77 protein-coding genes and 2 tRNA genes are annotated in these 91,148 nt (G+C 73.5%); 58 read left to right on the top strand and 21 right to left on the bottom strand.

Annotated elements, in window-relative coordinates; genetic code table 11:
• Positions 1-309: 309 nt before the first annotated feature.
• The 4 genes from ACFC0B_RS35705 to ACFC0B_RS35720 all read left to right on the top strand — a co-directional run bounded on the left by ACFC0B_RS35705 (position 310) and on the right by ACFC0B_RS35720 (position 4,995).
• A complete protein-coding gene (locus tag ACFC0B_RS35705) occupies positions 310-2,961 on the top strand; it encodes an ATP-binding protein (protein ID WP_376095849.1) in 2,652 nt (883 codons plus the stop codon).
• Between the two features lie 74 nt (positions 2,962-3,035).
• Positions 3,036-3,716: a response regulator gene (locus tag ACFC0B_RS35710; protein ID WP_350555531.1), complete on the top strand. Its 681-nt coding sequence runs from the start codon at positions 3,036-3,038 to the stop codon at positions 3,714-3,716.
• 110 nt (positions 3,717-3,826) lie between these two features.
• On the top strand, positions 3,827-4,234 hold the full coding sequence (locus ACFC0B_RS35715; protein ID WP_350555533.1) for an OB-fold nucleic acid binding domain-containing protein: 408 nt from the start codon (positions 3,827-3,829) through the stop codon (positions 4,232-4,234).
• On the top strand, positions 4,231-4,995 hold the full coding sequence (locus tag ACFC0B_RS35720) for a DUF3159 domain-containing protein (RefSeq protein WP_376095854.1): 765 nt from the start codon (positions 4,231-4,233) through the stop codon (positions 4,993-4,995). The genes ACFC0B_RS35715 and ACFC0B_RS35720 overlap by 4 nt, the downstream gene beginning before the upstream one ends.
• 104 nt (positions 4,996-5,099) lie before the next feature.
• Here the strand turns inward: ACFC0B_RS35720 and ACFC0B_RS35725 are convergent, their stop codons facing one another.
• Positions 5,100-5,771, bottom strand: coding sequence for a TrkA family potassium uptake protein (locus ACFC0B_RS35725; protein WP_350555537.1), 672 nt, complete (start codon positions 5,769-5,771; stop codon positions 5,100-5,102).
• Positions 5,771-6,439, bottom strand: a complete 669-nt coding sequence (locus ACFC0B_RS35730; protein ID WP_376095857.1) for a potassium channel family protein — start codon at positions 6,437-6,439, stop codon at positions 5,771-5,773. The genes ACFC0B_RS35725 and ACFC0B_RS35730 overlap by 1 nt, the downstream gene beginning before the upstream one ends.
• Before the next feature lie 247 nt (positions 6,440-6,686).
• Here ACFC0B_RS35730 and ACFC0B_RS35735 point away from each other — a divergent pair, with 247 nt between their 5' ends.
• Together ACFC0B_RS35735 and ACFC0B_RS35740 are read left to right on the top strand one after the other, a co-directional pair.
• On the top strand, positions 6,687-8,750 hold the full coding sequence (locus ACFC0B_RS35735) for an APC family permease (protein ID WP_376096040.1): 2,064 nt from the start codon (positions 6,687-6,689) through the stop codon (positions 8,748-8,750).
• 422 nt (positions 8,751-9,172) lie between these two features.
• Complete coding sequence (locus ACFC0B_RS35740; protein ID WP_376096043.1) at positions 9,173-10,471, top strand: class I SAM-dependent RNA methyltransferase; 1,299 nt, start codon at positions 9,173-9,175, stop codon at positions 10,469-10,471.
• Between the two features lie 105 nt (positions 10,472-10,576).
• On the opposite strand, the gene ACFC0B_RS35745 is transcribed toward ACFC0B_RS35740, so the two are convergent.
• The gene (locus ACFC0B_RS35745; protein ID WP_350555543.1) at positions 10,577-10,774 is read right to left on the bottom strand and encodes a hypothetical protein; all 198 of its coding nucleotides are present in this window, start codon (positions 10,772-10,774) and stop codon (positions 10,577-10,579) included.
• A 177-nt stretch (positions 10,775-10,951) separates the two neighbouring features.
• Between ACFC0B_RS35745 and ACFC0B_RS35750 the strand changes: the two genes are divergently transcribed.
• Positions 10,952-11,197 carry a toxin-antitoxin system HicB family antitoxin gene (locus ACFC0B_RS35750; RefSeq protein WP_344332776.1) on the top strand — a complete coding sequence of 82 codons (246 nt, stop codon included), beginning with the start codon at positions 10,952-10,954 and terminating at the stop codon, positions 11,195-11,197.
• Positions 11,194-11,616: a fic family toxin-antitoxin system, toxin component gene (locus tag ACFC0B_RS35755; RefSeq protein ID WP_376095861.1), complete on the top strand. Its 423-nt coding sequence runs from the start codon at positions 11,194-11,196 to the stop codon at positions 11,614-11,616. The genes ACFC0B_RS35750 and ACFC0B_RS35755 overlap by 4 nt, the downstream gene beginning before the upstream one ends.
• Positions 11,617-11,643: 27 nt before the next feature.
• On the opposite strand, the gene ACFC0B_RS35760 is transcribed toward ACFC0B_RS35755, so the two are convergent.
• Positions 11,644-12,528, bottom strand: coding sequence for a GNAT family N-acetyltransferase (locus tag ACFC0B_RS35760; RefSeq protein WP_376095864.1), 885 nt, complete (start codon positions 12,526-12,528; stop codon positions 11,644-11,646).
• Between the two features lie 246 nt (positions 12,529-12,774).
• On the opposite strand from ACFC0B_RS35760, the gene ACFC0B_RS35765 reads away from it, so the two are divergent.
• From ACFC0B_RS35765 to ACFC0B_RS35790, 6 genes are all read left to right on the top strand, one after another.
• Positions 12,775-13,740, top strand: a complete 966-nt coding sequence (locus tag ACFC0B_RS35765; RefSeq protein WP_376095867.1) for a RimK family alpha-L-glutamate ligase — start codon at positions 12,775-12,777, stop codon at positions 13,738-13,740.
• Positions 13,737-14,642 (top strand): RimK family alpha-L-glutamate ligase, encoded by a 906-nt coding sequence (locus tag ACFC0B_RS35770; protein ID WP_376095869.1) that lies wholly within the window; start codon positions 13,737-13,739, stop codon positions 14,640-14,642. The genes ACFC0B_RS35765 and ACFC0B_RS35770 overlap by 4 nt, the downstream gene beginning before the upstream one ends.
• Before the next feature lie 52 nt (positions 14,643-14,694).
• A complete protein-coding gene (locus tag ACFC0B_RS35775; RefSeq protein ID WP_376095872.1) occupies positions 14,695-15,525 on the top strand; it encodes a putative RNA methyltransferase in 831 nt (276 codons plus the stop codon).
• A 115-nt stretch (positions 15,526-15,640) separates the two neighbouring features.
• The gene (locus ACFC0B_RS35780) at positions 15,641-17,017 is read left to right on the top strand and encodes an AAA family ATPase (protein ID WP_376095875.1); all 1,377 of its coding nucleotides are present in this window, start codon (positions 15,641-15,643) and stop codon (positions 17,015-17,017) included.
• Positions 17,014-17,394 carry a nucleotide pyrophosphohydrolase gene (locus ACFC0B_RS35785; protein ID WP_376095878.1) on the top strand — a complete coding sequence of 127 codons (381 nt, stop codon included), beginning with the start codon at positions 17,014-17,016 and terminating at the stop codon, positions 17,392-17,394. Before ACFC0B_RS35780 ends, ACFC0B_RS35785 begins: the two co-directional genes overlap by 4 nt.
• Positions 17,395-17,539: 145 nt before the next feature.
• Complete coding sequence (locus tag ACFC0B_RS35790) at positions 17,540-18,109, top strand: DUF6099 family protein (RefSeq protein WP_376095881.1); 570 nt, start codon at positions 17,540-17,542, stop codon at positions 18,107-18,109.
• Between the two features lie 220 nt (positions 18,110-18,329).
• Here ACFC0B_RS35790 and dapD read toward each other — a convergent pair whose 3' ends face one another.
• Positions 18,330-19,319: a 2,3,4,5-tetrahydropyridine-2,6-dicarboxylate N-succinyltransferase gene (gene dapD, locus ACFC0B_RS35795; protein WP_376095884.1), complete on the bottom strand. Its 990-nt coding sequence runs from the start codon at positions 19,317-19,319 to the stop codon at positions 18,330-18,332.
• A 127-nt stretch (positions 19,320-19,446) separates the two neighbouring features.
• Between dapD and ACFC0B_RS35800 the strand changes: the two genes are divergently transcribed.
• The 3 genes from ACFC0B_RS35800 (at position 19,447) to argF (ending at position 24,804) form a co-directional block, all read left to right on the top strand.
• Positions 19,447-21,057, top strand: a complete 1,611-nt coding sequence (locus tag ACFC0B_RS35800; RefSeq protein ID WP_376095887.1) for a 3' terminal RNA ribose 2'-O-methyltransferase Hen1 — start codon at positions 19,447-19,449, stop codon at positions 21,055-21,057.
• On the top strand, positions 21,054-23,690 hold the full coding sequence (locus ACFC0B_RS35805) for a polynucleotide kinase-phosphatase (protein WP_376095890.1): 2,637 nt from the start codon (positions 21,054-21,056) through the stop codon (positions 23,688-23,690). Before ACFC0B_RS35800 ends, ACFC0B_RS35805 begins: the two co-directional genes overlap by 4 nt.
• A gap of 112 nt (positions 23,691-23,802) precedes the next feature.
• Positions 23,803-24,804, top strand: a complete 1,002-nt coding sequence (argF, locus tag ACFC0B_RS35810) for an ornithine carbamoyltransferase (protein ID WP_376095893.1) — start codon at positions 23,803-23,805, stop codon at positions 24,802-24,804.
• 9 nt (positions 24,805-24,813) lie between these two features.
• Here argF and ACFC0B_RS35815 read toward each other — a convergent pair whose 3' ends face one another.
• The 4 genes from ACFC0B_RS35815 to ACFC0B_RS35830 form a co-directional block, all read right to left on the bottom strand.
• Positions 24,814-25,362 carry a superoxide dismutase family protein gene (locus ACFC0B_RS35815; protein WP_376095896.1) on the bottom strand — a complete coding sequence of 183 codons (549 nt, stop codon included), beginning with the start codon at positions 25,360-25,362 and terminating at the stop codon, positions 24,814-24,816.
• Positions 25,363-25,455: 93 nt separating this feature from the next.
• A complete protein-coding gene (locus ACFC0B_RS35820; protein ID WP_376095899.1) occupies positions 25,456-25,863 on the bottom strand; it encodes a type II toxin-antitoxin system VapC family toxin in 408 nt (135 codons plus the stop codon).
• Positions 25,864-25,901: 38 nt separating this feature from the next.
• Positions 25,902-26,954 carry a hypothetical protein gene (locus tag ACFC0B_RS35825; protein WP_376095902.1) on the bottom strand — a complete coding sequence of 351 codons (1,053 nt, stop codon included), beginning with the start codon at positions 26,952-26,954 and terminating at the stop codon, positions 25,902-25,904.
• A 54-nt stretch (positions 26,955-27,008) separates the two neighbouring features.
• Positions 27,009-27,545, bottom strand: a complete 537-nt coding sequence (locus ACFC0B_RS35830; RefSeq protein ID WP_376095905.1) for a SigE family RNA polymerase sigma factor — start codon at positions 27,543-27,545, stop codon at positions 27,009-27,011.
• Positions 27,546-27,887: 342 nt separating this feature from the next.
• Between ACFC0B_RS35830 and acnA the strand changes: the two genes are divergently transcribed.
• Both acnA and ACFC0B_RS35840 read left to right on the top strand, forming a co-directional pair.
• On the top strand, positions 27,888-30,551 hold the full coding sequence (acnA, locus tag ACFC0B_RS35835) for an aconitate hydratase AcnA (RefSeq protein WP_376095908.1): 2,664 nt from the start codon (positions 27,888-27,890) through the stop codon (positions 30,549-30,551).
• Between the two features lie 215 nt (positions 30,552-30,766).
• Positions 30,767-32,116 carry a glycoside hydrolase family 18 protein gene (locus tag ACFC0B_RS35840; RefSeq protein WP_376095911.1) on the top strand — a complete coding sequence of 450 codons (1,350 nt, stop codon included), beginning with the start codon at positions 30,767-30,769 and terminating at the stop codon, positions 32,114-32,116.
• Positions 32,117-32,192: 76 nt separating this feature from the next.
• On the opposite strand, the gene pepN is transcribed toward ACFC0B_RS35840, so the two are convergent.
• On the bottom strand, positions 32,193-34,757 hold the full coding sequence (pepN, locus tag ACFC0B_RS35845; protein ID WP_376095914.1) for an aminopeptidase N: 2,565 nt from the start codon (positions 34,755-34,757) through the stop codon (positions 32,193-32,195).
• 244 nt (positions 34,758-35,001) lie between these two features.
• Between pepN and ACFC0B_RS35850 the strand changes: the two genes are divergently transcribed.
• Positions 35,002-35,652 carry a DsbA family protein gene (locus tag ACFC0B_RS35850; protein ID WP_376095917.1) on the top strand — a complete coding sequence of 217 codons (651 nt, stop codon included), beginning with the start codon at positions 35,002-35,004 and terminating at the stop codon, positions 35,650-35,652.
• 74 nt (positions 35,653-35,726) lie between these two features.
• Here the strand turns inward: ACFC0B_RS35850 and ACFC0B_RS35855 are convergent, their stop codons facing one another.
• Positions 35,727-37,139: an amino acid permease gene (locus ACFC0B_RS35855; protein ID WP_376095920.1), complete on the bottom strand. Its 1,413-nt coding sequence runs from the start codon at positions 37,137-37,139 to the stop codon at positions 35,727-35,729.
• A gap of 300 nt (positions 37,140-37,439) precedes the next feature.
• On the opposite strand from ACFC0B_RS35855, the gene ACFC0B_RS35860 reads away from it, so the two are divergent.
• The 4 genes from ACFC0B_RS35860 (at position 37,440) to ACFC0B_RS35875 (ending at position 40,874) form a co-directional block, all read left to right on the top strand.
• Positions 37,440-38,039, top strand: coding sequence for a biotin transporter BioY (locus ACFC0B_RS35860; protein ID WP_376095923.1), 600 nt, complete (start codon positions 37,440-37,442; stop codon positions 38,037-38,039).
• A gap of 82 nt (positions 38,040-38,121) precedes the next feature.
• A complete protein-coding gene (locus tag ACFC0B_RS35865) occupies positions 38,122-38,613 on the top strand; it encodes a ribose-5-phosphate isomerase (protein WP_376095926.1) in 492 nt (163 codons plus the stop codon).
• Between the two features lie 405 nt (positions 38,614-39,018).
• Positions 39,019-40,161: a PP2C family protein-serine/threonine phosphatase gene (locus ACFC0B_RS35870; protein ID WP_376095929.1), complete on the top strand. Its 1,143-nt coding sequence runs from the start codon at positions 39,019-39,021 to the stop codon at positions 40,159-40,161.
• 518 nt (positions 40,162-40,679) lie between these two features.
• Positions 40,680-40,874, top strand: a complete 195-nt coding sequence (locus tag ACFC0B_RS35875; RefSeq protein ID WP_376095932.1) for a hypothetical protein — start codon at positions 40,680-40,682, stop codon at positions 40,872-40,874.
• A gap of 36 nt (positions 40,875-40,910) precedes the next feature.
• Here ACFC0B_RS35875 and ACFC0B_RS35880 read toward each other — a convergent pair whose 3' ends face one another.
• A complete protein-coding gene (locus tag ACFC0B_RS35880) occupies positions 40,911-41,714 on the bottom strand; it encodes a DUF6348 family protein (protein ID WP_376095935.1) in 804 nt (267 codons plus the stop codon).
• Positions 41,715-41,940: 226 nt separating this feature from the next.
• On the opposite strand from ACFC0B_RS35880, the gene ACFC0B_RS35885 reads away from it, so the two are divergent.
• Positions 41,941-42,525, top strand: coding sequence for a hypothetical protein (locus ACFC0B_RS35885; RefSeq protein ID WP_376095938.1), 585 nt, complete (start codon positions 41,941-41,943; stop codon positions 42,523-42,525).
• A gap of 84 nt (positions 42,526-42,609) precedes the next feature.
• On the opposite strand, the gene ACFC0B_RS35890 is transcribed toward ACFC0B_RS35885, so the two are convergent.
• A tRNA-Gly gene (locus ACFC0B_RS35890) sits at positions 42,610-42,680 on the bottom strand.
• A 145-nt stretch (positions 42,681-42,825) separates the two neighbouring features.
• Here ACFC0B_RS35890 and ACFC0B_RS35895 point away from each other — a divergent pair.
• The 6 genes from ACFC0B_RS35895 to clpX all read left to right on the top strand — a co-directional run bounded on the left by ACFC0B_RS35895 (position 42,826) and on the right by clpX (position 49,321).
• Positions 42,826-42,899: transfer RNA gene (locus ACFC0B_RS35895), tRNA-Pro, on the top strand.
• Between the two features lie 98 nt (positions 42,900-42,997).
• Positions 42,998-44,530 carry an MDR family MFS transporter gene (locus ACFC0B_RS35900; protein ID WP_376095941.1) on the top strand — a complete coding sequence of 511 codons (1,533 nt, stop codon included), beginning with the start codon at positions 42,998-43,000 and terminating at the stop codon, positions 44,528-44,530.
• Between the two features lie 255 nt (positions 44,531-44,785).
• The gene (tig, locus tag ACFC0B_RS35905) at positions 44,786-46,183 is read left to right on the top strand and encodes a trigger factor (RefSeq protein WP_376095944.1); all 1,398 of its coding nucleotides are present in this window, start codon (positions 44,786-44,788) and stop codon (positions 46,181-46,183) included.
• 287 nt (positions 46,184-46,470) lie between these two features.
• The gene (locus tag ACFC0B_RS35910) at positions 46,471-47,088 is read left to right on the top strand and encodes an ATP-dependent Clp protease proteolytic subunit (protein ID WP_376096046.1); all 618 of its coding nucleotides are present in this window, start codon (positions 46,471-46,473) and stop codon (positions 47,086-47,088) included.
• Between the two features lie 56 nt (positions 47,089-47,144).
• Complete coding sequence (locus ACFC0B_RS35915; RefSeq protein WP_344344462.1) at positions 47,145-47,807, top strand: ATP-dependent Clp protease proteolytic subunit; 663 nt, start codon at positions 47,145-47,147, stop codon at positions 47,805-47,807.
• Between the two features lie 224 nt (positions 47,808-48,031).
• Complete coding sequence (clpX, locus tag ACFC0B_RS35920) at positions 48,032-49,321, top strand: ATP-dependent Clp protease ATP-binding subunit ClpX (protein WP_350569305.1); 1,290 nt, start codon at positions 48,032-48,034, stop codon at positions 49,319-49,321.
• Between the two features lie 73 nt (positions 49,322-49,394).
• Here clpX and ACFC0B_RS35925 read toward each other — a convergent pair whose 3' ends face one another.
• Positions 49,395-50,183, bottom strand: a complete 789-nt coding sequence (locus ACFC0B_RS35925) for a hypothetical protein (protein ID WP_376095948.1) — start codon at positions 50,181-50,183, stop codon at positions 49,395-49,397.
• Between the two features lie 185 nt (positions 50,184-50,368).
• Between ACFC0B_RS35925 and ACFC0B_RS35930 the strand changes: the two genes are divergently transcribed.
• The gene (locus ACFC0B_RS35930; protein WP_376095951.1) at positions 50,369-53,008 is read left to right on the top strand and encodes a valine--tRNA ligase; all 2,640 of its coding nucleotides are present in this window, start codon (positions 50,369-50,371) and stop codon (positions 53,006-53,008) included.
• 253 nt (positions 53,009-53,261) lie between these two features.
• Positions 53,262-53,795, top strand: a complete 534-nt coding sequence (locus tag ACFC0B_RS35935) for a hypothetical protein (protein ID WP_376095954.1) — start codon at positions 53,262-53,264, stop codon at positions 53,793-53,795.
• A 33-nt stretch (positions 53,796-53,828) separates the two neighbouring features.
• Here ACFC0B_RS35935 and ACFC0B_RS35940 read toward each other — a convergent pair whose 3' ends face one another.
• The 3 genes from ACFC0B_RS35940 to ACFC0B_RS35950 all read right to left on the bottom strand — a co-directional run bounded on the left by ACFC0B_RS35940 (position 53,829) and on the right by ACFC0B_RS35950 (position 58,214).
• Positions 53,829-55,364, bottom strand: a complete 1,536-nt coding sequence (locus ACFC0B_RS35940) for a chitinase (RefSeq protein ID WP_376095957.1) — start codon at positions 55,362-55,364, stop codon at positions 53,829-53,831.
• A 193-nt stretch (positions 55,365-55,557) separates the two neighbouring features.
• Positions 55,558-56,730, bottom strand: a complete 1,173-nt coding sequence (gene wecB, locus ACFC0B_RS35945) for a non-hydrolyzing UDP-N-acetylglucosamine 2-epimerase (protein WP_376095960.1) — start codon at positions 56,728-56,730, stop codon at positions 55,558-55,560.
• A 50-nt stretch (positions 56,731-56,780) separates the two neighbouring features.
• Positions 56,781-58,214 carry a glycosyltransferase gene (locus ACFC0B_RS35950; protein ID WP_376095963.1) on the bottom strand — a complete coding sequence of 478 codons (1,434 nt, stop codon included), beginning with the start codon at positions 58,212-58,214 and terminating at the stop codon, positions 56,781-56,783.
• A 174-nt stretch (positions 58,215-58,388) separates the two neighbouring features.
• On the opposite strand from ACFC0B_RS35950, the gene ACFC0B_RS35955 reads away from it, so the two are divergent.
• The 8 genes from ACFC0B_RS35955 (at position 58,389) to rodA (ending at position 67,256) form a co-directional block, all read left to right on the top strand.
• Positions 58,389-59,780, top strand: a complete 1,392-nt coding sequence (locus tag ACFC0B_RS35955; protein WP_376095966.1) for a bifunctional folylpolyglutamate synthase/dihydrofolate synthase — start codon at positions 58,389-58,391, stop codon at positions 59,778-59,780.
• A gap of 2 nt (positions 59,781-59,782) precedes the next feature.
• Entirely contained in the window at positions 59,783-60,121 is a 339-nt protein-coding gene (locus tag ACFC0B_RS35960) for a DUF4233 domain-containing protein (protein ID WP_376095969.1), read from the top strand.
• A 133-nt stretch (positions 60,122-60,254) separates the two neighbouring features.
• A complete protein-coding gene (gene ndk / locus ACFC0B_RS35965) occupies positions 60,255-60,668 on the top strand; it encodes a nucleoside-diphosphate kinase (RefSeq protein ID WP_376095972.1) in 414 nt (137 codons plus the stop codon).
• Between the two features lie 318 nt (positions 60,669-60,986).
• Positions 60,987-62,012 (top strand): rod shape-determining protein, encoded by a 1,026-nt coding sequence (locus ACFC0B_RS35970; protein WP_030309693.1) that lies wholly within the window; start codon positions 60,987-60,989, stop codon positions 62,010-62,012.
• 93 nt (positions 62,013-62,105) lie between these two features.
• Positions 62,106-63,080: a rod shape-determining protein MreC gene (gene mreC, locus ACFC0B_RS35975; protein ID WP_376095975.1), complete on the top strand. Its 975-nt coding sequence runs from the start codon at positions 62,106-62,108 to the stop codon at positions 63,078-63,080.
• Between the two features lie 3 nt (positions 63,081-63,083).
• A complete protein-coding gene (mreD, locus tag ACFC0B_RS35980; RefSeq protein ID WP_376095978.1) occupies positions 63,084-63,722 on the top strand; it encodes a rod shape-determining protein MreD in 639 nt (212 codons plus the stop codon).
• 64 nt (positions 63,723-63,786) lie between these two features.
• Complete coding sequence (gene mrdA, locus ACFC0B_RS35985; RefSeq protein WP_376095981.1) at positions 63,787-66,060, top strand: penicillin-binding protein 2; 2,274 nt, start codon at positions 63,787-63,789, stop codon at positions 66,058-66,060.
• On the top strand, positions 66,057-67,256 hold the full coding sequence (gene rodA, locus ACFC0B_RS35990) for a rod shape-determining protein RodA (RefSeq protein WP_376095984.1): 1,200 nt from the start codon (positions 66,057-66,059) through the stop codon (positions 67,254-67,256). The genes mrdA and rodA overlap by 4 nt, the downstream gene beginning before the upstream one ends.
• A gap of 85 nt (positions 67,257-67,341) precedes the next feature.
• Here rodA and ACFC0B_RS35995 read toward each other — a convergent pair whose 3' ends face one another.
• Together ACFC0B_RS35995 and ACFC0B_RS36000 are read right to left on the bottom strand one after the other, a co-directional pair.
• Positions 67,342-67,995 carry a nitroreductase family protein gene (locus tag ACFC0B_RS35995; protein ID WP_376095987.1) on the bottom strand — a complete coding sequence of 218 codons (654 nt, stop codon included), beginning with the start codon at positions 67,993-67,995 and terminating at the stop codon, positions 67,342-67,344.
• Between the two features lie 47 nt (positions 67,996-68,042).
• Positions 68,043-68,549, bottom strand: coding sequence for a MarR family winged helix-turn-helix transcriptional regulator (locus ACFC0B_RS36000; protein ID WP_376095990.1), 507 nt, complete (start codon positions 68,547-68,549; stop codon positions 68,043-68,045).
• Positions 68,550-68,691: 142 nt separating this feature from the next.
• Here ACFC0B_RS36000 and ACFC0B_RS36005 point away from each other — a divergent pair, with 142 nt between their 5' ends.
• On the top strand, positions 68,692-69,720 hold the full coding sequence (locus ACFC0B_RS36005; RefSeq protein ID WP_376095993.1) for an SGNH/GDSL hydrolase family protein: 1,029 nt from the start codon (positions 68,692-68,694) through the stop codon (positions 69,718-69,720).
• Positions 69,721-69,738: 18 nt separating this feature from the next.
• Here ACFC0B_RS36005 and ACFC0B_RS36010 read toward each other — a convergent pair whose 3' ends face one another.
• Entirely contained in the window at positions 69,739-71,031 is a 1,293-nt protein-coding gene (locus tag ACFC0B_RS36010; RefSeq protein ID WP_376095996.1) for a M14 family zinc carboxypeptidase, read from the bottom strand.
• A 429-nt stretch (positions 71,032-71,460) separates the two neighbouring features.
• Between ACFC0B_RS36010 and ACFC0B_RS36015 the strand changes: the two genes are divergently transcribed.
• From ACFC0B_RS36015 to ACFC0B_RS36070, 12 genes are all read left to right on the top strand, one after another.
• A complete protein-coding gene (locus ACFC0B_RS36015) occupies positions 71,461-73,389 on the top strand; it encodes a TIGR03960 family B12-binding radical SAM protein (RefSeq protein WP_376095999.1) in 1,929 nt (642 codons plus the stop codon).
• Positions 73,390-73,498: 109 nt separating this feature from the next.
• Positions 73,499-73,663 (top strand): hypothetical protein, encoded by a 165-nt coding sequence (locus tag ACFC0B_RS36020; RefSeq protein WP_376096002.1) that lies wholly within the window; start codon positions 73,499-73,501, stop codon positions 73,661-73,663.
• 175 nt (positions 73,664-73,838) lie between these two features.
• A complete protein-coding gene (locus ACFC0B_RS36025) occupies positions 73,839-74,639 on the top strand; it encodes a TIGR03936 family radical SAM-associated protein (RefSeq protein ID WP_376096005.1) in 801 nt (266 codons plus the stop codon).
• Positions 74,640-75,035: 396 nt separating this feature from the next.
• Positions 75,036-78,671 (top strand): ribonuclease E/G, encoded by a 3,636-nt coding sequence (locus tag ACFC0B_RS36030; protein WP_376096008.1) that lies wholly within the window; start codon positions 75,036-75,038, stop codon positions 78,669-78,671.
• 219 nt (positions 78,672-78,890) lie between these two features.
• Complete coding sequence (gene rplU / locus ACFC0B_RS36035; RefSeq protein WP_376096011.1) at positions 78,891-79,205, top strand: 50S ribosomal protein L21; 315 nt, start codon at positions 78,891-78,893, stop codon at positions 79,203-79,205.
• A gap of 12 nt (positions 79,206-79,217) precedes the next feature.
• Positions 79,218-79,475, top strand: coding sequence for a 50S ribosomal protein L27 (rpmA, locus tag ACFC0B_RS36040; RefSeq protein WP_344342406.1), 258 nt, complete (start codon positions 79,218-79,220; stop codon positions 79,473-79,475).
• A gap of 99 nt (positions 79,476-79,574) precedes the next feature.
• A complete protein-coding gene (gene obgE, locus ACFC0B_RS36045) occupies positions 79,575-81,053 on the top strand; it encodes a GTPase ObgE (protein ID WP_376096014.1) in 1,479 nt (492 codons plus the stop codon).
• 227 nt (positions 81,054-81,280) lie between these two features.
• The gene (gene proB / locus ACFC0B_RS36050) at positions 81,281-82,417 is read left to right on the top strand and encodes a glutamate 5-kinase (protein ID WP_376096017.1); all 1,137 of its coding nucleotides are present in this window, start codon (positions 81,281-81,283) and stop codon (positions 82,415-82,417) included.
• A 141-nt stretch (positions 82,418-82,558) separates the two neighbouring features.
• On the top strand, positions 82,559-83,083 hold the full coding sequence (locus ACFC0B_RS36055; RefSeq protein ID WP_376096020.1) for a hypothetical protein: 525 nt from the start codon (positions 82,559-82,561) through the stop codon (positions 83,081-83,083).
• A 77-nt stretch (positions 83,084-83,160) separates the two neighbouring features.
• Positions 83,161-84,483 (top strand): glutamate-5-semialdehyde dehydrogenase, encoded by a 1,323-nt coding sequence (locus tag ACFC0B_RS36060; RefSeq protein WP_376096023.1) that lies wholly within the window; start codon positions 83,161-83,163, stop codon positions 84,481-84,483.
• Between the two features lie 100 nt (positions 84,484-84,583).
• Complete coding sequence (locus ACFC0B_RS36065; protein ID WP_376096026.1) at positions 84,584-85,168, top strand: hypothetical protein; 585 nt, start codon at positions 84,584-84,586, stop codon at positions 85,166-85,168.
• A gap of 217 nt (positions 85,169-85,385) precedes the next feature.
• A complete protein-coding gene (locus tag ACFC0B_RS36070; protein WP_376096029.1) occupies positions 85,386-86,450 on the top strand; it encodes a hypothetical protein in 1,065 nt (354 codons plus the stop codon).
• Between the two features lie 87 nt (positions 86,451-86,537).
• Here the strand turns inward: ACFC0B_RS36070 and ACFC0B_RS36075 are convergent, their stop codons facing one another.
• On the bottom strand, positions 86,538-87,644 hold the full coding sequence (locus ACFC0B_RS36075; protein ID WP_376096032.1) for a M48 family metallopeptidase: 1,107 nt from the start codon (positions 87,642-87,644) through the stop codon (positions 86,538-86,540).
• 268 nt (positions 87,645-87,912) lie between these two features.
• On the opposite strand from ACFC0B_RS36075, the gene ACFC0B_RS36080 reads away from it, so the two are divergent.
• The 4 genes from ACFC0B_RS36080 (at position 87,913) to ACFC0B_RS36095 (ending at position 91,005) form a co-directional block, all read left to right on the top strand.
• Positions 87,913-88,059, top strand: coding sequence for a hypothetical protein (locus tag ACFC0B_RS36080; RefSeq protein ID WP_350553676.1), 147 nt, complete (start codon positions 87,913-87,915; stop codon positions 88,057-88,059).
• Between the two features lie 163 nt (positions 88,060-88,222).
• Positions 88,223-88,381 (top strand): hypothetical protein, encoded by a 159-nt coding sequence (locus ACFC0B_RS36085; protein WP_350569256.1) that lies wholly within the window; start codon positions 88,223-88,225, stop codon positions 88,379-88,381.
• A gap of 97 nt (positions 88,382-88,478) precedes the next feature.
• A complete protein-coding gene (gene nadD / locus ACFC0B_RS36090) occupies positions 88,479-89,111 on the top strand; it encodes a nicotinate-nucleotide adenylyltransferase (protein WP_350553674.1) in 633 nt (210 codons plus the stop codon).
• 22 nt (positions 89,112-89,133) lie between these two features.
• On the top strand, positions 89,134-91,005 hold the full coding sequence (locus ACFC0B_RS36095) for a LytR C-terminal domain-containing protein (protein WP_376096037.1): 1,872 nt from the start codon (positions 89,134-89,136) through the stop codon (positions 91,003-91,005).
• The last annotated feature ends 143 nt before the right edge of the window (positions 91,006-91,148 follow it).

Below are 91,148 nucleotides of genomic sequence, written 5' to 3' on the forward strand. Positions count from 1 at the left end.
AGCTAAGCCTCACAGCGCCGATGGTACTGCAGGGGGGACCCTGTGGGAGAGTAGGACGCCGCCGAACAATCATTGTGAAGAACCCCCGCCGGGTTGTCCGGCGGGGGTTCTTTGCGTTTTCGGACAGGCCGGCGGGCGGCGTGGCCCCTCAGTGCCCGGCAAGCTCGTCAAGCCCATCAAAATGGCGCTAAAACTCCCAGGTCAGCGCCCAGATCGCTGGCAAACGCGCGCCTGCGCCGTAGTCTCGAAGGCGAAGGGAACTGGTGTCCGGGATGGCCGCCAGGCTCGGCCGGATCAAGAATGGTGCACATGGGACGCGGCAGGCTGCGGATCTACCTCGGGGCGGCGCCCGGGGTCGGTAAGACGTACGCCATGCTCGCGGAGGCGCACCGGCGGTCGGAGCGGGGGACGGACGTCGTGGTGGCGTTCGTCGAGGACCACGGGCGGCGGCACACGGCCGAGCAGATCACCGGTCTCGAACTGGTGCCGCGGCGGGAGCTGACGCACCGCGGGGCCGTGTTCACGGAGCTGGACCTGGACGCCGTGCTGGCGCGCCGGCCGCAGGTGGCGCTGGTGGACGAGCTGGCGCACACCAATGTGCCGGGGTGCCGGAACGAGAAGCGGTGGCAGGACGTCGAGGAGCTGCTCGCGGCCGGGATCGACGTCATCTCGACCGTGAACATCCAGCACCTGGAGTCGCTCGGTGACGTGGTCGAGGGCATCACGGGCGTGCGGCAGCGGGAGACGGTGCCGGACGAGGTGGTCCGCCGGGCCGACCAGATCGAGCTCGTCGACATGTCGCCCCAGGCGCTGCGGCGCCGGCTGGCGCACGGCAACGTGTATGCGCCGGAGAAGATCGACGCGGCGCTCGCCCACTACTTCCGGCCGGGGAACCTGACGGCGCTGCGTGAGCTGGCGCTGCTGTGGACGGCCGACCGGGTCGACGAGTACCTGCAGAAGTACCGGGCCGAGCAGGGCATCAAGGGGACCTGGCAGGCGCGCGAGCGGATCGTGGTGGGTCTGACGGGCGGGCCGGAGGGCGCGACGCTGATCCGCCGGGCGGCCCGGATCGCGGCCCGCGGGTCGGGCGGCGAGCTGCTGGCCGTGCACATCTCCCGGTCGGACGGGCTGGCCGGCTCGGGCTCGGGGTCCTCGCAGACGCTGATCGAGCAGCGGGCGCTGGTGGAGAGTCTGGGCGGTTCGTACCACGCGGTGCTGGGGGACGACCCGGCCGCCGGGCTGCTGGACTTCGCGCGGGGCGTGAACGCGACGCAGATCGTGCTCGGCACCAGCCGGCGGCCGGCCTGGCAGTACGTCTACGGGCCGGGTGTGAGCGGCACGGTGACGCGTGAATCGGGCGACATCGACGTGCACATCGTCACGCACGAGCACGCCGCGAAGGGGCGTGGGCGGATTCCGATCCGCAAGGTGACCGATCTGGGCCGGACGCGGACGATCGCGGGCTGGCTGATCGGGGTGGCGGGACCGCCGCTGCTGGCGCTGGTGCTCACCAATGTGCACGGCCTGGGCCTGACCACGGACATGATGCTGTTCCTGTCGCTGACGGTGTGCGCGGCGCTGGTGGGCGGGCTGTTCCCGGCGATCGCCTCGGCGCTGGTCGGGTCCTCGGCGCTCAACTACTACTTCGCGCCGCCGATCCACACGTTCACCATCTCCGAGCCGCAGAACATCATGGCGGTGGCGATATTCACCGCGGTCGGCATGGCCGTGGCCTCGGTCGTCGACCTGGCGGCCCGGCGCACCCACCAGGCGGCCCGCAGCCAGACCGAGGCGCAGACGCTGAGCGCGCTGGCCGGCACGGTCCTGCGCGGGTCTCCGAACGGGGACGGTGTGCTGACCGCGTTGCTGGAGCAGGTCCGGGAGACCTTCCAGCAGGAGTCGGTCGCGCTGCTGGAGCGGCCGGACCGGTCCGGCGCGTGGCAGGCGGTGGCGACGGCGGGGCCGCGTCCGCCGGAGCGGCCGGAGACGGCCGACGTGGACGTGCCGATCGGGGAGACGCTGGCGCTGGTGCTGTGCGGCCGGGTGCTGCCGGGGGAGGACCGCCGGCTGCTCGGGGCCTTCGCCGCGCAGGCCGCCGTGGTGCTGGAGCGCCGACGGCTGGCGGGGGAGGCGGCGGCCGCCCGGCGGGAGGCCGAGGGGAACCGGATCCGGACCGCGCTGCTCGCGGCCGTCTCGCACGATCTGCGCACGCCCCTCGCGGGGATCAAGGCCTCGGTGAGCTCGCTCCGTTCGGCGGACGTGGAGTGGGACGAGGAGGACGAGGCGGAGCTGCTGGCGGGGATCGAGGCCGGTGCCGACCGGCTCGACCATCTGATCAACAATCTGCTCGACATGAGCCGGCTGCAGACCGGAACGGTCACGCCGCTGATCCAGGAGACCGACCTGGACGAGGTGGTGCCGTTCGCGTTGGGCGGGGTGCCGCCGGAGGCGGTCCGGCTGGACGTGCCGGAGACCCTGCCGATGGTGCGGGCCGACGGCGGGCTGCTGGAGCGGTCGCTGGCCAATCTGATCGAGAACGCCGTCAAGTACAGCCCGGACGGGACGAAGGTGCTGGTCAAGGCCGACGCGCTGCAGCCGGCGGACGGGCCGGGCCGGGTGGAGCTGCGGATCGTGGACCGGGGCCCGGGGGTGCCGGAGGACGCCAAGGAGCGGATCTTCGCGCCGTTCCAGCGCTACGGGGACGCGCCGCGCGGTGCCGGGGTGGGGCTCGGACTCGCGGTGGCGCGCGGCTTCGTCGAGGCGATGGACGGCACGGTGTCCGCCGAGGACACGCCGGGCGGCGGGCTGACCATGGTGGTCACCCTGCCCGTGGTCGAGCGCGCTCCGGAGCCGGACACCCCCGACCGTGATGCCCCGGACCGCGATGCCCCCGGGCGCGGCACCCCCGACCGCGGCGTGTCGGAGTCCGCCGGGACGCGGTTCGCCCCGCCGCCAGGATGATCACCACTGTCCCGTGATGACCGTTGAACGACCACTTCCGATCAGACCGACAGCCCCGAAAGGCGGAGCCCGCAATGACCCGGGTCCTCGTCGTGGACGACGAACCGCAGATCGTCCGCGCGCTGGTGATCAACCTCAAGGCCCGCAAGTACGAGGTCGACGCGGCGCATGACGGCGCGAGCGCCCTGGAGCTCGCCGCCGCCCGGCATCCCGACGTCGTCGTCCTCGACCTCGGCCTGCCCGACATGGACGGGGTCGAGGTGATCAAGGGCCTGCGCGGCTGGACCCGGGTGCCGATCATCGTGCTCTCCGCCCGGCACGCCTCCGACGAGAAGGTCGAGGCGCTGGACGCCGGCGCCGACGACTACGTCACCAAGCCTTTCGGCATGGACGAGCTGCTGGCCCGGATGCGCGCCGCCGTCCGCCGGGCCGAGCCGGTCGCCGGGGAGGACGGCTCGGTGGTGGTCACCGACAGCTTCACCGTCGACCTGGCGGCGAAGAAGGTGAACCGGGACGGCACCGACATCCGCCTTACCCCGACCGAGTGGCATCTGCTGGAGGTCCTGGTCCGCAACGCGGGCCGGCTGGTCAGCCAGACGCAGCTGCTGCAGGAGGTCTGGGGCCCGGCCTACCGGACCGAGACGAACTACCTGCGGGTCTACCTCGCCCAGCTGCGGCGCAAGCTCGAACGCGACCCCTCGCACCCGCGGCACTTCATCACCGAGCCGGGCATGGGCTACCGCTTCGAGGGGTGAGCGGGCGGGCCGGATCCGGGGCCCCGGCGTCCCTCGCGGGATGCCCGCCGGGAGCCCGGGCGGCTTGCGCGGCCTGCCGCCGGACCCCCCGGAACCGGTACCCTTCCGGCATGAGTGGTGACAACAGCAGCGGGCCGCCGCAGGGGCGCTTCCGCCGCATGCTCAGCCGGCTGACCTCCTCCACGGAGGAGCTGGAGGCCGAGGAGCTGCGTCAGGAGAGCGCCGCGGAGTCGGGCTGCACCCCGATCGCCAGCTGCGGGGACCGGCAACTGGTCACCGTGGCGGGCACCCTGCGCACGGTGACGCTCCGCCCGCGGGCCGGTGTGCCCGCCCTGGAGGCGGAACTCTTCGACGGCACCGAGGCGCTGGACGTGGTCTGGCTCGGGCGCCGCTCCATCGCGGGCATCGAGCCGGGCCGCCGTCTGGTCGCCAGCGGCCGGATCAGCCACGCGCGCGGCCGCCGGGTGCTGTTCAACCCCCGCTACGAGCTGCGTCCGGTCGGACACGGGAGCGAATGAGCGTGAGCAACCAGCCCGGCGGCGAGCCCGCCGCCCAGCTCGGCCTGGTGAAGATCGCCCATGACGAGGAGGCGGCCCGGCAGGCGCAGGCCTCCCGCGAGGCGGCCGACACCGTGATGAAGGCCTTCGGCGGCGTCCGGGGCATGATCGACATGACCCTGCCCGGTCTGGTCTTCATCGTCACCTACAACATCACCCACAAGGTGCCGGCGGCCGCCTGGGCGGCGCTGGGCCTGAGCGCGCTGTTCGTGGTGGCGCGGCTGCTGAAGCGGGAGACCGTCCAGCACGCCTTCAGCGGGGTGTTCGGCGTCGCCATCGGCGCCTGGATCTCGATGAAGACCGGCAAGGCGGAGAACTTCTACCTGCCGGGCCTGCTCTGGAACGTCGGCTACTGCGTGGGCCTGGCGGTCTCGGCGCTGGTGCGCTGGCCGCTGATCGGCATCATGCTCGGCCCGGTGACCGGCGAGATGTTCACCTGGCGCAAGCAGAACCCGGGCCGGCTGGCCGCCTACACCAAGGCCACCTGGGCGTGGGTGCTGATCATGGGCATCAAGCCGCTGATCCTCTTCCCGCTGTACTTCACCCACAACGTCAACCTGCTGGGCTGGCTCAAGGTCGCCCTGGGCATCCCGCCGCTGCTGCTGGCGATGTACGTGACCTGGCAGATCCTGCTGAAGGCGCCGCCGCCGATCAAGGCGCAGCTGGACGACGAGCCGGCGGCGGAGGAGCACCCCGCCGGCGGGCCGTCCGCCGGCGCGTAGCCGGACCGGCGCACGGCCGAGGGCCCGCACTCCGAGCGAGTGCGGGCCCTCGGCGTTTCCGTTTCCGGGCTGCCCCGTTTCCGGGACCACCGGGACTACTGGTGCTACTGGGCGCCGGCCGAGCTGGAGAGCAGGTTCTCCAGCTCCTCCTCGCGCTCCTGGGCGGCCACGAAGAGCAGCTCGTCGCCGCCCTCCAGGGTGTCGTCCTTGCGGGGCACCAGGACCCGGCCCTCGCGCAGGATCGTCACCAGCGCGGTGTCCGGCGGCCACGGCACGTCGCCGACCCGGGTGCCGACCAGCTCGGTGTCCTCGGCGAGGGTCAGCTCGACCAGGTTGGCGTTGCCCTGGCTGAAGCGCATCAGCCGGACCAGGTCGCCGACGCTGACCGCCTCCTCGACCAGGGCGGACATCAGGCGCGGGGTGGAGACGGCCACGTCCACGCCCCAGGACTCGTTGAAGAGCCACTCGTTCTTCGGGTTGTTCACCCGGGCGACCACCCGCGGCACGCCGTACTCGGTCTTCGCGAGCAGCGAGACGACCAGGTTGACCTTGTCGTCACCGGTCGCGGCGATCACCACGTGGCAGCGCTGCAGCGCGGCCTCGTCCAGCGAGGTGATCTCGCAGGCGTCGGCCAGCAGCCACTCCGCCATGGGCACCCGCTCCACCGAGATGGAGTTCGGGTTCTTGTCGATCAGCAGGACCTCGTGGCCGTTCTCCAGCAGCTCGCCCGCGATCGAGCGGCCGACGGCGCCGGCCCCGGCAATGGCGACTCGCATCAGTGACCTTCCTTCTGCGGGCCCTGCGCGAACGCGGCCTCGACCGCCGTCAGGTCGGCCCGGCGCAGCATGACGTGCACCAGGTCGCCCTCCTGCACCACCATCTGGGGCGAGGGCAGCAGGCCCTCGCCGAGCCGGGTGACGAACGCCACCCGGGCGCCGGAGGCCTCCTCCAGCTCGCTCACCCGGTGGCCCACCCACTCCGGGGCGTAGGCGACCTCGGCGAGCTGGACGCCGCCGCTCGGGTCCTGCCAGAGCGGCTCGGCGCCGCTCGGCAGCAGGCGGCGCAGCATCTGGTCGGCCGTCCAGCGGACGGTGGCGACGGTGGGGATGCCCAGGCGCTGGTAGACCTCGGCGCGGCGGGGGTCGTAGATCCGGGCCGCGACGTTCTCCACGCCGAAGTTCTCCCGGGCCACCCGGGCGGCGATGATGTTGGAGTTGTCACCGCTGGAGACGGCGGCGAAGGCGCCCGCCTCCTCGATGCCCGCCTCCTTCAGGGTGTCCTGGTCGAAGCCGACCCCGGTCACCCGGCGCCCGTTGAACCCGGCGCCGAGCCGGCGGAAGGCCGTCGGGTCCTGGTCGACCACGGCCACCGAGTGGCCCTGTTTCTCCAGCGCGCGGGCGAGCGCGGAGCCCACCCGGCCGCAGCCCATGATGACGATGTGCACCGGCGCTACCTCACCCGTCCTATTGGGGCCATGACCTGCGCAAACACCGTTCGATCTCCGTTTCCCCGCCCCGCTGTCCGGGGTGGGCGTCCTCGTGGGGCTCGGCACGACAACCACAGTGTTGCCCGCCTGCTCGTATCCGACACGCTAGCCGGTCCACCGAACACAGTCGCGACGAAGGGGGCATCATCGGGGGGCGTGCGTCGGTCCCGGCGACGTAGTGCCCCTACGATTCCTTAACGTGCCTATGCCGACTGACCTACCGAAGCGCATCCTCATCGGGCGTGCGTTGCGCAGCGACAAGCTGGGGGAGACGCTGCTCCCCAAGCGCATCGCGCTGCCCGTCTTCGCCTCGGACGCGCTCTCCTCGGTCGCGTACGCGCCCGAGGAGATCCTGCTGACCCTCTCCCTGGCGGGCGCCTCCGCCATCCACTTCTCGTGGCAGATCGGCGTCGTGGTCGCCATCGTCATGCTCGCGGTGGTGGCCTCGTACCGGCAGAACGTGCACGCGTACCCGAGCGGCGGCGGCGACTACGAGGTCGCCACCGTGAACCACGGCCCGAACTCGGGCCTGGTGGTCGCGAGTGCGCTGATGGTCGACTACATCCTCACCGTGGCGGTCTCCACCACCTCGGGCGTGGCGAACGTGGTCTCGGCGGTGCCGGCGCTGCGCGGCCACGAGCTGACGCTGTCGGTGGTCGTGGTCATCCTGCTGATGGGGATGAATCTGCGCGGCGTCCGGGAGTCCGGCACGGCCTTCGCCGTTCCGACCTACGCCTTCATGCTCGGTGTGCTCGGCATGGTGGGGTACGGCGTGTTCCGGCACTTCGGCCTGGGGCAGGACATGCCCTCGGAGAGCTCCGGCTTCCACCTGGAGGCGACTCCCGGCAACGAGTCGCTGGCCGGCTTCGCCATGGTGTTCCTGCTGCTCAAGGCGTTCTCCTCGGGCTGTGCGGCGCTGACCGGCGTGGAGGCGATCTCCAACGGCGTGCCGGCGTTCCGCAAGCCGAAGAGCAAGAACGCGGCGACCACCCTGCTGATGATGGCGAGCATCGCGGTCGTGATGTTCATGGGCATCATCTGGCTGGCCCGGCTGACCGGCGTGCAGATGGCCGAGGAGTCGCACCAGCTGGTCGGCGCGCCCGGCGACTACCACCAGAAGACCGCGCTGGCGCAGATCAGCGAGGCGGTGTTCTCGAACTTCACGCCGGGCTTCTACTTCGTGGCCGCGGTCACCGGGCTGATCCTGGTGCTGGCCGCCAACACCGCGTTCAACGGCTTCCCGGTGCTGGGCTCGATCCTGGCCCAGGACCGCTACCTGCCGCGCCAGCTGCACACCCGCGGCGACCGGCTGGCCTTCTCCAACGGCATCATCCTGCTGGCGCTGGCCGCGATCCTGTTCATCATCGCCTTCGACGCGGACCCGACGCGGCTGATCCAGCTGTACATCGTCGGCGTCTTCGTGTCGTTCAACATGAGCCAGTCCGGCATGATCCGGCACTGGACCAGGAACCTGCGCACCGAGACCGACCCGGCCAAGCGCCGCCACATGCAGCGCAGCCGGGCGATCAACACCTTCGGCCTGGTGATGACCATGGCGGTGCTGATCGTGGTGCTCGCCACCAAGATCAGCCACGCCTGGATCGCCATCGCGACGATGGTCGTGCTGTTCGTGGTGATGAAGGCGATCCGCCGGCACTACGACCGGGTCTCCGAGGAGCTGGTCGCCGCGGAGGAGCCGGACGACGTGGTGCTGCCCACCCGGGTGCACGCGATCGTGCTGGTCTCCAAGCTGCACAAGCCGGCGCTGCGGGCGCTGGCGTACGCGCGGCTCGCGCGGGCGCACACCCTGGAGGCGGTGACCGTGAACGTCGACCCGGCGGACACCGCAGCGCTGCGCGCGGAGTGGGACGAGCGCGGGATCGAGGTGCCGCTCAAGGTGCTGGACTCGCCGTACCGGGAGATCACCGGGCCGGTGCTGGACTACGTGAAGAACCTGCGCCGCAGCAGTCCGCGCGACGTGGTGTCGGTCTACATCCCCGAGTACGTGGTCGGCCACTGGTACGAGCACCTGCTGCACAACCAGAGCGCGCTGCGGCTCAAGGGCCGGCTGCTGTTCAAGCCGGGCGTGATGGTGACCTCGGTGCCGTGGCAGCTGGAGTCCTCGGAGCGCCGCAAGCCGCAGAAGGCCTGGTCGGCGCCGGGTTCCGTCCGGCGTGGTGAGCCGCGGGCGCCCAAGGCCGTAAAGTCGGAAGTCTCGGCGAAGTCCGCCGGCCCGGCCGACCGCAGCACGAAGGATTCCTCCCAGTGACCCGCAACACCCCGTCTCGTTCCCATGGCTCCTCGGGCAAGGGTGCCCGCAAGGGCGGCGCCTCCGGCCGACCCGGGCAGGTCGCCCGGCCACGCTGGGGCAAGCCGTCGCGTCCGGAGGCGACCGACCGCGACGGGTTCACCGCGCGGACGGCGCCGCTCGCGCCCGAGGAGCGCGCTCCGGAGCGCGTGGAGGAGCCGTCGCGCCCGGAGCGCGGCGAGCGTTCGGGCCGTACCGAGCGCGCTGAGCGCACTGAGCGCGGGGAGGCGCGCGAGGGCCGGGACAAGCAGTCCAAGGGCGGCGCGCGCCCGCGCAAGCAGGCCGTGCGCCCGCCGCGGGCGCTGCGCGACGCAGCCCGCGCGCCCCGGGCCGAGTCCGCGCCCAAGGCCCCGAAGGCCCCGAAGGCCCCCACCGGCGACCCGCTGGTCGGCGAGCGCTACGAGGTCGAGGTCGGCCCCGTCGCGCACGGCGGCGGTCACTGCGTGGCCCGGCACGAGGGCCGGGTGCTGTTCGTCCGGCACACGCTGCCGGGCGAGAAGGTGATCGCGCAGGTCACCGAGGGCACCACCACCTCGCGCTTCCTGCGGGCCGACGCGGTGGAGGTCCTGGAGCCCGCCAAGGACCGGATCGCGCCGCCGTGCCCGTTCGCCGGGCCCGGCAAGTGCGGCGGCTGCGACTGGCAGCACGTCACCCCGGGCGGCCAGCGCAAGCTCAAGGTGCAGGTGCTGACCGAGCAGCTGGCGAAGCTGGCCGGTCTGACCCCGGCCGAGGCCGGCTGGGACGGCAGCGTCGAGCCGGTCGGCGGCAAGCTGCCGGCCGGGCAGGTGCCGGCCTGGCGCTCCCGCGTCCAGTACGCCGTCGACCCGGCGAGCGGCAAGGTCGGGCTGCGCAAGCACCGCTCGCACGAGGTCCAGCCGGTCGACCGCTGCCTGATCGCCGCCGAGGGCGTCACCGAGCTGGGCGTGGAGTCCCGTGACTGGCCGGGCGTCGTCTCGGTCGAGGCGATCGCCGCCAGCGGCTCGATGGACCGCCTGGTGGTCCTCACCCCGGCGCCGGGCGCCCAGCTGCCGCTGGTCGAGCTGGACCGTCCGGTCTCCATCACCCGTATCGACGACCAGGGCAACACCCACAAGGTGCACGGCCGCAGCTTCGTGCGCGAGCGCGCCGCCGGGCGGACCTGGCGGGTCAGCAACGGCGGCTTCTGGCAGATCCACCCGGAGGCGCCGGACACCCTGGTCGACGCCGTCCTCGACGGCCTGGACCCGCAGTGGGGCGAGAACGCGCTCGACCTGTACTGCGGGGTGGGCCTGTTCGCGGGCGCGCTGGCCGACCGGGTCGGCGAGGACGGCGCGGTGCTCGGCATCGAGTCGGGCAAGCAGGCGGTGGCCGACGCCCGGCACAACCTGGCCGCGCTGGAGAACGTCCGGATCGAGTGCGACCGGGTGGAGACGCTGCTGCCGCGCACCGGGATCACCGCGACCGACCTCATCGTGCTCGATCCGCCGCGCGCGGGGGCCGGCCGCGAGACCGTCGCCCAGCTGGCCGGGCTCGGCGCCCGCCGGATCGCCTACGTGGCCTGTGACCCGGCGGCCCTCGCCCGCGACCTCGGGTTCTTCCGCGAGGGCGGCTACCGGCCGGTCTCGCTGCGGGCCTTCGACCTGTTCCCGATGACGCACCACTTCGAGTGCGTGGCGATCCTGGAGCCGACCGGGGGCGAGTGACCCCGCGGACGACGACGGAGGCGGTACCCGGGGCTCCCGGGTACCGCCTCCGTGCCGTGTCGGTCGTGGTCCTCGTGTCCGTCGGGGGCCGGTGGCGCGGGCGGCTCAGGGCAGGTGGTGCTCCTCTTCCTGGGCGTCGTGCGGCAGGGCGATGCCGTGCTGGGCGGCGAGCCTGATCAGCGAGGCGATCCGGCCCTCGTACGCCTGGACGCCGTCGGCGTCCCCTTCGGCCCGGGCGGCCGCGAGTTCCTTGCGGGCCTGGGCGAGCTGCTCGCGCAGCTCCTGGTCGAACATGGCTGTCATGTGCCGGCCTCCACACCGGTCGGTGCCGCTCCAGGGAATGCTCGGGGCACTTCAGAGTCTCCGAAGGTGAAGAACTCTTCAAGTCTCCCTCCCGGCGGGTGCCGGGCGCGGCGGGGGGTGCGCGCGGGGCCGCGCGCGCCCTTGTTGTGCTAGCACTTCAGCGCTAGCTTGAGGTTCATGGGTAAGAAGCAGCTGAACGTCCGGGTGGACGCCACCACCGCGGAGATGGCCCGGGAGCGGGCGGAGCAGCAGGGGATCAGCATGAACCAGTACATCGAGCGCCTGGTCCAGCAGGACATGGGCGAGGCCGGGCGGGTGTTCGTCGACGCGGCCGCGCAGTTCATGAAGGAGTACGAGACGGCGTTCCTGGCCGAGTTCGGCGAGCAGCGGGGCGGGGCCGACCTCCAGGACGTGCGCCGTTGAAACTGGAGGTCGACCTCTCGTGGCTGCTCATGACCGCGGAGCAGTACACGCCCGGTGACCCGCAGGTCACCGACTACGGATCGCTGCTCGCCGGCGTCGCCCGGCACCAGGCCGAGATCTTCGACATCGCCGTCTACCCCGAGCCGCAGGACCGCGCCGCCGCCCTCATGCACCAGCTGATCCGGGTGCCGGCGCTGGAGAAGACCAACGAGCTGTTCGCCACCGCCGTCGCCTACGCCTACCTGGTGGCCAGCGGCTGCACGGTGGCGACCACGGCCCGCGAGGTGCGCAGTCTCGCCCGGGCCGTCCGCGAGGGGCGGCTGAGCGTCTCCGGGGTGGCGGACCGGCTGGCCGCCTGGGTGGTGGACGAGGCCGAGGACGAGGAGGTCAGCGGCGAGGACGACGACGACTCGGAGTGAGGCCGGGGAAGGAGGGGGCGGGCGGGCTCAGCGGGGCCCGGCCGGTTCGGCGATCAGCGCGGTCGCGAAGGGGCGGAAGCCCGCCCGGCGGTAGATCCGGGCCACGTCCTCGTCGGCCGCCGACAGGAACACCGTCCGCACACCGTTGGCCCGGGCGTGCGCGACCAGCGCCGCGGTGACCGCCTGCCCCAGTCCGCGCCGGCGCGCCGAGGGCAGCGTGCCCACGCCGGCCACCTCGGTGACCGGGCCGACCGGGTTGTGCTGGCCCGCGCAGAGCGGCGTGCCGTCCTCGAAGGCCGCCGCGAGCACCGTGTGCCCGGAGGCGATCCGCCCGGAGAGCCGAGCCGCGGTGCCGTCGGAGGACAACTCCCGCGCCTTGGCGGCGAGTTCCACCGCACCGGCGCTGCCCACGCCGGTGCCCGGCTCGCCGAACGCCAGGTGCGGGACGGCCACCGCGCGGGCGATCGCCGGGTCGTCGGCGGGCAGCACCCGCACCGTCACCCCATCCGGCGCGCCGGACACCTCGTCCGGCCCGGCCGGGCCGTCCTGCGGGCCCAGCACCAGGAGCGGGTGCTCGTGCACCGCCAGCCCCGCCTCCTCCACCGCCGCGCGCAGCAGCGGGTCGTGCTCGGCCACCCACTCGAAGGCCTCCGGCAGCCCCAGCTCGCGCTGGCGGGCCAGCACCCGGCGGACGTCCGCGGCCGTGGCGGCCGGGCCCCGGTGGCCCAGCGCCGGCCGGGCGTAGTACGGCCAGCCGGCGCCCTCGCGGACGAACAGGCTGAGCGGGCCGAAGTCCTCGACGCGCGCGGCGGCGCGCGGGACCGCGTCGTAGTAGCGCTCGATCTCGTCGAGGAGGGCCCGGTCGGGTCCGGCGGCAGGGGGCGCGGCGGCGGCAAGATCGTCAGAGGTCACGCCGTGCATCCAAGCAGGCCCGGCCCCCTTCCGGCCAGGGGTTTGCCGGGCCCCGGCCGAGGCTGCTGCGGGCGCCGACCTGCGGGGAAGCCGGCCGGCTCGGGCATTTCCGCGCGATTGTTGCCGAACGCTTACAGGCCGGGCGATCTTGTGTACGGACCCCATGGCATCCTGGGGCCTTTACAGCTCTGCCGGACGGGAACGGCGGACGTCCGCGCTGGGCGAAGCGAGGGGGATGACTGGCTCATGAGGCTCTGCTTTCTGGTGGAGGAGCACTACCGGCACGACGGCATGCCGCTCGACGTCGTACGCCAACTCACCGCGTGGGGGCACCGGGTGGACGTGCTGCGCCCCGGCGACTCGCTGATGGCGATCTCCGAGGCGGTCCGCGCCGGCAGCCACGACGCCTGGGTGCTCAAGACCGTCTCCGGCGGGCCCGGCCTCACCCTGCTGGAGGCCGCCGCCGCCGTCGGCCTCACCACCGTCAACGACGTCCGCTCGATCCGCGGCGTCCGCGACAAGGCACTCGCCTCGGTCATCGCCCGCACCCGCGGGCTGCCCGTCCCCGTCACCTACGCGGCCGCCCGCTGGGAACGGCTCGCCGAGATCCCCGCCGCCGAGTACCCGCTGGTCGTCAAGCCCGCCGACGGCAGCTCCGGGCGGGCCGTGCGGCTGGTCCGCGACCCCGGGCACCTCGCCGAACTCGGCCCCCTGCTCGCCGGCGAGGGCCTGCTCATCGCCCAGCCGTACGTGCCCAACTCCGGGACCGACCTCAAGGTGTACTGCGTCGACGGCGAGCTGTACGCCACCGAGCGGTGCTCGCCGCTCAACCCCGACCAGGGGGTGCGGGAGCGGCAGGTGCCGCTGCCGGCCGAGGTCGCGCGGATCGCCGCGCAGGTCGGCGAGGTGTTCGGGCTCGACCTGTACGGCGTGGACGTGCTGCTCGGGCCGGACGGGCCGGTGGTCGTCGACATCAACGACTTCCCGAGCTTCCGGCAGGTACCGGACGCGGTCGCCCGGGTCGCCCGGGCGGTCCTGCGGCTGGCCCGCACCGGCACCGCGGTCACGGCGCCGGCGGTCGCGCTGGACACCTCGGGACTGGACGCCTCCGGGCTGGGGGCCGTCGGGCTCGGCGCGCCGGCGGTCCGGATGCCCGCCCAGGGCGGGGCCGCGGTGGGGATCGGCGGCGTGGGCGTCGGCGGCGCGCTGTGAGGATCGGGCTGATCACCTCCGCCCCCGACCACCCGCTGCTCGCCGCGGCCGGCGCGCTGCTCACCGCGCGCGGCCACCGCGTCGAGGCGCTCGACCCGGCCGCCCCCGGGCCGGCGGGCCCGCCCGCCGACGTCTACCTGCTCAAGGCCCGCACCCCGGCGGCCCTCGCGCTCGCCCGGTCGCTGGAGGAACGCGGCGCCCCCGTCGTCAACCCGGCCGCCGCCACCGAACTCTGCCAGGACCGCACCGCCATGGCCGCGCTCGCCCGGCGGGCCGGCCTGCCCTTCGCGCCCACCCGCACCGCCGACGGCCCCGCCGCGCTGCTCGCGGCCGCCGAGGCGGGCGACCTCCCCCTCCCGCTGGTCGTCAAGAGCCGGCGGAGCCGGCGCCACGACCTCGTCGCCCGGGTCGACGACCTCGCCCGGCTGCGCACCCTCGCCGAGCAGTGGCCCGGCGAGCCCGTCGTCGCCCAGCCCTACCTGCCGAGCACCGGCTGGGACCAGAAGCTCTGGGTCGTCGACGGGCAGCTGTTCTGCACCCGCCGGCGCTCCGAACTCGCCGACCCCGGCCACGCCGGGCCGCCGCACGGCGCGCACGGACCAGGTCCGGAGGACGGGTTCGGACCGGACGACCTGCCCGCCGACCGGGCCCGGCTCGCCCTGCGCGTCGGCGAGGTGTTCGGCCTCGACGTCTACGGCGTCGACCTGCTGGACGGGCCGGACGAGCCGGTCGTCGTCGACGTCAACGCCTTCCCCGGCGTCCGGGGGCAGGCCGGCGCGCCCGAGGCGCTGGCCGCGCTCGCCCTGCGGGCCGCGGACGCGGGCCCCCGGAGGCCGCCGTCCCTGCCCGGCCCGCGGACGGCCGCCCCGGCGGATGCGGGACCGGGCGCCGCCGCTCGTTAGGCTGGCACCCCCGGCCCGAGCACACGACCGGGCCGCGAGAGAAGACGGACCCTTGCTGCAGGACATCGAGCCCTACCTGGCCTGCCCGCACTGCGCGCAGCCGCTCACCCTCGACGGGCGCACCCTGCGCTGCCCCGCCGGACACAGCCACGACGTCGCCAAGCAGGGCTACGTCAGCCTGCTCGCCGGCGACGCCCACACCGGCACCGGCGACACCGCCGACATGGTCGCCGCCCGCGGCGACTTCCTCGCCGCCGGCCACTACCGGCCGATCGCCGACGCCCTCGCCGAGGCCGCGGCGGCCGCCGAACCCGAAGGACTCGTCGCCGACCTCGGCGCCGGCACCGGCCACTACCTCGCCCACGTCCTCGACGCGCTGCCCGGCCGGCCCGGCGCCGCCCTCGACATCTCCAAGTACGCACTGCGCCGCGCCGCCAGGGCCCACCCCCGGATCGGCGCCGTGGTCTGCGACGCGTGGCGCCCGCTGCCGCTGCTGGACGCCTCCGCCGGGCTCGTCCTCAACGTGTTCGCCCCGCGCAACGGCCCCGAGCTGCGCCGCGTGCTGCGGCCCGGCGGCACCCTGCTGCTCGTCGCGCCCACCTCGCGCCACCTGCGCGAACTCGTCACCGCCCTGGGACTGCTGTCGGTGGACGAGGAGAAGCAGCGGCGCATCGACGAGAAGCTCGGCCCGCACCTGACGCCGGCCGGGCAGCACGAGGTCGAGTTCACGCTGCGGCTGTCCGCCGAGGACGTGCGGACCGTGGTCGGCATGGGGCCGAGCGCCTGGCACACCGACCCGGCCCGGCTGGCGGAGCGGCTCGCCGCGCTGCCGGACCCGGTCGAGGTGACCGCCTCCGTCACCGTCGCCGCCTACCGGCGCTGAGCCGCGGGCCGACGGCGGCGCGCGGAGCCGGGCCCGCGCCGCCCGCCACCCCGATGGGATGAATCTGCCGGGCAGGCACGTTTCTGCCTCCCGAGCGGAAGCTAACGTCCGACGCGTGAACCGCGACGCCACCCGGCCCGCCGTGCCGGCCCACCCGCAGCAGCGCAGCCCGGACCCCGGCGAGCCGACCGTCCGGCGCCCGATCGTCGAGGAGATCCGGCTCACCTCCTTCAAGTCCTACCGGCGCGCGAGCCTGCCGCTCGCGCCCCTCACCGTGCTGCACGGCCCCGCGGGCGTCGGCAAGTCCAACGCCCTCGACGCCCTCGCCGTCCTCTCCCGGCTCGCCCTCGGCGAGGAGATCGGCGCCTCCCTCGACGGACGGCCCGGGACCACCGGCCCGCTCGCCGGCCCCGTCCGCGGCGGCCTCGACGGCTGCGTGCCGCACGGCCGCAACGCCTTCATCCTCGGCTGCACCGTCCGCTCCCCGGACGGGCCGATCGGCCTCGAAGTCGTCGTCCGCACCGACGGACCGGTCCGCATCGCCCGGGAACAGCTCACCCTCGACGGCCGGACCCTCGTCGAGACCGGCGAGCAGGACCTGCGCAACCGCCGGGTCAACGTCAGCTGGCACAACGACACCCGGCAGGGCGACATCCGCGCCCCCTTCCCCAGCGGCACGCTGATCACCGCCCAGATCCCGCTGCGGGTCGCCGGCTCCTCCCCCGGCGAGCGCAAGGTCCTCGCCGCCGCCGAACAGCTGCTCACCGCGCTGCGCGAGGTCTTCCCCGTCCACCCCGTGCCCGCGCTCATGCGCGGCTGGGCCCGGCCCCACCCACAGGCCCGGCTGCTCAGCACCGCCGCCAACATCTCCGCCGTCATCGCCCGGCTCAGCAACGAATGCCCCCGCCGCTACGGGCAACTGCTGCGCGTCGTCCAGTCCGCCGCCCCGCACCCGCTGCTCGGACTCGACCTCGCCCACCGCGGCAGCGGCGCCGACCGGAGGGTGCTCGCGGTGTTCGACGAGGGACTCCTCGGACGCACCGGCGCCGACCAGGCCTCCGACGGCATGCTGCGCCACCTGGCGTTCGCCGCGGTGCTGCTCACCGGCGCCGGAGTGCTGGACCTCGACGTGGCCGTCGAGGTGCCGTGGGCGCAGCGGCAGCTGACCGTGCTCGCCGACGACCTCGGGGCCGGGCTCGGCACGGACCAGAGCGCGTCGCTGCTGCGGCTCGCCCGGGACATGGCCGGGCGCAACCAGCTGCGGGTGCTCGCCACCCTCCAGGAGCCGGCCGCGGCGCGGGACGCGCTGGGCGGGGCGGGCGCGGTGGGCGGGCCGGCGGCGGTGGTGGAGTGCCGGCGCGACCCCGGCTCGGGGCTGACGGTGCTGCGGGCCGAGACGGCGCGGGTGCCGGTCCAGGTGGTGCGGGACGGTTCGCCGGCTTCGGCGCCGGTCCGTCCGGTGACGGGGGATGCGGTAAACCTGGACGGGTGAACGAAGAAGAGAGCGATGTGTCCGGGCCGACGCTGGAAGGGCTGCGGCAGCGGCTGACGGAGTTCGCCGCGGCGCGGCGTTGGGAGCCCTTCCACACGCCCAAGAACCTCGCCGCGGCGCTGACCGTCGAGGCCGGCGAGCTGCTGGAGATCTTCCAGTGGCTCACGCCCGAGCAGGCGGCGGCGGTGATGGCCGACCCGGACCGCGCCCACCGGGTGCGGGACGAGGTGGCCGATGTGCTCGCCTACCTGCTCCAGTTCTGCACGGCGGTCGGGGTCGACCCGCTGACGGCCCTGGCGGCCAAGATCGAGCGGAACGAACTGCGCTTCCCGGTCCCCGGTGCCCTCGGCGACGTCAACCCGGAGAGTGCCTCCTAAGCCCTGTGGGGGACGGAAGTTGTCCACAGCCCCCGGGTTGTCCACAGCTTTCCGTCGCTTGCGTGCAGGCGCTTCCGTCCCGGCGCACCCTCTCACCGTGACCGCGCGGCAGGGCGCCGCGCGGGTGACGGAAGGAGCGCGGGGCATGGAGGCGCTGCGACTGATCAAGACCGCCCGGCACGCCCTGGCGGAGACCAGGAACATCCCGGACGTGCTGGCCGAGGCCCGGCAGGCGGCGCTGCTCGCCGAGGCGGTGGGCACCCGGCTCGCGCGGGATGAGGACGGCGAACTCGCCGGCCTCGGAAGCCTGTTGGGTGAGGCCGCGTTGCACGCGGTGGGCTGCCTGGACCACGCGGCCGGGGACGTGGCGGGGGCGTCGGCCTTCGGGCCGGCGAGCCGGGCGCGAAGGCTCGGCGACCTCGGCGAGCTCGGGCCGATGCTGGACGAACTCGGCGGACTCCTGCGGGACATCGGGGAGACGCTGGTCGTGCTGGCCTGCGGGGCGGACACCGAGAGCCTCTACTGGGCGTGCATCGACGGCGTCGACGCCGGGGCCGAGTGCACCCAGCTGGTGGGCCAACTGTGCGACGCGGTCCGGCGGATCGGGGGTGAGCGACCCGAGGAGGCGGAGCACGCGGAGCGTTTACTGCTGCTCGAACTCGACCCGCCCGGCGAGCGGGCGGAGGAGGTGGTGGTCAGGGCACCGGTGGGTTGAGGGCCGGTGAGGTCCGTCATCGCCCTCGGGGCGGCCGGCGCCGCCGTCCCGTCGAGCGCGGGCGAGGGAACCTCCGCGGCCGGGTGGTGCGGAGCAGGAAGTCGGGCCCGTCGACTTTTCGCTCCGAGGCTGGCCCGAGGGGCGGATACGGGTGACTGAAACGGGTGATGCCGGGCTTCGAGGAGGCCTCGAAGCCCGGCATCACGGGTGCGCGGGTGGGTCAGTTGTGGGCGTGGAGGTCGGCGTTGAGGCCGCCCCAGGAGCCGGAGCGGGCGATGACCTCGACGGCGCCGGTCTGGGAGTTGCGGCGGAAGAGGAGGTTGTCCTGGCCGGACAGCTCGACGGCCTTGGCCACGGCGCCGTCCGGGGTGGTGACCCGGGTGCCGGCGGTGACGTAGAGGCCGGCCTCGACGACGCAGTCGTTGCCGAGGGAGATGCCGATGCCCGCGTTGGCGCCCAGCAGGCAGCGCTCGCCGACGGAGACGACCTGCTTGCCGCCGCCCGACAGGGTGCCCATGATCGAGGCGCCGCCGCCGATGTCGCTGTGGTCGCCGACCACGACGCCCGCGCTGATCCGGCCCTCGACCATCGAGGTGCCGAGGGTGCCGGCGTTGAAGTTGACGAAGCCCTCGTGCATCACGGTGGTGCCCGCGGCCAGGTGCGCGCCGAGGCGGACGCGGTCCGCGTGGGCGATGCGCACGCCGGACGGGGCGACGTAGTCGGTCATCCGCGGGAACTTGTCGATCCCGTAGACGGCGAGCTGCCCGCCCTGGGCGCGCACGGCCAGCCGGGCCTGCTCGACCTTGTCCACCGGGACCGGGCCGATGCTGGTCCACGCGACGTTGGCCAGCAGGCCGAAGATGCCGTCCAGGTTCTGGCCGTGCGGCCGGACCAGGCGGTGGCTGAGCAGGTGCAGACGCAGGTAGACGTCGTGCGTGTCGAGCGGCTTCTCGTCCAGCGAGGCGATGGTGGTGCGCACGGCGACCACCTCGACGCCGCGGCGGGCGTCGGCGCGCAGCGCCTCGGCGGCGCCCGCGCCCAGCTCGGCCTCGGCCTGCTCGGCGGTCAGGAGGACGGTCCCGGCCGGGCCGGCCTCGGCGGTCAGCGCGGGAGCCGGGTACCAGGTGTCGAGGACGGTGCCGTCCGCGGCGATGGTGGCCAGACCTGCGGCAACGGCGCCGCTCACGGGGGTGGTGGATTCTGCAGTCACATCGTGCACGTTAACGAATCCGGGCCGCCGCTGCCGAACACGCCCACCGTCCGGACCAGGCCCGTCGGCCCTCGGCGGCGACAAAATGCGGTGCCGGGGAAGCCCGCTCTCGGCAATACTCCGACGGGTGTTCATGTCGATCTCCACCACAGGTACCGCCGCGAGCCCGGCCACTGACCTGGGCTTTCTGCTGCACAAGCACCCCGGCAAGGTCCAGCGCTTCTCCACGGCGCACGGTGAGGCGCACGTCTTCTACCCGGAGGCGGGCGACGAGGCCTGCACCGCCGCGCTGCTGCTCGACGTCGACCCGATCGCGCTGGTCCGCAGCGGCCGGGGCAAGGGACGCGCCGGCTCGCCCGACCTCGCGCTCGCCCAGTACGTCAACGACCGCCCCTACGCGGCCTCCTCGCTGCTCGCGGTGGCGCTGCGGACGGTGTTCCGGACCGCGATGAAGGGCGTCTGCGAGGCTCGCCCCGGGCTGGCCGACCGGCCCCGCCCGCTGCGGATCTCGCTGCCGGCCGTGCCGGTCGGCGGTGGCCACACCGCCGAGGGGGCCGCCGCGGCGATGGTGGTCCGGCTCTTCGAGCCGCTGGGCTGGCAGGTGGAGGCGACGGCGATCCCGCTGGACGCGGCCTTCCCCGAGTGGGGCGAGTCGCGCTACGTCCGGCTGGAGCTGTCGGCGGAGCGGGCCCGGCTGGCCGACGCGCTCCAGCAGCTGTACGTGCTGCTCCCGGCGCTGGACGGCGCCAAGCACTACTGGGTGGCCCCGGACGAGGTCGACAAGCTGCTCGCCGCCGGCGAGGGCTGGCTGGCCGGGCACCCGGAGCGGGCCCTGATCACCCGCCGCTACCTGTCGCGGCGCTGGTCGCTGACCCGGCGGGCGATGGAGCGCCTGGAGCTGGCCCGGCTGGCGGAGGCCGACGACCGCGAGGCCGAGGAGGTCGACAACGCGGTCGACGACACCACGGAGGAGACCGGGCAGGAGCAGGATCAGGCGCAGGAGCGGAGCGAGCAGCGGCCGCCCTCGCTGGCCGAGCAGCGCCGCGCGGCGATCCTGGCCGCGCTGCGCGAGGTCGGCGCGGCCCGGGTGGCCGACCTCGGCTGCGGCCAGGGCGAGCTGATCGGCGCGCTGCTGAAGGACCCGCGCTTCACCGAGGTGCTGGGCGTGGACGTGTCGGTGCGGGCGCTGTCCGCGGCTGCCCGCCGACTGCGGCTGGACCGGATGCCGGAGCGTCAGGCGAACCGGGTGCGGCTGGTCCAGGGCGCGCTGACGTACACGGACGCGCGGCTGAAGGGCTTCGACGCGGCCGTGCTCTGCGAGGTGATCGAGCACCTGGACCTGCCGCGGCTGCCCGCCCTGGAGTACGCCGTGTTCGGGGCGGCCCGTCCGCCGGCGGTGGTCGTCACGACGCCGAACGCCGGGTACAACGTCCGGTGGGAGAGCCTGCCGGCCGGCCACCTCCGGCACGCCGACCACCGCTTCGAGTGGGACCGCGCCGAGTTCCGGGCCTGGGCCGAACGGGTCGCCGCCGCGTACGGCTACACGGTCGACATCCGCCCGGTCGGCCCGCTGGACGACGAGGTCGGCGCGCCGACCCAGCTCGCCCTGTTCCGCCTCGGTGACGGGGCGGAGCCCGGAGGGAACCCGGCCGCCGCAGCCGAACCGGGCAGCACAGCGGCCGCGGACAGCACCGACAGCACCGACAGCACGACGCCCGAAGGGGGCGAGACCCGATGACCGACGAGACCGACGCGACCCAGCCCGCCGACGCCGCACCGACCGCACCGACGACACCGGCCGCTTCCCGCCGCCTGCCGGTGACGGACGTCTCCCTGGTCGTGCTGATCGGCACCAGCGGCGCGGGCAAGTCCAGCTTCGCCCGCAAGCACTTCCGGCCCACCCAGGTCGTCTCCTCGGACTTCTGCCGCGGCCTGGTGGCCGACGACGAGAACGACCAGTCCGCCTCCGCCGAGGCCTTCGACGTGCTGCACTACATCGTCGGCAAGCGCCTCGCCGCCGGCCGGCTGACCGTCGTGGACGCCACCAACGTCCAGCCGGAGGCCCGCCGCCAGCTGATCAGGATCGCCCGCGACCACGACGTGCTGCCGATCGCCATCGTGCTGGACGTCCCGCCGGGCGTCTGCGCCGAGCGCAACCGCTCCCGCCCCGACCGCCAGCTGCCCGCGCACGTCGTGCCGCGCCAGCACCGCGAGCTGCGCCGCTCCCTGCGCGGTCTGGAGCGCGAGGGCTTCCGCAAGGTGCACGTCCTGCGCGGCGAGGCCGAGGTCGAGGCCGCCGAGATCGTGCCGGAGAAGCGCTTCAACGACCTGCGCCACCTCACCGGCCCGTTCGACATCGTCGGTGACATCCACGGCTGCCGCGCGGAGCTGGAGACCCTGCTCACCCGCCTCGGCTGGACCCTGGTGCGGGACGACGCCGGGCGCCCGGTGGACGCGGTGCACCCCGAGGGACGCACGGCCGTCTTCGTCGGCGACCTGGTCGACCGCGGCCCGGACACGCCGGGCGTGCTGCGCCTGGTGATGGGCATGGTGGCGGCCGGGCACGCGATCTGCGTGCCGGGCAACCACGAGAACAAGCTCGGCCGGGCGATGGACGGCCGGAAGGTCACCGTCTCGCACGGCCTCCAGGAGTCGCTGGACCAGCTGGCGGGGGAGTCCGAGGAGTTCCGGGCCGAGGTCCGGGCGTTCATCCGCGGCCTGGTCAGCCACTACCTGCTGGACGGCGGCGCCCTCGTGGTCTGCCACGCCGGCCTGCCGGAGAAGTACCACGGCCGGGCCTCCGGCCGGGTGCGCTCGCACGCCCTGTACGGGGACACCACCGGTGAGACCGACGAGTACGGCCTGCCGGTGCGCTACCCGTGGGCGGAGGAGTACCGGGGCCGGGCGCTGGTGGTCTACGGCCACACGCCGGTTCCGGTGGCGAGCTTCCTCAACAACACCATCTGCCTGGACACCGGCTGCGTCTTCGGCGGCAGCCTGACCGCGCTGCGCTACCCGGAGCGGGAGCTGGTCGGCGTCGAGGCCGAGCAGGAGTGGTACGCGCCGGTGCGGCCGATGCGCACGGACGCGCCGGGTGCCCGCGAGGGCCGACCGCTGGACCTCGCCGACGTGGCGGGCCGCCGGGTGGTGGAGACCTCGCTGCACGGACGGGTCGCGGTCCGGGAGGAGAACGCGGCGGCGGCGCTGGAGGTGATGAGCCGGTTCGCGATCGACCCCCGGCTGCTCGCCTACCTGCCGCCGACCATGGCGCCGAGCGCGACCTCGGGCCGGGCCGGCTACCTGGAGCACCCCGACGAGGCCTTCGCCGCCTACCGGGCGGACGGCGTCGAGCGGGTGGTCTGCGAGGAGAAGCACATGGGCTCCCGCGCGGTGGTCCTGGTGGCCCGGGACGGGGCGGCGCTGGAGAAGCGGTTCGGACCGGCCGGCCCGGGCGCGATCTGGACCCGCACCGGCCGGGCGTTCCTCGGGGACGACGCGCTCACCGCCGCGGTGCTGGACCGGCTGCGGGCGGCCGCCGAGCGGTCCGGGCTGTTCGAGGAGCTGCGCACCGACTGGCTGCTGCTGGACGCCGAGCTGATGCCGTGGTCGCTGAAGGCCGTCGAGCTGCTGCGCCGGCAGTACGCGGCGGTCGGCGCCGCGGCGGGCGCGGCGTTGCCGCAGGTGCTGGCCGCGCTGGAGCTGGCGGGCGGGCGCGGGCTGGACGTGGCCGCGCTGACCGGGCGCCAGCGGCAGCGCGCCGCCGACGCGCAGGCGTTCACCGAGGCGTACCGGCGGTACTGCTGGCCGACCGAGGGCCTGGCCGGGATCCGGCTGGCGCCGTTCCAGGTGCTGGCCGCCGAGGGGGCGAACCTCGCGGTGCGCCCGCACGACGAGCACCTCGCCTGGATCGACCGGCTGGTCGAGGCGGACGGGGCCTACGCGGCCGCCCCGCTGCTGCACCGGACCGGCCGCCTGGTGGTGGACACCGCCGACGAGGCCTCACTCGCCGCGGGCGTCGCCTGGTGGGAGGAGCTGACCGCGGCGGGCGGCGAGGGCATGGTGGTCAAGCCGCTGGCCTCGCTGGTGCGCGGCCGGGCGGGGCAGGGCCGACCGGGCGGGCTGGTCCAGCCCGGGGTGAAGGTGCGCGGGCGCGAGTACCTGCGGATCATCTACGGCCCGGACTACACCGAGCACCTGGACCGGCTGCGGCAGCGCTTCCTCGGGCACAAGCGCTCGCTGGCGCTGCGCGAGTACGCGCTCGGCCTGGAGGCGCTGGACCGCCTGGCGGCGGGCGAACCGCTCTGGCGGGTGCACGAGCCGGTCTTCGCCGTCCTCGCCCTTGAGTCCGAGCCGGTGGATCCACGACTCTGAGGGGACGGGCGGGCGGGGACGGCGGTCTCGATGCATAGAAATTCTGAGCATCGTATAGACTTGCCGCTTTCCGCCCGCCCGTCACCGTCATCGTCACACCCAGGAGCCCGGCATGGCCTACAACCTCCGGAACAGGCACTTCCTCAAGGAGCTCGACTTCACGGCCCAGGAGTTCCGCTTCCTGGTGGACCTCGCCGCCTCGCTCAAGGCGGCGAAGTACGCGGGCACCGAGCAGCCCCGGCTGCGCGGCAAGAACATCGCGCTGATCTTCGAGAAGACCTCCACCCGGACGCGCTGCGCCTTCGAGGTCGCCGCCCACGACCAGGGCGCCACCACCACCTACCTGGACCCGGCCGGCTCGCAGATCGGCCACAAGGAGTCGATCAAGGACACCGCCCGGGTGCTCGGCCGGATGTTCGACGGCATCGAGTACCGCGGCCACGGCCAGACGGTGGTCGAGGAGCTGGCCGCGTACGCGGGGGTGCCGGTCTGGAACGGCCTCACCGACGAGTGGCACCCCACCCAGATGCTCGCCGACGTGCTCACCGTCACCGAGCACACCACCAAGCCGCTCACCGAGGTGGCGCTCGCCTACCTCGGCGACGCCCGCTCCAACATGGGCAACTCGCTGCTGGTCACCGGCGCGCTGCTCGGCCTGGACATCCGGATCGTCGCCCCGCGCGCCCTGTGGCCGGACGAGGAGGTGCGCAAGGCCGCGCAGGCGCTCGCCGGGACGAGCGGCGCCCGGATCACCCTCACCGAGGACGTCGCCGCCGGCGTGGCCGGGGCCGACTTCCTCTACACCGACGTCTGGGTCTCGATGGGCGAGCCCAAGGAGGTCTGGGCCGAGCGGATCGCGCTGCTCAAGCCGTACCAGGTGTCGATGGAGACCGTGCGTGCCACCGGCAACCCGCAGGTGAAGTTCCTGCACTGCCTGCCGGCCTTCCACGACCTGGGCACGGTGGTCGGCCGGCAGCTGTTCGAGGAGACCGGCATGGCCGAGCTGGAGTGCACCGACGAGCTGTTCGAGTCGGCGCACTCCGTCGTCTTCGACCAGGCCGAGAACCGCCTGCACACGATCAAGGCGGTCCTGGTCGCCACCCTCGGCGGCTGACGGCGACCGTTACTCCGCCCCGTCCGCGCCCTCCAGGTTCACGCAGGCGACCCGGTCGGCCGCGCCGTGCGCCCCGGCCGGCTCGCCCGCGTGCAGCACCAGCGAGCGGGCCCCGCCCGGCCGGGGCCGCCAGGCCACCGCGGCGGCGGCGCTGCCCCCGCCCCGCGCGTCGGTGCGCAGGGTGAGCCGCAGCTCGTTGCGCCCGTTGGCGTACGCGGGGTCGGTGGACGGGCTGACCGGGTCCACCACGTCCTGGTAGTGCGGTCCGGACGCGGCCGGATCGGCCCCGCACGCCCGGGTGTGCAGGTGCACCGGGAACGCGTGGTCGGCGGCCACCCCGGCCACGGTCACCGTCAGGACGGTCCGCCCGGGCAGCGAGCGGTCCACCACCACCCGGACGTGCGAGCCGTACGGGACCAGGTCGGGCGCATGGCTGACCGCGGCCGGCGGGACGAACGCGGTGGCCGGGTCGAAGTCGGCCTCGGTGACCGCGACCGGGAGGGCGGCGGGCGCCAGCAGGGCGAACGGGAGCAGCGCGGCGGCGAGCGGAGCGGGCATCGGCGAACCTCTTCGCGTGGGGGGCCGGGGAGGCCGGACGCCCCGTTCAACGGCGCGCACCGCCCCCCGGACACGCCCCCGCACCCGCCCGCGCTACCCGTCGGCCCGCCGGATCCCCCGGATCTCGCAGCGCGGCCCGCTGGCCCGCATCAGCCGCAGGTCGGCCGTGACCAGCGGCGCCCCGAACCGCTCCGCCACCGCCACGTACGCGGCGTCGTCCGGGGTGAGGTTGTCCTTCAGCTCCCAGATCCGCCCGAGCAGCGGCTCGACCGGGACCTTCCGGATCGCCAGCCCGGGCAGTTCGGCGGCGAGCTCGCCGACCCGTTCGGCGGTGAGTTCGCGCGCCAGGTAGAGGCCGCGCAGCGACTGCATCACCTCGATGACGACGTGCTCGGGCGCCACCCACTCGCCGCCCGCGGCCAGCTCGGCGCGGGCCGCGTTACCGCGCTCGCCCTCGTCCGCCAGCGCCAGCACCAGCGCGGACGCGTCCACCACGATCACCGTCGGCCCCCTGTCATTCCCGGCGTGTCACTCCGGGGTCACCGTACCGGGGTCGGGTCGCCGGTCGTCGCGTCGCCCGGAACGTAGATCGTGGTGTAGAGCGGCGTGGCGAGCGGCTCCTGCTGGAACGGCTGGACGGCCTGCTCGGCCTGCTGCGCCGTCCCGGGGGTGATCCAGTCCTGGAGACCGGCGGTCATCGCGAGGTCCTTGATCTGGTCGAGACCGAGCGGCAGCCCGCTGCGGGTCAGCGTGTAACCGGAGGCGCCGGCCACTTTCGCCGTGTTGGTGACACGGACCCGCACCTGGGTGTGGTCGGCGCGCAGCAGGTCGACGGTGCGGGCGAGACGATCGCCCTCGGCCTGCTCGGTGACGAGCAGGAGGCTGCCGTCGGCTAGTACGGCGTCGGAGCAGTGCTGGAGCTGATTGACGAAGTTGGCCATGCCGCAGGTGTAGGCGTACGCGATGTGGCTCCGCCCCCTGGCCCGGTCGGTGCTGTCGCCGAGGAGGTTGTCGCCGCCGATGTCGCCGTTGACCGCGACAGTGATGGTGGCGGGGCCGGTGCCGTCGTCGTAGGAAAGGGTGCCGCGACTGCGCACGCCGGGGTCTGCCGGACTGGGCCCGTAATTGTTCGCGCTGGGCCGGCCGGGCTCGGGCCAGGGATCGGCGCCAAAAGCGAGGTCGTTCCAGACGGCGACCGTGGAGCTGCCGGAGTAGCCGGAGGTGGTGCCGCCGGGCGGCAGGGCCTGGATGACGGCCTGGAGGGCGGCGTGGCCGGTCAGGGCGACCTTGCCGGCGTTGGCCCCGGTGCCCGGAACCTGCTGCTCGTGGCCGGTCGAGGCCGCGGCCCGGATCCGGCCGCCCGTCGCGGACCCGTCGCCGGGCTGCAGGGCGACCGCGCCGCCGGCCGTCAGCACGGCGACGGCGGCGACCGCGCCGGTGACGGCGGTGCGGCGGCGGCGCCGGATGCGGCGGCCCTGCTCGGCGGCGCCGGCGACCAGCGGGCCGAGGTCGGCGCCGACGCCGCCCATCGCCTGCTCGAAGGTGGCGGACAGCCCTCGGCCGTCCCCGGTGGTGTCGTTCAGTTCGTCCATGGTGGTTCCTCGGTTCCTTCCGGATGAGCGGGATGAGGTGGACGGGAGGGGCCGTCAGGCGACGGTGAGCTGCTCGGCGGCCTGCGGCCCGAGCACGCCGCGCAGCCGCCCGAGGGCGCGCAGCGCCTGGCTGCGCACCGCCCCGGGGCTGACGCCGAGTTCGGCGGCGGTCTCCTCGACGCTGCGGTCCTCCCAGTAGCGCAGGACCAGGACGGCCCGGTCCCGGCGGGGGAGTTCGGCGAGCGCGGCGAGCAGGGTGACCCGCAGGGCCGGGTCGCCGGCCGCCGGGGCGGTGCTGCCGGGCGGCTCGGGCAGGTCGCCGAAGGCGGGCCGTTCGCCGCTGCGCCGCAGCCGCCGGTGGGAGAGGTAGGTGCGGACGAGCACGCCGCGGGCGTAGGCCTCCTGGCTGTCGGCCCGGCGGACCTTGGGCCAGGCGGCGTAGAGCTTGGCGAGGGTCGTCTGGGTGAGGTCCTCGGCGAGGTGCCAGTCCCCGCAGAGCAGCAGCGCGGTGCGGAAGAGGTGCTGTCCGCGGGCGTGGGCGAACGCCTCGAACTCGGCGTTCTCCCCGGCCCGTCGTGTCTTCCCGATCACGCTGTTCCCCGCCCCTCCGTAGCTCCGGGGCGGTGTCCGTCCGCCCCCTGTGCCCGGATAGACGCGTGAGCCCGGGGACCGCGTTACGGGAGGGTTCGGCGGGGGTCCGGGGAGGATGCACCCGGTGGGGGCAGGCTGGGGGTGGTGCCGACGTGGCGGACGCGGCGGCATGCACTATGGTTTATCTCGACATCGAGATAACTCCGCCTTACGATATATCTCGACATCAAGATACTTGCCGAGAGGCGCTCACCGGCGGTGCGGGCAAGGTCAGCCTAAGTAAGGGTGACCTTACCACCGTGGCGGCCGGATACCGCACGAAGCACCTAGAAGGAGTCAGTCGTGTCCGCGAACAGCTTCGACGCCCGCAGCTCGCTGCAGGTGGGCGACGAGTCGTACGAGATCTTCAAGCTCTCCGCCGTCGAGGGGTCCGAGCGGCTGCCCTACAGCCTCAAGGTGCTGCTGGAGAACCTGCTCCGCACCGAGGACGGCGCCAACATCACCGCCGACCACATCCGTGCCCTCGGCGGCTGGGACGCCGACGCCCAGCCGAGCCAGGAGATCCAGTTCACGCCGGCCCGCGTGATCATGCAGGACTTCACCGGTGTGCCGTGCGTGGTCGACCTCGCCACCATGCGCGAGGCCGTCAAGGAGCTGGGCGGCGACCCGGCCAAGATCAACCCGCTGGCCCCGGCCGAGCTGGTCATCGACCACTCCGTCATCGCCGACAAGTTCGGCACCCCGGACGCCTTCGTCCAGAACGTCGAGATCGAGTACGGCCGCAACAAGGAGCGCTACCAGTTCCTGCGCTGGGGCCAGACCGCGTTCGACGAGTTCAAGGTCGTCCCGCCGGGCACCGGCATCGTCCACCAGGTGAACATCGAGCACCTGGCCCGCACCGTCATGGTCCGCGGCGGCCAGGCGTACCCGGACACCTGCGTCGGCACCGACTCGCACACCACCATGGTCAACGGCCTGGGCGTGCTGGGCTGGGGCGTCGGCGGCATCGAGGCCGAGGCCGCCATGCTCGGCCAGCCGGTCTCCATGCTGATCCCGCGCGTCGTCGGCTTCAAGCTGACCGGCGAGCTGCCGGCCGGCACCACCGCCACCGACCTGGTGCTCACCATCACCGAGATGCTGCGCAAGCACGGTGTGGTCGGCAAGTTCGTCGAGTTCTACGGCGACGGCATCGGCGCCATCCCGCTGGCCAACCGCGCCACCATCGGCAACATGTCGCCGGAGTTCGGCTCGACCTGCGCGATCTTCCCGATCGACGCCGAGACCATCAACTACCTGAAGCTCACCGGCCGTGACGCGCAGCAGCTCGCCCTGGTCGAGGCGTACGCCAAGGAGCAGGGCCTCTGGCACGACCCGTCGGTCGAGCCGGTCTACTCCGAGTACCTGGAGCTGGACGTCTCCACCGTCGTCCCGTCGATCTCCGGCCCGAAGCGCCCGCAGGACCGCGTGATCCTGGCCGAGGCCGCCGAGCGCTTCGCCGAGGCGCTGCCGACCTACTCCGCCGAGGCCTCCAAGCCGACCGCCGTCACCGCCCCCGACGGCTCGTCGTACCGGATCGACAACGGCGCGGTCGTGATCGCCTCGATCACCTCCTGCACCAACACCTCCAACCCCTCCGTCATGCTGGGCGCCGCCCTGCTGGCGAAGAAGGCCGTGGAGAAGGGCCTGACGGTCAAGCCCTGGGTCAAGACCACCCTGGCGCCCGGCTCCAAGGTCGTCATGGACTACTACGAGAAGGCCGGCCTGCTCCCGTACATGGAGAAGCTGGGCTTCAACCTGGTCGGCTACGGCTGCGTCACCTGCATCGGCAACTCGGGCCCGCTGCCCGAGGAGGTCTCGGCCGCGGTCAACGAGTCCGACCTGGCCGTCGTCTCGGTGCTCTCCGGCAACCGCAACTTCGAGGGCCGGATCAACCCCGACGTCAAGATGAACTACCTGGCCTCCCCGCCGCTGGTGGTCGCCTACGCCCTCGCCGGCAACATGAACGTCGACATCACCAAGGACGCCCTGGGCCAGGACGCCGACGGCAACGACGTCTTCCTCGCCGACATCTGGCCGTCCGAGCAGGAGGTCGCCGACACCGTCGCCGGCTCCATCGACGAGGCCATGTTCGACAAGGGCTACCAGGACGTCTTCGCCGGCGACCACCGCTGGCAGTCGCTCCCGGTCCCGACCGGCAACACCTTCGAGTGGGACGCCGAGTCCACCTACGTCCGCAAGCCCCCGTACTTCGAGGGCATGGCCAAGACCCCGAGCCCGGTGACCGACATCGCCGGCGCCCGCGTCCTGGCCAAGCTGGGCGACTCGGTCACCACCGACCACATCTCCCCGGCCGGCAACATCAAGCCGGGCACCCCGGCGGCGCAGTACCTGACCGCCAACGGTGTCGAGAAGCGCGACTTCAACTCCTACGGCTCGCGCCGCGGCAACCACGAGGTCATGATCCGCGGGACCTTCGCCAACATCCGCCTGCGCAACCAGATCGCGCCGGGCACCGAGGGCGGCTACACCCGCGACTTCACCCAGGCCGACGGCCCGGTGTCGTTCATCTACGACGCCTCGCAGAACTACCAGGCCGCCGGCACCCCGCTGGTCGTCCTGGCCGGCAAGGAGTACGGCTCCGGCTCGTCCCGCGACTGGGCCGCCAAGGGCACCGCGCTGCTCGGCGTCAAGGCCGTCATCGCCGAGTCCTACGAGCGCATCCACCGCTCGAACCTGATCGGCATGGGCGTCCTGCCGCTGCAGTTCCCGGAGGGCGAGAACGCCGACTCCCTCGGCCTGACCGGCGAGGAGACCTTCTCCTTCACCGGCGTGACCGAGCTCAACGAGGGCCGCACCCCGGCGACCGTCAAGGTCAAGGCCGTCGGCGCGGACGGGACCAGCAAGGAGTTCGACGCGGTCGTCCGCATCGACACCCCCGGTGAGGCGGACTACTACCGCAACGGCGGCATCCTGCAGTACGTGCTGCGCAGCCTGATCAACGGCTGAGCACCGCGCTGAGCGCCGAGGAGGCCGGACCGCACCCGCGGTCCGGCCTCCTCCGTCGTTCCCGGCGCTTCGCCCGCCGGCCGCCCCGGCTTTGCCGGCCTTTTGCATAGTGCGCCGCCTCGGCCGGTCCTCTTGTGCGGTGCGGGCGCGATGGACTAAACCTCTTTCCCAGCTGGTCCAGACCAATTGACGCTGCTTCAGAGAATAGGTCCGGTATGCCCATTCGTCGCCCCGCCCTGCTCGCCGCCGCCACCGTCGCCGCGCTGCTCGCCTCCACCGCCGCCACCGCCACGGCCCATGCCGCCGACGGCGCCAAGGGCCCCAAGCTGAAGGGCCAGCGGGTCGGCTACTTCACCCAGTGGGGCGCCGACAGCTCCGCCAAGCGCGTCCAGGAGACCGGCCAGGCCGGGCGGCTCACCGTGATCAACTACGCCTTCGGCAACGTCTCCGCCGAGGGCACCTGCTTCGAGAGCAACGAGTCCGGCCAGGGCGACGCCTACAACGACTACCAGCGCGCCTTCTCCGCCGCCGACTCGGTGGACGGCGTCGCCGACGCCCCGGGCCAGGCGCTGAAGGGCCACTTCAACCAGCTGCGCAAGCTCAAGGCGCAGAACCCGCAGCTCAAGGTCGTCATCTCGCTGGGCGGCTGGAGCTGGTCCAAGTACTTCTCGGACGCCGCCGCCACCGACGAGGCCCGCAAGAAGTTCGTCTCCTCCTGCATCGACCTCTACCTGAAGGGCGACGTGCCGCGGCTGGCCGACTCCCCGGAGGGCGGCGCCGGCGCGGCCGCGGGCGTCTTCGACGGCATCGACGTCGACTGGGAGTACCCGGGCGGCGGCGGTGACGCGGGCAACGTGGTCCGCCCCGAGGACGGCCGCAACTTCACCCTGCTGATGGCCGAGTTCCGCGAGCAGCTGGACGGGCTGGCCGCCGAGCGCGCCGAGGCCGCGGGCAAGGGCAAGGGCAAGAAGCCCGAGCACTACCTGCTGACCGCCGCCGTCGCCGCCAACGAGACCGTCGCCGACCGGCTGGAGCTGCCCGAGCTCGCGGCCTCCGTCGACTGGCTCAACCTCATGACCTACGACCTGCACGGGCCGTGGGAGGGCAAGGGCCCGGCCAACCACCAGGCCCCGCTGTACTCCGACCCCACCGACCCGGACGCCCGGCAGCGCAGCGCCGACAAGGCCGTCGACCACTACGCCCAGCGCGGCCTGCCCTCCCAGCAGACCGTCCTCGGCGCGCCGTTCTACGGCCACGGCTGGACCGGCGTGCCGGCCGGCAACCGCGGCGGCCTCTACCAGAAGGCCACCGGTACCGTGCCGGACCTCTCCTACAAGGAGATCAACGCGCTGCCCGGCACCACCTACCTGGACCGCGACCACGGCGCGTCCTGGAAGTACGACGGCACCACCTTCTACAGCTTCGACTCGGCCGAGGTGCTCACCGAGAAGGCCCGCTACGCCCGCTGGAACGACCTGGCCGGTGTGATGGTCTGGTCGCTGGACGGCGACGACGCGCAGGGCAGCGGGATCGCCGCCCTGGACAAGGGCCTGCGCGGCAAGTGACCCGGTGCTGACCGCCCGCTGAGAACGGGAGGGCCCGCCGCGACACGCGTCGCGGCGGGCTCTCCGGTCCGTCCGCTCAGGCCCGGTCGCAGGCCTGCGCCCGCAGCGCGCGGGCCAGGTCGTCCCGGCGCTCCAGCACGAGCCGGCGCAGCGCGGGCGCCGCGTCCGGGTGCCCGGCCAGCCAGCCGTCCGCCTCGGCGAGGGTGGCCTCGTCCACCTGCGCCTGCGGGAAGAAGCCGCCGACGATGCGCATCGCGATCTCGATCGTCCGCTCGGCCCAGACCCGCTCCAGCAGCTTGAAGTAGGGCGCGGCGTACAGGGTGGTCAGGTCGCGGTGCGCGGGCACCGCGAAGCCGGCGATGTTGGCCTCGACCAGTGCGTTGGGCAGTTCGTCGGAGTCGATCACGGCGGACCAGGCGGCGGCCTTGGCCTCCGGGGTGGGCCGGGCGGCCAGGCACTGGGTGTGCTGGCGGCGGCCGCCGGCGGTGTTGTCGGCGGCGAGCTCCCCGGCCAGCTCCTCCTCGGTCGCCTGGCCGGCCGCGGCGAGCGCCAGCCACAGCGCCCAGCGCAGCTCCTGGTCGACCTCCAGGCCGTCGATCCGGGCGGTGCCGGCCAGCAGGCCGCGGACCAGGCCGAGGTGCTCGGAGCCGTTGGCGGTCTGCGCCAGGAAGCGGGCCCAGGCCAGCTGGTGGTCGCCGCCGGGGGCGGCGGCGCGCAGCTCGTGCAGCGCGCCGTCGGCGAGCAGCCGGCCGCCCTCGCCGCGCCAGGCCGGGTCGGCGTAGAGGTCGACGGCGCCCTTGGCCTGGGTGTGCAGCGACTGCAGGACGCCGATGTTGGCCTCCTGGCCGGCGAACCGCAGGACCAGCGCGACGTAGTCGCGGGCCGGCATCAGGGCGTCGCGGGTGAGGTTCCAGACGGCGGACCAGGCGAGCGCGCGGGCCAGGTCGTCCTTGATGTCGCCGAGGCCGGTGCGCAGGGTCTCCAGCGACTCCTCGTCGAAGCGGATCTTGCAGTAGGTCAGGTCGTCGTCGTTGAGCAGGACGAACGCGGGCCGGGTGAGGCCGACGGCCTCGGCGACGGCGGTGCGGGCGCCGGTGACGTCCAGTTCGAAGCGGGCGGTGCGCACCAGCGCGCCGTCGGCGTCCCGGTCGTAGAGGCCGACCGCGATCCGGTGCGGGCGCAGCACCTCGCCGTCCTGGAGGACGGCGAGCTCGGTGATCCGGCCCTCGGCGTCGGCGGTGAGCTGCGGGGTGAGGGTGTTGACGCCGGCGGTCTGCAGCCAGGCGGCGGCCCAGGACTTGAGGTCGCGGCCGCTGGTCTCCTCCAGGATGTCCAGCAGGTCGGCGAGTTCGGTGTTGCCGAAGGCGTGCCGCTGGAAGTAGCGGCGGGCGCCCTCGAAGAAGGCGTCGGCGCCGGCGTAGGCCACCAGCTGCTTGAGCACCGAGGCGCCCTTGGCGTAGGTGATGCCGTCGAAGTTGAGCTTGGCGTCCTCGAGGTCGCGGATGTCCGCGGTGATCGGGTGGGTGGTGGGGAACTGGTCCTGCCGGTAGGCCCAGGCCTTGCGCTGGTTGGCGAAGGTGACCCAGGCCGACTGGAAGCGGGTGCCGGCGCCGACCAGGCCGTAGGAGCCCATGAAGTCGGCGAAGGACTCCTTCAGCCACAGGTCGTCCCACCAGCGCATGGTGACCAGGTCGCCGAACCACATGTGCGCCATCTCGTGCAGGACGACGTTGGCGCGGCCCTCGTAGGCGGCGTCGGTGACCTTCGAGCGGAAGACGAACTCCTCGCGGAAGGTGACGCAGCCGGGGTTCTCCATGGCGCCGATGTTGTACTCGGGGACGAACGCCTGGTCGTACTTGCCGAAGGGGTACGGGTAGGCGAACCGCTCGTGGAAGAAGTCGAGTCCGAGCTTGGTGACGCCGAGGATCTCGTCGGCGTCGAAGTACGGGGCGAGCGACCGGCGGCACATCGCGGAGAGCGGGATGTCCAGCACGGTGCCGTCGTCGAGGGTGCGGCTGTAGTGGTCGCGGGCGACGTGGTACGGGCCGGCGACGACGGCGGTGAGGTACGTGGAGATCGGCCGCGTCGGCGCGAACTCCCAGGTGCGGGTGGCGTCCTCGGCGGTGACGGTCTCGTGCGGGGCGTTGGACCAGACGTCCCAGGCGGCCGGCGCGGTGACGGTGAAGGTGAACGGGGCCTTCAGGTCGGGCTGTTCGAAGGTGGCGAAGACCCGGCGGGCGTCGGCCGGCTCGTAGTGGGTGTAGAGGTAGGTCTCGCCGTCGGCGGGGTCGGTGAAGCGGTGCAGGCCCTCGCCGGTGCGGCTGTAGGCGCAGTCGGCCTCGACGGTGAGCACGTTCTCGGCGGCGAGGCCGTCGACGTGCACCCGGGCGCCGTCGTAGGCGGCGGCCGGGTCGAGGGCGCGGCCGTTGAGGGTGACGGCGCGCACGGCGGGGGCGAGCAGGTCGACGAAGGTCGACGCGCCCGGCTCGGCGCAGCGGAAGGCGATGGTGGTGGTGGAACGGAAGGTGGCGGCCGCGGGGTCGGGGGCCGAGGTCACGTCCAGCCGGACGCGGTAGGCGTCCACGGTGAGGATGCTGGCCCGCTGCTGGGCTTCGTCGCGGCTCAGGTTCTTGCCCGGCACGGCGTTACTCCTTTGTCCGGCTCGCACGGTGGTGCGGTCTTCGCTGGTGCGGTGGTGCGGCGCGCTGTGGTGCTGCGGGGGCATCCTTTCACGCCCCCCGCGCCGGTACCATTGCACAACTCGGACGGGTGGGCCGGAATCAGCGGCAGGGGCCGGGCGTTGCCGCTCTGGGGGACGGGGCGCGCTGTGCCCGTAACGGCTCCCGACCCGCATCTTCCCGGACGATTCTCGAAGGACGACAGCCGTGACGACTTCCGCTGGTGCCGCCGGCGCCGCCGAGCGCAAGACCGCCGACTTCTGGTTCGACCCGGCCTGTCCGTGGGCCTGGATGACGTCCCGCTGGCTGATCGAGGTCCAGCGGCTGCGCCCGGTGGACGTGAACTGGCACGTGATGAGCCTGTCGGTGCTCAACGAGGACCGCGACCTCCCGCCGCAGTACCGGGAGCTGCTGGACAACGCCTGGGGCGCGGTGCGGGTGTGCATCGCGGCGGCGAAGCAGCACGGCGACGAGGTGCTGGGCCGCCTCTACACCGAGCTGGGCACCCGCTTCCACAACCAGGGCCTGCCGCAGAACCGGGAGACGATCGAGGCGGCGCTGGTCGCGGCCGGGCTGCCGGTGGAGCTGGCGGAGGCGGTCGGCACCGACGCGCACGACGAGGCGCTGCGCCTGTCGCACAAGGAGGGCATCACCCTGGTCGGCGAGGACGTCGGCACCCCGGTGATCGCGGTCGAGGGCGCGGACGGCGAGCGGGTCGCGTTCTTCGGCCCGGTGGTGACGCCGATCCCGCGCGGCGAGGCCGCGGCCCGGCTGTGGGACGGCACCCTGCTGGTGGCCTCGACGCCGGGCTTCTACGAGATCAAGCGGACCCGTACCGCGAGCCCGTCCTTCGAGTAGGACGGACGGCGAGGGGCCCGGTACCGCGCGGTACCGGGCCCCTCGCCGTGTCCTCGCGCGCCTCGCGCCCGGCGTCAGCCGCGGGCGGCGTCCCGGCGCTGCTTGAGCAGGCCGGCGCCGGTGAGCAGCGCGACCAGCACGCCGGCCGCGTACAGCTGCTGCCGGTTGCCCTCGGTGGTGGTCATCAGGGCGAGGATGCCGGCGACGGCGGCCATCGCGACCCAGGTCAGGTACGGGAAGCCCCACATCCGCACGGTGAGCAGCTCGGGCGCCTCGCGCTCCAGGCGGCGGCGCATCCGCAGCTGGACGACGCAGATGAACAGCCAGACGACCAGGATGGCGACGCCGGTGGTGTTCATCAGCCAGGTGAAGACGGTGTCGGGCCAGAGCTTGGCGGCCAGGACGGCGGCGAAGCCGAACAGGCAGGAGGCGAGCACGGCCCGCCGGGGGACGCCGCCGGAGACCTTGGCGAGGGCGCGCGGGCCCTGGCCGCGGCCGACCAGCGAGTAGGCCATCCGGGAGGCGCCGTAGATGTTGGCGTTCATCGCGGACAGCAGCGCGATCAGGACCACGACCTGCATGATCGTCCCGGCGCCGGGCACCCCGAGGTGGCGCAGCACGGTGACGTAGGGGCCGTCGGCGACGACCGCCGGGTCCTTCCAGGAGACCAGGGTGACGACCAGCGCCATCGAGCCGATGTAGAAGACCGCGATCCGCCAGACGGCGGTGCGCACGGCGTTGGCGACGTTGCGCCGGGGGTCCTCGGACTCGGCGGCGGCGATGGTGACGGTCTCCAGGCCGCCGTAGGCGAAGACGGAGGCGAGCAGGCCGACGATCAGTCCGCTGACGCCGGTGGGCAGGAAGCCGCCCTGGCCGGTGAGGTTGGCGGTGCCGGGGGCGCCGGGGCCGAGCACGCCGGCGACGCCGAGGCCGCCCAGCACCAGGAAGGCGATGATCGCGGCGACCTTGACGGCGGCGAACCAGAACTCGAACTCGCCGAAGTTCTTCACCGCGGTGAGGTTGCTGGCGCAGAAGAACACCATGAACAGGGCGACCCAGATCCAGGCGGAGACGCCGGGGATCCAGCCGTTGACGATCCTGCCGGCGGCGGTGGCCTCGGCGGCGACGCCGCAGCAGAGCATCACCCAGTACATCCAGCCGGCGGTGATCCCGGCCCAGGGGCCGAGCTCCTTCTCGGCGTGCACGGAGAAGGAGCCGGAGGCCGGGCGGGCCGCGGACATCTCGCCGAGCATCCGCATGATCAGCATGACCAGCAGGCCGGAGAGCACGAAGGCCAGGATGATGGCGGGCCCGGCCGCGGCGATGCCCGCGCCGGAGCCGACGAACAGGCCGGCGCCGATGACGCCGCCGAGCGCGATCATCGAGAGGTGGCGCGGCTTGAGCCCGTGCGAGAGCTGCTGGCCGGCGGCCGGGGGAGCGGGTGCGGTGGTCCCGGGCGGCGCGGTGGTCGCGGAGGTGGGGGCCATGGGGGGTGGATCCAGACTGTTCGACATGTGGTGCGAGCTGTCCAATATCCGGTGACGTGGCTGTGCATGCCAAGAATGTCCGGTTCGGGATCAGCATGCGGACCCCATGGTGACAGCCCGGGCGCGCGTGCTCACGTTCCGTCGCCCCGGTGGGTCGGGACCCGACAAGGAGGGCGGCCGGGGCTTTGTCCGGATCCCTGACGGTGTTCGGCGTGATCGCCGCGTAGGTTCAGAGTGATCACCCACTCGATCCGCTGATCCTTCGATCGTCCGGATCCCGCCGTGCCGAGGAGAAGCCCGATGGCCACCGCCAGCACCCCCGTTCCGAGCCGCGCCGTCCTGGCGGACCTGCTGCCCGCCGCCGGCACCCGCCTCGGCACCCAGGCCCGCGACCTCGCCCTGGTCGCCGGCGGTGCCGCGCTCACCGGCCTGGCCGCCCAGCTGTCGGTGAACGTCCCCGGCTCCCCGGTGCCGGTCACCGGCCAGACCTTCGCCGCCCTGCTGGTCGGCACCGCGCTCGGCACCCGCCGCGGCGTCGCCTCGCTCGGCCTCTACCTGCTGGCCGGCATGGCGGGCGTGCCGTGGTTCGCCGAGGGCTCCTCCGGCTGGTCGATGCCCTCGCTCGGCTACGCGATCGGCTTCGTGCTGGCCGCCGGCTTGGTCGGCGCGCTGGCCCGGCGCGGCGCCGACCGCTCGCCGGCGCGCACCGCCGTCGCGATGGTCCTCGGCAGCCTCGCCATCTACGCGGTCGGCGTGCCCTACCTGGCGTTCGCCCTCGACGTCACGCCGGCCCGCGCCGCCGAGCTCGGCCTCTACCCGTACCTGGTCGGCGACGCCCTGAAGGCCGCCCTCGCCGCCGGCGCCCTCCCGCTGGCCTGGAAGCTCCTCGGCCGCCGCTGACGCCTGTTCCCCGGGCCGGGCGCCCGCCGGACGCGCCGCCCCCTGCGGAGCCCGGGTCCGCGCGCATGCCACACTCATGGGCATGCGCGTGTACCTGGGCTCCGACCATGCCGGATACGAACTGAAGAACCACCTCGTGGAGTGGCTCAAGGAGGCCGGCCACGAGCCGGTCGACTGCGGGCCGCACATCTACGACGCCCTCGACGACTACCCGCCGTTCTGCCTGCGCGCCGCCGAGCGCACCGCCTCCGACCCGCAGTCGCTGGGCATCGTGATCGGCGGTTCGGGCAACGGCGAGGCGATCGCCGCCAACAAGGTCAAGGGCGTCCGTGCGGCGCTGGCCTGGAGCGAGCAGACCGCCGCGCTCGGCCGCGAGCACAACAACGCCAACGTGATCTCCATCGGCGGCCGGATGCACACCGAGGACGAGGCCACCAGGTTCGTCGAGATCTTCCTCAACACCCCGTACAGCGGCGACGAGCGGCACACCCGCCGGATCGACATGCTCAGCGTGTACGAGACCACCGGTGAGCTCCCGCCGATCCCGGCCCACCACCCGCAGCAGGAGGGCTGACCCCTCCCGCCCGTCCCGGCTCCTCCCGGCCCGCGGACGGGGTGCGGAACCGGCCGGACGGCGGCTGGACGGCCGCTGGGAGATCGCTGTGTGATCGGCCACAGGCGCGCGCCCCGGCGCACCCCGCGCGCGACCGCCCGCGCGACGGAGCGCGCGCCGTCCGGGCGGTTCGTACGCCCTGTGCCCGTACGCCTCCTGACGCCCCGGCCGCCGCCCCCCGCAATCGGCCGAAACCCGCTGACGCGCCCGCGCCACCCCGCCCCCGCTCCCGCCCGGCCCGTCGACGCCGGGCGGGAGCGCTGGATATGGTCGGTCCTCATGGCTGGCAGAGCGCCGGGCACACCGCCCCAGACGACTGCGACGAGGCCCGGCGCCGCCCCGGCGTCCGACCCCGTGACGGCCCGGTTGCGCAAGAGGCTCCGCCGGGTCCGCCGAAGGCTGCGCACCGCCGGTGTGGACTGGTTCCGCGGCGGGGCGGCCGACTGGCCGGTGCTCTGCGCGCTCGCCCTGCTGGTCCCGCTGCTGATCCTGCTCAACGTCTGGTGGCCCGCCTGGGCCCCGCCCACCGCGCTGGTCCTGCCGATCCTGGCGGCGGCCCTGCTGCTGCGCCCCGGCTCGCTGGTGGTGCTGTACGCGCTGGCCGCGCTCGGCCTGTCCGCCGAGTCGGTCATCCACACCGGCCAGCGGGTGGCCAGCGACCACCCCGAGGCCTACACCTACGGGGTCACCCCCGGCGCCGCCCTGGTGGTCGGCGCGGCCGGGGTCGGCGGCCTGCTGCTGGCCCAGTTCCGCAGCCGGGTGGGCGTGCCCTGGTGGGGCGGCTCGACGATGCTCTTCGACCTGCGCGAGCGGCTGCGGGTGCAGAGCCGGGTGCCCCGGCTGCCGGACGGCTGGCACGCCGACATGGCGCTGCGCCCGGCCGGCGGGCAGTCCTTCTCGGGCGACTTCGTGGTCGCCGACCGCACCGGCCCCGGCCGCCGGGTGCTGGAGGTGGTCCTCGCGGACGTCTCCGGCAAGGGCATGGACGCCGGCTCGCGGGCGCTGCTGCTCTCCGGCGCGTTCGGCGGGCTGCTCGGCTCGCTGCCCGCGCACGACTTCCTGCCCGCCGCCAACGGCTACCTGCTGCGGCAGTCCTGGGAGGAGGGCTTCGCGACCGCCGTGCACCTGGTGCTGGACCTGGACACCGGCGAGTACGAGCTGCTCTCGGCCGGGCACCTGCCCGGCATGCAGCGGCTGGCGGGCGCCGGCCGCTGGGAGGTCAAGGAGGCGCTGGACGGACCGGCGCTCGGCATCTACGACGGTGCCAAGTTCGAGGGCGTGCGGGGGCGGCTGAACCGCGGCGACGTCCTGATGCTGTGCACCGACGGCATGGTCGAGGCGCCCGGCCGGGACCTCTCGGAGGGCATGGACCGGCTGATGGGCGAGGCGGACCGGCTGGTGCCGGGCGGCGGCCCCGGCGCCGTCGGCGGTGCGGCGTCCCGGCTGATCGAGACGGTCGCCCGGGACATCAACGACGACCGCGCGGTCCTGCTGTTCTGGCGCGACTGAGCGGTGCGGAACGGGGCTCCGGGGCCCCTTCGTGGCGGTGGCGCGACGGCATGTGCCAACGGCAGCTGCTTGTCAAGCCCCGGAGCTGATCTTCAGCCAATTCCGTCACCCGGGAAGCAGAGCGGACCTGCCGGTTCCGGTCTGCCCCGCCGGACGCTTCCCGGCCGCTCAGCGGTGCCCCGCCGACGATTCGTCAGGATGTCTCGGCTATCGTCCCGGTCGGCGGAAACTCGTCTCGCATCGCAGGATATCGGCGTTCGACCGACTGTCAGACCTTTACGCAATCGGCACGGTCGACCACACTGAGTCCGGGCGGGACTGTTCAGGATTCGGGGGATGGGGGGCGTCACATGCGGCACGACGGACACCGTGCGGTCGTAGCGTGCGGCCTTCCCTCCGGCCTCGACGGGCCGGACGATCTGCCGTTCCGCCCCGGGACCGTCGGACAGGCCGGGGTCCGGCTTCACAGGGGCCGTCAGCCGGTGGCGCCCCGCTATGAAACGAGGAAGTGAGTCCGGGTGGCACTCTCCGTCTCCGCGCTGGTCCTGTTCGGCATCATCTGCTTCATCTTCATCCGCCAGAAGCAGCTGAAGCCCGGGCACTTCATCCTGGCCGCCCTGTTCGGCTTCATGCTCAACCAGAGCACCGCGGCCCAGCCGATCCAGGACTTCCTGAACGAGATCGCCAAGTCCATCTCCAACATCACCAGCTGACCCCGGGACCGCCGGCCCGCCGAGGCCGGCGCCCCGTCACCGGTCGGCGCGCCTCGCCTGCCGCCACCGGGCGAACAGGCCCCGCGGGCGCGCCGCCGCCACGGCCGCCGGCCGGGCGGGCGCGACCCCGAGGGCGCCGGCGGGTGCGGTCACCGGCGCCGAGGGCTCCTCGCGGGCCGTCAGCAGGACGAACAGCCGCGCCCAGCACAGCCGCTCGCCGCGCGGCCAGTCCAGCGCGCGCAGCGCCGCCGAGGCCGCTTCGTCGACCTCGCCGTCGACCCTCACCTCGGCCACGTCGTCCCCCGACCGCCCGCCGAGGAACAGCTTCACCCCGTGCGGGCGCCGCGCGCCCGGGGCACTCAGCGCCGGCAGCAGCGCGGGCGCCAGGGCCGGTACCACCCGGTTCCCGGCCAGCCAGGCCGCCAGGTGCTCGTTGCCGAACCCGAAGACCGCCGCCGGCCCCTGGACGGCGTGCCAGCCGGGCAGTTCGGGATGGTCGGCGTGGTCGGCGTGCGCACCGCGGCCCTCCCGCAGTTCGACCAGCGCGGTCGCCGTGGTGGTCGCCCACATCCGCACCGCGTTGTCGAGCTTCTCCTCCTCGGTCTTGCCGAGACCGGCCGCGCAGTCCCACACCACCGGCGCGTCCGCCCGGCCGAGCTCCAGCGCCCAGCCGAGGTCGACGTGCCCGGCGCCCTCGCCGCCGGGGTGCTCCCGGACGGCCACCGCGACCGTCCCCGGGCCGCGCACCACCTCGCCGTCGACGGTGAACTCCTGCCCGAACCGCGCCATCTCCCGGACCACGCAGTGCTGAATGACGGCCAGTCGGTCCTGCGGGCGCACGGGGACTCCTCCGCTCACGGCTTCGAATCGTCTCGAACGCCATCGGCCATCGAACTGCTCTCGAACGCCGCCGAGGCTATCGGCCCGGAGGCCCCCCGGGAAACCGGCCGGGCGCCGCCGTACGGTCCGGCCGCGGCCCGGCCACCGCACCGCTCCGGTCGCAGAAATGACCGTCATGCACCATTTTGGGTAGCGGAAACCGCCGGCACCGCCTGGAGAGCCCCGCATGCCCCGCACCGCCCCGACGCCCGTTCGGCCGCCCGCCCCGACGCCCGCCCCGACGTTCACCCCGCCGCCCGCCGCGCTGCTCACCCCGGACACCTCCGGGCTGGTCGCCGAGATCGAGGCGTACCTGGCCTCGCTGCCCGCCCCCGCGCGCACCCCGGCGCCCTACGCCGTCCGCCCGTACGGCTCGGTGCTGCGGCCCTGGCACGCCGGCCACCCGACGCCCCGGGCCACCCTGCTCGACCGGGCGCTGCGCCGCCCCGCCCGGCCCGTGCCGGTCACCGCCGCCGAGCACCTGGACCTGGCCTCCCGCTACATCACCGCGCACGGCTGGCTGCAGGGGGCGATGTGGGACGCGGCCGGCCGGGTCTGCCTGCTCGGCGCCCAGGCGGCGGTGCTCGCCCACGGCTTCGGCACCCCGGCCACCGTGCGCACCGCCCGGGTCCAGCTGATGGAGGTGCTGCACGCCACCGGCCGCCCGGTGCGCTCCCCGGACGAGTTCAACGACCGGCCCGCCACCCGGCAGGCCGACGTCCACCGGCTGCTGGAGCGGGCCGCCGCCCGGGCCGCCCGGCTGGGCCTGTGACCGCCGGGGCCGGCTGACCCGCCGTCGGGAACGCGAACGGCCCCGCCGGATGCGGTGCATCCGGCGGGGCCGTTCGTCCTGCGGAGCGGGCGACGAGAATCGAACTCGCGTGACTAGTTTGGAAGACTAGGGCTCTACCATTGAGCTACGCCCGCGCGATCCCCCGGCCGTCACCGGACGGAAGGTCGGGAACAGCGTACCTGGTCCGGTCGGCTGTGCGCACACCCCGTTCGCGGTGAGGGCCTCGGAATATCTCGGCGATCCGGCAGGGCCCGGCGTGTACGCTTCCTCTCGGCACCACGGGGTGTGGCGCAGTTTGGTAGCGCGTCCGCTTTGGGAGCGGAAGGCCGTCGGTTCGAATCCGGTCACCCCGACCGTGCGCAGGGTCTCGCCCAGGGCGGGGCCCTGTTGTCGTTTCCGGGCCCGGTCCGGCAAGGTTGGTGGTTGATTTTTCACCGAACCTGGAGTCCCGATGAGTGCGACGAGCCCGACCCGGCCGACGCGGATGAATCCCAAGATCGCGGTCGGCGTCGTCTTCGTCGCCTCGCTGTTCATGACGATCATGGACGGCACGATCGTCAACGTGGCCCTGCCCTCGATCGGCCGGGACTTCGGCACCGACCCGGCGGCGGTCGGCGTGATCAACGTCGGCTACCTGGTCAGCCTGGCCGTCTTCGTCCCGCTCTCCGGCTGGCTCGGCGACCGGTTCGGCACCCGCCGGGTCTTCCTGTACGCGCTCGCCCTGTTCACCGCCGCCTCGCTTCTGTGCGGGGCGGCCGACTCGCTGGCCTCGCTCACCCTGTACCGGATCCTCCAGGGCGCGGCCGGCGGCCTGCTCACCCCGGTCGGGATGACCATGCTCTTCCGCGCCTTCCCGCAGGAGGAGCGGATGCGGGCCACCCGGGTGCTGATGCTGCCCACCGCCGTCGCCCCGGCCAGCGGGCCGGTGCTCGGCGGCTGGCTGGTGGACGGCTGGTCCTGGCACTGGGTCTTCATCGTCAACGTGCCGGTGGGCGTCGCCGGGCTGCTCTTCGGCCTGTTCTTCCTGCCCGACTACCGCGTCGAGCGGGCCGGGCGGTTCGACGCGGCTGGCTTCCTGCTCGCCGCCGTCGGCTTCGGCGGCACCATGTACGCGCTCTCCGAGGGCGCCTCCCAGGGCTGGGGGAGCGCGCGGATCATCGCCCCGGCGCTCGCCGGGCTGCTCGCCCTCGCGGCCCTGGTCGCGGTCGAGCTGCGCCGCCCCGAGCCGATGCTCGACCTGCGGCTCTTCCGGGACCGGATCTTCCGCACCACCAACCTGCTCTCGCTGTTCTCCGGCGCGGCCTTCCTCGGCATGCTCTACCTCTTCCCGCTGCTGATGCAGGACGCGCTCGGCATGGACGCCCTGCACAGCGGGCTGATGGTGTTCCCCGAGGCGCTCGGCGTGATGCTCGCCTCCCAGGTGTCGGCCCGGCTCTACCCGCGGATCGGCCCGCGCCGGCTGCTCGCCGCCGGCGCCGCCGCGGTGGCCTGCTGCCTGGCCCTGATGGCCACGATCGGGCCGGAGAGCAACCTCTGGGCCGTGCGCGGGCTGCTCTTCCTCACCGGCTACGCGATGTCGCACGTCTTCATGCCGAGCCAGACCGCGGCCTTCGCGACGATTCCGGCCGCCGCCACCGGCGCCGCCTCCACCCTCTACAACGCCCAGCGCCAGCTCGGCTCGGCGCTCGGCGTGGCCGTGCTCGGCACCGTGCTGACCGCCGTCGGGCCGCTCACCGCGGACGCCTCGGGTACGCCCGTGGCGAACCTCACGGCCTACCGGGCGGCCTTCCTGACCGCGGCCGGGCTGGCCCTGCTGGCGGCCGTGATCGCGCTGCGGGTGCGGGACTCCGACGCCGCCGCGACCATGCGCCCGGCGCCGGTGTCCGGCGGCCGGGCCGGTGCCGGCGCGGCCGGACCGGAGGCGGCCGGAGCCGCTGCCGGGGGCGTGTCCGAACCGGCCCGGAAGGCCTCCGGAAGGGTCTGAGGGGGCCCGGACGGCGGCGTCCTGGCGTCCGCCTTTCGTGGTACCGGTAGGATGGGGCGCTGGCGGTAGTCCCTGTGGCGTCCACCCAGGTCAACCGCACGAGGGCGAGGAGTCACGCTCACCGTCCACCCCCCACGGGAGATGCAGCTCCAACCGCCCATCGCCCGTCTCGCCCCACCCGCATGGAAACCGGCCCCGGCCGGCGTCCGGGGAGGGCGCAGGCAACCTGACCGCAAGCCCATAGGAGACCTAACCGTGAAGAGCGCCGTCGAGACTCTGAACCCGACCCGGGTTCGACTCACCGTCGAGGTGCCCTTCGAGGAGCTCAAGCCCAGCCTCGACGCGGCGTACAAGAAGATCAACCAGCAGGTCTCGGTCCCGGGCTTCCGCAAGGGCAAGATCCCGAACCGGGTCATCGACCAGCGCTTCGGCCGTGGTGCCGTGCTGGAGGAGGCCGTCAACGACGCCCTGCCGCGCTTCTACACGCAGGCCGTCGACGAGGGCAAGATCGAGGTCCTCGGACAGCCCGACATCACCAACATCGAGGGTGTCGAGAAGATCGCCGACGGCGGTGACCTGAAGTTCACCGCAGAGGTCGACGTCCGCCCGGAGATCGCCCTTCCGGACTTCTCGACCATCGAGGTCACCGTCGACCCGATCGCGGTCTCCGACGAGGACATCGCCAAGTCCCTGGAGCAGCTGCGCGAGCGCTTCTCCTCGGTCAAGGACGTCGAGCGCGCCGCCGCCGAGGGCGACATCGTGGTCGTCGACCTGGAGGCCAAGGTCGACGGCGAGGTGCCGGACGACGGCACCGCCGCCGGCGTCAGCTACGAGATCGGCTCGGGCCGTCTGATCGACGGCATCGACGAGGCCGTCGTCGGCCTGGAGGCGGGTGGCACCGCCACCTTCACCACCGAGCTCAAGGGCGGCACCCAGGCCGGCAAGACCTCCGAGGTCACCGTCAAGGTCACCGCCGTCCAGGAGAAGGAGCTGCCCGAGCTGGACGACGAGTTCGCCCAGCTGGCCAGCGAGTTCGACAGCCTGGAGGACCTGAAGGCCGACTCCCGCAAGCGCCTGGAGCGCATGAAGGAGTACGACCAGGCCACCCAGGCCCAGGAGAAGGTGCTGGACGCGCTGCTCGGCCTGGTCGAGATCGAGTTCCCGGAGAAGCTTCTCAAGGACGAGGTCGAGACCCGCAAGCACAACCTCGAGCACCACCAGCTGGAGCCGATGGGCCTCACCCTGGCGAGCTACCTGGAGACCCAGGGCAAGTCGGAGGAGGAGTACACCGCGGAGATCGAGGAGCAGGCGAAGAAGGGCATCAAGACCCAGTTCGTCCTGGACCAGATCGTCGCGGACGAGGAGCTCAACGTCTCCCAGGAGGAGCTGACCGAGCACCTCATCCGCCGTGCCGCCGGTTCGGGCCTGACCCCGGACCAGTTCGCGCAGCAGGTCGTCCAGGGCGGCCAGGTTCCGCTGCTGGTCGGCGAGGTCGCCCGCGGCAAGGCCCTGGCCACCGTGGTCGAGGCCGCCAAGGTCGTCGACACCGAGGGCAACGAGATCAACTTCGACGACGACGAGGCCGACGAGTCGGCCGAGACCGTCGAGGCCCCGGCCGCCGAGGCCGAGGCCGAGGAGAAGACCGAGGCCTGACCGCCGCGGTCGCCTCGCCCCGAGGCGTGAGCGCGGGCCCGGACGCCGTACGGCGTCCGGGCCCGCGCCGTTCCCCGGCCCCGTCCGGAGCCCGCCGCGACCGCGAACCCTGCGCTCACAGCGAACAGTTCTGCGTGAGGGATTCAGCGGCCCGGCCTGCGCGTTAGGGTCCATGGACAGCAACAATCACGACGTGATACCCGGAAGCTGTGCGACATCGTGACGGCCGTGGAGCGACCGTCCAAATCGACTGAGCAGGTGGCTAAGTGACGTACCCGCAGATGCAGATGCCCGGCCCGATGGCGCCGCACGCCGCCGCTGGTGACGTGCTGGGCGGCCTCGGCGACCAGGTCTACAACCGGCTGCTCAACGAGCGGATCATCTTCCTCGGCCAGCAGGTCGACGACGACATCGCGAACAAGATCACCGCCCAGCTGCTGCTGCTGGCCGCGGACCCGGACAAGGACATCTTCCTCTACATCAACTCCCCGGGCGGCTCGATCTCGGCCGGCATGGCGATCTACGACACGATGCAGTACATCAAGAACGACGTCGTCACGATCGCCATGGGCATGGCGGCCTCGATGGGTCAGTTCCTGCTGACCGCGGGCGCCAAGGGCAAGCGCTTCTCGCTGCCGAACGCCAACATCCTGATGCACCAGCCCTCCGCCGGCCTCGGCGGCTCGGCCACCGACATCCGCATCCAGGCGGAGCAGCTGCTGCGCACCAAGAAGCGGATGTCCGAGCTGATCGCGTTCCACAGCGGCCAGTCCTTCGAGCAGATCACCCAGGACTCCGACCGCGACCGCTGGTTCACGCCGGAGGAGGCCCTGGAGTACGGCCTGATCGACGCGATCATGCACAGCGCCGCGGACGTCCCCGGCGGCGGCGGCACCGGCGCCTGAGCCCCGGCCGGGCCCACGAGACCACAGCCACAACGCTCCGGAGGACCAGAACACCCATGAACATCCCCAGCCTGTCGGCCGCCAAGGCCCGCGTCGAGGACATGCGGGCCGAGGGCCGCTACATCGTCCCGCGCTTCGTCGAGCGCACCTCGCAGGGCATCCGCGAGTACGACCCGTACGCCAAGCTGTTCGAGGAGCGCATCATCTTCCTCGGCTCCCAGGTGGACGACGTCTCCGCCAACGACATCATGGCGCAGCTGCTGTGCCTGGAGTCGATGGACCCGGACCGCGAGATCCAGATGTACATCAACTCGCCCGGCGGCTCGTTCACGGCCCTGACGGCCATCTACGACACCATGCAGTACGTCAAGCCGGACATCACCACCGTCTGCATGGGCCAGGCGGCCTCGGCGGCGGCCGTGCTGCTGGCGGCCGGCACCCCCGGCAAGCGGATGGCGCTGCCGAACGCCCGCATCCTCATCCACCAGCCGTACACCGAGACCGGCCGCGGCCAGGTCTCCGACCTGGAGATCCAGGCCAAGGAGATCTTCCGGATGCGCGAGCAGCTGGAGGAGATGCTGTCCAAGCACTCCAACAAGTCGGTCGAGCAGGTCCGCGACGACATCGAGCGCGACAAGATCCTCACGGCCGAGGAGGCCGTCGAGTACGGTCTGGTCGACCTGGTCATCTCGACCCGCAAGGCCTCGCTGACCTCCTGAGGCCGGCACCGGCCCTCCCCGCCCCCGGCGCACCGGCGGCTGCTCCGACGGCATCTGTTCGGTATCAATTCGCCCAGGGCGTAGGGCAGACCCGGCGAAGAGGGCGGAATCGGCGGCTCGGCAGAGTACCGTCGGATAGCGAGACCGATCGCCGTCGGCGTCGACGGTCCACAGCACCAGGCCCCGGAACTCCCGCGGGGCCCCTGGCGAAGGGGAAGCACCTCGTGGCACGCATCGGAGACGGTGGCGACCTGCTCAAGTGCTCGTTCTGCGGCAAGTCGCAGAAGCAGGTGAAGAAGCTGATCGCCGGCCCAGGCGTGTACATCTGCGACGAGTGCATCGACCTGTGCAACGAGATCATCGAGGAGGAGCTCGCCGAGACCTCCGAGGTGCGCTTCGAGGAGCTCCCGAAGCCCCGTGAGATCTACGAGTTCCTGGACCAGTACGTGGTCGGACAGGACCTCGCCAAGAAGGCCCTGTCGGTGGCGGTCTACAACCACTACAAGCGGGTCCAGGCCGGCGAGGCGGGCCGCAGCGGCGGCAACGGCCGCGAGGATGCCATCGAGCTGGCGAAGTCCAACATCCTGCTGCTCGGTCCCACCGGCTCCGGCAAGACGCTGCTGGCGCAGACCCTGGCCCGGATGCTGAACGTGCCGTTCGCGATCGCCGACGCCACCGCGCTCACCGAGGCCGGGTACGTCGGCGAGGACGTCGAGAACATCCTGCTCAAGCTGATCCAGGCGGCCGACTACGACGTCAAGAAGGCCGAGACCGGGATCATCTACATCGACGAGATCGACAAGGTCGCGCGCAAGAGCGAGAACCCGTCGATCACCCGGGACGTCTCCGGCGAGGGCGTGCAGCAGGCGCTGCTGAAGATCCTGGAGGGCACCACCGCCTCGGTGCCGCCGCAGGGCGGGCGCAAGCACCCGCACCAGGAGTTCATCCAGATCGACACCACCAACGTGCTGTTCATCGTGGGCGGCGCGTTCGCGGGCCTGGAGCGGATCATCGAGGGCCGGGCGGGCGCCAAGGGCATCGGCTTCGGCGCGAACATCCGCTCCAAGCGGGAGCTGGACGCCAGCGACCACTTCCGCCAGGTGATGCCGGAGGACCTGGTCAAGTTCGGCATGATCCCGGAGTTCATCGGCCGCCTGCCGGTGATCACCAGCGTGCACAACCTGGACCGCGAGGCGCTCCTGCAGATCCTCACCGAGCCGAAGAACGCGCTGGTCAAGCAGTACCGCAAGCTCTTCGAACTGGACGGCGTGGAGCTGGAGTTCTCCCGGGACGCGCTGGAGGCGATCGCCGACCAGGCGATCCTGCGCGGCACCGGCGCGCGCGGGCTGCGGGCCATCATGGAGGAGGTGCTGATGTCCGTGATGTACGAGGTCCCCTCGCGCCAGGACGTCGCCCGCGTGGTGGTGACCGGGGACGTCGTCTCCAAGCACGCCATCCCGACCCTGGTGCCGCGTGACATGATCAAGCGGGAGCGGCGCGACAAGAGCGCCTGACCCTCCCGCCCTGGACACCGCGAGGGCCCCGGTACCGCCTCCACGGCGGCGCCGGGGCCCTCGTCCGTGCGGGCTACTTCGGGATCTCGGCGACGGCGCGCAGGGCGCGGGTGTCCGCGGCGAGCCGGTCGAGGTCGGGGCGGCCGCCGTCCTGGGCCGGCGGGGCCATCGTCAGGACCAGGCTGCTGGAGTCGGCCCAGGCGCAGACGCCCAGGTCGCTGCCGTCCTGGGAGGCGACGCCGCAGTCCATGCTGCCGCCCTTGGGGCCCGGGTCGACCGGGTGCCGGTCGCTGACCGTGGTGCCGTCGGACTGCAGGCCCTTGAACATGGCGTTGAGCTCGGTCTTCGGGGCGAGCACCTTGCCGTAGCCGCCGAGCACCACGAGCTTCGGCTCCCCGGCGGTGTCCTGGTAGACGGCGCTGACGCCGGTCGGGTTCCAGGCGCCGTCGCCCTTGCCGAGCTCGGAGGTGATGGCCTGCTCCATCTGCCGGGCGACCTGGTTGTCGTCGTCCTTGGTGAGGCCGTTGAACGTGGCCGGCAGGACGATCTTCTCGGTGCCGGCATTGGAGGTGACGTCGAAGACGAAGTACGCGACGGCGCCGCCGATGAGGGCCAGGACGAGCACGAACACGCCGACGAGGATGCCGAGGGTGCGCCGGGAGCGGCGCGGCGGCGGGGCGGCGGGGAACGCGCCGTACGGGGCGTAGCCGGGCGGGCCGGGCTGCGGAGGGACGGCGCCGTAGGGCGGCGGGCCCTGCGGCGGCGCGGGCGGGCCCGGGTAGGACTGCCCGCCGTAGGGCTGGCCGCCGTAGGGCTGCCCGCCGGGCGGGGGCGGGGTGCCGTAGGGGTTCTGCTCGGTCACGGAGGCCCTTCCTGGGACGGTGGTGCCGGGCTTGTGCGAAGGCTCGGACGAATGTCCGGCACGTTATCGCACCGGTCCGTCACCCGGCCGGGGAATGCCTCCGGGGCCGGCCGCTGGGCCGTTCCGGTGTCCGCGGGGTGAAAGCCGTTCGTGACCCGGTTCCCGGGTTACGTAAACTGTCCGTCGTGACCGACACCACGAACCAGCGCCCCGTGAGCACGCACGCCGGGGACGAAGCAGCCACCCTCCCGACGACCTTCGCTCCGGCGGACGTAGAGGGCGAGCTGTACGAGCGCTGGGTAGAGCGCGGTTACTTCACCGCCGACGCCACGAGCGACAAGCCCCCGTACACCATCGTCATCCCCCCGCCGAACGTCACCGGTGCGCTGCACCTGGGCCACGCCTTCCAGCACACGCTGATGGACGCGCTGACCCGCCGCAAGCGCATGCAGGGCTTCGAGGCGCTCTGGCTGCCCGGCATGGACCACGCCGGCATCGCCACCCAGAACAAGGTCGAGCAGCAGCTCGCCGAGGCCGGCCTCTCCCGCCACGACCTGGGCCGCGAGGCCTTCGTCGAGAAGGTCTGGGAGTGGAAGGAGAACTACGGCGGGAAGATCCTCGGCCAGATGCGCCGCCTCGGCGACGGCGTCGACTGGTCGCGCGAGCGCTTCACGATGGACGAGGGCCTGTCGCAGGCCGTCCAGACCATCTTCAAGCGGCTCTTCGACGACGGCCTGATCTACCGCGCCGAGCGCATCATCAACTGGTGCCCGCGCTGCCTCACCGCGCTGTCCGACATTGAGGTGGAGCACGAGGAGGTCCCGGGCGAGCTGGTCTCGATCCGCTACGGGGACGGCGAGGACTCGATCGTCGTCGCCACCACCCGGGCCGAGACGATGCTGGGCGACACCGCGGTCGCCGTCCACCCGGACGACGAGCGCTACCGGCACCTGATCGGCCGGACCATCAAGCTGCCGCTGACCGACCGCGAGATCCCGGTCGTCGCGGACGAGCACGTCGACCCGGAGTTCGGCACCGGCGCCGTCAAGGTGACCCCGGCGCACGACCCCAACGACTTCGCCATCGGCCAGCGCCACGGCCTGCCGAACCTGAGCGTCATGGACGAGCGCGGCGCGATCACCGTGCACGGCCCGTTCCTCGGCCTGGACCGGCTGGAGGCCCGTTCGGCCGTCGTCGGCGCGCTGCGCGAGCAGGGCCGGATCGTCGCCGAGAAGCGCCCGTACATGCACGCCGTCGGCCACTGCTCGCGCTGCCACACGGTGGTCGAGCCGCGGCTGTCGCTGCAGTGGTGGGTCAAGGTCGAGCCGCTGGCCAAGGCGGCCGGCGACGCGGTCCGCGACGGCAAGGTGGAGATCCACCCGAAGGAGCTGGAGCGCCGCTACTTCGACTGGGTCGACAACATGTACGACTGGTGCATCTCGCGCCAGCTGTGGTGGGGCCACCGGATCCCGGTCTGGTACGGCCCCGACGGCGAGGTCGTCTGCGTCGGACCGGACGAGCAGCCGCCGACGGGCGAGGGCTGGCACCAGGACCCGGACGTCCTGGACACCTGGTTCTCCTCGGGCCTGTGGCCGTTCTCCACGCTGGGCTGGCCGGAGAAGACCGCGGACCTGGAGAAGTTCTACCCGACCGACGTCCTGGTCACCGGCCACGACATCATCTTCTTCTGGGTCGCCCGGATGATGATGTTCGGCCTGTACGCGATGGACGGCGAGGCGCCGTTCAGGACGGTCGCCCTGACCGGCCTGGTCCGCGACGAGTTCGGCAAGAAGATGTCGAAGTCCTCCGGCACCGCCGTCGACCCGCTGGACTGGATGGACGCCTACGGCGCCGACGCCGTCCGCTTCACCCTGGCCCGCGGCGCCAACCCGGGCGCCGACGTGCCGATCGGCGAGGACTGGGTCAAGGGCTCGCGGAACTTCTGCAACAAGATCTGGAACGCGACCCGCTTCGCGCTGATGAACGGCGCGACCGTCGAGGGCCCGCTGCCCGCCCCGGAGCAGCTGACCGCGGTGGACCGCTGGATCCTGTCGCGGCTGAACGCGACCGTGGCCGAGGTCGACGCGCTGTACGACGACTACGAGTTCGCCAAGGCCGCGGACGCGCTCTACCACTTCGCGTGGGACGAGGTGTTCGACTGGTACGTCGAGCTCTCCAAGACCACCCTGGCCAAGGGCGGCGCGCCGGCCGAGGCCTCCCGCCGGGTGCTGGGCGAGGTCCTGGACGTCACCCTGCGGCTGCTCCACCCGGTGGTGCCGTTCGTCACCGAGGCGCTGTGGACGACGCTGACCGGGGCCGAGTCGGTGGTCGTCGCCGCCTGGCCGAAGGACAGCGGCTTCCGGGACACCGGTGCCGAGGCCGAGGTCGCCACGCTGCAGCAGGTGGTCACCGAGGTCCGCCGGTTCCGTTCGGACCAGGGCCTGCAGCCGGCCCAGAAGGTGCCGGCGAGGCTGGAGCTGGCGGGCACCGTGCTCGCCGTCCACGAGGACGCGATCCGTTCGCTGCTGCGGCTGACCGTGCCCGAGGAGGGCTTCGCGGCCACCGCCTCGCTGCCGGTCGCCGGCGCCACCGTGGCGCTGGACCTGTCCGGCACGATCGACGTCGCGGCGGAGCGCAAGCGCCTCGCCAAGGACCTCGCGGCGGCCGAGAAGGAGAAGGCGCAGTGCGGCGCCAAGCTCGGCAACGAGGCCTTCCTGGCCAAGGCTCCGGACGACGTGGTCGCCAAGATCCGGGTCCGCCAGGAGTCCGCCGAGGCCGACATCGCCCGGATCACCGCCCAGCTCGCGGCGCTGCCGCAGGGCTGACGCGCCGACGGTTCCCCGGAGCCGCACCCCGCCACGCGGGGTGCGGCTCCTCCGTTTTTCCGGAGGTCGGAAAATCGGGCGGCCCAATAGCCCAATCCGTTGCTCCCTTCCGGCGAATATTCATCCCGGACCGGGTGGGGACCTATTCCGCCCGAATTGATTCCGGTCTTGCCCGCGCGCGCTCGCGTAAGTTTCCAGGTCGACTGTGTACGGTGTGCTTCGAGTTCCGGACAGCGAGGAGCGACGGGAGGGCATGGGCGTGATGGTGACCGAGGAACTGGTCGACGAACTGCCTGCCGAGGCGGTCGAGGAGGCCAAGGGGCGGGCGGCGACCCTGCTGCTCGCCTTCCGGCACGGAAACCAGCTCGCGTTCGACCACGCGTTGGACCGGCTGCTCGAGGAGCACGTCGAGCGCGAGGTGACCACGCTGCTCGCCTGGATCGCCGCCGAGGCGGTCCGCAAGGCCTACGCCCCCGAGGTCGGCGACCGGGTGCTGCGGGCGCTGGCCCGGCGGGCCCCGCGCGACACCGGCGCCGTCCACGTCGACGAGGAGGGCGTGGACGCGGCCCGGCTGATCGAGGCGGTCGCGGCCGGCGAGGTGAACGAGGTCCGCGGCCTGGTCGCGACCACCCCCGACACCACCTTCCTGCTCGGCGGCCTGCTCCAGGGCGTGGCGATGATGCTGCCGCTGCTGCCGGAGGGCGAGCTCGCCGAGATCACCGCCGAGCTGCGCCGCCGGCACGGCGGCGCGCCCGCGGGAGTGCCGGAGGCCCGGGCGGGGGTCTGACCCCCGCCCGGGCCCCGGGGCCCCGCGCGCCGGTTACGGCATCGCGTGCAGGTGCGAGCCGACGGTGGAGGCGATGCCGCCGCCCGCCTTGGCGTCCCAGTTGGTCGACCAGGTCATCGCCCCGCCGATCCCGGGCCACTTGGTGTCGGGCTTGAAGCTGCCGCAGTTGGTGCCGGCGGCCAGGCAGTCCAGCGCGTTGTTGACCACGCTCGGGCTGACGTAGCCGCCGCCGGCCGCGCTGGTGGAGGCCGGGACGCCGAGGCCCACCTGGTCGGGCCGCAGCCCGCCCTTGAGCTGGATGCAGGCCAGCCCGGTGAGGAAGTTGACGGTGCCCTGGGAGTAGACCTGGCCGTCGCAGCCCAGCATCGCCCCGGAGTTGTAGTACTGCATGTTGACGATGGTGAGGATGTCCTTCACGTTCAGCGCCAGCTTGAAGTACTCCATGCCGGTGGACTGCATGTCGATGGTCTGCGGCGCCATGGTGAGCGTGAAGCCGGAGCCCGCCCTGGCCGCCAGCGTGTGCAGCGCCTGGCCCATGTAGGTGGAGTTGATGCCGTTCTCCAGGTCGATGTCGACGCCGTCGAAGCCGTAGGTCTGCATCAGGGACCAGGCGGTGTTGGCGAAGTTGGCGGCCGAGGTGGAGCTGCTGACGGAGACGGTGCCCTTCTCGCCGCCGACCGAGAGGATCACCTTCTTGCCGGCCGCCTTCTTGGCCGCGATGTCGGCCTTGAACTGGGCCTCGGTGTACCCGCCGAGCCGGGAGGAGAGCGTCGGGTCCAGCGCGAAGCCCAGGCCCCCGGGCGTGCCGGTGGCCTCGGCGAAGGAGACCGCGATGATGTCGTAGGCGGCCGGGACGTCGCTGATCCGCTGCACGGTGGCGCCGTTGTCGAAGTTCTGCCAGTAGCCGGTCAGCAGGTGCTTGGACGGGGGCCGGGGCGTGGTGGCGGTGGGGGAGGGCGTGGTGGTGTCGGTGGGCGACGGGCTGGCGGTGCCGGTCGGGGTGGGGCTGGTCGCGGTGGGGCTGGGCTTGGGGTCGCCCGGGCCGACCAGCGAGACGTCGTCGGCCAGGAAGGCCGGCTGCCCGTACCAGCCGTGCAGGTAGACGGTGACGCTGGTGGTGGCGGCGCCGGTGGTGAAGGTGGTGCTGAGCTTGGACCAGGCGCTGCCGCCGGGGGTCCAGGTGCTCGGGTCGGTGCCGCCGGTGCCGCGGGCGCCGAGGTAGACGTACGAGCCCTGGACCCAGCTGCTCAGGGTGTAGGTCGAGGACGGCCTGACCGTGACGGTCTGGGTGCACTCGCCGGTGTCGCTGCCGGTCGGGGTGGCGCGCAGCGCCCCGGTGCCGGAGTGGACGGTGGCGGTCTCCGGGGCGCCGGCCGTACAGGTCCAGCCGTTCAGGCGGTTGGCGTCCTCGAAGCCGCCGTTGGTGATCAGTTCGACGTCGGTGGGCGCGGCCTGGGCGGCGCCGGTGCCGCCGGCGAGGACGAGGCCGCTCAGGCCGATGGCGACGGCACTGGCGCCGGCGAGCATCGAGTGCACGGCGCGCGGGCGCCGCTGCGGGGCAGGTGGCATGACTCCAGCTCCTGTGTGGGGGAGGCCGGCGGCTCCCGTGGGGGAGAGCCGTCCGGGTGTCGACGGGTGCGCGTGCGGGAGCTACCGACAACACAAGTCCCTGTCGGGGAAGGAGACTTGCCTTCACAAGGTGGAGTAGACCAATTCCGCTGTCAAGAGGGCCCCGGAGGAGGGCCCCGACGGCGGACCGGGCTCAGGCGGCCGCCGGCGGAGCGACGGGCTCCCCGACCAGCCGTGCCGTCAGGCCGGCGATCCGGGCGGAGGCCAGGCCGTCGCCGTAGGGGCTCGGCACGGCCGCGAGCCGGGCGAGCCGCTCGGGGGCGTCGGCCAGCCAGGCCCGGGCGTGAGCGCCGAGTTCGGCGCCGGGCGCCACCAGCGCGGCGAACCCGGCCTCGACGGCCTCGGGCCGCTCGGTGGAGCGGCGCACGACCAGCAGCGGCCGGCCGAGTACGGTGCACTCCTCCTGCACCCCGCCGGAGTCGGAGACCAGCAGCGCGGCGTGCCGGGCCAGGCCCAGGAAGTCGGCGTAGCCGACCGGCCCGGTCACCGCGAGCCGCTCCAGCAGGCCGTCCAGGCCGAAGCGCTCGACGGCGGCCCGGGTGCGCGGGTGCACCGGGAACAGCACCGGGGTGCCGGCCCGGGCGATCCGGTCGAGCTCGGCGAGGACGGCGCCGAGCGCCTCGGCGGTGTCGGTGTTCTCCGGCCGGTGCACGGTGGCCAGCACGTAGCCGTCCGCGGCGAGCCCGTGCCGGGCGAGCAGGGCGGCCCGCGCCGCGGCGTCCGGCAGCGAGCCGCGGACCACCTCGACGACGGTGTTGCCGGTGAGCGCGATCCGCTCCTCGGCGAGCGACTCGGCGCGCAGGTTGGCGGCGTTGTCGGGGGTGGCCGCGCACAGCAGGTCCGCGATGTGGTCGACCATCACCCGGTTGTGCTCCTCGGGCATCGCCCGGTCGAAGCTGCGCAGCCCGGCCTCGACGTGCACCAGCGGGATGTCCCGGGCGTTGGCGGCGAGCGCGCCGGCCAGGGTGGCGTTGGTGTCGCCCTGGACGACGACGGCGGCCGGGCGGTCCTCGGCGAAGGCAGCGTCGAGCTGGCCGAGCGACCGGGCGATCTGGCCGGCCCGGGGGCGGCCGCCGACGCCGGTGAGCAGTTCGGGGCGGGGCAGGCCGAGGTCGCGCAGGAAGCGGCCGGACATCGCCTCGTCCCAGTGCTGGCCGGTGTGGACCAGGCGGGTGGCGGGGCCGAGCTCGTGGATCAGCGGGGCGAGTTTGACCAGCTCGGGGCGGGTGCCGAGGACGACGGCGACGCTGCCGGGGGCGAGCCGGGCGAGCGGGGCGGCGGGCTTCGGGGTCGGGCGCGCGGTCATGGCGGGACGGCTCCGGGGTCGGGGTGGGGCGGGTCGGGAGGTTCGGGGGCTCAGGATTCGAGCGCGGTGGGGGCGCCGAGGGCGACCTTCTCGGCGTTGCGGCGGGTCTTGGCCCAGCCGTTGCGGCCGAGCAGCAGGCGGACGGCGGCCCGGGTGGCGACCACGAACAGGTGGTAGGCGTAGAGCCAGACCAGGACGCCCCAGAGCAGGCCGGCGGCCCGGCCGCGGTCGGGGTGGACGAGCCGGCGGTAGGCCGGGCCCCAGAAGACCATCGGCAGGGTGGCGAGCACGAAGGCGAGCACCATCCACGGCCCGTACCGCAGCTGGAAGTCGGCGGTCTCCTCGGGGAAGAGCGCGAGTCCGGCCCCGGTGATCGCGAGCGACAGCGGGGTGAGGAGGACCAGCAGCACGCAGACCACCGGCTGGAGGAAGGTGTAGAGCACCTCGGCCTTGCCGGCGGGCCGGTAGTGCCGCGAGCGCAGCACCCGGCCGGTGTAGCGCAGGCACTGCAGGTTGCCCTGGGCCCAGCGGGTGCGCTGGGTGAGGAAGCGCCGCCAGGAGACCAGGGCCTCCTGGGAGACGTCGGCCTCGGTGACGTGGGTGAGCCGCCAGCCGGCCAGCCGCAGCTCCAGGCCGGACTCGTAGTCCTCCAGCAGTGCGCGCTCGGGCCAGGGGCGGCCCTCGCGGCCCTCCTCGGCGGTGAGCGAGTCCAGGGCGGTGAGCCGGACGAACTGGCCGTTGCCGCCGAGGCCGACGCTGCCGGTGCGGCGGCGCAGCAACTGCATGCCGGCGTTGTTGGCCTGGAACTCGATGTCCTGCATCCGCACCAGCGCGCGGGCCGCGGCGTTGGCGGCCCGGCCGCGGCCGGGCAGCGGCCGCTCGTCCTCGGCGTTGCGCATCCGCACGCCGATCTGCACGGCGCCGGTGTCGGGGCGGCCCATCGCGCGGTCGTTGCCGACCTGTTCGAGGGTGCCGGGGCCGAGCTGCCCGTCGGCGTCGACCACGCCGAGGACGACCCGGGAGCGGTCGGTGCCGGGCGGCAGCCGGGCGGAGATCTCCCGGTAGGCGGCGTTGAGGGCGGCGCCCTTGCCGATCCGGGCGTGCGGGCGGCGGCGCTGCACCAGGTGGACGCGCTCGTCGCGTTCGGCGGCGGCGAGCACCAGCGCGCGGGTGGCGTCGTCGCTGTCGTCGTCGATCACCCACAGGTGGGCGGTGGGGGCGACGGCCCGCAGGTCCCCGAGGGTCTGGGCGACCACCGCCTCCTCGTCCCGGCAGGGGATCATCAGGTGCCACTGGAAGGCGGCGGGGTCGCCGGGCACGGCCGGGGTGCTGTGCCGGAAGGCGTGCCGGGAGCCGGCCCAGTAGACCAGGAAGCGGCCGAAGACCAGGACCATGTAGCAGAGCAGGGCCAGCGAGATCAGCCCGCCGAGCTGGAGGAACCCCTCGCGGCGCATCTCGACGAACTGGCGCAGGGCGTCGGGCATGGCGCGGTGCTCCTCATGATCGAAGGCGATTTGTCTCCTTGGGATGCGAATCAATGCTTCATTGCGGTCTGATGTCGCTAAATCGATAGTAAATGGGGGAATTTGCCCAACTCGGGCAAAGTGGTGGTTCTCACCCCGTGAGGAGTGCCGGGCCCCGCTCCGTAGACTGTGGTCGTGAGCGACAAGGCCGACCCGAACCCGTACACCCTCCGCCCCGCCGACGGCGGCACCGGCGACGCCCTGCGCGACGTCGAGGTGGAACTCTCCGAGCGCTGGCCGGAGAACAAGCTGGAGCCCTCGCTCGACCGGATCGAGGCCCTGATGGACATCCTGGGCCAGCCCCAGCGGTCCTTCCCCTCCATCCACATCACCGGCACCAACGGCAAGACCTCCACCGCCCGGATGATCGAGCAGCTGTTCAGCGCCTTCGAGCTGCGCACCGGCCGCTACACCAGCCCGCACGTGGAGAGCGTCACCGAGCGGATCACCCTGGACGGCGCCCCGATCACCCCCGAGCGGTTCGTCGAGGTCTACCGCGACATCGAGCCCTACGTCCGGATGGTCGACGAGCGCGAGCCGGTCGCGATGTCCTTCTTCGAGGTGCTCACCGGCATGGCGTACGCGGCCTTCGCCGACGCGCCGGTGGACGTCGCCGTGGTCGAGGTCGGCATGGGCGGCTCCTGGGACGCCACCAACGTCATCGACGCCGCCGTCGCCGTGATCACCCCGATCGGCCTGGACCACACCGACAAGCTGGGGGAGACCACCGGCGAGATCGCCGTCGAGAAGTCCGGCATCATCAAGTCCGGCGCCGTCGCCGTCGTCGCCCAGCAGCAGCTCGACGCCGCCCAGACCATCCTGCGGCGCGCCGTCGAGGTCGACGCCACGGTCGCCCGCGAGGGCCTGGAGTTCGGCGTCATCCGCCGCGAACTCGCGGTCGGCGGCCAGCTGGTGACCCTGCGCGGGCTCGGCGGCGAGGAGTACGAGGACGTCTTCCTGCCGCTGCACGGCGAGCACCAGGCGCACAACGCGGCCCTCGCGCTGGCCGCCGTCGAGGCGTTCTTCGGCGTCGGCGGCGCCCGCGGCGGGCAGCTCGACGCCGACAAGGTCCGCCAGGCGTTCTCCGGCGTCAGCTCCCCGGGCCGGCTGGAGGTCGTCCGGCGCAGCCCCACCATCGTCCTGGACGCCGCGCACAACCCGCACGGCGCCCGGGCCGCCGTCGCCGCGCTCACCGAGTCCTTCGGCTTCACCCGCCTCGTCGGCGTCATCGGCACCAGCGGCGACAAGGACGTGGCCGGGCTGCTGGAGGCGTTCGAGCCGGTCCTCGCCGAGGTCGTCATCACCCAGAACTCCACCCACCGCGCGATGGACGTGGACGCGCTGGCCGCGCTCGCGGTCGAGGTCTTCGGCGAGGAGCGCGTCCAGGTCGAGCCCCGGCTCGACGACGCGATCGCCGCCGCCGTCACCCTGGCCGAGGAGGAGGGCGACCTCGGCGGCGCCGGGGTGCTGGTCACCGGTTCGGTCATCACCGTGGGCGAGGCCCGCCTGCTGCTCGGGAGGAAGTGACGATGAGGACGCTCTGCTCCTCGACGCTGATCGGCGAGGCCCTCGTGGTGCTCTTCGCGGCCCTGGTCGCGATGCAGCTCTCCGACGTGTCCAGCGCCGCGCTGTGGACCGTCAGCGGCGTCGCCATGGCGCTCTGCCTGCTGCTCTGCGGCATGATCGACCGCCCCGGCGCGGTGGCCGTCGGCTGGGGCCTGCAGCTCGCGCTGGTCGCCAGCGGCTTCGTCGTGCCGACCATGTTCGGGCTCGGCGCGGTCTTCGCCGGCCTGTGGTGGTGCTCGGTGCACTACGGCCGCAAGATCGACGAGATCAAGGCCGCCCGGGCCGCCGCCGCGGCGGCCTGAGGCGGCCCCGGACCGGGTCCGGGGCGTCCGCTCACGCAAGGTAACCTCTGCGGTAGTCGCACGGCGCACGCGGATCCGCGCGTGCGCGCCGATCCGCGTGCGCGCCGCATCCCATCCCTCCAGGAGACGCCCCGTGTCCCAGCGCACTCTCGTCCTGCTCAAGCCCGACGCCGTGAAGCGCGGCCTGGCCGGCGAGATCATCAGCCGCATCGAGCGCAAGGCCGGCTGGCGGCTCGCCGCCGCCGAGCTGCGCACCTTCGACCGGGCGACGCTGGAGCAGCACTACGCGGAGCACGTCGGCCGCCCGTTCTACGAGCCGCTGCTGGAGTTCATGACCTCCGGCCCGTCCATCGCCCTGATCGTCGAGGGCGAGGAGGCCATCGCCGGCATCCGCATGCTGGCCGGCGCCACCAACCCGCTGGAGGCCGGGGCCGGCACCATCCGCGGCGACTACGCGACGATCACCCGCGAGAACCTGATCCACGCCTCCGACTCGGTCGAGTCCGCCGAGCGCGAGATCAAGATCTTCTTCCCCGCCCACGCCTGACCCGACCGGGCGCGACGGTCACCAGGGACCTTCGGAATGCCCCGGTCGGGACCATTGGCCCGGCCGGGGCATTCTTATCGGGAAATAGGGAACCAGCCCCTCCGACACGGCGTCCCAATGCCCGGAGAAGCGATCACGCCCCGGACAATGGACGGTATGCCCCACGTCGACCTCCGTGCCGACCGGCGTGACTACGATGGACGCGACTCACGGGCCCGGTGAGGCAGCTCAGCTGGTCGCCGCCCCCACCCGGGCGCGCACCGTCAACCCCACAAGACTCCGAGCCCGGGAAAGGCACCCCACCCCATGGCGAGCAACCTGTCGTTCATCGGCCGCGACTTGGCGATCGACCTCGGAACTGCCAACACGCTGGTGTACGTCAGGGGCAAGGGGATCGTCCTCAACGAGCCGTCCGTGGTCGCGGTCAACACCAACACCGGGGGCATCCTCGCCGTCGGCTCCGAGGCCAAGAAGATGATCGGCCGCACGCCGGGCAACATCGTGGCCATCCGCCCGCTCAAGGACGGCGTGATCGCCGACTTCGAGATCACCGAGCGGATGCTGCGCTACTTCATCCTCAAGGTGCACCGCCGCCGCTTCCTCGCCCGCCCCCGGGTCGTCGTCTGCGTCCCCTCCGGCATCACCGGCGTCGAGCGGCGCGCCGTCATCGAGGCCTCCCTGCAGGCCGGCTGCCGCCAGGTGCACATCATCGAGGAGCCGATGGCCGCGGCCATCGGCGCCGGGCTGCCCGTCCACGAGCCCACCGGCAACATGGTCGTCGACATCGGCGGTGGCACCACCGAGGTCGCCGTCATCTCGCTCGGCGGCATCGTCACCGCGCAGTCCATCCGGGTCGCCGGCGACGAGCTGGACAACGCCATCGTCCAGCACATCAAGAAGGAGTACTCGCTGCTCCTCGGCGAGCGCAGCGCCGAACAGATCAAGATGAGCATCGGCTCCGCCTTCGGCCTGGAGGGCGAGAAGGACGAGCACGCCGAGATCCGCGGCCGCGACCTCGTCAGCGGCCTGCCCAAGACCGTCGTCATCTCCGCCGCCGAGGTCCGCGAGGCCATCGACGAGCCGGTCAACTCGATCATCGACGCGGTCAAGACCACCCTCGACCAGTGCCCGCCCGAGCTGGCCGGCGACGTCATGGACCGGGGCATCGTGCTCACCGGCGGCGGCGCCCTGCTCCGCGGCCTGGACGAGCGGCTGCGCCGGGAGACCGGCATGCCGATCCACATCGCGGAGAACCCGCTGGACTCCGTCGCACTCGGCTCCGGCAAGTGCGTCGAGGAGTTCGAGGCGCTCCAGCAGGTACTCGACGCCGCGCCGCGCCGTTAGCAGAACCGACACACCAGCCGAACTGACGGGCCCGCGCCCGGGTCCACAGCCCGGGGCCGGGGGCCAGGGGTACGAAGGGGCAGTACCAGCACCGTGAGGGACACACGAGAGAGCCGGCTGCTGCTCATCCTGCTGGTGGCCGTCGCCTTCGCACTGATCACCGTCGACATCAAGGGCGGTGAGAGCTCCCCGCTCGGCGGCGCCCGCCGCGCGGCCGCCGCCGTCCTCGGCCCGGTCGAACGCGGCGCCGCCACCGCCGTCGACCCGGTCGCCGACACCGTCCGGGCCTTCCGCGACGCCGCCTCGCACAGCGGGCGCACCGACCAGCTCGCCCGCGAGAACACCGAACTGCGGCAGAAGCTCGCCTCCTCCGACATGGCCGGCGGGCGCACCAAGCAGCTCGACGACCTGCTGCGCACCGCCGGCGCCGGCGGATACACCGTCAAGGCCGCGCAGACCATCGCGATCGGTCCGGCCCAGGGCTTCTCCTGGACCATCACCATCGACGCCGGCAGCGACGACGGCCTCACCCGCGACATGACCGTCGTCAACGGCCAGGGCCTGGTCGGCCGGATCACCACCGTCGCCCCGACCACCGCCACCGTGCTGCTCGCCTCCGACCCCGGCTTCACCGCCGGCACCCGGCTGGAGGGCACCGGCGAGATCGGCTTCGCGGCCGGCGGCGGCACCAGCTCCATGAAGGTCTCGCTGCTCAACGGCAAGGCCCAGGTCAAGGAGGGCGACCGGCTGGTCACCTTCGGCTCGCAGAGCGGCCGCCCGTTCGTCCCCGGCGTCCCGGTCGGCAAGGTCGTCCAGGTCGAGGCCAATCCCGGGCAGCTCACCAAGACGATCCTGGTCGAGCCCTTCGTCCAGTTCACCCGGCTCGACCTGGTCGGCGTGGTCGTCGTCCCGCCGCGCACCGACCCGCGCGACGCCGTCCTGCCGCCGGCCCCCGCGCCGGCCGCCCAGGGCCAGGCGGCCCCGGCGGCGCCCGCCGGGCCGGCCGTGCCCGTCCTCCCCGCCGCCCCGGCCGCCGTCCCGCCCGCCAAGCCCACTGGGGGGAACTGAGCCATGCGCCTCGCCCGCATCCCCGTCTCCGCCGTACTGATCCTGTTCGGCCTGCTGCTCCAGGTCAGCGTCTTCGGCCGGCTGCAACTGCCCGGGGCCACCCCCGACATACTGCTGCTCGTGGTCGTCGGCCTCGCCCTGGTCTACGGGCCCACCGGCGGCTGCCTGGTCGGCTTCGCGGCCGGCCTGCTCGCCGACCTCGCCCCGCCCTCCGACCACGCCATCGGCCGCTACGCGCTGGTGCTCTGCCTGATGGGCTACGCCGCCGGGCTGCTGCGCCCCGAGCACGGCCGGCAGCGCTCGGTCTCCAGCGCGCTGCTGGTGGTGGCGGGCGCCGCGATCGCCTCCACCCTGCTGTACGCGATGGTCGGCGCGCTGGTCGGCGACACCGCCGCCCGGCACGTCGGGCTCGGCCAGCTGGTGTTCACCGCCCTGCTCTACGACCTGCTGCTCGCCCCCTTCGTGGTGCCCGCCGTGATGCTGGTCGCCCGCCGCTTCGGCAAGGACCCGCTGGCCGTGGCCGAGGACGACGAGGGCGGCCCCGGGCTCGGCACCCTGGCCCGCTACCGCACCACCCGCGACGGCGTGACCGGCTCGTCCTACAAGAGGAAGCGCCTGCTCGGCGCGGGGAAGCGCCCGTAGCCCCCGGCCCCGACCCGACGCGACCAGCCCGCCCGCCCCTGTTCTGTTTTGGAGCGCACGAGACGTGAGCAACATCCCCGAGACCGGCCGTACCCGGCGGGTGACGATCCGGCTGGTGGTGCTGCAGATCCTGGTGCTCTCGCTGCTCGCCACCCTCGGCGGCCGGCTGTGGTACCTGCAGATCCGCAACGCCAGCGTCTACACCGCCAAGGCGACCGGCAACCACATCCGCGAGGTCGTCGAACCGGCCGTGCGCGGTGAGATCCTGGACGCCTCCGGCCGCATCCTGGCCGGCAACGAGACCAAGCTGGTCGTCTCGGTCAGCCGCACCTCGCTGCTCCAGCAGAAGGACGGCGGCAAGGCGGTGCTGACCCGGCTCGCCGACGTGCTCGGAATGCCCGCCAAGGACGTCCAGGAGAAGGTCCGGCTCTGCGACGCCAAGACCCCGCAGCCCTGCTGGAACGGCTCGCCCTACCAGCCGATCCCGGTCACCAAGGAGGCGACCACCCAGCAGGCGATGCAGATAATGGAGCGCCGCGAGGACTTCCCCGGGATCACCGCCCAGCCGACCGCCGTGCGCCACTACACCGGCGCCGAGGGCGCCAACCTCGCCCAGGTGCTCGGCTACCTCTCGCCGGTCACCGACGAGGAGGTCTCCAAGACCGCCGACAAGGCGGGCCTGGACCGCTACCTGCCGGCCGACCAGATCGGCCGCGCCGGGCTGGAGTCCGTCTACGACCGCGACCTGCGCGGCACCGCCGGCGTCACCAAGCTGGAGGTGGACAACCTCGGGCGGGTCATCGGCACCGCCGACAAGGCCGCCCCGCAGACCGGCAACAACCTGGTGACCAGCATCGACGCCCGGGTGCAGAAGGTCGTCGAGGACAATCTGGCGCAGGCGATGGCCGACGCCCGCAAGACCTTCGACAAGGTCACCAACCGCAACTACGAGGCCGACTCCGGCGCCGCCGTCGTGATGGACGTGCACACCGGGCGGATCGTCGCGATGGCCAGCGCCCCCACCTACGACCCCAACCTGTGGCAGGGCGGCATCAGCGGCAAGGACTACCAGGCGCTGACCAGCAAGGACTCCAACTTCCCGCTGCTGAACCGGGCCATACAGGGTCAGTCGGCCCCCGGTTCGACGTTCAAGGTCATCTCCACCACGGCCGCCGTCCAGGCCGGCTACTCGCTGGACGGCCGCTACGACTGCCCGAAGAGCATGACCATCGGCGGCCGCGAGTTCAAGAACTTCGAGAGCGAGAGCTTCGGGGCGATCTCCCTGGAGCGGGCCCTGGAGGTGTCCTGCGACACCGTCTTCTACGGCCTGGCCTACGACCAGTGGATGAAGGACGGCGGCATCAAGCCGAAGAAGGACCCGGGCGACTGGTTCTTCAAGACCGCCCACGAGTTCGGCCTCGGCGCCAAGACCGGCATCGACCTGCCGAGCGAGGTCACCGGCCGGGTGCCGGACCGGCAGTGGAAGCAGTCCTTCTACGACAACAACAAGGACGCCTGGTGCCGGCAGGCGGAGAAGGGCGGCAACAGCTTCTCCGACCAGATCGCCCGGGAGAACTGCGTCGACGGCTACCAGATGCGCGCCGGTGACGCCGTCAACTTCGCGATCGGCCAGGGCGACACCCTGGTCACCCCGATCCAGATGGCCCGGATCTACGCGGCCCTCTCCAACGGCGGCACCTTCTACCGCCCGACCATCGCCAAGGCCGTGATGAGCCCGAGCGGGGAGCTCGTCCGCGAGATCGCCCCGCACGAGGACGGCCGGCTGCCCGGCGACCAGAAGCTGCTCGGCTACATCGACCAGGCCACCGCGGGCGTCGTCACCAGCGGCACCGCCGCCTGGAAGTTCACCGGCGCGGGCTGGCCGCAGGGCAAGATCGAGCTGCACGCCAAGACCGGCACCGCCGAGGTCGAGGGCAAGCAGACCACCTCGTGGCTGACCACCTACAGCCGCGACTACGCGGTCGTGATGACGATAAGCCAGGGCGGCACCGGCTCCGGCGGCTCCGGCGACGCGATCCGGCGGATCTACCAGTCGCTGTACGGCGTCGACGACAAGGGCAACGTCGACCAGGGCAAGGCACTGCTGCCCACGCCGCAGGCCGAACTGCCGAAGTTCAACCCGGACGGCACCGCGATCATCAAGCCGGCCTCGTTCGGCACCGGCGGCGCCGCGGCCGGCGACCCCGGGGTGAGCGGCGACTCGCCGCGGGTCTTCCTGGACCCGGCGCAGCCCGGCGGAGGAGGCGCCGTCCCGGTGCTCGTGGCGGCGGCGGACGCCGTCGAACCCACCCGCTCCACCGGAAGGGGCCGGGCATGACCTCCTACGGCTCGTACCGCCAGCTGCGGCTCGTGCCGCAGCGCGGCGGGGTGCCCAAGTCGCTGGCCAAGGACTCCCCGCTGTGGCGGATCGACTGGATACTGCTGCTGGCCGCGGTGGTCCTCTCGCTGGGCAGCTCGCTGCTGGTCTGGTCGGCGACCCGGGGGCGCGACACGCTCACCCACGGGGACCCGCAGTACTTCCTGTTCCGGCACCTGACCAACGTCCTGATCGGGGCCGTGCTCTGCGCGGCGGTGATAGCGATAGGGAGCCGGCGGTTCCGGACGGTCGTGCCGTTCCTGTACGCCGGCGTGATCGTGCTGCTGCTGGCCACGCTGAGCCCGCTCGGCTCGACCATCAACGGACAGCACTCCTGGATCCAGCTGGGCGGCGGCTTCTCGGTGCAGCCGGCCGAGTTCGCCAAGCTGGCGATCGTGCTGTCGATGGCGGTCGTGCTGTCCGACCAGGTGGACGCGGGGGAGCGGGAGTTCCCGTCGGACAAGGCGGTGTTCCGCGGGCTGGTCTGGGCGACGCTGCCGATGGCCATAGTGATGCTGATGCCGGACGCCGGCTCGGTGATGGTGATGGCCGTCATCGTGCTGGGCATCCTGCTGGCCTCCGGCGCGGCCAACCGCTGGGTGTTCGGGCTGATCCTGGTCGGCGTCGGCGGCTGCGTGGCGATCTGGAAGCTCGGGGTGCTGAGCAAGTACCAGATCGACCGCTTCGCGGCCTTCGCCAACCCGGCGCTCGACCCGTCCGGGGTCGGCTACAACACCGCGCAGGCCCGGATCGCGATCGGCTCCGGCGGGCTGAGGGGCAAGGGCCTGTTCCACGGGACGCAGACCACCGGGCAGTTCGTGCCGGAGCAGCAGACCGACTTCGTGTTCACGGTGGCCGGCGAGGAGCTGGGCTTCCTCGGGGCGATGGCGATCATCGTGCTGCTCGGCGTGGTGCTGTGGCGGGCCTGCCGGATCGCCCGCCAGGCCACCGACCTGTACGGCACCATCGTGGCGGCCGGGGTGGTCTCCTGGTTCGCCTTCCAGGGCTTCGAGAACATAGGGATGTGCCTGGGCATCATGCCGGTGGCCGGCATCCCGCTGCCGTTCGTCTCCTACGGGGGTTCGTCGATGTTCTCGACCTGGGTGGCGATCGGGCTGTTGCAGGCGGTGCAGAGCCAGCGGCCGATAGCGGCCTGAGCCGTCGGGCCTGAGCCGTCGGGCCGGGTTCGCGGCCGGGGCCGGTCCGGGGTCTCCCCGGGCCGGCCCCTCGCGCGTCCGGCGGCTACCAGGCGTCCCAGTGGGTGATCCGGGCGGTGTCCACGCGCGGGCCGGGGCGGAAGTCGGTGCCGAGGGTGTGGGCGAGCGGGACCAGCGCGGCCTGGGCGACCGTCCCGTAGGGGATGCCGAGCAGTTCGGCGGCCTCGCGCTCGTAGTGCAGGTGCGGGGTGGTCCAGGCGGTGCCGAGGCCGCGGGAGCGGGCGGCGAGCATGAACTGCCAGGTGGCGGGGAGGATCGAGCCCCAGACGTTGGCCTGGCCGACGTGGCCGGCCAGTTCGTGCCGGCCCTCGATCCGCACGCAGGGCACCACCAGGACGGGGACCTCGTGCAGGTGGTCGAAGAGGTGCCGGGCGCTCTCGGCCAGCCGCAGCCGGCGGGCGGTGTCCTCGGTGGTGCGGTCCGGGCCGGTCCGGACGACGGGGTCGCGCGGGTGGGTCAGGCCGAGCCGGTAGAGGTCGGCGAGGGCGGCGCGCCGGGCGGGGTCGGTGACCACCACGAAGTCCCAGCGCTGGCGGTTGCGGCCGGTGGGGGCCTGGGTGGCGAGGGCCAGGCACTCCTCGACCAGCGCCCGGTCGACCGGGCGGGCGAGGTCGAGGCGCCGGCGTACGGCCCGGGTCGTGGTGAGGAGCTGGTCGGCGGTCAGATCGAGCTGCGGCACGGCCGGTGGCCTCCGGTTCGGTGGGCCGGCCGCGGGGCGGGGGCGCCTCAGTCGGCCGGCGGGACGTCGAGGAGCTTGCGGGTGAGGCGGACCAGCGTCGCGCGCTCCTCCGGGGTGAGGGCGGCGAAGGCGTGGTCGAGGACCGGGGCCATGGCGCGTTCGGCCCCGGCGAGGGCGGCGGTGCCCTCCGGGGTGAGGGTGACGGCGTAGGCGCGGCGGTCGCGGGGGTGGCGCTCGCGGCGGACCAGGCCGGCGTCCTCCAGGGCGTCGACGCAGCCGACCATGACGCTGCGGTCGATCCGCAACTGTTCGCTGAGCTCCTGCTGGGAGCAGCTGCCGACGGCGGCGAGCATCTTGAGCACCAGGTGCTGGGGCACCGTGAGGGGGCCGCCGGCGAGCCGCTCGTCGATGGAGCGGGCGACCGCGGTGGTGGCCCGGCACAGGGCGACGTCCGGGCGGTCCAGGGTGAGCGCGGCGAAGTAGCGCCGACGCTCGCCGCTGTCGTCCGCCCGGCTGGGGGAGGCGAGGCGGGCGGGCCTGGGGGCGGTGGCCATCGGGGCTCCTTCGGTGGTGGACGGCCAGCATAACGCTCCCCGGAGATTGTTTGACGGTAGATTATTTACCACACCACCTTTTGGTGGGTGGGCGTGATGGATAATCAGATCGGTTGGCCAGCGGATGGATCAGAGGTGGGCGATGACCGGGGCCGGGCGAACGGGGGAGCCGGGGGAGCAGTGGTTCGACCCGGCGGACGAGAGGCTCGGCTGGGACGGCGTCTGCGGCTTCGAGCGGGTCGGCGACACCGTGCTGCCGCTGCGCACGCCGCGGGAACGGATCGCCACCGCGCTCAGCGGCGACCTCATCCGGTTCGCCGCGCTGCCGGCCGGCGTCCGCTTCGCGGTGCGCACCGACGCGGCCCGGCTGCTGCTGGACCTGGAGGCGGAGGCGGGCGGCGCACCCCTGGACGTCCTCGCCGACGGCGTGCTCGTCGACCGGCGGCGGCCGGGACCCGGCCGGGCGCGGCTCGACATCGTCCTGCCCGGCGTCCCGGCCGACATCGAGGTCTGGCTCCCGCACCTGTCCCGCACCCGCCTCGCGGCCGTCGGCCTGCACGGCCACCGGCTGCTGGAGCCGGTCGTGCGCAGCGGCCCGCGCTGGACGGCCTACGGCAGCTCGCTGACGCACGCGATGTTCCCGCACGGGCCCTCCGAGGGCTGGACCGCGCTGCTCGCGCGCCGGAACGGCTGGCGGCTGCGCAACCTCGGCTTCATCGGACAGGCCTACCTGGACCAGCCGGTCGCCCGGATCGTCAGGGACACCCCCGCCGAGCTGATCACCCTGGAGATCGGCACCAACGCCTACCTCGGATCGGCCTTCACCGCCCGCAGCTGGGCCCCCGCGGTGTGCGGCTTCGTCGAGACCATCCGCGACGGGCACCCCGACACGCCGATCGCCGTGATCTCGGCCCTGCCGTCGGCGAAGCGCGAACACGCCGTCAACGCCGCCGGACTGACCCTGGCCCTGATCCGCGACCTGACCGGCACGGCCGTGCGGATGCTCCAGCGGCTCGGCGACCGGCGGCTCCACCTGGTCGACGGCCGCGAGGTGCTGCCGCTCGCCGAGGCGGACCGGCTGTACGCCGACGGCCTGCACCCGACGGCGGCCGGCGAGCACCGGCTGGCCGGCCTGGTCGAGCCGTACCTGCTGCCGCTGCTCGCCTCCTGAGCGGTGCCCTCGGGGGCGCTACCCCGGGGGCAGCAGGAGGTCGGCGGCGGCGAACACCGCCCGGGTCTGGTGGGCGACCTGGGTCTCCACCGGCACCCAGCGGGCGCCCAACCGGTGCAGGCCCTCCAGGCTCGCCGCCGCGATCCCCCGGGCCCGCGCCCGGGCCGCGTCCGCCGCCGGGCCGCCGCAGTCCGCCAGCAGCCGCAGCAGCATCGAGGCGATCCGCAGCGGCACCCGCTCGGCCGCGATCCGCGCGGCGGTCACCCGGGACACCGTCAGCGGCGCCGAGGACCAGTCGGCCAGCCAGTCCTCCACCACCGGGCGGCAGACCGCCAGGTTGAACTCGACCGCGCGCAGCAGCGGCCCGTACGCCACCCCCGCGTGCGGCGGCACCAGCGGCAGCAGGGCGGTCAGCTCCGCGACCCGGCCGCCCAGCCGGTCGGCGCAGGCCCCGACGGCGGCGCGCACGTCCGGCGCCGGGCGGGCGTCGCCGACCGCGTCGATCGCCCACATCGGCACCTCCAGCACCGCCGTGGTGCCGCCGTACCGGCCCGCGTACGACCAGGTGGACAGCTCCGGGCGGTCCGGCAGCGGCTGCCGGCGGCGGCCCGGCCCCGGCATCACGTAGCTGCCGGGGGCCGGGCTGTCCCAGCCGACCGCGTCGTAGGAGTCGACGTCCAGCGGGATGCCGCCGCGCGCCACCGAGCGGGCGAAGCGGTCGGCCAGGCCCGGCAGCGGCCGGGTGAGCTGCACGAACGCCCCGCCGAAGTCCACGCCGTGCAGCGAGCACTGGAGCACCGGCCGCAGCTCGTCGACCAGCCCGGTGAGCACCCGGCTCTCCGGCATCGGGGTCAGCGGGCCGTCCGGGTGCGGCAGCAGCTCCGGCTGCTCGTGGAAGGCCGGGCGGAAGAAGTGCTCGTAGTGCCGGGCCGCGGTGAGCGGGCCGTGCAGCCAGCCCTCGTTGAGCGCGGCGCCGTCCGGGTCCAGGCAGAGCAGGACGTGCCAGCCCACCCCCGGCCGGGGCGGCAGCTCCAGGACCCGCTCGGCCAGCCGGACGGCGGCGGCCAGGCCGACCGGCTCGTTGGGGTGCGGCCCGCCGACGGCCAGCACCGTGTGCTCGCCCCCGTCCACCGAGAGCAGCACCAGCGGGCGCCCCGCCCGGGAGCGGCCGACCTCGCGGACCCGGCAGCGCCCGGGGTGGCGGCGGGCCAGCCGGTGGGCCGCGGCGATCGCGCGCGCCACCGTCGGATAGGTCCCGGTGTCGTGGCGCGGGGCTTCGGTACGGCGCGTCCGCCGGCCCGTGTCGGTCATGGCTCTCCTGTCCTCGGGGGGCGGGCGGGGCGGCGCGGTCGGGGGCGCGGCCGGGAGCGCGGCGCGGGGTCGCGCCGGGCCCTCCCGGCACGGCCGGTGCGCGCGCGGCCAACTCCCTCGTTCCGGGGACGCACAGGACCTTCCGGTGGAGCCTTGCCAGTACCGCACGCGCCCTCGGAGCGTGTCAACAGTCGTCGGGCACCGGCGGTGGGGCCGCGGTGGGCTCGCGGTCGGGCGCCGGTGGGGCCGCGTTCACGTGCCGTGATCCCCCGTCCCGGGCCGCGGAAACCCGCTCTCGGAGGGTCGTCCCCGAACTCCCGGCCGGGCCGGGGCCGCGGCGGTTCGGCTACCCTTGAGGGTCACCCCTCCCAGCCGTCGCCCCCGCGGAGTGCGCGGCGGTCCCGAACGTCGTAAGGGTTCCTAGTACACATGACTGTCGAATCGGTCTTCCCACGCCTGGAGGCCCTCCTCCCGCACGTCCAGAAGCCGATCCAGTACGTCGGCGGCGAGCTGAACTCGACCGTCAAGGACTGGGACGCCTGCGACGTCCGCTGGGCGCTGATGTACCCCGACGCCTACGAGGTGGGCCTGCCCAACCAGGGCGTCATGATCCTCTACGAGGTGCTCAACGAGCAGGAGGGCGTCCTCGCCGAGCGCACCTACAGCGTCTGGCCGGACCTTGAAGCGCTGATGCGCGAGCACGGCGTCCCCCAGTTCACCGTGGACGCCCACCGGCCGGTGCGCGCCTTCGACGTGTTCGGACTCTCCTTCTCCACCGAGCTCGGCTACACCAACATGCTGGCCGCGCTCGAACTGGCCGGCATCCCGCTGGCCGCCCGGGACCGGACCGACGAGGACCCGGTCGTGCTGGCCGGCGGCCACGCTGCGTTCAACCCCGAGCCGATCGCGGACTTCATCGACTGCGCGGTCGTCGGCGACGGCGAGCAGGCCGTGCTCGACATCACGAAGATCGTCCGGGAGTGGAAGGCCGAGGGGCGCCCCGGCGGGCGCGACGAGCTGCTGCTGCGCCTGGCGCGCACCGGCGGCGTCTACGTGCCGAAGTTCTACGACGTCGAGTACCTGGCCGACGGCCGGATCGGGCGCGTCGTGCCGAACGCCCCCGGCGTGCCGTGGCGGGTGTCCAAGCACACCGTGATGGACCTCGACGAGTGGCCCTACCCGAAGCAGCCGCTCGTCCCGCTCGCCGAGACCGTCCACGAGCGGATGTCCGTGGAGATCTTCCGCGGCTGCACCCGCGGCTGCCGCTTCTGCCAGGCCGGCATGATCACGCGCCCCGTGCGGGAGCGAAGCATCACCGGCATCGGCGAGATGGTCGAGCGCGGGCTCAAGGCGACCGGCTTCGAGGAGGTCGGCCTGCTGTCGCTGTCCTCCGCGGACCACACCGAGATCGCCGACGTCGCCAAGGGCCTGGCCGACCGCTACGCCGAGGACAAGATCGGCCTGTCGCTGCCGTCCACCCGCGTCGACGCCTTCAACATCGACCTCGCCAACGAGCTCAGCCGCAACGGCCGCCGCTCCGGCCTCACCTTCGCCCCCGAGGGCGGCAGTGAGCGCATGCGCAAGGTGATCAACAAGATGGTGTCGGAGGAGGACCTCATCCGCACCGTCGCCACCGCCTACGGCAACGGCTGGCGCCAGGTGAAGCTGTACTTCATGTGCGGCCTGCCCACCGAGACCGACGAGGACGTGCTCCAGATCGGCGAGATGGCGAAGAACGTCATCCAGAAGGGCCGCGAGGTCACCGGCCAGAACGACATCCGCTGCACCGTCTCCATCGGCGGGTTCGTGCCCAAGCCGCACACCCCGTTCCAGTGGGCCCCGCAGCTGTCCGCCGAGGCCACCGACGCCCGCCTGGCCAAGCTGCGCGACTCGATCCGCGGCGACCGCAAGTACGGCAAGAACATCGGCTACCGCTACCACGACGGCAAGCCCGGCATCGTCGAGGGCCTGCTCTCCCGCGGCGACCGCCGGGTCGGCGCGATCATCCGCGCGGTCTACGAGGACGGCGGCCGCTTCGACGGCTGGCGCGAGCACTTCTCCTACGACCGCTGGATGGCCGCCGCCGAGAAGGGCCTGACCGGCACCGGCGTCGACGTCGACTGGTACACCACCCGTGAGCGCACCTACGAGGAGGTGCTGCCCTGGGACCACCTGGACAGCGGCCTCGACAAGGACTGGCTCTGGGAGGACTGGCAGGACGCCCTGGAGGAGGTCGAGGTCGACGACTGCCGCTGGACCCCGTGCTTCGACTGCGGCGTCTGCCCGCAGATGGACACCCACATCCAGATCGGCCCCACCGGCAAGAAGATGCTCCCGCTCACCGTGGTGAACAAGTAGTCAGGTGAGATGAATTGCCCTCGCCGGGTCCTCGGCGAGGGCAATTCGGGTTCCCAGCCTCATCGAGTGGGTTAGCCTCGGGCCGAGGTGGGAAATGGCGAGGATTCGCATGGAACTCGACGATGATGATCTGGCCTTGGCCGCGGACCTGCTGGGTACGCCAACGGCATCCGAGACCGTGAACGCGGCGTTGTGGAGGGTCGTCGATCTGGCTACGGGGAGTGAGGCCGGCGGGACACCGGATGAAGTTCCCGAGGTCGGTCCCGGCGCGTGATGTGCGCCCGAGATATGGGGGCGGGGCGAGGGGTGGGCGGGGGCGCGTACCCTTTGAGGTGACAGCGTCCGGACGGTGGCGGGGAAAACGCCGCCGCCGCGGACGGGGAGAACTGACTAAGGACTGAGCGACCCTGGCACGCCGTACGCCCGACGGTCCGCCGCCCGCGCCGACGGTGCAGCGGATCCGTCTCCGCTACACCAAGCGCGGCCGGCTCCGCTTCACCAGCCACCGCGACTTCCAGCGCGCCTTCGAGCGCGCCCTGCGCCGGTCGGCGGTGCCGATGGCCTACTCGGCCGGCTTCACCCCGCACCCCAAGGTGTCCTACGCCAACGCGGCGCCGACCGGCGTGGCCAGCGAGGCGGAGTACCTGGAGATCGGGCTCGCCGCCCCCCGCGACCCGGAGGAGCTGCGCGTCCAACTGGACGATTCGCTGCCCGGGGGCCTCGACGTGATCGACGCGGTCGAGGTGCGCACGTCCAACTTCGTGGAGCGCCTGGAGGCCTCCGAATGGCAGGTCCGGCTCGACGGCGTCGAGCCGGCCGAGGCGGGCCGCGCGATCGCGGCGTTCCTCGCCGAGGAGCGGGTCGAGGTCGAACGCCTCACCAAGAACGGCGTCCGGGTCTTCGACGCGCGCGGCGCGGTGGCGGCTCTCGAAGTGCTCCCGCCGCAGGTCGACGGCGGTGCGGACACGGCGGGCGAAGAGGCCCGCGATGTTCGGACCGGGCGTCCCTGTGCGATACTGCGCCTGGTAGTACGACACGCCACACCCGCCGTACGACCCGACGACGTGTTGTCCGGTCTCCGTGCGACGGCCGACCTGGCGCCGCCGGTCCCCGCAGAGGTGACCAGGCTGGCGCAGGGGCCGCTCGACGAGGGGACCGGCACGGTGACCGACCCGCTGGCGCTCGACCGCGCCGCGGCCCCGGCCGGCCCTGTGGCCACCGGCGAGCCGCGCGCAACCGCGTCCGCCTAGCGGGCGGAGGCCGGGTCCAGTTCCCCACTGGGCCCGCTGGTCCTCCAGGCCCCCGCGGCTCCCCAGGGGAGCGAGCGTCGTCGAAGCACAGGCCGGCCTCTTGCGGCCCGCCGACCCAGACGGTCGGTGGGCCCGAGGACCCCGTCCGGGAGCCACCCGGGGTTGGGGGACGGCGCAGCTTGGGAAAACCTCAGAAGACTGGTCAGACCAGAAGACTTTCGACACCCCGCCGCGTGCGGGGCGCCGAGCGAGACTACGAGCCCCTGTGCGGCCTCGCGTCCGCGCGGCGGCACCGTGAGAGGGTCCGGCCCGAGCATCGTCGCGATGCCGGCCGGCCACCGGTGCCGCGCCGTGCCCGGATGCGGAGCCCGGGGGCCTGACGGGAGATCCACCCGCATGCTCGAGAACACCGATCCGCAGCAGTCTGCGGCAACGGAACAGAACGACACCGCCACCGGCGGCGACGGCGCGTCCGCCGCGCCGCCGCGCCGGCGCCGCCGGGCGGTGTCCCGCCCGGCCGGAGCGCCGCAGGGCGCGGCCGCGGAGGCCGCCGAGACGGTCATCGCGGCCGAGTCCGAGGTGAAGCCGGCCGAGGCGCCGGCCGCCGAGGCGCCCGCCGCCGAGCCGGTCGCGGAGAAGCCGGTGCGCGCCCGCCGCACCCGCAAGCGCGCCGAGGCGCCCGCCGGTGCGCCCGAGGACACCGCCATCGTGGTCACCGCGCCGGACGCCGGCGAGCCGGTGGTCGCGGTCGAGGCCGCCAAGGCTCCGAAGGCCGCCAAGGCGGAGAAGACGGAGAAGGCCGAGGCCGCCGAGAAGGCGGAGAAGCCCGTGCGGGCCCGCCGGACCCGCAAGAAGGCCGAGGCCGCGCCGGTCGAGGAGCCGGTGCAGGCCGTCGCCGAGCCCGAGCCCGCCGCCGCCCCCGTCGCCGAGCCGGTCGCCGCCGAGGCGCCCGCCGAGGAGGCCCCGGCCGCCCCGGCGCGCCGCGCCCGCCGCCGCCGGGTGGTCGAGGCCGCCCCGGTGGTCGAGCCCGCGCCCGCCGCCGAGGAGCCGGTGGCCGAGGAGCCCGAGGCCGAGGAGACCCCGGCCGAGGAGCCGGCCGTCGAGGCGCCCGCCGCCGAGCAGCCCGCGCCCGCGCCGGCCGCCGAGGCCGAGCCGCCGCAGCGGGTGCGCCGCCGCGCGGTCCGCCCGTCCACCGCGATCTTCCAGGCGCCGGTCTTCCAGGAGCCCGCCCCCTACGTCGCCCCGAGCGCCCCCGCCGCGGCGTCCGCTCCGGCTGCCCCGCAGCAGGCCGCCCCGCAGCCGGCCGCCGCCGAGGCGACCGCCGTGCCGGCGGAGCACCAGGAGGACGAGGAGTTCGAGTACAGCGGCGTCGGCCGCCGCCGCCGCGTCCGCACCTCGGTGCGGGTGCAGACCCCGGCGCGCTCGAAGGCCGCCGCGAAGCCGGTCGTCGAGAAGCCCGCCGCCGTGAAGGCCGCCGTCGCGAAGCCCGTCGTCGAGGAGGCGCCCGTCGAGGCGCCCGCCGCCGTCGAGGCCCCCGCCACCGGCCCCGAGGCCGAGGACGAGTGGGAGGACGGCCGCCCGTCGCGCCGTCGCCGCCGGGGCGGCCGCCGCCGCCGTCGCGGTGAGGCCGAGGAGGCCGAGGCCGACGCGCCCGAGACCGAGCAGCCCGCCGCCGAGGAGCCGGCCGTCGCCGACGAGGACGACGAGGACGACGACCTGGCCGCCGGCCTGTCCTCGTCCCGCCGCCGTCGCCGCCGTCGCCGCCGCAGCGGTGAGGCCGGCGCGGTCGAGGTCGCCGAGACCACCGAGGACGGCGTCCGCACGGTGGTGAAGGTGCGCGAGCCGCGCCGCCGCTCCACCGAGCCGTCCTTCGACCCGGACGAGGTGCAGTCCATCAAGGGCTCCACCCGCCTGGAGGCCAAGAAGCAGCGCCGCCGCGAGGGCCGCGAGCTGGGCCGCCGCCGGGTGCCGATCATCACCGAGGCCGAGTTCCTGGCCCGCCGGGAGTCGGTCGAGCGCGTCATGGTGGTGCGCCAGAACGGCCAGCGCACCCAGATCGGTGTCCTTGAGGACGGCGTGCTCGTCGAGCACTACGTCAACAAGGAGCAGGCCACCTCGTACGTCGGCAACGTCTACCTGGGCAAGGTCCAGAACGTGCTGCCGTCCATGGAGGCCGCGTTCGTCGACATCGGCAAGGGCCGCAACGCGGTGCTGTACGCCGGCGAGGTCAACTTCGGCGCGCTCGGCGGCCACGGCGGTCCGCGCCGGATCGAGTCGGTGCTGAAGTCCGGCCAGTCCGTGCTGGTGCAGGTCTCCAAGGACCCGATCGGCCACAAGGGTGCCCGCCTGACCAGCCAGATCTCGCTGCCCGGCCGCTACCTGGTCTACGTGCCCGAGGGCTCGATGACCGGCATCTCCCGCAAGCTGCCGGAGAACGAGCGCGCCCGTCTGAAGCAGATCCTCAAGAAGATCGTCCCGGACGACGCGGGCGTCATCGTGCGCACCGCCGCCGAGGGCGCCTCCGAGGAGGAGCTGACCCGCGACGTCCAGCGGCTGCAGCAGCAGTGGGAGGACATCCAGAAGAAGGCCGCGACCGGCAACGCCCCGGCGCTGCTGTACGGCGAGCCGGACATGACCGTCCGGGTCGTCCGCGACATCTTCAACGAGGACTTCACCAAGGTCATCGTCTCCGGCAACGAGGCGTGGAACACCATCCACGACTACGTCTCCAACGTGGCCCCGGACCTCGCCGGCCGGCTCCAGCGGTGGACCTCCGAGGTGGACGTGTTCGCCACCTACCGGATCGACGAGCAGCTGATGAAGGCGCTGGACCGCAAGGTCTGGCTGCCCAGCGGCGGTTCGCTGGTGATCGACCGCACCGAGGCGATGGTCGTCATCGACGTCAACACCGGGAAGTTCGTCGGCCAGGGCGGCAACCTGGAGGAGACGGTCACCCGGAACAACATCGAGGCGGCCGAGGAGATCGTCCGCCAGCTGCGGCTGCGCGACCTCGGCGGCATCATCGTGATCGACTTCATCGACATGGTCCTGGAGTCCAACCGCGACCTGGTGCTGCGCCGCCTGCTGGAGTGCCTGGGCCGGGACCGGACCAAGCACCAGGTGGCCGAGGTCACCTCGCTGGGCCTGGTGCAGATGACCCGCAAGCGGGTCGGCCAGGGGCTGCTGGAGTCCTTCTCCGAGCCCTGCGTGCACTGCAACGGCCGCGGTGTGATCGTCCACATGGAGCAGCCGAGCGCCCACGTGCACGCCGGTGGCGGCGCGGCCGCCGTCGAGGCGGGCTCGGGCGGCGGCAAGCGCCGGCGCCGGGGCAAGGGCGGCGCGGCGCACGAGGAGCCGCAGGCCGTCGAGGCCGTCGAGCCGGTGGAGGCCGTCGAGGCCGCCGCCGAGGCGGTCGTCGAGGCCGTCGAGGCGCCGGTCCGCGAGGAGATCGAGGGCCAGCTGGCGATCGAGGTCCCGGGTGTCGAGGAGCCGCCGGCCGAGGCCGCGGCCGTCGAGGCCCCGGCCGAGCCGGCGCCCGCCGCCGCGCCCACCGGGCGGCCCCGCCGCCGGGCGGTGCGCAAGGCCACGGCCCCGGCCGGGGCACCGGGCGAGGCGGAGATCGTGGTGCTGCAGGCCAAGGCCGAGGCGGCGCTGGAGTCGGCCCTCGCGGCCGTCAGCCCGGCCGCGCAGGCCGCGGTCGAGGAGCAGCCGGCCGAGGCGGTCGTCGTCGAGGCGGTGGCCGAGCCGGTCGCCGTCGAGGCCGAGGTCCCCGCCGAGCCGGTCGCCGAGGCGCCCGCCGAGGAGCCCGCCGCCGAAGCCGCCGCCGAGCCGGCCGCGGTCGAGGAGGCCGCCGAGGAGGCGCCGGCGCCGAAGAAGCGGGCGGCCCGCAAGACCGCCGCGAAGAAGACCACCGCCGCCAAGAAGACGACGACGGCGGCCAAGAAGACCACCGCCCGCAAGACCGCCACCAAGCGGACGAGCGCGGCGGCCAAGAAGGCGGCGGCCGCCGAGGGTGATACGGCGGCCGAGTAGTGCCCGGCCCGGGGCGGACACCCTCCGCCCCGGGCCCGTACGGGCCGGTTTGCCCCTGCGGCGGCCGGTCCGTATTCTTGACCACTGGCGTGTCTACGCCTTGCTCCCGAGCACATCACCTCCCGGGTCTCGCAAGAGTCCTGCGGGAGAGGTCCCCTGTGTCCGTACCCAGGTGGCTGGCATCAGGAGCTCCGACCGAGTTGGGAAAGTAGGTACCGCATGTACGCGATCGTTCGCGCAGGCGGCCGCCAGCACAAGGTCGCCGTCGGCGACGTGCTGGAGATCGACCGTATCGAGGCCAAGCCGGGTGACTCGGTGGAGCTCTCCACCATCCTGGTGGTCGACGGCGAGGCCGTCACCTCCGACCCGTGGGTGCTGGCCGGCATCAAGGCCCACGCCGAGGTCGTCGACCAGACCAAGGGTGACAAGATCGTCATCCTGCGCTACAAGAACAAGACGGGCTACCGCCGTCGCCAGGGTCACCGCCAGCAGCACACCGCGGTGCGCATCACCAGCATCGACTCGGTCAAGTAAGGGGATAGCCAGATGGCACACAAGAAGGGCGCAAGCTCTACCCGCAACGGCCGTGACTCGAACGCCCAGCGCCTCGGCGTGAAGCGCTTCGGCGGCCAGGTCGTCTCCGCCGGCGAGATCCTCGTCCGCCAGCGCGGCACCCACTTCCACCCGGGTGCCGGTGTCGGCCGCGGTGGCGACGACACCCTGTTCGCGCTGACCGCCGGTGCCGTGCAGTTCGGCACCCGCCGCGGCCGCAAGGTCGTCAACGTCGTGGCCGTCGAGGCCTGAGTCACCTGACTCACACTGAAGGGTGGGCCGGAATGTTCCGGTCCACCCTTCGCGCTTTACCGCAGGCAGAACCATTTTCTTCGCATCGGAGGCACTTCCATGACCACCTTCGTGGACCGCGTCGAGCTCCACGTCGCCGCGGGAAGCGGGGGCCACGGCTGCGCCTCCGTGCACCGCGAGAAGTTCAAGCCGCTCGGCGGCCCGGACGGCGGCAACGGCGGTGAGGGCGGCAGTGTCACCCTCGTCGTCGACGCGCAGGTGACCACCCTGCTCGAGTACCACCACTCGCCCAAGCGCAAGGCCACCAACGGCAAGCCCGGCGCCGGCGGCCACCGCACCGGCGCCGACGGCCAGGACCTCGTCCTCGCCGTGCCGGACGGCACCGTGGTCCTCGACAAGAAGGGCAACGTGCTCGCCGACCTCGTCGGGCACGGCACCAGCTTCGTCGCCGCCCAGGGCGGCCGCGGCGGCCTCGGCAACGCCGCACTCGCCTCCGCCCGCCGCAAGGCCCCCGGCTTCGCGCTGCTCGGCGAGCCCGGCGACGCCCGCGACATCGTGATGGAGCTCAAGTCCGTCGCCGACGTCGCCCTCGTCGGCTACCCGAGCGCCGGCAAGTCCTCGCTGATCTCCGTGCTCTCCGCCGCCAAGCCGAAGATCGCGGACTACCCGTTCACCACCCTGATCCCCAACCTCGGCGTGGTCACCGCCGGCGACACCGTCTACACCATCGCCGACGTCCCCGGCCTCATCCCGGGCGCCAGCCAGGGCAAGGGCCTCGGCCTGGAGTTCCTGCGGCACGTCGAGCGCTGCTCGGTGCTGGTGCACGTCCTGGACTGCGCCACCCTGGAGCCCGGCCGCGACCCGCTGAGCGACCTGGAGACCATCGAGGACGAGCTCGTCCAGTACGGCGGCCTCGACGACCGCCCGCGCCTGGTCGCCCTCAACAAGATCGACGTGCCGGACGGCCAGGACATCGCCGACCTCACCCGGGCCTCCCTGGAGGAGCGCGGCTACCGCGTCTTCGAGGTGTCCGCCGCCTCCCGCAAGGGCCTGCGCGAACTCAGCTTCGCCCTGGCGCAGATCGTCGCCGAGGCCCGCGCCGCCAAGCCGGTCGAGGAGTCCACCCGGATCGTGCTGCGGCCCACCGCCGTGGACGACACCGGCTTCACCATCACCGAGGAGGACGGCGCCTACCGCATCCGCGGCGGCAAGCCCGAGCGCTGGGTGCGGCAGACCGACTTCTCGAACGACGAGGCCGTCGGCTACCTCGCCGACCGGCTGGCCCGCCTCGGCGTCGAGCAGGAGCTGTGGAAGATCGGCGCGCACGAGGGCGACACCGTCATCATCGGCCCCGACGAGAACGCCGTCGTCTTCGACTGGGAGCCGACCATGGCCGCCGGCGCCGAGATGCTCGGCCGCCGCGGGGAGGACCACCGCTTCGAGAACCCGCGCCCGGCCGTCGACCGCCGCCGCGAGAAGCAGAAGGGCCGGGACGCCGCCGAGGCCGAGTACCTCGCCTTCGAGGCGCTCTCCTCCGGCCGCCAGGCCGCCATCGAGGGCGACGACGAGGACCACTGAGTCCGGTCCGGTCCGGTCCGTGATCCGGGTCAGCCCCCGCCGCCCTTCCAACGGGCGTCGGGGGCTTCGCCGTTGACGGGGGGTCGGTCGCCCCGGGTCCTGCGGCGGCGCCGTCCGGCCGCTGGAACGGGGTGCGGCCCGGGTGCGCCGATCGCGTAGATTGCGGGGGGATACGGCCGGGCCCGGGCCCGCCGCCAGCGCACCACACCGGAAGGGCGAAACCCGAGATGAGCGAGGACGAACTGCGGGCTGAGGTGCTGACCGCGCGGCGCATCGTCGTCAAGGTCGGCTCCTCCTCGCTGACCACCGCCGCCGGCGGCATCGACGCCGACCGGGTCGACGCCCTCGTCGACGCCCTCGCCAAGGTCCGCACCCGCCCCGACGCCCCCGAGATCGTGCTCGTCTCCTCCGGCGCCATCGCCGCCGGACTCTCCCCGCTCGGCCTGGAGAAGCGGCCCCGGGACCTCGCCCGCCAGCAGGCCGCCGCCAGCGTCGGCCAGGGCCTGCTGATCGCCCGCTACACCGCCTCCTTCGCCCGCTACGGCCTGCGCGTCGGCCAGGTCCTGCTCACCGCCGAGGACGCCAGCCGGCGCGCCCACTACCGCAACGCCTACCGCACCCTCGACCAGCTGCTGGCGATGGGCGCGATGCCGATCGTCAACGAGAACGACACCGTCGCCACCGCCGAAATCAAGTTCGGCGACAACGACCGGCTGGCCGCCCTCGTCGCCCACCTCGTCCGCGCCGACCTGCTGGTCCTGCTCTCCGACGTCGACGGCCTCTACGACGGCGACCCGTCCCGCCCCGGCACCAGCCGGATCGCCGAGGTCGCCGGACCGCACGACCTCGACGGCATCGAGATCGGCAGTGCCGGCAAGGCCGGGGTCGGCACCGGCGGCATGGTCACCAAGGTCGAGGCCGCCCGGATCGCCACCGGCGCCGGCATCCCCGTCGTCCTGACCGCCGCCAGCCACGCCGCCGACGCGCTGGCCGGCCGCCCCACCGGCACCCTGTTCCTGCGCACCGGAAGCCGCTCCTCCGACCGGATGCTCTGGCTCGCCCACGCCAGCAGCCCGCGCGGCGCCCTGCACCTGGACGCCGGCGCCGTCACGGCCGTCGTCTCCGGCGGCGCCTCGCTGCTGCCCGCCGGGGTCACCGGGGTCGACGGCGAGTTCGCCGCGGGTGATCCGGTGGACCTTCTTGCCGAAAACGGCCACATCGTGGCGCGCGGACTGGTCAACTTTGATGCGAGGGAGTTGCCCCGGCTGCTCGGCCGGTCCACCCGGGACCTGGCCCAGGAGTTCGGCGCCGCCTACGAGCGGGAGGTCGTCCACCGCGACGACCTGGTCGTCCTGCACGGCTGACCGGCCGTCGGACCGCCGGAAGCGCGGGCGGCTCCGCACGGGGAGCACGCCCGGCCACGGGCGAGGAGGGGCGCGGTCGAACGCGCGTCGGCCGGGGCCGGCGGGTACGACGACACGACATCGCCGAACAGGAGGCCGCCGGTGGAACGCAGGCGCGAGGCAGCGCTGACCGGAGGAACCGCAGGCCGACGGCTGACCAGCATCGACGGCGGCGGGGACGACGGCGCCGACGGTCCGGCCGGTCCGCCGCCCCAGGGGTCCGGCACGGTGCACCGGCTCCGCCCCGAGCGGCGCCCCGGCACCGAACCGCCGGCCGGGCCCGAGCAGGCCCGGCTCTGGCACGTGGTGCTCAGCGTGGCCGGGCCGGTCACCCCGCTGTCGGAGCTGCGCTCCGGCCTGGAGCGGCTGGCGCACGACCACTCGTTCTTCCTGACCGCCCGTTACGCCGCCGACCACGCCGAGATCCGCTACTGGGAGCAGGCCCGCGACCTGCACGACGCGGCGGCGATCGCGCTGCGGCTGTGGGGCGAGCACAAGGTGACGGCCAAGCTGCCGCCGTGGGAGATCGTCGGCCTGGAGGTGGTCGACCGGTCGACGTACCACAAGCGCGTCGCCGAGGGCTTCGCCGGCCCGCCCCCGCAACTGGGCGGGGTCCACCCGTACTGAGCGGGAGGTCCGGCGGGCATGTCTCACCGGACGGAACGGGGCGGGGGAGGGCCGGGGCCCTCCACTACCCTGGGCGCATGAGCAGCGACCTCGCCACCGCCGACAGCCCCGTCCTCGCCGTAGCGCGCCGAGCCCGGGAGGCCGCCGCCGCGCTCGCCCCGCTGCCGCGCGGCGCGAAGGACGCCGCGCTGCGGGCGGTCGCCGACGCGCTGGTCGCCCGCGCCGCCGAGATCACCGCCGCCAACGCCGAGGACGTCGAGCGCGCCCGCGCGGCCGGCACCGCCGAGTCGGTGATCGACCGGCTCACCCTCACCGAGGAGCGGATCGCCGCCATCGCCGCCGACGTCCGCGACGTGGCCGGCCTGCCCGACCCGGTCGGCGAGGTCGTGCGCGGCTACACCCTGCCCAACGGCCTGGACGTCCGGCAGGTCCGCGTCCCGCTCGGCGTCGTCGGCATCATCTACGAGGCCCGCCCCAACGTCACCGTCGACGCCGCCGCGCTCTGCCTGAAGTCCGGCAACGCCGTGCTGCTGCGCGGCTCGGCCTCCGCCTACCGCTCCAACACCGCGCTGGTCGCCGTGGTGCGCGACGCCGTCGCCGCCGCCGGGCTGCCGGCCGACGCGGTCCAGCTCGTCCCCGGCGAGAGCCGCGACTCGGTGCAGGAGCTGATGCGCGCCCGCGGCCTGGTCGACGTGCTCATCCCGCGCGGCGGCGCCTCGCTGATCCGCACCGTCGTCGAGAACTCCACCGTCCCCGTCATCGAGACCGGCACCGGCAACTGCCACGTCTACGTCGACGCCGAGGCCGACCTCGCGATGGCGGTGGGCATCCTGCTCAACTCCAAGGCCCAGCGGGTCAGCGTCTGCAACGCGGCCGAGACCCTGCTCGTCCACCAGGACGTCGCCGACACCTTCCTGCCGCTCGCGCTCACCGCGCTCGCCGAGGCCGGGGTCACCGTGCACGGCGACGACACGGTGCTGAAGGCCGCCGAGGGCACCGCCGCCACCGTGGTGCCCGCCACCGACGAGGACTGGGAGACCGAGTACCTGTCGTACGACATCGCGGCCGCCGTCGTCCCCTCGCTGGACGCCGCGGTCGCGCACATCCGCCGCTGGACCTCCGGCCACACCGAGGCCATCGTCACCACCTCGCAGGCCGCCGCCCGCCGCTTCACGCAGCTCGTCGACTCGACCACGGTGGCCGTCAACGCCTCGACCCGGTTCACCGACGGCGGTGAGTTCGGCTTCGGCGCCGAGATCGGCATCTCCACCCAGAAGCTGCACGCCCGCGGCCCGATGGGCCTGCCCGAGCTGACCAGCACCAAGTACATCGTCACTGGTGACGGCCACGTCCGGGGCGGGGCGACGCCCACCGTGGGCGGCGCCGCCGACGCCGGCTGAGCCCCTCCGGGCCGGCCGCCGCCGACCCGCCGTCACACGAGTGACGGACCAACTGGCCCGAGCCCCAGACAAATCGCCCTCCCGGTAATACGCTGAATCCGTGGCTGACGATGTGGGGGGCTTGCCGTACCCCGACGGTGCCGACCACGGTGGTGCGAACGACGAGTTCGCCACCGTGGTCTTCGACGAGGCCTTCGTGCGGTCCGCCGCCGTGCACGAGCCGACGGCCAAGGAGCGGCAGCTCGCCGCCGCCGAGGCCCGCTTCGAGCCGGACACGGCCGGTCCGGGCTGGGGCTACGAAGCCCCGGCCGGGGACGGACTGCCGCTGGAGCTGCGCCCGTACCCGAGCGGGCTCGACGACGACCACCGCTACCCCGATCCGTGGACCGGCCTGGGCCGGTCCACCGGACGGCGCTCGCGACGCTGGCGCCCGGGCGGGTTCGACCCGATCGGCGCCGGCCGCGGCCGGTACGTCGCCCAGCAGCGCTGGCACCGGCCGGTGGCCTGGGTGCTCGCGGTGATCATGGGCGTGAGCCTGGTCGCGGTGGCGGTCGCGGCGATCTACCAGGGCGTGGGCGGGTCCGGCGGTGCGCCCCGGCGGCCCGAGTCCGGCAGCAGCAGTCCCGGGGTCGACCCGGCGCCGCCGGCCGAGCCGTCGCTCGTGGTCACGGCGCCGACGGGCTGAACGCGCCGGGCTGAACGCGCCCGGCCGACCGCGGCGGGCCGCCCGCGACCGGCCGCCCGCGCGCCGCGGACCGCCGACGGGCCGGGTGGCGGGGCGGCCGGGTGCCCGGGCGTCGGGCCGGTGTGCCCCGCGGCGGCCGCGAACGGTCACGGAGGGTTTCCGGTGAACTGCGGCAGGACCCTCGTGGAGGGGCGAGCCCGCGCCTTACCCTGGTGTCATGGGTGACCCGCGCGAACCCCCGGAGGGTGCGCCCGAGGGTGGTTCCGGGAACGAGGACGAGTACCGGTCCGTCGTCTTCGACGAATCGTTCGTCCGGGCTGCCCGGATCCAGGAGCTGTCGGCCCGCGAGCGGCTGTCCGGCGCGTTCGGCCGGCCCACCCGGCCGAAGGTCCGGCTGGGCCCGCTCGGGACGGTGCCCCGGCAGGCGCTGGCCCTGCTGCTGGTGATCCTGCTGGCCTTCGGGGCCGCCGTGTACTTCGGGGTCAGCTCGCCGGTCCGGCCCACCGCCCGCCCCCAGGGCAGCCAGCTGACCGTGAGCCTGGTGGCGCTGAGCCCGGCCTCGACGGTCCACCCGGTCGCCGATCCGGCCAACCCGTTCGCCGGCCTGCCGCCGGGCTACGGCGACGGCGCGGTCGGGCTGGGGACGCCGAGCGGGGCGGCCACCGGGCACTTCTCCCGGGTCGAGGTGACCAAGGCGCTCGACACCGTGCAGCGCTACCTGGTGGCGTCCTCGCTGTCGCCCGCCGTGCTGGTGCAGGGGGCGACCGCGGAGGTGCGGGCCTTCGTCACCCCGGGCGAGCAGGCCCAGTTCGACGCGAGCGTGGTCCAGCCGGTCGACGACCGGCACCACGCGCTGACCGGCTGGCTGGTCCGCTTCGACCCGGCGCAGGTCGCGCTGGCGGCGGACACCGTGAAGGTGGCCGGCGCGATGCGGATCGACGAGTCGGACAGCAGCACGCTGCGGATCACCACCGACCACACCTTCGTCTACGCGCTGAAGCCGGCCGGGGCGCAGAGCGGGGCGCCGGTCACGCTGGAGAGCGTGCGACGGCAGCTGACCTTCGAGTTCGACCGGGTCGACCTGGCGGCGGCGCAGCTTCGGCTGGTGGACTCGGTGCTGCAGGCCGGGCCGGCGCCGTGCGACGGCTCGCTGGCCGGGGTGGTGCAGCCGGTGCTGGCCGGCACGGACGCCACCGCGCCGCCGGCCGGGCCGCAGGCGGTGGACCCGGGGAACCACGCGCGGCCGGCCTGGCAGGTGTGCGGGGTCCTGACGGGCGGCTGAGGCCGGCGCGGGTGCGCCGACGGCCCCCGGCCGGGGTGGCCGGGGGCCGTCGGACGGCCTCCGCGGGCGGTGCGGCCCGTACCGGCCTCAGCGGTTGTCGCCGGAACCGGCGTCCTTGCCGCCGCCGTCGGCGCTGCTGCCGTTGCTGCTGCCGTTGCCGCTGCCGTTGCCGCGCCCGGCACCGGTGAAGGTGTCGCGGAGCTTGCCGCCGACGGTGGCCGCACCGCCCGCGACGTCGCGGATGAGGCCCATCAGCGGGTCCTTGCTCTCCTTCACCGAGGTCGTGTAGTGCTCGGCGGCGGCCCGCCACTGCTCGCCGACCGAGGTGTCCGGGTCGTCGGTGCGGCGCGGGTAGGCGCCGGCCAGGATGGAGCGGTACTCGTCGCTCTCGGCCCACTTCTTCAGCTGGGCGACCCGGACCACCGCGAACGGGTGGCTCTGCGGCAGCGCCTGCAGCAGCTTGAGCACGCCGTCGCGCAGGTCACCGGCCTTCTCGTACTCCTCGGCCTGCTCCAGGAAGGCGTCCACGTTCATCTCGGCCAGGTTGTGGCCGCCGGCCAGCTTCATCAGCGCCCGCATCGAGGCCTGGAGGTCCTGCCCGGCCAGCAGCCCGGCCCGGTCGCTGGAGAGCTCGGCCTTGCGGAACCACTCCTTGAGCGCGGTGACGATCGCCATGATCGCCAGGTTGCCGAGCGGCACCCAGGCGATCCGGGTGGCGATGTTGGTGAGGATCATCAGCATCGTCCGGTAGACGGCGTGCCCGGACATCGCGTGGCCGACCTCGTGGCCGATCACCGAGCGGAGCTCCTCCTCGTCCAGCAGGTCCACCAGACCGCTGGTCACCACGATCACCGGCGTGTCGATGCCTATGCAGAAGGCGTTGACCGTCGGGTCCTGGGTGACGTAGAGGTCCGGCACGGTGTCGAGGTCGAGCACGTAGGCGGCGTCGCGGACCATGGCGTGCAGCTCGGGGAACTGCCGCTCCGAGGTCTTCACGGCGGTGGCCAGGAACATCAGCCGGATCGAGCGCTCGGAGACGAGGCCGGCGAGCCTCTTCAGCACGTCGTCGAAGCCGGTCAGCTTGCGCAGCGCGACGAGCGCCGAGCGGTCCGCCGGGTGCTCCCAGGCGCGGGTCGAGATCTCCGGGAAGCGCTGGCGGCGCCGGCTCGGGGTCTTCGCGGTCGTGTCGGTCATGGTGTGAGTGCCTCCCTGTCGACGGCGGCCCCGGCCCCCCGGCCGGCCCCCGCTGGTCTTCGCCTGCAACGACTGTTCGGACAACGTCCGTGGTTGCGCACTCGTCCCCGGCGGCGCGTTCCGAGTGCCGCGGGCGCCGCCCGGGCGCGGCGCGCACGGCGCCCGCGGGGGCGGTGGGCGGCGCCGGTGTGAGGGCGGTTTACCCTGAATGCCCAGGAGAGCCGGGCCACCTCAGGCCGCGGCACCGAGCAGTCCGAGGAGCCCGCAGATGTCCACCGCCGCCCTTGCCAGCCTGGCCGCCCCGATCTCCGCGGAGAACGGCCCCGGGCTCTTCCTGCGGATCATCGTGGTCGCGTCGTTCGTCGGGGTGGGCCTGCTGGCCTGGATCCTGCTGCGGGCCGGCCGCAACAACTGAGCGGCCCCGGCGGCCGCCGTTCCCGGGCCCGGCTCACGGCGGTTCAGGCGTGGTGGGCCGCCGAGCGGTTGCCGTGTAACCCCCCGTACGATGACGGGTGGGCCCTCACCGGCCCGTACGACACCCCCTGCCCGCCATCCGAGCCGAGAAGGTCCCGCCGACCATGAGCACTGCCGCCGCACTTCCCGTCCTGAACCTCCTCGCGAACGAGGGCGAGGGTGGCAACCACGACAGCCTCAACCCGTACCTGACGGGTGGCGCCGCGCTGTTCGTCCTGCTGCTGCTGCTCTTCGTGACCACCCGCTTCAACCGGGACCGCTGACCCGGCCGACGGTGGCCCGGGGTGCGGCACCGCCCCCGGGACGCCCGTCACCCTGCCGTTCCCGCACCGCAACGGGCGTCGCGTAAGGTGTGGCGCCATGGGAGAGCAGACCGGGAATCCCGGTGTACCGGCGCCGGAGCGGCGTCGTCTCGGCGTGATGGGCGGCACCTTCGACCCGATCCACCACGGGCACCTGGTCGCCGCGAGCGAGGTCGCCAGCGCGTTCCACCTGGACGAGGTGATCTTCGTCCCGACCGGACAGCCGTGGCAGAAGAGCGACCGCCAGGTGAGCCCGGCGGAGGACCGCTACCTGATGACGGTCATCGCCACCGCGGAGAACCCGCAGTTCTCGGTCAGCCGCATCGACATCGACCGCGAGGGCCCGACGTACACCGTCGACACCCTGCGCGACCTGCACGCGATGCACCCCGACGCCGACCTCTTCTTCATCACCGGCGCCGACGCGCTCGCCCAGATCCTGTCCTGGCGGGACTCCGACGAGCTCTTCTCACTCGCCCACTTCATCGGCTGCACCCGGCCGGGGCACACTCTGTCGGACGCCGGGCTTCCGGTGGGCGGGGTCTCCCTGGTGGAGGTCCCGGCGCTGGCCATCTCCTCCACGGACTGCCGCAACCGGGTCGCCAAGGGCGAGCCGGTCTGGTACCTCGTCCCGGACGGCGTGGTCCGCTACATCGACAAGCGGGCGCTGTACGCGCCGCACCGGACCTGATCCCGGAGGGGCCGACCGACGGATGAGCGAGCGCAGGGGACCTCAGGAGCAGCAGCCCGGACAGCCGGACGACTGGTCCACCGGGCAGTACCAGCAGTACCCGCCCTACCAGCAGCAGGGCGGCTACGAGCAGCAGCCGGGCCCGTACGAGCAGTCGGGCCCGTACGAGCAGCCGGGCTCGTACGAGCAGTACGACCAGTACGGGCAGCCGGTGCAGCCCGCGCCCTACGGGCAGGGGCAGTACGGCTACCAGGACCAGTACCAGCAGCAGGGGTACCAGCCCTCCTACGAGCCGCAGTACGAGCAGCCCGGGGTGTACGGGCAGCAGGCGCCGCAGGGGTACCAGGAGCAGGGCGGCTACGGCTACCAGGACCAGTACCGGCAGCAGGAGCCGCAGGACTACCGGCAGCCGCAGGCCCAGCCGCCGCAGCAGGCCCAGCCGCAGGCGTACGCGACCGCGCCGATGCCGGCCGTCGTCGAGCCGGAGCCGGCGGCGGAGCCCGCCGCGCCCGTGCCGCCGCCGCGCCCCCGGGTGCCGCGCCCGGCCGCCGCCGAGCCGGCGGCCCCCGCCCGGCCCGAACCGCCGTCCGAGCAGGTCGGCGGCTCCCGCACGGCCCGCGCCAGGACCGGCGCCGGGGCCACCGGGGACAACTACCCCACGGGCGAGTTCACCTTCGTCGACGACGAGGCGGAGAAGTCCGAGGACGTCATCGACTGGCTGAAGTTCGCCGAGTCCCGCAGCGAGGTGCGCGCCGAGCGCCGCCGCCGGCTGCGCAAGCGGCTGATCGGCGCCGGCGTGGTCCTCGCGATCGCCGCGGCCGGGGCCGGCGGCTACCTCTGGCTCACCGGCGGCAAGGAGAGCGCGGCCACCGCCGCCGGACCGCGCCAGGTCAACGTCGTCCACCTGCGTGACCTGCAGGGCAAGGTCTCCAGCGCGCTGCTGGTCAACGACGCCTCCGGCAAGAAGGGCACCGTGCTGCTGCTGCCGGACACGCTGCGGCTGCCCGGCCCCGGCGACCCGCCGGTCACCACGGTCGGCCAGGCCATGGACACCCTCGGCGCCTCCGGCACCCGCGACGGCCTGACCACCGTGCTCGGCGCCCCGGTCGCCGGCACCTGGCGGCTCGACACCCCGTACCTGGAACTGCTGGTCGCCCAGCTCGGCGGCGTCCGGGTGGACACCAACGCCGAGGTCCGCGAGGGGGGCAAGCCGGACGGCAAGGTGCTCGCCGCCGCGGGCAAGAACACCCTGCTCGGCGGGAAGGCCGCGGTCGCCTACGCCACCCTGCAGAACGCCGGCGAGAACCGCGACGCCCAGCTGGCCCGGTTCGGCCAGGTGATGGACGCCGTGGTGCGCACCATGCCGGTCGAGTTCAAGGACGCCAAGGACGACGTGCACCGGATGAACGCGGTGCTCGACCCCTCGCTGCCCGAGGACGCGCTCGCCGGGGTCCTCGCGCAGATGGCCGAGCTCGCCAAGAGCGGTCAGCTCGGCACCACCGCGCTGACCGTCAAGCCGGACGGCTCGCTGGACGAGGCCACCGCGGGCAAGCAGGTCAAGGAGGTGCTCGGCGGCACCGTCAAGGCCGCGACCGCCGGTGACGGGGCGGCCAGGGTCTCCGTCCAGGACGCCAGCGGCAACGAGCAGGCGGCCGCCGCCGCCCAGGTCCAGGTGGTCAACGCGGGCCTCACCTTCGTCCCCGGCGGCGCCAGGACCGCGCCGCAGGCCACCAGTGAGATCCGCTACACCGACGACGCCCGGCAGGCCGCCGCGAAGTCGCTGGCGACCAGCCTCAACCTGCCCGAGACGGCGGTCAAGAAGGTCACCGACGCGCAGAACGCCGACCTGGTCGTCGTCCTGGGCAAGGACTACGCGCCGCCGAAGCCCCAGTAGCCGGGCGGCGGACGGCGGGCAGGCGTACGGGCGGCCCCGGAAAACGGTGACGCTGTTGGCGAATGTGAGTGATCGGCTGCGGTGAGTGACGCCGGTCTCCGAGACTTGTCTCGGAGACCGGCGTTGGTCGTTGCGGGGTGGTT

This window comes from Kitasatospora sp. NPDC056184 (assembly GCF_042268405.1).
GTDB lineage: Bacteria > Actinomycetota > Actinomycetes > Streptomycetales > Streptomycetaceae > Kitasatospora.

Bases quoted from the DNA above. Each gene is read 5' to 3' on its own strand.
- ACFC0B_RS35705 (WP_376095849.1), top strand. From the start codon at position 310: ATGGGACGCGGCAGGCTGCGGATCTACCTCGGGGCGGCGCCCGGGGTC.
- ACFC0B_RS35710 (WP_350555531.1), top strand. From the start codon at position 3,036: ATGACCCGGGTCCTCGTCGTGGACGACGAACCGCAGATCGTCCGCGCG.
- ACFC0B_RS35715 (WP_350555533.1), top strand. From the start codon at position 3,827: ATGAGTGGTGACAACAGCAGCGGGCCGCCGCAGGGGCGCTTCCGCCGC.
- ACFC0B_RS35720 (WP_376095854.1), top strand. From the start codon at position 4,231: ATGAGCGTGAGCAACCAGCCCGGCGGCGAGCCCGCCGCCCAGCTCGGC.
- ACFC0B_RS35725 (WP_350555537.1), bottom strand. From the start codon at position 5,771: ATGCGAGTCGCCATTGCCGGGGCCGGCGCCGTCGGCCGCTCGATCGCG.
- ACFC0B_RS35735 (WP_376096040.1), top strand. From the start codon at position 6,687: ATGCCGACTGACCTACCGAAGCGCATCCTCATCGGGCGTGCGTTGCGC.
- ACFC0B_RS35745 (WP_350555543.1), bottom strand. From the start codon at position 10,774: ATGACAGCCATGTTCGACCAGGAGCTGCGCGAGCAGCTCGCCCAGGCC.
- ACFC0B_RS35750 (WP_344332776.1), top strand. From the start codon at position 10,952: ATGGGTAAGAAGCAGCTGAACGTCCGGGTGGACGCCACCACCGCGGAG.
- ACFC0B_RS35765 (WP_376095867.1), top strand. From the start codon at position 12,775: ATGAGGCTCTGCTTTCTGGTGGAGGAGCACTACCGGCACGACGGCATG.
- ACFC0B_RS35790 (WP_376095881.1), top strand. From the start codon at position 17,540: ATGGAGGCGCTGCGACTGATCAAGACCGCCCGGCACGCCCTGGCGGAG.
- ACFC0B_RS35805 (WP_376095890.1), top strand. From the start codon at position 21,054: ATGACCGACGAGACCGACGCGACCCAGCCCGCCGACGCCGCACCGACC.
- argF (WP_376095893.1), top strand. From the start codon at position 23,803: ATGGCCTACAACCTCCGGAACAGGCACTTCCTCAAGGAGCTCGACTTC.
- ACFC0B_RS35815 (WP_376095896.1), bottom strand. From the start codon at position 25,362: ATGCCCGCTCCGCTCGCCGCCGCGCTGCTCCCGTTCGCCCTGCTGGCG.
- ACFC0B_RS35825 (WP_376095902.1), bottom strand. From the start codon at position 26,954: ATGGACGAACTGAACGACACCACCGGGGACGGCCGAGGGCTGTCCGCC.
- ACFC0B_RS35840 (WP_376095911.1), top strand. From the start codon at position 30,767: ATGCCCATTCGTCGCCCCGCCCTGCTCGCCGCCGCCACCGTCGCCGCG.
- ACFC0B_RS35855 (WP_376095920.1), bottom strand. From the start codon at position 37,139: ATGGCCCCCACCTCCGCGACCACCGCGCCGCCCGGGACCACCGCACCC.
- ACFC0B_RS35860 (WP_376095923.1), top strand. From the start codon at position 37,440: ATGGCCACCGCCAGCACCCCCGTTCCGAGCCGCGCCGTCCTGGCGGAC.
- ACFC0B_RS35865 (WP_376095926.1), top strand. From the start codon at position 38,122: ATGCGCGTGTACCTGGGCTCCGACCATGCCGGATACGAACTGAAGAAC.
- ACFC0B_RS35885 (WP_376095938.1), top strand. From the start codon at position 41,941: ATGCCCCGCACCGCCCCGACGCCCGTTCGGCCGCCCGCCCCGACGCCC.
- ACFC0B_RS35900 (WP_376095941.1), top strand. From the start codon at position 42,998: ATGAGTGCGACGAGCCCGACCCGGCCGACGCGGATGAATCCCAAGATC.
- ACFC0B_RS35910 (WP_376096046.1), top strand. From the start codon at position 46,471: ATGCCCGGCCCGATGGCGCCGCACGCCGCCGCTGGTGACGTGCTGGGC.
- ACFC0B_RS35915 (WP_344344462.1), top strand. From the start codon at position 47,145: ATGAACATCCCCAGCCTGTCGGCCGCCAAGGCCCGCGTCGAGGACATG.
- ACFC0B_RS35935 (WP_376095954.1), top strand. From the start codon at position 53,262: ATGGGCGTGATGGTGACCGAGGAACTGGTCGACGAACTGCCTGCCGAG.
- ACFC0B_RS35940 (WP_376095957.1), bottom strand. From the start codon at position 55,364: ATGCCACCTGCCCCGCAGCGGCGCCCGCGCGCCGTGCACTCGATGCTC.
- wecB (WP_376095960.1), bottom strand. From the start codon at position 56,730: ATGACCGCGCGCCCGACCCCGAAGCCCGCCGCCCCGCTCGCCCGGCTC.
- ACFC0B_RS35950 (WP_376095963.1), bottom strand. From the start codon at position 58,214: ATGCCCGACGCCCTGCGCCAGTTCGTCGAGATGCGCCGCGAGGGGTTC.
- ACFC0B_RS35960 (WP_376095969.1), top strand. From the start codon at position 59,783: ATGAGGACGCTCTGCTCCTCGACGCTGATCGGCGAGGCCCTCGTGGTG.
- mreD (WP_376095978.1), top strand. From the start codon at position 63,084: ATGCGCCTCGCCCGCATCCCCGTCTCCGCCGTACTGATCCTGTTCGGC.
- rodA (WP_376095984.1), top strand. From the start codon at position 66,057: ATGACCTCCTACGGCTCGTACCGCCAGCTGCGGCTCGTGCCGCAGCGC.
- ACFC0B_RS36000 (WP_376095990.1), bottom strand. From the start codon at position 68,549: ATGGCCACCGCCCCCAGGCCCGCCCGCCTCGCCTCCCCCAGCCGGGCG.
- ACFC0B_RS36005 (WP_376095993.1), top strand. From the start codon at position 68,692: ATGACCGGGGCCGGGCGAACGGGGGAGCCGGGGGAGCAGTGGTTCGAC.
- ACFC0B_RS36010 (WP_376095996.1), bottom strand. From the start codon at position 71,031: ATGACCGACACGGGCCGGCGGACGCGCCGTACCGAAGCCCCGCGCCAC.
- ACFC0B_RS36015 (WP_376095999.1), top strand. From the start codon at position 71,461: ATGACTGTCGAATCGGTCTTCCCACGCCTGGAGGCCCTCCTCCCGCAC.
- ACFC0B_RS36020 (WP_376096002.1), top strand. From the start codon at position 73,499: ATGGAACTCGACGATGATGATCTGGCCTTGGCCGCGGACCTGCTGGGT.
- ACFC0B_RS36030 (WP_376096008.1), top strand. From the start codon at position 75,036: ATGCTCGAGAACACCGATCCGCAGCAGTCTGCGGCAACGGAACAGAAC.
- rplU (WP_376096011.1), top strand. From the start codon at position 78,891: ATGTACGCGATCGTTCGCGCAGGCGGCCGCCAGCACAAGGTCGCCGTC.
- rpmA (WP_344342406.1), top strand. From the start codon at position 79,218: ATGGCACACAAGAAGGGCGCAAGCTCTACCCGCAACGGCCGTGACTCG.
- obgE (WP_376096014.1), top strand. From the start codon at position 79,575: ATGACCACCTTCGTGGACCGCGTCGAGCTCCACGTCGCCGCGGGAAGC.
- proB (WP_376096017.1), top strand. From the start codon at position 81,281: ATGAGCGAGGACGAACTGCGGGCTGAGGTGCTGACCGCGCGGCGCATC.
- ACFC0B_RS36060 (WP_376096023.1), top strand. From the start codon at position 83,161: ATGAGCAGCGACCTCGCCACCGCCGACAGCCCCGTCCTCGCCGTAGCG.
- ACFC0B_RS36070 (WP_376096029.1), top strand. From the start codon at position 85,386: ATGGGTGACCCGCGCGAACCCCCGGAGGGTGCGCCCGAGGGTGGTTCC.
- ACFC0B_RS36075 (WP_376096032.1), bottom strand. From the start codon at position 87,644: ATGACCGACACGACCGCGAAGACCCCGAGCCGGCGCCGCCAGCGCTTC.
- ACFC0B_RS36080 (WP_350553676.1), top strand. From the start codon at position 87,913: ATGTCCACCGCCGCCCTTGCCAGCCTGGCCGCCCCGATCTCCGCGGAG.
- ACFC0B_RS36085 (WP_350569256.1), top strand. From the start codon at position 88,223: ATGAGCACTGCCGCCGCACTTCCCGTCCTGAACCTCCTCGCGAACGAG.
- nadD (WP_350553674.1), top strand. From the start codon at position 88,479: ATGGGAGAGCAGACCGGGAATCCCGGTGTACCGGCGCCGGAGCGGCGT.
- ACFC0B_RS36095 (WP_376096037.1), top strand. From the start codon at position 89,134: ATGAGCGAGCGCAGGGGACCTCAGGAGCAGCAGCCCGGACAGCCGGAC.